The organism is Flavobacterium sp. 9 (genome assembly GCF_002754195.1).
Taxonomy (GTDB): Bacteria; Bacteroidota; Bacteroidia; order Flavobacteriales; family Flavobacteriaceae; genus Flavobacterium.
On sequence record NZ_PEEU01000001.1, the window covers coordinates 3,401,304 to 3,516,646 of the forward strand.

The window sequence follows — 115,343 nt, forward strand, 5'->3', positions numbered from 1 at the left end:
ATGATAGTAACTATTTGTTTGAAATGTGGTTTCATAATTTGGGTAAATTAAGTTTCGTGTCATTTTAAACAAATAGTTACGTTAAATAACTTGCTTTGGTTTTTATACCATTTCTGCTTTCATCAGAATTTCTTCTTCAATGGCATTCCAAAGTCCGATTCGTTTTTCTAATGCAAGGATTGAGATTTCTTCAACTTCTTTCCATTTTTGAGCATCATCCTCACATAAATCAGTGATCATTTGCATCGCCATTGGTCCGTGTTCATCGGCATCTAGTTCTATATGTCTTTCAAAATAATACAGAAGTTTGCTTAAGTCAGTTTCCGGAAGATTTTTTTGGAAGTTCTTCAAGATTGCAGTAAACATACTCGGAATCAAATCTTCTCTTCCAAAAGTAAATGCTGCTGCTATTTCGTGTGGTTTTCCTTCTTCGATTACTCTAAAAGTAAAATCTAAAAATGCCTTTGTATTTGGATGTAATGAACTTTGTTTTATGGCAACAAAAATATTGTGCAATGAATTTACTTGAGACAAAAAGTTGGTAATTCCGGTTGTATCAGCGCCACAATCCTGCATTGCTTCAAGATACATTTCATAATGACTTTGTCTTCTTCCGTCAATACTTAAATCTGTTTCTTCGGCAAGAACAATTTCGTTGATTAAATATCTTGTTTCAGGATTTTTTGTAGCAAACCAAGGTGTTGTTGTACAAGTAAGTTTGGCTTGTAAAGCTTTTAATAATGACATAAAATCCCAAACGGCAAAAACGTGTGTTTCAAGGAAACTATGTAAATCGTCAATACTTTGAATTTTATTGTATAAAGAATGTTGTAAAAGTTGATCTTTTTGAGGTTGAATGCTATTGTTGATAGTCTCAATATTCATTTTCGTAATTTTTTGCAAAGATAAAAAGCTTCTCGGTTAGAAGAAGCTTTTTGTATAGTTTTTATATATATTTTAATAGTTGTTTATTATTTAAATGCTGGAATTCCAGTTACATCCATTCCCGTAATTAGCAAATGAATGTCGTGAGTTCCTTCATAAGTGATTACACTTTCAAGATTCATCATATGGCGCATAATTGAGTATTCGCCTGTGATTCCCATTCCACCCAGCATTTGTCTGGCTTCACGTGCGATATGAATTGCCATATCGACATTGTTTCGTTTTGCCATTGAGATTTGAGCTGTTGTTGCTTTTCCTTCATTTCTCAAAACACCCAAACGCCAGGTAAGTAATTGTGCTTTTGTGATTTCGGTAATCATTTCTGCCAGTTTTTTCTGTTGTAATTGAGTTCCGCCAATTGGTTTTCCAAACTGGATTCTCTCTTTTGCATAACGCAAAGCAGTATCATAACAATCCGTTGCTGCTCCAATTGCGCCCCAAGCGATTCCGTATCTTGCCGAATCTAAACAACCAAGCGGTGCGCCTAATCCGGATTTATTTGGTAATAGATTTTCTTTAGGAACTTTTACATTGTCAAAGATTAATTCTCCTGTAGATGATGCACGAAGCGACCATTTATTATGTGTTTCAGGAGTTGTAAAACCTTTCATTCCGCGTTCTACAATTAATCCGTGAATTCTGCCTGTTTCATCTTTTGCCCAAACTACAGCAATATCTGCAAAAGGAGCATTCGAAATCCACATTTTGGCACCATTTAAAAGATAATGATCTCCCATATCTTTAAAATTGGTAATCATACTTCCGGGATCAGAACCATGATCAGGTTCGGTCAAACCAAAACAACCCATGAATTCTCCCGTTGCCAGTTTTGGTAAATATTTCATTCGTTGTTCTTCGTTTCCGTATTTCCAAATAGGATACATTACTAATGAAGACTGAACAGATGAGGTAGATCTTACGCCAGAATCACCGCGTTCAATTTCCTGCATTATTAAACCATAAGAGATTTGATCCAGGCCGGCACCGCCATATTCAACAGGAATATAAGGGCCGAAACCGCCAATTTCTCCAAGTCCTTTTATAATTTGTTTTGGAAATTCTGCTTTCTGAGCATACTCTTCAATAATAGGAGAAACTTCTCTCTTGACCCATGCACGAGCAGATTCGCGAACCAATTTGTGTTCGTCCGTCAATAAATCGTCAAGGTTGTAATAATCCGGGGCTTGAAATAAATCTGGCTTCATTTTTTGATAGTTTAGCAAAAACAAATTTACGCAATATAAATATAACAAAACACGGTTAAATTGTTATATTTTTTAAAACAAAAAGAAGAAAATTAGTAATAAGACAAATTAATTATAGTTTATTGATAATTTATGAGCTATTTTTGAGTTTCCAAAAACAAAATAAATGAGGCTGATCATCTCTTTTTTACTCTTTTTTGTTCTGAATACATCATTTTCTCAAAAAAATGTGTTGACAGAACAAGAGTACACAGCATTGCAAAGTAAAATCCGACTTAATTTTAACGCAAATGTCGATAGCGCTGTTGTATATGCTAATCAAATGGCTAAATCAAATGATCTTAGGCATAAGGCTTTTGCAAATGGATCGTTGGTTTATTCTTTGCAAGCAAAAGGGAAAACAAAAGAATCTAAAGAAAAGTATAAGCTGGCGATTGGTTATTTAAGTGAAATACCGGCATCAAGAGATAAAACACAATTAGAATCTTATATTCTAAATTTTGCCGGGATGGCAGAATGGAAAAGAGGTAATTTTAGTCAGGCCATTGAAAGATATCAGAAAGGGATGAAACTTTCTGTAGAGATAAGAGATGTTTTGCAAATTGTTAAATTCAAGATTAATATTTCGATAATTAATGAGGCAGTTGGTAATTACCAATTAGCTATTAAAAATATACGGCAACTCGACGCTTTTATTGATAAAAATGAAGATTTGTTTACGAAGGAAGATTTTTTAAATAGAAAAAGTAATATAAACAGCAATTTAGCGAGTTCGTATGAAAGCTATTTTATGAAAAATCAAAGTAAAAAGTATCTGCTAGACTCGGCAGAATATTTTTACAAAAAATCAATTACATATTCGAAAAATAACCCATATACTAAAATTAGTTCAAAATTAAGTTTAGGTAATGTTTACAATTGGAAACAGGATTACGTAAATGCTGAAAAAACCTATTATGATGTTGTGTTTTTATCGCAACAGAATGATCAGAAAGATTTATTGTGTGTGGCAAATTATAATTTGGCAGATATATATTACACCACTAAAAAATACGATAAAGCACTTGTGTTTTTTAAAAAATGCGATTCAATAGCCGCTTTAACAAACTTAAATCAGCTTGATTTTTTAAAGTCGAATTATTATCAGGCCAAAATCTATAATATATTGAAGAGGCCAGAATTAGCGTATAAACATTCTAAAATTTATTTGGATAATTATGAGAAATTCGAAACAAAATTAAATGAACAAACGTTAGAAGTAAACTATAAACAAGGAGTTGGTAATCTTACGGATGAAATGGTTACTATTGAGAAAAAATATAAAAATGAAGTTTTCTTAAATAGAGGGTTAAGAGTTTTTTATGTACTTCTTTTTGTTGTAATTGTATTTTTATTGATAAAAAACATTAGAGATAAAAATAAAGCTCACAAAAAAATGAATGCTTTAATCGAAGAATTTAAAGCCAATATAGAGAAGAGAAATAATCCTGAGTTTGAGCAAAAAGAAGTAGAAGTAATAGAAGAACTCGTGCTTGAGCCTGAAGAAGTCCATCTTAGGAAAGAGAATGTCAATTTAAGTATTGATGAGGCCAAAGAAAATAAAATAGTCGAGAAATTGCTGGCTCTGGAAAGCAAGTTAGAATACTTAAATGCGGATTTTACATTGCCTTATGTAGCAAAAAAAATCAAAACAAATACAACCTATCTGTCTTATGTTGTCAATAAGCGATTTGGTAAATCATTTGGGGAATACTCAAATGAACTTAAAATTAATTATGTAATCAACGAGATGATTACTAATCACATGTATCGTAAATACTCTACTCAAGCTATTGCGGAGAGTGTAGGTTTTAAAAATGCGGTTTCTTTTGCAAAATCATTCCGTAAAAGAACCGGAGTATCTCCAGCTCAGTTTGCAAGTAATATTTAGTTTAGAAATAAGGAATAAGTTATTTTTGAAATTCCAAAAACAAACTCATGAGGCTGATTGTTAGTTTTTTATTCTTTTTTATTCTCAATGCTACTTGCGCTCAGCATACAAATTCGATGTCCGAAGAGGAATATGCAATTTTGAGACATAAAATCAGAACAAATTTTAATGCAAATACAGATAGTTCTCTTGTATATGCGAATCAAATGGCAAAATCAAATAGCAACAAACATTTGGCTTTTGCAAATGCGGCATTATCAGTTTTATGGCAAAATAAAGGAAAAACAGAATTATCAAAAGAAAAATATAAAACAGCACTTTATTATCTGGACAAAGTACCTGATTCTAAAGATAAGATACAATTGCGATCCTATATATATAATTACGGCGGGCTGGCAGAGTTTGACAGAAGAAATTTTAGTGCCGCAATTGAAAAATTTCAGCAGGGAATCAAACTTTCGCAAAAAATAGGAGATATTAATCAACTGGTTAACTTTAAGGCGAATATTGTCTTGGCTAACGAAGTAGTAGGAAACTATAAATTAGCGATTAAAAATGGAAAAGAACTTGATAATTTTCTTCATGAGAATAAAGATTTATTCGATAAAGAAAGTTTTCTGAATAAAAAAAGTAACATTAACCTTAGTTTAGGAGGTTCTTATGAAGATTACTTTAAGGCAAATAAAAGCAAAAGATACTTGTTAGATTCAGCCGAGTACTATTATAAGAAGACAGTTGATTATTCGGATAATTATCTTTTTAATAAAATCACGGCAAAATTAAACTTAGGAAATGTCTATAATTGGAAAGGTAATCTAAAAGATGCTGAAAAAGCCTATTATCAGGTTGTACTTCTTTGCGAGGAGAATGATCAAAAAGAGTTATTATGTAGTGCCAATTTTAATTTAGGAGATGTTTGTTATACCCAGAAAAAGTACGATAAAGCATTGTTTTTTTATAAGAATACAGATTCTCTTGCGATTTTAAGTAATTCGAATGAGTTAGATTACCTAAAATCTAATTATTATCAATCAAAAATTTATACAATTCTTAAAAAGCCGGAACTGGCTTATGAGCATTCTAAAATTTACTTAGATAGTAAAAAAAAATATGAGGAAAAATTAAAGAAAGAAAGATCAGATGTAAATGAATTACAAGGAGTTGATTCTCAGACAGAGGAAATGATTGCTGTCGAGCAAAATTATAAGAAAGATCTTTTTTTAGATAAAAGCCTGAAAGGTTTTTATATATTTTTAATTATTGGAACTGTTACGCTCTTGGTAAAAAGCAATAGAGATAAAAATAAGGCCAATAAAAAGATGAGTGCCATAATACAGGAACTTAAAGCAGATATAGAAAAGGAAAATGGTAGTTTTGCCAAAGTGAAATTGCTTGAATCTATAAAAACTGAAAATGCAAGTTTATGCATTGATCTGGCTAAAGAAAATGAAATCGTCGAAAAGCTTTTAGAGCTTGAAAATAACTTAGAATACTTGAATACCGGCTTCACATTAGCTTATGTGGCAAAAAAAATCAAAACAAATACTACTTACTTATCTTATGTCGTCAATAAGCGATTTGGAAAATCATTTGGAGAATATACCAATGAGCTAAAAATTAATTACGCAATTAATAAGATGATTACCAGTGAAACCTATCGAAAAAAATCTACACAAGCTACGGCAGAAAGCGTAGGATTTAAAAACGCTGGTTCTTTTGCAAAATCATTTCGCAAAAGAACCGGAGTATCTCCGGCTCAGTTTGCGAATAATATTTAGCTTACAATAAAGTGATTTATTTATCCTGCAGGAGTGTTACCACCTTTTCCGGGATCATTTTCTTGTGGTGTTGGTATCGGTGCAGGTATAATAGGAGTGTCTCCTCCGCGAACGATTTTTTGTTGATTTTTAGATAACTTTTGTGCTCCAAAATCTTCTAGTTTTAATGTTGTATTTGTCATGTTTTTATGTGTTAAGGTTATTACATTGTCAAAACTAGACAAAAAGCAAAACCCTTAATCGAGAATGGCGTTTTGAGGGTTTTAGTAAAATTTTAATCATTGTAATTATTTGATTTTCAATTCGTTAAATCTACTACTATGACTTATATAATTTATAAATTGTATGTAGTATAATTGATAAAATGTCTGCTTTTGTGATTATTTTTCGAATAAAAACAGCAATATTTGTATTGTAATTATGATTTTAAACAGCCGAAAAAGATGTTAAAACTTGTCCAAAAATTTCTCCAAATAAATAGATACTCGGAAATTAAAAATGAGTTTAAAGATCTGTTTCTTTCTCATCCTAATTATCCAAGTCTATTTGCTATAACAGATTCTTTTGATTTACTATCTATAGAGAATGCTGCGGTAAGAGTTTCGAAAGAACAGATTGTCGATTTGCCTTCAAATTTTTTAGCTTATTTTAAAGAAGAACTTATATTGGTAGAAAAGGCTAAAAATTTCGTTCTTATTAATAGTCAGAAAAAAAGAAATTATAAAATGGCCTATGAAAAATTCCTTTTAGACTGGAATGGAGTAATTGTAGCTATAGAACCTAATAATATTGTAGAAAGAGAAAATTTGAAAATAGAATACAATTGGGTGAAATATTTTTTTCCTCTTTTACTTCTAACAGGATTATCATTTTTTTATAATACTTATAATTGGTTTAGTCTTATTTTTTTAGGAACATCAATTTTAGGATTGGTTGTAAGTGTTTTAATAGTTCAGGAAAAGTTTGGTTTTAAAAACAGTATAATTTCAAAAATTTGCAATTTAAGTTCTAATTCATCTTGTGATTCAGTTATAAACGCTAATCTGGGAATTCAAAATAAATGGATTAATTTTTCAGATTTGCCATTGCTTTTTTTTAGTGCAAGTTATATATCAATTTTAATTCAGCCTCTAAATTCAGCAATTTTTATTGGATTTTTAAGTTTACTGGCAATTCCTGTAATAGTTTCGTCTATTTGGATTCAAAAGTTTGAAATTCAAAAATGGTGCGTTATGTGTCTGCTAGTTTCATTTTTGATTTTTACGCAAAGTGTTGTTTGGTTTTCATCAGATTTATTTACGTTGAGTTTTAGTTTTGAAAATGTTTTTCCATTCTTTTTTTCATTGATATTTCTTGTGCCAATTTGGTATGTTATCAAATCAATGATAAAAAATATTTTGAAGAATGAAAACTCGTTAAAAGAATTAAAAAAATTTAAAAGAAATTATTCTTTATTGAACTTTTTATCTAAGAAAGTTCCTAATACTAAAGGATTTGAAGACTTGAGAGGGTTGAATTTTGGGAACAGAAATGCTGCTGTAAAACTTTCAATAATAATAAGTCCAAGTTGTGGACATTGTCATAAAACGTTTCAGGAAGGATTCGATTTAGTTTTAAAATATCCGGACAAAATATTTTTGAATGTTCTATTCAATATTAATCCGGAAAATAATGATAATCAATACAAGGTTATTGTTGAAAGACTTTTATCAATAAACAGATCAACACCGGGAAAAACGGTTGAAGCTATTTCAGACTGGCATATCAAAAAGATGAGCTTGAAGAAATGGTTGAAAAAATGGAATGTTGATTCGATTAGTATGATGATAACACAGGAAATAAACAAACAATACGAATGGTGTTCTAAGAATAATTTTAATTATACACCAGTTAAAATTGTAAACGACAAATTGTTTCCAAGCGAATATGAATTAAGTGAATTGAAATACTTTTTGAACGATTTTGTTGAAGAAGTTGAAATTTTTGAAAAAACGGCATAAAAAATACAGACATAAGCTTCAAGTGTCTTAAAATAATTGAAGGTCTATTAACAAGAAACAAAAAACACAAATCATGTTAGAAAAATTTTTAAAAACAGAGGGTACTAAAAAATTATCAAAAGAAGAACAAAAAAATACTGCAGGCGGAACCTTCCCTGAAGTTGGAATGTGTTGGGATGTTAATAGAGGATATTATAAATGCTTGTAAAAAGAAAACAGTGTGGAGAAGTTTAAAAGCTTCTCTGCATTTCACAAGAATGAAAGAATAAAAATAAGTTGTTGTTTTGAATAAATGAAGGATAACCCAAACTATTAAATCTACTAATTATGTTAAAAAACATTTTAAACTTAGAAGGAGCTCAGGAATTAAGCATTTTCGAGAAAAAGAGTATTAATGGCGGTGCTTATCCGGTCGAGCCAATTTGTGGATACGTTACGTGGAGCGCAAGCGAAACGGTTTGTTTGAATTATAATCCTTATTACAGACCTGTTTATTTAGGGAATAATAAGTGCTCAATTGTGGGAGATGCTTGTTAAATTGAGTTAGAAATATAAATAAATATAGAATGTTAAAGAAAATTTTAAATCTTGAAAATGCTCAGAGAATCACCAAAAATGAGCAGAAAACAATGCAGGGAGGAATTCCTGAATGTTGGATTTATGCGATTGAAGCGGGTTGTGTTTTAATACCTGTTGGAGGAACTTGTCCTATGGATACGTTGCCGGGTATTTGCGACTCGATTCGTCTTTGTTGTTAATTTTTAACTTTTTTAGAAGTAATTACAATATAGCCTTTTTTAGAATTTAGTCATGTTTTTTTTAATTTGTAGGCGCTCGATCGTGGAACATTGAGCAAATTCCCCACATTGATGATTGGTGTTGGGATTCTTTAGGAAAATTGGTCACTGAGTTGATTTTATTTGGTTAGGGTTAACCAGTGCCATGTCCTACAGAAATTGGATTACTGATAATAGCGTTTTTAAATACTTAACAGAAAGGAGAATTATTTCCTTTCTGTTTTTTTTATTTATAGAATAACCAGTAATAATTACAATGCTAGCTTTTTAGCAGACAGATGCTTCAACTGTCTTGAAATGATTGAAGTAATAACAAATCAAAAAACAAATTATGAAAAAATTGAAAGATTTAATCGGAGTTGAAATTTTAAGTGTTAGTGAAAAGAAAAGTATTAACGGCGGAGGTGTCGGAATGGAGGCTTGTTATTGCCCTGGAACTGGTATTTTTGCTGGAGTTATACATCCGGGTGAAGGTGAAACTTGTGCAGCAGTTATTGAAGAAAACTGTTGGTTAGATAACTAATTTTCATATTTAGAACCAAAAAAACCGCCTTATATTTTTATTTTGGCGGTTCTTTTGTATAAATATTTGAATTTATTTCTTTAACCGTTTCTTCAATAAAGTATTTCTCTTTACATTTTTATAATAATTCTTTTGTTCCAATAAGCCTTTTAATTTACAAGCAGAAATTGAAAGTTTTACACATTTAATAACGCAACATTTATTTTGGCTAAAGAAGAATTATAAAGGAAATAAAAATAGTTAGAAAAGTTCTTGATAAATATTACATTAGCAAAACTAAAATTTACCATAAAAGGTAGGAAATTAATTAAGAATTGAAAAAATTTACCAATTATATACAAGCTGATCATAAGGATTGCGGCCCAACATGTTTAAAAATAATAGCAAAACATTACGGTAAGACAATCAACATTCAGGAGTTGAGGGACATTAGCGAAACAACTCGGGAGGGAAGTAATTTGCTTTTTTTAAGTGATGCTGCAGAGAAAATTGGTTTTAGAACCCTTGGTGTAAAAATAAGTGCCGAAAGATTAGACGAAGCCCCACTTCCATGTATTTTGCATTGGAACCAGAATCACTATGTAGTACTTTATAAAATAAAGAAAGGTACTTATTATATTTCAGATCCGGCTTTTGGTCTGATTCAGTATAATAAACAGGATTTTTTTAAATTCTGGATTGGAAATAATGCCGATGAAACTACAGAAGAAGGAATCGCATTATTGATCGAAGCAACGCCTAAATTTTTCCAATCTGATTTTGATAAGGAAGACCACAAAGGATTAGGATTCAAATTACTGTCACAATATGTTTTAAGATATAAATCGTTTTTGATTCAATTAAGCATAGGGTTATTGGCTAGTAGTTTGATACAGCTAATTTTCCCGTTTTTAACCCAAAGTATTGTAGATATTGGGATTCAGAATCAAAATATTCATTTTATTTATTTAATACTCTTCGCGCAATTGTTTCTTTTTGCAGGAAGAACAGGTTTGGAACTTATCAGAAGTTGGATATTACTGCATCTTTCTACCCGAATAAACATCTCGCTGATTTCAGATTTCTTTATAAAACTAATGAATCTGCCTATTTCATTTTTTGATGTACGTATGACAGGAGATATCATGCAAAGGATTAACGATCATCGAAGGATCGAAAAAATTCTGACGACTTCATCAATAAATGTTTTATTTTCTGTGATCAACATGTTTGTCATGGGAGGCGTTTTGGCATACTTTAACCTTCAGATTTTCTTTGTTTTCTTTGTCGGAAGTTTTTTTTATTTCGGATGGATTACCCTGTTTTTAAAACGACGAGAAGTTCTGGATTACAAACGATTTGCTGAAGTTTCGCAAGAACAGAGTAAAGTGATGGAGCTTATCAACGGAATGCAGGAAATCAAACTCCACAATGCCGAAAAACAAAAACGCTGGGGCTGGGAATATGTTCAGGCAAGACTTTTTAGAGTTTCGATAAAAGGATTGGTTTTAGAACAAACTCAAACCATTGGGTCCTCTGTAATAAATGAGCTGAAGAATATTTTTATCATATTTTTATCCGCAAAATTAGTGATTGATGGCTCAATAACCCTTGGGATGATGTTGGCTATTAGTTCAATTGTGGGAAGTTTAAACGGACCAATTACTCAACTTATAGAATTTGTCAGAGAACTTCAGGATGCAAAAATCTCTTTGGCGAGATTGTCTGAAATTCATGAAAAAGAAGATGAAACCGAGCAAGAAGAGCATCAGACCCATGAAGTTCCATATGATTCAGATATTGAGATAAAGAATGTTTCGTATCGTTATTTGGGATCTGATATTCCGGTTTTGGATGATTTGAGTTTAATAATTCCATCCAATAAAGTAACAGCAATAGTGGGTGTTAGCGGAAGCGGAAAAACCACTTTGATGAAATTGCTCCTTAAATTTTATGAACCTGAAAAAGGAGAAATCAATATTGGCAATTCACAGTTAAAAAACATTTCGCAAAAAGCCTGGAGATCCAATATTGGCGCCGTTATGCAGGAAGGCTTTATTTTTAATGACACCATCGCCAATAACATAGCAATAGGAGTTGACAAAGTTGATAAAGAACGCTTAATATATGCCGCAGATGTAGCTAATATAAAAGAATATATATCAAGTTTGCCATTGGGTTATAACACAAAAATTGGCTCAGAAGGAACAGGAATGAGCACTGGACAAAAACAACGATTACTGATTGCAAGAGCTGTTTATAAAAATCCGGAGATATTATTTTTTGACGAAGCAACATCGGCATTAGATGCTAATAATGAGAAAGAAATTATGCGAAAGCTTGATGTTTTCTTCAAAGAAAAAACCGTCGTGGTAATTGCACACCGTTTAAGCACGGTGATGAATGCGGATCAGATTGTAGTTCTGGATAAAGGAAAAATTATCGAAATCGGATCACACTCGGCATTAGTACAACAAAAAGGAAATTATTTTGAATTGGTTCGAAACCAATTACAATTAGGAAATTAAATCATGGCAGAAGATACATTTGAATTACGAAGCGAAGAAGTACAGGACATTCTAACCAAGGTACCACACTGGATGATACGTTGGGGAACCGTTTTGATATTTACTATTATATTTTTGTTGTTTTTTGTGTCCTGGTTTATCAAATATCCGGATGTTGTAAATACCGAAATTGTGATCACAACAAATATTCCGCCAGAGAAAATAGTTTCGAAATCATCAGGCAGAATCGAAGCTATTTTGGTAAAGAATAAAGCAATAGTTCCTAAAAATACAACATTGGCTATTATTGAAAATACAGCCAATTATAAAGATGTTTTTTTACTAAAAAGTATAGTTGACAAGTACAATGTCAACGATTCAAAAAAAGCATTTCCATTTGCTTTGCTCAAAAACAGTCAGTTGGGTGAGATTGAAAGTGCCTTTGCAGTTTTTCAAAAAGATTATCAGGCAGAACAATTAAATGAAGATTTACAACCCTTTGAAGTAGAAAGTCGGGCACAGGTTTCGGAGAAAGTTCAGATCAAAGAAAGACTGGAAATTCTGCAACAGCAAAAAGTGATAAACGAGAGCGAATTGCAGCTTCAGAAAAATGAAATTGCACGTTTTGAAACCTTGTTCAATAAAGGGATTATCTCGGCACAGGAAATGGAGGCCAAGAAGCTGACTTACCTACAGGCCCAGAAGAGTTATAAGGGCTTATTATCGTCGATTTCGCAATTAAGGTCCTCTTTGATTGATAATACAAAATCAAGCCAGAATTCGCATATAAATAGCACTAAAGAAGAAGTTAACCTGGGACGTAACATGGCACAATCGTTTTATCAGCTCAAAAAAGTGATAAAAGACTGGGAATTGGCATACACCTTAAAAACATCCGTAAGCGGAGTAGTTACTTTTTTGCAGGTTTGGACAGAGAATCAAACAATAAATGTTGGTGATAATGTTTTTTCTATAATTCCCGATGCTAAAAATGGTTTTGTTGGAAAAGTAAAAGCGCCTGCGTTGAATTCAGGTAAAATAAAAGTAGGTCAAAAAGTAAACATCAGACTGGCAAATTTCCCGGACAGAGAATTTGGTGTCCTAAGAGGCAAAATCAAAAATATTTCTCTGGTTCCCGACAAAGACGGAAATCTGTTACTGGATGTCGCACTACCAAATGGACTGGAAACCTCATATAAAAAACAAATTGTATTTCAACAAGAAATGAAAGGTAGCGCCGAAATCGTAACCGAAGATTTGAGATTGATCGAAAGAATCCTGTATCAGTTTAAGAGTATTTTTGAACAGGTTTAACGTTTCAATCTTATAGTAGTTGAAAATGTTTTTTTGTTTTCAAATACTGGCTTTATTAACAAAATTAATAAGTAATGTTTTTGTTTTTTAACGGCATGGTTAGTTTTTTTTACAATTAATGAATAGTTTTAGTTAGATTTTTTATTTATTGATCATTTGAAGTTTTTTATTTTAAAATGATCCTTTGATTAGATTCAAAACATTAAAAATATTCTTGCGCAAGATTAGACAGGAGACTCAAATGTCTTTAATTGATTGGGTTGTAAACTAACAAAAAAACTAGAATTATGTTAAAAAAGATTTTAAATTTAGTTGGAGTAGAAGAGTTAACTGATGCACAGAAAAAAGCACTTAAAGGTGGTGACTGGCGTTATTCAGAAGCAACAGGATATTGTGTTAATCCAAGTCCTACTTGTGGAGGTGTTTATCCTGTAAAATATCCGGGAAACTGGTGTTGTGAAAAATAGTCTTTAAAGTATTTTTTAATAGAGAGAAGGCTTGCTTTCTCTCTATATATAATTTTAAAATTAAACCAAATCATTAATTAACCCCGAATTATCTGTTTGATGAAAAGAATTTTAGCCCTTATTCTTATTTTATTATTTCAAAACTCTTTTTCAAAACCCATTAACGAAGCTCAAAAACTGGCTGCAACTTGCAAAGTTTGGGGTTTTCTGAAATTTTATCATCCGAATGTGACAGATGGAAGTAAAAATTGGGATGAACAATTGTTTCAAGTTTTACCAAAAGTAGAAGAGGCTCAATCTGCCGAAGCATTTTCATTAGTAATTGAAAACTGGATTATCTCTTTAGGAGAAATTAAAAAATATGAAGTTCCAAAATCGACAGTAAAAAAGGAATCGTTTGATAAAAACTTCAATTTGTCCTGGATTTCAAAAAGTGATTTGTTTTCTAAATCACTTTCAAAAAAACTCAAATTTATTGAAGAAAACAGGATTCAGGGAAAACAATTTTATTACACTTCAGATCCTTATATCAAAGTTCAAAACGAAATTAAATATCCGGATTTTAAATGGACCGATAAGAATTTGCGTCTTTTGGCCCTTTTTCGTTATTGGAATCAAATGGAATATTTTTTTCCATACAAATATAAAATGGATGAAAATTGGGATAATGTTTTGATCGAAATGTTGCCCAGATTTATAGCGCCGGAATCTGAAAAGGATTTTGTTTTGGCCATGCGTGAAATATCAGTAAAACTGGATGACACACATGCATCTACACAAACAGGCAAGATGTTTGATTATTTTGGAGATAAATTCACTCCTTTTGATGTGGTATTTATTGATAATAAAGCAGTTGTTGTCAATTTGAAAAATGATTCTTTGGCAAAAGTAGATGATGTCAGAATTGGAGATGTGATTACAAAAGTAGAAGGAAAGACAGTCGAAAACTTGATTAATGAAAATTTAAAATATGCAGAAGGTTCAAATAAACCTGCAATTTTAAAAAATATTTATTGGGCAGTTTTTAATGGAAAAACTGAAACATTTGAAATTGAATTTAACCGAAACAATAACACTTCAGTTAAAACTATTAAGCGTTATAAATATCAGAATTTAAAAATTCAGTTTAAAGATGAAGAAAAGTGGAAACTTTTAGAAGACAATATTGGATATATTGATGTTGAATCCATAAAAGCAGATGAACTTCCGGGAGTTATGGCGCAATTCAAAAACACAAAAGCTATTGTTTTTGACGCAAGAAAATATCCTCAGGAACCTAATATTGAAGAAGATATAGCTCAATATTTATATCCGGAAGAAAAAGCGTATGCAAAATTTATTGATGTTGACTTGACTTATCCCGGCAAATTTACCTGGAGAGAAGATCAAAAAACAGGCAAAGCAAATCCAGATTATTACAAAGGGAAAGTGATTATTTTAGAAAATGAAAAAACACAAAGTCATGGAGAACATTTGGTAATGTGTTTACAAGCAGCGCCAAATGCTACAATTATTGGAAGTCAAACTGCCGGTGCAGATGGTGGAACCTGTAGGTATGAAATCATTAAAGGATATGCAACCATATTTACTGGTTTCGGAATTTTTTATCCCAATAGAAAAGAAACCCAGCGTATTGGTATTGTTCCTGATATCGAAGTAAAACCTACTATTTTAGGAATTCAGGAAGGCAAAGATGAGATTCTGGATCGCGCAATTCTTTTTGCTAAAAACGGGAAATAAAAATTGATTTTAAGCTCAAAAAATGTTAGAATTAAAAAACAAAAAATGGACTCTTTTAATGGTTTTCGTGGTGCAATCTGTTTTGTATTCTCAAAAAACTAAAATTTTATACGATGTTTTTAGCATTTCTGGAAAGGTTATAGATTCAAAATCAAACGATAAAATTTCGAATGCTGATCTTTATCTTCTTAATTGCAATAAAAGTGTAGTTGCTAATTCAGAAGGAGATTTTCAATTCAATATCTCTAAAAGTAGTTTTAATGATAAATTAATTATTTCGGCTTTAGGATATTCTTCAGATACCATTATGGTTTCAGAACTTGAAAAAAGGCAAAGTGAGTCATTACAGATTAAATTGAATAAAGAAAAAGACGCTGAGATTTTGTTGAATGAAACAATTGTGGTTTCGTCTAAAAAGAAATCAAATACCTTATCTGCAAAGGCAATCTTAAGCAGAGCAAAGGAAAATATTAAGAAGAATTATTATCAAAAACCATTCAATCAGAAATTCTTTTTTAGGGCTCAAACCAAAAAAGATAGTGTTTTTACAATAAATGAAGAAGCATCAATTGATACTTACAGTCCAAAAGGAATCAAAGTTTCGGATGATGCTGCAGCAAATTATTTTGGAGAAATACTACAATTTCGAAAGAAAGTAGATTCAGAAACAATTGAAAATTGGAAAGGAATCGGATATTTTGGAGTGGTGATTTTTAGGAACATAATGTTAAGTAATCAGAATTTATTATATGAAACAAAAGACTTCGAATTAAAGAAAGAAGGAACAACAACTTATGGTGGCAAAAAGGTGTATGTAATTAGTTTTACAAATTTGGCACCTTCTGTTTTTTCTACTGGTTTTGGAAATCCTGGGTCACAATCGGCAATAGGATTTATTTATATTGAAACAGATTCTTTTGCAATTGTAAAATTTGAACAATATGTAGTTTTAAATAGAAATAGATCAAATGATAATGATGACATTGTAATAGAATCGTCATTGAAAATGACTCAAACATATAAAAATGTCAATGGCCACTATTTTATTAATTACTGTAATGAAAAAGTAGAAAGCAACTATTTTTCAGTGTCAAATAAAAAACTTTTAAGCAGTGAGAATTCAGATTATGATTTAATGTCGGAAGATATTATTATAGAAAAAGTATCAATAATAAAAAGACCAATTGACCGTTTAAAATTAGATCCAAAATTTGTTGAAGATGTTGAATATTGGAAAAACAATAATTTTATAATCGAGAATAAAAAGATGGAATTTTAAAATTTACATCTTCAAATAAAAATCTTTTGTAAGCGCAATATATTCAGGAGTATAAACATGCCTGTCGATTTCAATAATTAATTCATCGATTTCAACTTCTGGATTTTCATTTCGGCTAAAAGCCAATAAACTGCGTTTGATTTCAGACTTTGGAGTTCCTTTGACGCGGGTAATTTTTATGGGATATAATTCTGATTCTTTGGCTAAAGTGATGAAGTTTTGTTCTTCTTTATAAGGAAGAATTACAGCAAATATTCCATGTTCGGAAAGTAATAAATCGGCAGCTTCAACCAGTTCTTCAAAAGGCATTGCATCTTGAAAACGAGCTAAATCACGTTGTTCATTTTCTGTTTTATAATCTTCAGAGTAAAATGGAGGATTTGAAACAATCAGATCGTATTCATCTTCCGGTTCATCAATAAATTCATCTAAACCTGCATGAAAACAAAATAAACGGTCTCCCCAAGGTGAGTTTTCAAAATTTCCAACAGCTTGTTCGTAAGCGTCTTCATCAATTTCCAGAGCATCAATTTGTTCAGCATGAGCTCGCTGAGCAAGCATCAAAGCAATAATTCCGGTTCCTGCACCAATATCTAAAACACTAAACGGATTGTGGTTTATTGGAGCCCAAGAACCTAATAAGACGCCATCTGTTCCTACTTTCATAGCGGTTTTATCTTGTTGAATAGAGAATTGCTTGAAAGTGAATTGGGACATCAGATTTAAAATTTAAAATTAACGAGTACTGATTTTTCTTTACTAAGAAAGTGAAATTTTTATTTTCGGTTAAACAAATGACCGATTAAACAAATCAACTTTTTACAAGTACATTTCCACCAATCCTTCAGGCAGATTCATGATAACTTTTTTGTTTTCACGATCAATTTTTACAAGGAAATGATCGATCATCGGAATTAGCATTTCGACTTCGCCATTTAAAACTTCAAAAAGAGGTTGAGCAGTAGTATCGTTTACGGCAACAATTTTTCCAAAAACGCCTAAACGTTGATCTTCAATTTCAAAACCGATAACTTCGTGGAAATAAAATTTGTTACCAGAAAGTTTTGGTAACATATTTAAAGGAAGATAAATGGCATTTCCCATAATGGCATCTGCATCTTCTTCGGTATTCATGTCTTCAAAACGAATTCTAAGGAAATCGTTTTTGTGTAAAGAGCTTTTTTCAATAAAAAAAGGAACCAAGTGTTTGTTGCATTCAACAAACACTGATTCCAGATTTTCGTATAACTCAGGCTCGTCCGTGTCTAAATAAGCCAGAACTTCACCTTTGAAACTAAATTTTTTAGCGATTTTACCTAAATAAAAACATTCTTCTTTACGCATTCTCGCTAAATATAATTATGCTTCAGTTGTTTCGTTATTCTCTTCAGCAGCAGGAGCTTCTTCAGTTGATGCTTCAACTTCAGTAACTTCTTCTTCAACTGCAGGAGTTGCAGCAGCGATAGCATCAGCTTCAGCCTGAGCTGCAGCAGCTAAACGTTTAGCGTTAACTTCTTGTTCTGCTTTAAAAGCTTTAGCTTTAGCATCAGCTTGCGCTTTTGTTAAACCGTCTTTTTTAGCATCAACTTTTCCAGCTTTAGCTTCTAACCATGCAGCTAATTTAGCATCAGCTTGCTCTTGAGTTAAAGCTCCTTTACGGATACCTCCATCAAGGTGGTGTTTCAATAAAGCACCTTTGTAAGAAAGAATTGCTCTAGCAGTATCAGTTGGTTGTGCACCATTGTGTAACCATTTAACTGCGCTATCAAGGTTTAAGTCGATAGTTGCTGGGTTAGTGTTTGGATTGTAAGTACCGATTTTCTCTAAGTATTTACCATCTCTTTTTGAGCGTGCATCTGCAGCTACAACCCAGTAAAAAGGTTTTCCTTTTTTACCGTGTCTTTGTAATCTAATTTTTACTGACATAATCGTATGATTAAATTTTGAGGTACTCGACCCCTATTAATTAAGGGTGCAAAGATATAATTTTTTTGTAAATAATGCGTTTCAAATTTTATTAATTATATCAGAGATAGATTTTTACTATTTTTTGCATAGTTTTTGACTTCCTTTTTTGAAATTATTGATCTTAAATGTAATACTTTTGCCTGAAATTTATTTTTTTATGAAAAAATACTATTACTTACTAATTACTATTTTTTTACTTGCATCTTGTGAGGAAGATGTAAAATTCAATACACCAGCCTTTCAAGGTTTAAAAGGCAACGTTTTTTGGAGAGCTCAAAATTATTCGGCACAGGCAAAAGCAAGCGGAGGTATAGTTATCGAAGGTGGCTTGGGAGTTGATGCGGTAAGCCTGAAACTGCCTTCTTCGACACCAAAGACTTATATTTTAGGTGTTGATAATATAACAACAGCTTCTTATTTGAATAGATTATCAAGTATGGCGCCTCAATTTACTACCGGAACAAACAAAGGCAGTGGTCAAATTGTGATTACAGAGTTTAACAATCAAACAAATACTGTTTCGGGAACGTTTAGGTTTACTGCGGTAAATGCAAATACAGAAGATCTTGAAAATCCTACTGTAACTTTTACAGAAGGTGTTTTTTATAAAGTTCCATATACTCCGACGACTAATTTTTAACAACTGGATTTTTCATTTGCGATAGATTAGTTTTGCTACATTTTGATTTTTTAAATCAAAATAAAAACATAAATAAACTAATATATAGTAGATTAGAGAAAAATAAGACTACATTTGCTACATTATTATAAATAAGTACATATGAACATTTTTGTTGGAAGCCTTCCATTCAGTATTGAGGAAGCAGATTTAAGAGAGTCTTTCGAGGCTTACGGAGCAGTAGATTCAGTTAAAATCATTACTGATAAATTTACAGGAAGAAGCAAAGGTTTTGGTTTCGTAGAGATGCCAAACGATGCGGAAGCTCAAAAAGCAATTGATGAATTGAACGGAGCTACTGTTCAAGGTCGTGCAATTGTAGTTAATAAATCTGAGCCGAAGCCTGAAGGTGAAAGAAGAAGCTTCAACAATAACAGCCGTGGTGGAGATTCACGCGGAGGTTATGGTGGAGGAAACAACCGTGGTGGAAATGACCGTGGTGGTAACAGAGGAGGATATTAATATTTTTTTCTAAATATATAAAAGGGATCAACTTATGTTGATCCCTTTTTTTATGCAGTAAAATTTGTTTCAGGTTTCAAGTTTGTTTTGTTTTAAGTTTCAACAACCTGAAACAAAATAAACCTGAAACAAAATTTTATAGATTAGCTACAAACCAGTCTCCAACTTCGCTGGTTTTGTATGCTTTTGATCCTTTTGGAGCTAAATCTTCAGTAACAATTCCTTGCTCTAATGATTTGTTTACAACCGCTCTGATAGCTTCAGCTTCGGCTTTTAATCCAAAAGCGTCTTCGAACATCATTGCAGCAGATAAAATAGTAGCCAAAGGATTAGCAATGTTTAATCCGGTTGCTTGTGGATAAGATCCGTGAATTGGTTCGTATAATGAAGTATGTTCTCCAACAGAAGCAGATGGCATTAATCCCATTGAGCCTGAAATTACTGAAGCTTCATCTGTCAAAATATCTCCGAATAAATTCTCAGTGATTAATACGTCATAAGAGTTTGGCCATTGAACTAAACGCATTGCCACAGCATCAACAAATTCGTAAGAAACAGTAACTTCAGGATAATCTTTTTCCATTGCCTGAACTGTTTCTCTCCATAAACGAGAAGTTTCAAGAACGTTAGCTTTATCAACGCAACATAATTTTTTGCTACGTGTCATTGCAAGTTCAAAACCTTTTTTAGCCAAACGCTGAACTTCTGCTCTTGTATAAACGCAATTATCGAAAGCAGTTTCTCCGTCATCTCTTCTTCCTTTTTCTCCAAAGTAAATTCCTCCGGTTAATTCTCTTAAGAAAACCAAATCAGTACCTTCTATTCTTTCTCTTTTTAAAGGAGAATTATCAATCAAAGAAGGGAAAGTAAAAGTAGGACGTACGTTTGCAAACAAGCCTAATTTTTTACGCATTAATAATAATCCTTGTTCCGGACGAACTGGCGCACTTGGATCGTTATCGTATTTTGGGTGACCAATCGCTCCGAATAAAACAGCATCGGCAGCCATACAAATTTCGTGCGTTTCATCTGGGTAAGGAACTCCAACAGCATCAATTGCACAAGCTCCAGTAAGAGCCGGTGTCCAGGTTATTTCGTGATTGAATTTTTTTGCAATAGCATCAGATACTTTTACTGCTTCATTAATTACCTCAGGACCGATTCCGTCTCCTGCTAAAAGGGCTATGTTAAATTTCATTTTTTATTTTTTAAAAAGGTTCTAAGATTTTAAGTTGCTAAGATTCTAAGGTTTTTAGTCTTATCGGCTTAGTTTTATTTTTTAAAGGCTTTCAAATACTAAGACTCTAAGCTCAAAGAAAAAATCTTAGCACCTTAGAGTCTTAGCACCTTAGTGCCTTAGGCTACTACATTAAGCATTTTTTGCGTTGCGATAATTGCTGCAACTGTCTGATCTGAATCTAATCCTCTTGTTTTAAATTCTTTTCCGTTGTTTGTCCAGGTTATGATCGTTTCGCATAAAGCATCAGAACTACTTCCCGGAGGGATTCTGACTGCGTAATCTATCAATTTTGGGAGTGTTAATTTTTTACTTTTATAAATTTTAGATAAAGCATTCATAAAAGCATCAAACTGACCGTCTCCTTGTGCGTGTTCTTCTATGATTTCTCCATCAAGATTTAAGCTTAATGTCGATGATGGACGTGTTCCTTTTGAATGCATTAACACGTAAGACTGTATGGTAATTTTTTCTTGGTAAGTATGACTGTCCAAAACATCTGAAATAATGTACGGAAGATCTTCTTTGGTAACGGTTTCTTTTTTGTCGCCTAATTCAATGATTCTTTGGGTGACCAATTTCAAATCTTCCTGATTTAGTTTTAAACCTAATTCCTGAAGGTTTTTTTCGATATTGGCTTTGCCCGAAGTTTTTCCTAAAGCATATTTTCGTTTTCTCCCGAAGCGTTCCGGAAGCAAATCATTAAAATATAAATTGTTTTTATTGTCACCGTCAGCGTGAATTCCGGCAGTTTGTGTAAATACATTGTCACCCACAATTGGTTTGTTAGCCGGGATTCTATATCCTGTAAAAGTCTCAACAAGTTTGCTTACCGTATAAAGTGAAGTCTCTTTTATATTGATGCTTACTTCCGGCAAATAATCATTTATTACAGCAACCGTGCTTTCAAGCGGAGCATTTCCGGCGCGTTCCCCCATTCCGTTTACAGTAACGTGAAGCCCGTTTATGCCGGCTTTTATAGCTTCCATGACATTGGCAACGCTCAAATCGTAATCGTTATGTGCGTGAAAATCAAAATGTATTTGTGGATATCTAATTCTAATTTTCGAAATAAATTCAAAAGCCTGAGACGGAATTAAAACGCCTAAAGTATCCGGTAATAAAATTCTTTTAACGGGTTGAGTTGCTAAAAAATCAAGAAACTGAAAAACGTATTCTTGAGAATTTCGCATTCCGTTGCTCCAATCTTCCAGGTAAACATTGGTTTCAATATTATTTTCTTTTGCTAAAGCGATGATTTGAGCGATTTCAGAAAAATGCTGTTCAGGAGTTTTTTTTAATTGATGCGTCAGGTGATTCATTGAACCTTTAGTCAATAAATTTTGCACTTTGGCACCAGCTTTTTTCATCCATTCAATAGAAACTCCTCCGTCTACAAACGAAAGTACTTCGATTCTGTTAATATATCCTCGCTCTTCTGCCCAGGATGTAATGCCTTTTACGGCTTGAAATTCTCCTTCGCTTACGCGAGCCGAAGCAATTTCGATTCTATCAATATTTAATTCTTCCAACAATAATTGTGCAATGGTTAGTTTTTCTGCAGCAGAAAATGATACTCCTGAGGTTTGTTCACCATCACGGAGCGTCGTGTCCATTATTTCAATTTTTCTTTTTTCCATATTGATATTCATATTTCTAATGGGTTGGATAATATTAATATATCCATACTTTAATTTTAACGCAGATTTTACGGATTCGCTTTGCGAAGACGCGGATTTTTGCGGATTTTTACTTTAGCTAAAAAATAAAATCAGTTTTTTTCAGCGTTTTTGCGATAGCAAATCTGTTTCATCCGCGTTCTATTTTTTCTCATTTAATTTAGAAAGACCCGACAGGTTTCAAAAACCTGTCGGGTCTAATAGATCGAACGAGATTTTATTAATACGGAAGTTTATCGGCGAAAGCCACAATATCCTCTTTAATATTTTGCAAATAATCAATGTCATCAAAGCCATTAATCATGTTGTTCTTTTTGTATCCGTTAATCGCAAATGATTCTGATTGACCTGTTGCCAATAAAGTAATTGTTTGGTTTGGCAAGTTGATTTCTAATTCTGTTTTCGGATCAGCTTCGATTGCTTTAAAAATCGTGTCTGCAAATTCCGGACTAACCTGAACTGGTAAAACTCCAATATTTAAACAGTTTCCTTTGAAGATATCTGCAAAGAAACTCGAAACTACAGCTCTAAAACCGTAATCATAAACTGCCCAAGCAGCGTGTTCTCTTGAAGATCCTGAACCAAAGTTTTTTCCTCCAACAAGGATTTTTCCGCTATAAGTTGAATCGTTCAAAACGAAATCAGCTTTTGGAGAATCGTCTCCGTTATATCTCCAGTCTCTGAAAAGATTATCTCCAAAACCTTCACGCTTTGTAGCTTTCAGGAAACGAGCCGGGATGATTTGATCTGTATCTACGTTCTCAATTGGTAGTGGCACAGCACTACTAGTAAGTATATTAAATTTATCGTATGCCATTTTTTCTTTTGCTTTATGCTGTAGGCTTTAAGTTTTAGGCTTTTCCTACAGTGTGTATTATGTATTGAATTTTTAGCTTAAAGCCTATTGCTTATGGCTTATAGCGAGAATTAAAATAATTCTCTCGGGTCTGTTAGTTTTCCGGTAACAGCAGCAGCGGCAGCCATAATTGGACTTGCTAATAATGTTCTTGAACCAGGACCTTGGCGACCTTCAAAGTTTCTGTTTGAAGTACTTACTGCATATTTTCCAGCAGGAACTTTATCGTCGTTCATTGCTAAACACGCTGAACAACCCGGCTGACGTAATACAAAACCAGCTTCTGTCAAAATATCTAAAATACCTTCTTCTTTAATCTGAGCTTCAACAACGTGAGAACCCGGAACTAACCAAGCGGTAACATTATCTGCTTTTTTTCTTCCTTTTACAATTTCGGCGAAAGCCCTAAAATCTTCAATACGTCCGTTTGTACAACTTCCTAAGAAAACGTAATCAATTGGTTTTCCAATCATCACATCATCTTCCTGGAAGCCCATATAAGCTAACGATTTTTTATAAGTTTCCTCACCGCCTTCAACTTGATTAGCGTTCGGAATATGTTTTGAGATACCAATTCCCATTCCTGGGTTAGTACCATAAGTAATCATTGGTTCGATATCTGAAGCTTTGATGTTTAATTCGGCATCAAAAACAGCATCATCATCCGTTTTTAAAGTTTTCCAGTATTCAACCGCTTTTGTCCAAGCTTCACCTTTTGGAGCAAATAATCTTCCTTCAAGGAAATCAAAAGTAGTTTGGTCAGGAGCGATCATACCTCCACGAGCACCCATTTCGATACTTAGATTACAAACAGTCATACGACCTTCCATAGTCATGTTTTCGAAAACATCTCCGGCGTATTCAACAAAATAACCAGTTCCTCCAGAAGTAGTCAATTGAGCAATAATATAAAGTGCAACGTCTTTTGGACCAACACCTTTACTTAATTGACCGTTTACGTTGATACGCATTTTCTTTGGTTTTGGCTGCATAATACATTGTGTAGAAAGCACCATCTCAACCTCAGAAGTTCCGATACCAAAAGCAATCGCTCCAAAGGCACCGTGAGTAGACGTGTGAGAATCTCCACAAACAATAGTAGCACCTGGCAAAGTAATTCCGTTTTCAGGACCAACTACGTGTACAATTCCATTTTTAATGTGACCTAATCCCCAGTGCGAAATTCCGTATTCGGCAGCATTATCTTCAAGCGCTTTAAGCTGATTTGCAGATAGTGCATCTTCAACTGGTAAATGTTGGTTTATGGTTGGTGTATTGTGATCTGCAGTTGCAAAAGTACGCTCTGGGTATAAAACCTTAACGCCTCTGGCTTTTAATCCTAGAAAAGCAACAGGACTCGTAACCTCATGAATGAAATGGCGGTCAATAAAAAACACATCTGGTCCATCTTCAATTTTACGCACTACATGTGAATCCCATACTTTGTCAAATAATGTCTTACTCATTTTTTATTTTTTTTAATTGTAATTCTATAACCACAGCAATTCCTGCTTATTATAATAGGAAAACAAAATTAGAAAAAGATGTAAGGGCGTCAATTTGAATATTTCATTATATACGATACCCAAACTTAAATACAAATTGCGATTGACTTTTTTGCAATGAGATTTGGTTGTAGAATGAATATAAATTGGTTTTGCTTTTTCTTTTTCGGTTAATTTTGAGTTGATTGCTTTAATTTTAATAGTTGGCAAATTTATCTCAAAATCAATATAAAATATAAGTTTTTATTCAAAAAAATGTAACAAAATGAGTTAAAATAGTAATAATTGTTAGGTTTGATTTGTTTTAAAGTTTCTGTTTTTTTGAAGTCTAATGGCTTTAAATGCCAATTTTTGAAGTTTTTAAATATTCTAAAATTCATTAAAATACTACGACATCCAAGAAGTGTATTTTTATGAAATTTTATGATTTTTAATGCAAAAAGGGATCTGTTGAAGAAGATAATTTTAAAGACTAATTCAATGAGTTTTTAAATTCCAAAGGTGTTAAGTTGGTTTTCTTTTTGAAGAGTTTGCTAAACGATTGAGGATATTCAAAACCTAATTGATAAGCTATTTCTGCCACAGAAAGATTGGTAGAAATCAGGAAATCCTTTGATTTTTCAATTAGTTTCGAATGAATGTGCTGTTGCGCATTTTGTCCGGTTAGATTACGAAGCATGTCACTAAGATAATGTGTAGAAACGTTGATTTGAGAAGCAAGAAAATCCACCGTTGGTAATCCTCTTTTTAAGGTTTCGGCATTATTGAGATAATTATCCAGAGTGTCTTCTACTTTAAGTAATAAATCATGACTAATTGTTTTTCTTGTAATGAATTGACGTTTGTAAAAACGATTGCTATAATTCAATAAAACATCAATATATGAAACGATAACATCCTGACTCATTTCGTCTATTGCGGTATGAAGTTCATTATCAATGCTGGTTAATAATCCTATAATGGTTGTTTTTTCGCTATCAGAAAGATGAAGCGCTTCATTGGTATCGTAAGAGAAGAAGCCATATTTTTTGATCGTTTTTCCTAAAGGATAATTTCTAATAAAGTCCGGATGAAAAAGCAGCGTATAACCAAAATATTCAACTCCTTCCTGATTATCGGTAAAAATCAATTGATTGGGAGATGTAAACATTAATCCGCCTTCATTAAAATCATAATAACCCTGGCCGTAACCCATTTTTCCGTTGGTCGAATATTTATAAGATATTTTATAAAAATCGAGCAGGAAATGATTGTTAGTTAAATCAGCATTTATAATGAGTTTGGTATTATCAACCAAGGTAATCATAGGATGAAGCGGCTTTGGGAGCTGAAACAAACTATGAAATTCTGATATTGAGGAAATTTTTGCCGGATTATTGTTTTTCTTTTCCATGATATAAAGTTATAAAAATTTGAAAATTAATCAGGCTTTCCGAAAAGTATTGAACAGTCTCTTTAATTTTGAAAGAATAGCTTCGGAGAAGCAAAATATTTATAGAAATAGTATTTAGTAGTGGAAGGAAAGCTCCAGCGGAGCGAAATATTTTAATACTGTTGTATTTCGCTCCGCTGGAGCTCTTTTGTATCCGTATGATTGAATCTCTATAAATATTCTGCCCCGCTGGGGCTTAGTAAAAATAAAAAGAATGTTCAATGCTTTTTGAGTAGCCTTATCAGGAATTATTATGCTCCTAAAAATTGTTTGCCAAATGCAGCGCGAAAAACTTCGTCTCCTTGTTCCTGTCTTTGTTTGTAAAGTGCTTTTGCATCTTCTCCTGCTACATATCTCAGTTGGGTTTTTCCGTCTGTTGCAGCTTCGTAAACTACGTCTGCAATTTGTTCCGGAGTTGATGCCATTTCAAACATTACATCTACATTTTCAAACATTTTGTTTGCCATTGCCTGATATTCTGGTTTAACGCCGGTGTCAAGAGAACCGTGAAGAAATTCTGTTTTGATACCACCCGGAGAAACCGTTTTAATATTGATTCCAAACGGATTTAATTCGTAAGCCATACTTTCGCTCCAGCCTTCTAATCCCCATTTTGTTGCGTGATATACAGATCCTAAAGGAAAAGAAATCAATCCGCCAATAGAAGTTGTTGAGATAAACAATCCGCTTTTTCTTTCTCTGAAATAGGGAATAAAAGCATTGGTAACACGAATAACTCCCAGTAAATTTGTGTTTAATTGTTTCGTGATTTGATCGTCATTAAAGCTTTCCAAAGGTCCAATCAAACCGTAACCTGCATTATTAAAAACGATATCAATATCGCTTAATTCCAATGCTTTTTTAACGGTGCTTTGTATTTGGTCAAAATTCGTAACATCTAATGGTAAGAGGGTTACATTGTTTAAGTTAGAAAGTTCAGTTTCTTTTTCAGGATTTCTCATTGTTGCGATTACATTCCATCCTTTTTGTTGAAATAATTTTGCTGTAGCTTTTCCTAATCCTGATGAAGCGCCTGTGATAAAAATAGTTTTCATAATAATTTGTTTTAAATTGATAGGGCAAAGTTCAGGATAGAGTGCAGTTTAAAAGTGTCCATTTTGGTGCAATGAGTATCCAAAATGAATAATCGAAGTTTTTAGCTTTAAATAATCTAAATTTTATCATTTTTATTGCTTTTTAACAGTTTCTAATAATGATTTTGATTAATGCTTTTTGTGCAATTCTTTATTTTCTGAAGCCAAAAAAAAGCGTAAATTTGAACTTCCTCCATTTTCCATAAAGCAATTTTTATAATCCATATAATCAGAGATTTATATTTGGAAAGATTGGAATTTGGAACTTAATTTTGCCTTTTTAAACTTATGTATTTAATATTCGATACCGAAACTACTGGATTACCAAAACGTTGGGACGCTCCAATTACTGATTCTGATAACTGGCCTCGCTGTATTCAGATCGCCTGGCAGCTTCATGACGAAATGGGGCAACTTATCGAACATCAGGATTATTTGGTTAAGCCTGACGGATTTAATATTCCGTATGATGCTGAACGTATTCACGGAATTTCTACAGAATTGGCTGAAGCCGATGGAATCACGTTGGCAGAAGTTTTGGAGAAATTCAATATTGCATTAAGTAAAACCAAATTTATTGTAGGTCAGAATTTAGGTTTCGACGTCAATATTATGGGAGCCGAATTTCATAGAATGGGCGTAGATTCTTCTATGAGTTCAATGCCGGTTTTAGATACTTGTACAGAGGTTACGGCTTCATTATTAAAACTTCCGGGAGGTCGTGGAGGTAAATTCAAATTACCAACACTAACAGAATTACACGAATATCTTTTTAATAAACCTTTCGCGGAAGCGCACAACGCAACTGCCGACGTTGAGGCAACTACGCGTTGTTTTCTGGAATTAATTAGAAGAGAAGTTTTTACCAAAGAAGAATTAGATGTTCCGAAGGATTATTTTAAAGATTTCCAAAATAGAAATCCACAGGAATTTCCGTTAATTGGTTTAAAACACATCAATCTTAAAAAAGCTTCTGATAAAATCAGAGAGCAGTTAAAAGCTTTAGAATCTGTTGGACAAGAACCTACGGTTTCACATTCTGACAGAGAGGATTTTAAAGAAGCAAAATACGCGCATTTACACAATCATACTCAGTTTTCGGTTCTTCAATCGACGATAGGAATTGGGAATATTGTTGCGGCTACAGCCAAAAACGGAATGCCGGCCGTTGCAATGACGGATACAGGAAACATGATGGGAGCTTTTCACTTTGTGAGCGCCGTTATGAATCATAATAAAGCAGCATCGGGAAAAAATAAAGCTTTGGTTGAAGCTGGTGAAGAACCAACAGAAACCGAAATAAAACCAATCGTAGGTTGTGAATTTAATGTCTGCGACAATCACTTAGATAAAAGTAAAAAAGACAACGGAAATCAGGTTGTATTGTTAGCCAAAAACAAAAATGGTTATCACAATCTGGCAAAAATGTCTTCGATCGCTTTTACAAATGGATTTTATTATGTTCCGAGGATTGACCGTGCGATTGTCGAAAAATACAAAGAAGATATAATGGTTTTGTCCGGAAATTTATACGGAGAAATTCCAAGTAAAATTCTGAACATCGGTGAAAACCAAGCCGAAGAAGCTTTGATCTGGTGGAAAGAACAATTTGGTGATGATTTTTATCTTGAGATTATGCGACATAATCAGGAAGATGAAAATCGTGTAAATAAAACCTTGATTGAGTTTTCGAAAAAGCACGATGTCAAATTAATTGCAACAAATAATACCTATTATTTAAATAAAGAAGATGCCAATGCGCACGACATTTTATTGTGTGTAAAAGATGGTGAAAAACAAGCGACGCCAATTGGTCGTGGTCGTGGATATCGTTACGGATTACCAAATCAGGAATATTATTATAAGACAGGCGAAGAGATGAAAAAGCTCTTTGCAGATTTGCCTGAATCGATTATTAATATTCAGGAAATTATAGACAAAGTCGAGACTTACTCACTTTATCGTGATGTATTGCTTCCTAAGTTTGATATTCCGGAAGAGTTTGTTGTTGTAGAAGATGAAGCGGATGGCGGAGTTCGTGGAGAGAATAAATATTTGCGACACCTTACAATGGTTGGTGCAAAAAAACGATACGGAGAAATTACAGAATCTATTCAGGAACGTTTAGATTTTGAGTTATTAACGATTTCCAACTCAGGATATCCGGGTTACTTTTTGATCGTTCAGGATTTCATCGCCGAAGCTAGAAATATGGACGTTTCGGTTGGTCCAGGCCGTGGATCTGCTGCGGGATCTGCCGTAGCATATTGTTTAGGAATTACCAATATTGACCCTATTAAGTACGATTTGCTTTTTGAGCGTTTCCTAAATCCGGATCGTGTATCCATGCCCGATATTGATATCGATTTTGATGACGAGGGTCGTGGTCGTGTTATGGATTATGTAATTAATAAATACGGTCAAAATCAGGTTGCGCAAATTATTACTTATGGTAAAATGGCAACCAAATCTGCGATTCGTGATACGGCTCGTGTACTGGATTTACCATTATTTGAAGCTGATAGAATTGCAAAACTGATTCCGGCAATGATGCCATCAAAATGGAATTTGGCGCGTTTTATTTCTGAAAGTGAAGAGGAAGTTAAAAAAGCGCTTCGTTCTGATGAATATGATAACGTAAAAGAATTAATTGCCATTGCCAATGAAGATGATTTGGCGGGAGAAACAATTCAACAAGCAAAAATTCTTGAAGGATCGATGCGAAATACCGGAATTCATGCCTGTGGTGTAATTATTACGCCATCGGATATTACGAATTTCGTTCCCGTGACCACAGCAAAAGATTCTGATTTATATGTAACACAGTTTGATAACTCGGTTGCAGAAAGTGCAGGATTGCTGAAGATGGACTTCTTGGGTCTAAAGACCCTTACCTTAATTAAAGATACCGTTAAACTGGTAAAATATAGAAACGGAATTGATTTGGATCCGGACACTTTTCCAATTGATGATGTTGAAACTTATGCGCTTTTCCAGAGAGGAGAAACAGTTGGAATCTTCCAATACGAGTCACCCGGAATGCAGAAATACATGAAGGATCTGAAGCCAACGGTTTTTGGAGATTTAATTGCCATGAATGCCTTATATCGTCCGGGACCTTTGGAGTATATTCCGTCTTTCGTAAGAAGAAAAAATGGCGAAGAAGAAATCAAATACGATTTAGATGCCTGTGAGGAATATTTAGGAGAAACCTACGGAATTACCGTTTACCAGGAGCAGGTAATGCTTTTGTCGCAATCGCTGGCTGACTTTACAAAAGGTGAGGCCGACGTTTTGCGTAAGGCGATGGGTAAGAAACAAAAAGATGTACTTGATAAAATGAAGCCGAAGTTCGTTGAACAAGCGGCGAAAAAAGGTCACGATGCAAAAGTTCTGGAGAAAATCTGGAAAGACTGGGAAGCATTTGCGAGTTATGCCTTCAACAAATCGCACTCGACTTGTTATGCCTGGATTGCGTATCAAACCGCTTATTTAAAAGCACATTATCCTGCCGAATATATGGCGGCGGTACTTTCGAATAACATGAATGATATTAAACAAGTATCATTTTTCATGGAAGAATGTAAGCGAATGGGCTTACAGGTTTTAGGTCCTGACGTAAACGAATCGTACTATAAATTTACCGTAAATGATGAATATGCAGTACGTTTTGGGATGGGAGCGATTAAAGGAGTAGGTTCCGGAGCTGTTGCAACTATTGTAGAAAATAGAAAAGACGGTAGGTATAAATCAATTTTTGACTTGGCAAAACGTATTGATTTGCGTGCAGCCAATAAAAAAGCAATCGAAAATCTTGCTCTTGCAGGAGGTTTTGATTCATTTGAAGGAACAACCAGAGCACAATATTTTCATGATGATGGTGACGGAATTACGTTTTATGAAAAAGCGATGCGATACGGATCGAAGTTTAAGGAAAATGAAAACTCATCACAGGTAAGTTTATTTGGAGAAGCAAGCGAAGTGCAAATTGCAGAACCTGTTGTACCTCCATGTGAAGATTGGAGCACAATGGAAAAACTTGCCAAAGAAAAAGAAGTTGTTGGGATTTATATTTCAGGACATCCTCTGGACGACTTTAGATTTGAGATGAAATACTTCTGTAATTCCCGATTGGAATCACTGAAAAGTATGAATGAATTTGTAGGGAAAAATCTAAATTTTGCCGGAATCATTAATAACGTGCAGCATCGTGTAGCAAAAAACGGAAAAGGCTGGGCAGTATTTAATTTAGAAGGATATGACGAAAGTTATGAGTTTAAGATTTTTGGTGAAGAATACTTAAAGTTCCGCCATTTCCTGATTCAGAATAATTTTGCGTTCATAAAAATATTAATAAAAGACGGTTGGGTAAATCATGATACAGGTAAAAAATCTGATCCTAGAATGCAGTTTGTTGAGATTAGACAATTGCAGGATATCTTAGAAGCTTTTGCTAAAAAACTGATTTTGTTATTGAACATAAAAGATTTACAGACAGAGTTTATCCACAAGTTAAGTGATTTATTTAATCAGAATAAAGGTGATAATTCAGTGACTTTTGAAATCATGGAATTAGAGAAAATAAAACGTCTCGTTGAGGTCGAAACAACAAATGAGTTTGAAGAAACCGAAGATGCTGTTTTTGCAGACGAAAACGACGATAGTGATGCATCGCTTGAAGATACTAAGACTAAAGAGGTAAATGAAGTCGAAGAAATAAAAGTTGTAACAAAATTATCGATGCCAAGTCGCAGGTTAAAAATTAAGATTTCTGCTGAACTATTACAGGAATTGGAGAAAATGCAGATCAATTTTAAGCTAAATTAAATTTTAACAGTTAAAATTTAGCGGAATGCATTTTTTTTTAGTTAAAAATATGCATGCATAATACTTTTTTAGTAATATTGCGTAAAATTACAACGTTTTCGTGCCAAGTCTAACAAAGCAAACTTTAGACATATGTTAAAATATTCTATGTTTGTAAAAATTAATTAAATCAGAATTATGAAAAAGAACCTATTTTTATTAGGATTATTAGTTTGCTCTATGGCCACAATGGCGCAAACAGAAAAAGCAGATAAACCAGAAAGTTGGTATTTTAAAATTGGTGGATCTTATTTCAACCAAACTGCTTCTACTGAATTTCCAACAGTTGGAGGTCAACCAGCAAATAGAGATGTTTATTCTGGTACTTTAGCAAGTAATAAATTGGTTTCAAGAGAAGGGGTTACAGGTTCTTTTGGACAAGGTTTTAGAAGTGGTATTACTGCTGGTTACCGTTTTTCTGCACGTTTAGGAGTTGAGGTTGCAGCGAATTATTACACTAGTAATACTAAAACGATGGCGCAGACTACAGATAGAATGGTTACTCCAGCTCCTTCAGCCACTACTCCAGTTACATATTTAAGCTTTACTGCCGAAGGACAAATTAAAGCATTTGATGTGGCTCCTGCACTTGTAATGTTTTTAGGAGAAGCTCATGGATTCGAACCTTATACTAAAGTTGGAGTTATTGTTCCAATTCACGGTACATTAGATATTGAAACAAATAGAAATTACTCAACTTTTGTAGGAGCAAATAAAGTAGCTAATACTGATGCATATTCAAAAGATGTAGTGAAGCCTAATCCAACACTTGGGTTTATGGCATCTATTGGTACTTCTTATAAATTAGGAAAACATATTTCAGCTTTTGCTGAATTAGAGTACCGTAACTTTACTGTACATGGAAAAACTAAAGAAACGACTGATTATACTGAAAATGGTGTTGATAAATTAAATACTTCAACTTCGTTTAGAGCAGCTTCATATTCTGCTAATCATACTAATTATCATAGTTCTATAGATTCTAACTCTAATAATACTTTAACAAATGCTGCTGGTTTTGATAATACAAAAGCAACGGATGATTTAAGTACGTATGTTGGAATTTCAGGTTTAGGTTTGACTTTAGGTCTTAAATACAGCCTATAATTCTAAAGAGATTTATACTTTATAAAAAAGAGGATATTCATTTGAATATCCTCTTTTTTATTTTCTGTCATTTCGAACGAAGGGAGAAATCGCACAATCCCGAAGCTTTGGGACGCAATCAAAATCGTCAATCTTTGTCGAATCACTTGTGTAGAATGGATTTTAATCCCTTGAACACGACGTAACCATAATATTTGCCATCCCAATTTTTAAAATATTTTTCAGGAGCTAATCCCGCACCCGAGCCTGAAAGTGCGAACTGGCGAAGCAATCCGTTACAATCTTTTGCTTTTTTCTTTAAAAAGCAAAAGGATTTTCACTTCTATCGGGGCTAAGACAATCATTTTCATAAAAGCTTTTTTGTTTTTTATGAATTGCCTCCAGCTTTAGCTGGAGAAAAAAAAATGAGAACAAAAAAGGCTTTAGCCAAAAAACCAATCTATTTGGCTAAAGCCCTTTTTACATTAGGAATACAAGCTCCAGCTAAAGCTGGAGGCAACTCACAACTCACAATTCACAACTCACAATTTACAATTGCAATTTCGAATTCCTAAACTCCTTTAAAACTTCATCAATAACCCAAGTCGTTCGTGCAGCCGAAGTTCCTTTAGATGGATTAACACCTTCATTGCCTAAAAGTTCCGCAACAATAGTTTCTATCAAAGGCTGTTGAATATGAAGCGGATTTTCGATTGTGATGCTTTCTTTCTCGCCATTTACATATTGAACATGAATCGGATCATTTCCGAAAGTAGAGAAAGAGATTTTTCCTTTATCGCCAACGATATCAGTATTATCATAACGCTCAAAACTGGCAAAATTCCACAAACCAGTTCCATGAATTCCATTTTCGAATAGAAAAGACATAGAAACAGAATCTTCAGCAGGATAAGCAAGAAGTTGTTGACTTGCATGTCCGCGAACAGATTTTATCGGACCTAAAGCATAATCTAGAAAATCTAGAGTATGACAAGCCAAATCGACAAAAATTCCGCCACCGGAAATATGCGGTAAAACCGTCCAGGGCAAATTAATATCGTCATCATAACGAGCTTCAAACGGATGATATAAAACACAATTTACATGCCTGATTTTACCAATTTTGTTTTGATCTATAAGTTCTTTTATTTTTAAAAATCTCGGTAAACTTCTTCTATAATAAGCCACAAACAATGGGACATTATGTTCTTTGCAAGCACTGATCATTTCGTTGCATTCTTCAAAGTTTAATGCCATTGGTTTCTCGACATAAACAGGTTTTCCTGCTTTGGCACACAAAATAGTATATTCTTTATGAGACGATGGAGGAGTAGCAATATAAACGGCATCAACTTCAGGATCATTGATTAAATCAACAGCATTTGAGTACCATTTAGGAACATTGTGGCGTTTGGCATAATCTTCGGCAAGAGCCGCATCTCTGCGCATTACAGCAACCAAAGCTGAGTTTGGCGTTTTCTGAAATGCTGGTCCGCTTTTTACCTCAGTTACATTACCACAGCCAATAATTCCCCATTTTACAATTTTCATTTTTCTGGTTTTTTAGTTAATTCAAATTTAAAAAGTTTGCCACGAATTACACGAATTATTTTCACGCAGATTTTGAAGGATTTAATTTTACCGCAAAGCACGCAAAGTTTTTGTCTCAGCTTGGCTTTGTAAAAACACAAAGTTCGCAAAGCTTTGTATTGAACCAGCTTTGCGAACTTTGTGTTTTTTATAAAATCTTCTAAGCATAAAATCTTTGCGTGCTTTGCGGTAAAATTTTTCAGCCACAACAAAAAATTCTTCAGCAAAAAAATAAAGCCACGAACTCACAAAATGACTCGTGAAATTCGTGGCTCTAAAAACTATAGACTAAAGTTTACTTTTTAGGTAAAGCCTTAAATCCCATATTGTAAAGTGTGAACGCTTGAATATCTACATTTTCCTGAATTGATGCAGCAACAGACTTTCCAGTTCCGTGACCCGCTTTTACATCAATACGAATCAAAACCGGATTATTACCAATTTGTTTGTCTTGTAATTCAGCAGCAAATTTAAAACTATGTGCAGGAACAACACGATCATCATGATCGCCAGTTGTAACCATAGTTGCAGGATATTGAACACCTTTTTTAACATTTTGAACTGGAGAATAACCTTTGATGTATTCAAACATTTCTTTGCTATCCTGAGAAGTTCCGTAATCATAAGCCCAACCTGCACCCGAAGTAAAAGTATGGTAACGCAACATATCCATTACGCCAACTGCTGGCAAAGCTACTTTCATAAGATCAGGACGTTGTGTCATTGTTGCACCAACTAATAAACCACCGTTAGAACCACCGTGAATCGCTAAGAAATCTGATGAAGTATATTTTTGAGCAATCAAATATTCACCGGCAGCGATAAAATCGTCAAATACATTTTGTTTTTGCAATTTAATTCCCGCGTCGTGCCATTTTTTACCATATTCACCACCACCTCTTAAATTGGCAACAGCATAAATACCGCCATTTTCCATCCAAACTGCGTTTGCAATGCTAAAACCTGGCGTTAAGCTTACATTGAATCCGCCATAACCATAAAGAATAGTTGGGTTTTTACCGTCTAATTTTAATCCTTTTTTATACGTGATAATCATCGGGATTTTAGTTCCGTCTTTTGAAGTATAGAAAACTTGTTTAGATTCGTACTCTTCGCTTTTGAAATCAACTTTAGGTTTTTGGTATACTTCAGATTTACCTGATTTTGGTTCCAGAGAATAAATAGTTCCCGGAGTTGTATAATTTGTAAAGCTGTAGTATAATGTTTTATCGTGTTTTTTTCCACCAAATCCACCTGCAGTTCCTACCGCCGGAAGTTTGATTTCACGAATTAGTTTTCCGTTATAATCGTATTGTTGTACAAACGAAACAGCATCTTTAGTATAATTAGCAAAGAAATAACCACCACCAGTTGAAGGTGATAAGATGTTTTGAGTTTCCGGAATAAAATCTTTCCAGTTTTCAGGTTTCGGATTTTTTACATCAACAGAAACAACACGGCTGTTTGGTGCGTTTAAGTCTGTTTCGATAAACAATTTATTACCGTCATTTTCAATAATAGAATTTGAAGTATTAGAGTTGTCTACAATAGTAATAATTGGGCTATTTGCAACGGTTAAATCTTTAATGTATAATTCGTTTCCGTAAGTCGAATTTGCTGCAGTAATTACTAAAAATCGATCGTCATCAGTAACAGAACCGCCAACATATCTACGTTTTTGATCTGCACCAAATACAACTTTATCGTCTTTTTGAGAAGTTCCTAACTTATGAAAATACAATTTATGCTGATCTGTTTTTGCAGACAATTCGCTTCCTTTTGGTTTGTCGTAACTTGAATAATAGAAGCCTTCATTTCCGTGCCATGAAACACCGCTAAATTTTACATCGACCAATGTATCTTCCAAAACTTTCTTAGACAATGCATCAATAATGATTACTTTTCTCCAATCGCTTCCACCTTCAGAAATTGAATAAGCAGCTTTTGATCCGTCTTTAGAAAAATCTAATCCGCCAAGCGAAGTAGTTCCGTCTTTAGAAAAAGTATTTGGATCTAAGAAAACTTTCTCTTTACCATCTTGTCCTTTTCTGTAAATAACAGATTGATTCTGAAGTCCGTTATTTTTTGAATAATAAGCAAATTTTCCCTCAGTAGTTGGAGCGCCAATTCTTTCATAGTTCCAAAGTTTTTCCATGCGTTTTTTCAACTCATCACGGAAAGGAATTTTGTCTAAATAGCCATAAGTAACCTCATTTTGAGCTTTTACCCAAGCTCCTGTTTCTGCTGATTTATCGTCTTCAAGCCAACGATAAGGATCGCTCACTTTTGTATCAAAATAAACGTCAACAGTTTCTCCTTTTTTAGTTTCAGGATACTGAATCTTATTCTGTCCAAATGAAATTCCTGCGGTTGTGATAGCCATTATAAGAAAAGTTTTTTTCATAATTTATGTTTAACAGTAGTAGCAAAAATAATGCTTTATGTGAGATGGGTAAATAATATTTAACCGCAAAGCTTTGTAAATAATTTAACCGCAAAGTGCGCAAAGATTTTATTTAATTGTAATCGTTCGAAATCGCAAAGCCCGCAAAGCTTTGCGTACTTTGCGGTTTTATAAAACCCCTATGTTAAAAAAAACCTTGCGTACTTTGCGGTTAAATTAAAAAAAATTATAAGTTGAAATTAACTCCCAGAACGATGTTTCTTCCAATATTTGGAATACCGTCAGTTTTTAATCTTGAAAGGTGAGCAATGTATTTTTTATCGAATAAATTGTTTCCGTTTAGGTTCACATCAAAAGCATGTTTACCCAATTTTACCGTTCCGCCAAAACCAAGATTTACTAAAGTATAACCGTTTGAAGCCGTTTCGAAACCGCTTACATTATTCTGATTAAAAGTAGAAGAAACGTTTAAAGAAGCATAACCTTCCTGGAACCAATCTTTGATTTTGAATTCTGTTCTTAAAGTATTATTCCAATTGTTTGCCGGAATTAAAGGTAAATAATCACCGTTTTGTTTTTTACCGGTTACAGTTTCAAAACTTGTTTCAAAGTGCAACCAATCTAATGGATGCGGGTGAAAATGCAAACCAACTTCACCACCATACAAATTAGCATTGTCCTGAATATAAGCAAAAACATCATTATTATCACGTATTTCTCCAGTTGGCGAAGTATAGATATAGTTGTTTATATGATTGTAAAATCCGTTAATGAAAAACTCAAAATGCGTGTTTTTATACTCTAAATTTAAATCCGTCTGAACGTTTTGTTCTGTTTTCAAATCTCCATTTCCAATTTCATATCGGTTGGTTCCTTCGTGAACTCCATTAGAAGTTAATTCTGCTAAATTTGGCGCTCTAAATCCTGTTGCAACATTCAATCGAAGCGTTAAAGGTTCAGCGAGTTTTGTTTTATAACCCAAAGAAGCATTGAAACTGTCAAATGATCTGTCTAAAGCTTGGAAATAACCTTCTTCGCCTTCAGTTCCGTGTGCGATAGAAGTTATTTTTCTATTGTCAAAACGTAATCCGGCTTGCAAAACATTGCTTCCCCATTCGTAATTTGCGGTTCCAAAAGCACCAAAATCATTTGTTGTTGCGTCAGGAATTAAGTATTCTTCACCAGAATTTTTGTTCGTTTGATGCATTCCCTGAACACCAAAAATAGCTTCAATTTTACCAAATTTCGGAAAATGATATTTAGCATTATAATTAAAAGTATTCAGTTTCATATGAAGAGAAGCTTCGTTGCTGTCTTCAAACTCACTTCTGTCATTGGCGATATAACCTAAATCAACATCCAATTTTGAGTTTTCAAAAAAGATCACGTTGTTTAAACTCAATAAATGATTGAAGATTCCTTGTCTTGGAAACTCCGTGTTTTTGCTTGTAGATTGTTCTCCAATTCCGTTATCCGGCATTCCAAGATCAAGTTTGTTGTAATTATATCTCAAAACACTTGAAAAACTAGAGTTGCTATATCCAATTCCGGTTTTAAAATCAGTTTCATTATAACGTGTATTGGTTACACGTTCTCCGTCGGCAATTTTGTAATCAGAATGAGTGTTGAAACTTCCGCGAGCAAGAAATTTCCAGTTGTCAGTAGAAGTTTTTAATCCAATCGATGAATTACTTCCTTGCGTATTCGTGAAATATTTTTGGCTGAAATTAGCTTTAAAGGTATTCGCATCAGCAAATTTTTCAGGATTAAAATACAAAACTCCACCCAAAGCATCAGAACCGTATAATAAAGAAGCAGGTCCTTTTATGACTTCAACACTTTCGATTCCGGCATCATTTAAACCTAAACCATGTTCGTCTCCAAACTGTTGATTTTCAATACGAACACCTTGCGAATATACCAAAACACGATTTCCGCTAAGACCGCGAATTACCGGTTTTCCGATAGAAGTTCCTGTTGAAATCTGTGAAACTCCCGGAATTGTAGCCAAACCTTCAATCAAAGTCGAAGTTCCTTTTTGCTGTAGCGTTTTAATGCTTTCATGCTCGACTTTCATTACGTTTTGAGATTGTAATTTGTTGAAAGGCGTTGAAACTACAACTTCATCCATTTCAAAAATAGATTCCGTAAGCGTTACATCAAGCGTGTTTTCTTTTAATAATTTATTGATTGTTTTATTTTGAGTTGTATACCCAACAAAAGTAAAAGCAAGTCTAAAACTTCCGTTTGGAAGATTTTTGAATTCGTATTTTCCGTTTTCGTCAGTTTTCGTTCCTTTATGTAATTCAGGCGCATAAACAGAAACATTTGACACTGGTTTGTTTTCAAGATTGGTTACCGTTCCTGAAACAGAATTTTGAGCCGAAAGCAGGCCCGAAAACCCTAAAATAAGGGCTAATATTATTTTTTTCATTTGAAAATGATGCTATAGTTAATTGATTTTTTCTTTGAAAATAAAAACTAAAAAGAATAGTAACATTTGCCGATTCTGAAAGTTTCAGAATGGGGAAATCGACTAATTTTTTTGAATTAGATTAAAAAGATTTTGATTTTATTTCGAGTAATCGAAAATTTAAGAAACTATAGCCTGAGGCGGACCACGTAATAAATAAGCGCTTTCTGAAAACGAATATATTTTTTCTGAAAGAGTAAAGAAATAAGGAATTTCTTTATTGAATGTGTGAAATTGAAAGGAGATTTCGTCTGGAGAAATGTAACTTCCAAAAGCAAAATGACATACAAAACATACGTCATAATTATGGTGCTGATGCGTTATTTCGCCACTTGGATCACTGTAATCGTGATGACATTGCTTTTCTGAAAGTTGCTTTACAATATGCTCATAGCTGTGTATCGACTGAAACAATATTGAGAACAATATTGTTAGAGCGAAAGAAACACTTAATATGAGCTGCTTTTTCTTCATGCAAGGCAAAGGTATAAAAGAGCAATGAAAAAATGCACTGTTTTTTAGATTCTGTTGTTTATTTATTGAAAAAAGTGCAACAAATGGTTTTATTCGTCGTTAAAAAGAGAATAATTACTTTCTAATTGTCTCCTGAACTAGCATTATATTATATTTGTAAGTAAAATAAATATACCTTAAAAAAACGTTTACTTGAAAAACTCTTTAAAACCAAAATTCGATATGCGATTCCTTTTTAGTTGTTTGTTTTTAGTGTCGTTTTTAAATGGTTTTTCGCAAGAAGAGACAAAACCTAAAATTGAACCGATAGTAAAAATAGATTCATTATATCGTGAAGATCAATTTTATTTTTCGATTACCTATAATCTTCTGACTCAGATTCCGCAAGGCCTTAAACAGAATAAATTTTCTGCCGGACTTTCTGCCGGATTCCTGCGTGATATGCCAATCAATAAAAAAAGAACTTTTGCAATTGCTGCAGGTTTAGGATTAAGTTATCAGAATTATTTTCAGAATCTAACAATTTCTAAAACTCCTCAAGGAACACGAGCTTATGAAGTAAGTGATTATAATGATATTACATCAAATAAATACCGTCAATATTTAGTCGATCTTCCAATCGAGTTTCGTTGGAGAAATTCGACTTACGAAAGTTATAAGTTCTGGAGGGTTTATGCCGGAGTTAAATTGAGCTACGTTATAGCCAATAAATCGGTATTAGACAATGGCGAAGCGACTTATTCAGTAAAGAACAATCCCGATATAAATAAATTTCAATACGGAGTTTATCTGGCGACAGGTTATAATACCTGGAATGTTTATATCAATTATGGGTTAAATACGCTCTTTAAGAAAGACCTAAAAACGACTTCCGGACAAAATATTAATGTACAAACGCTGAATGCAGGATTGATATTCTACATTTTATAGCCATAAATACAGAAATAACAACTGCGGTAATATTCCAATAAACGTCCCAATTAATAACTCATTTGGTGAATGCGCTTCCATTTCTAATCGTGAAGAAGCAACAATTCCTGTCAATAAAATCAATAGCGCAGACCAATAAGGATTTTGCATTTGCAAATGAATATTCAGTCCAATTACAAAAATTGCAAATCCGCTAATCGCCATCATATGTAAACTTGCCTTGATTTTGAAAAGCGAACATATCAATGCTAAAATTGTACTAAACAAAGCGCCAAGAAAAAAGAAATGCAACTCCGGATAACGCGTAATCAGAATGCTTCTTTTTACCAGTAAAATATACAAAAAGCACTGTAAAATAAGCGGAATTTTGCGCTGTGAAGTTTCATGAACCATCACAGAATTTACGTGTCCGGTTGAACGTAATAATAAAAAAAACAAAACGGGAACCAGAATTGTAATAATCAGGATTTGAAATAAAACATAATATTTTTCCTGATTTGTAAATACGTCATTTTTACAAAAGAGATAAAATAATGTGGCATACATCGAGATGAAAATTGGATGCAGGATATAGGAAAATATAGGAAGTATTTTTTTCAAAACGTTGTATTTAGTGGTGTTAAGCAAATATAATGAAATAATGTTTTTTGCCACGAATTTCACAAACTTTCACATTTTTTTAATCTGATCAGGATTGGTTTCACGCTCCCGATAGCTATCGGGATTAAAAGATCTAAGACGATTTATGTGATAAAAAAATCTGCGCATATCTGTTTAAATCTGTAAAATCTGCGTGCAAAAAAAATTCGTGACAAGAAAAATAACCCCAAATAATTAGTGAAAATTTGTGAAATTGGTGGCAATCCTTTTTTTAAATTTGACAAAAGAAATCTTCTAAATGAGCATAAACCTAAAAAGCCTTATCTCAGTTCTTGACGCCAAATGGATTGGGTCAGACGCTGATATTTTTGTTGATCATATTTCGATCGACAGCCGTTCGTTGCAAAACGGATCACAAACGTTATTTTTTGCCTTAACGGGCGTTAATAATGACGCTCATTTGTATATTCCTGAATTAATAGAAAAAGGAGTTCAGAATTTTGTCGTGCAATATATTCCTGAGAATTATTCCGGAAAAGCGAATTTTCTATTGGTGAAAAATTCTCTGGATGCTTTGCAGGAATTTGCAAGTTATTACCGCGATCTTTTTGATTTTCCTATTATTGGTTTGACAGGAAGTAATGGAAAAACTATCGTAAAAGAATGGCTTAATTTTTTACTAAGCCCGGATTATAATATTATCAGAAGTCCTAAAAGTTATAACTCTCAGGTTGGAGTTCCATTATCGGTTATTGCGATTAATGCGAAACACAATCTGGGTATTTTCGAAGCCGGAATTTCGACCGTAAATGAAATGGTTAATCTCGAGAAAATTATTAAACCAACTATTGGTGTTTTGACCAATATTGGATCTGCGCATGACGAAGGTTTTCAGAATTTGGAACAAAAAATCAACGAGAAATTATTGCTTTTCAAAAAATCAAAAGTCATCATTTATCAAAAAAATGAAATTGTTGATTTGTGTTTAAATGATTTCGTAAAAGAAAATAATCTGACAAACAAAAAGATTTTCTCGTGGAGTTTTACAGATAATTCTGCCGATGTTTTTATTCTGAAAAAAGAAAACAAAAACGATACAACGATTATTCAATATCAATATAAAGGAGAAAATTTTAGTCTGGAAATTCCGTTCAGTGATTCCGCTTCGATAGAAAATGCCGTTTCTTGTTTACTGGTTTTGCTTTATTTTGAGTATGATTTTACTACGATTCAAAATCGAATGCAAATGTTGTATCCGGTGAGAATGCGATTAGAAGTAAAAAACGGAATCAACAATTGCAGTATTATCGATGATAGTTATAGCTCCGATTTTCAATCGCTAAAAATTGCTTTGGATTTTCTGGAAAGTCAGAAGAAAAAGAACGCCTCAAAAACAATTATTTTATCAGATATTGTTCAAAGCGGATTCTCAAATGAAGAATTATATACCAAAGTTGCACAACTTGTTTCTGACAATAAAGTAAATCGTGTTATTGTAATTGGATCGACTATTTCTTCGTTTGCAGCTAAATTTTCGAACTGTATAACTTTTCAAAATACAGCCGAATTTATTGCTCAAATCGATAGTTTAAATTTTAATAATGAAACCATTTTAATAAAAGGTGCGAGATCGTTTCAGTTTGAGCAAATTGTTTCTTTGCTCGAAGAAAAAACGCATGAAACGGTTCTTGAAATCAATATGGATTCTATTAGCCATAATCTAAATTACTATAAATCAAAATTAGCCGATGATGTAAAAATCATGGTTATGGTAAAAGCTTTTGGTTATGGAAACGGAGGTTTGGAAATCGCAAAATTACTCGAACATCATAAAGTAGATTACTTAGGTGTGGCTTTCGCCGATGAAGGAATCTCGTTGAAAAATGGCGGAATAAAATTGCCAATTATGGTTCTAAATCCTGAATCGACCAGTTTTCCTTCGATTATTCAGTATGAATTAGAACCTGAAATTTATAGTATAAAAGGATTAAATGCCTTTTTGAAAATTGCCCGTGAGAAAGGTTTAAAAGATTTTCCAATTCATATTAAACTCGATACCGGAATGCATCGTTTGGGTTTTGAAGAAAATAATTTAAACGAATTGATTGAAACTTTAAAAGGAAATTCATCTGTAAAAGTAAAAAGTGTTTTGTCTCATCTTGCAACAAGTGACGAAGAGAAGCATTTTGAATTTGTGCTTTCGCAGATTAATTTATTCGATAAATTGTCTTCAAAATTAATTTCAGAATTAGGTATAAATCCAATTCGTCATATCTTGAATACATCAGGAATCAGCAATTTTCCAAATGCACAATTTAATATGGTGCGTTTAGGAATTGGATTATACGGAGTTTCTAACGATCCGGCAGAACAAAAATATCTGGAAAATGTAGGGACTTTAAAATCGATAATTTCTCAGGTTCGTACGATTCCAAATGGTGAGAGTGTAGGTTACGGCCGTCGTTTTATGGCAAAAAAAGAAACCAGAATTGCGACAATTCCTATTGGTTATGCTGATGGAATTTCGAGATTATGGGGAAATGAAGTTGGATATGTATTAATCAAGAACCAAAAAGCGCCAATTGTTGGCAGCGTTTGTATGGATATGTTAATGGTCGATGTAAGTACGATTGATTGCAAAGAAGGAGATTCTGTGATTATTTTTGGCGAAAGCCCAACGGTTGTTGAAATGGCAGCGGCATTAAAAACGATTCCGTATGAAATTATGACCAGTATTTCGCAACGCGTAAAAAGAGTATTTTTTAGATAGATTTTGAAACTTTGCAGAAAATTCCGTATTTTCGATATCAATTTAATTATAAACTAAATAAACAATTATGGGGATGTTTTCAGAATTTAAGGAATTTGCAATGAAAGGCAACGTAGTCGATTTGGCTGTTGGGGTTATCATTGGAGCTGCTTTTGGTAAGATTGTGAGCTCGTTAATTGAAAATGTAATTACACCATTAATCTTAAAACCAGCATTAGACGCCGCACATTTGTCTACTATAGAAGAGCTGACGGCTTTTGGAGGTGTTAAGTACGGTTTGTTTCTTTCGGCAGTAATTAACTTTCTAATTGTTGCTTTTGTTTTATTCTTAATCATTAAAGGAATAAATCATGCAAAAAAGAAAGAAGTCGTTGTTCCGCCACCAGCAGGACCAACTCAAGAAGAGTTATTGACGCAAATTAGAGATCTATTAAAAAATAAATAATATACCGCTACACTAAGTCTAACTTAACCGCTTCTTGATTGAGGCGGTTTTTTTTGTGATGATTAGAAACAGATGTGGCAATTTTATTGTGGTATATTTAGAAGCAATGTTAACATAAATAAAGTGGATACTCAAACAGCAAAATATATAATCAATTACTTTCCTAATTTGTTGACAGATTTGGAACGAAAGGCTATTCGGCATAATAGCTCAATCTATAAACTAGAAAATGCAACTTCACACAATGCAAATTTGATAAAAGTTTATAAAGAAAAAGGTTGGCTTACTTCTGATCAAAATGTATTAGACTTGCTTGGAGGTGGTTATAAAGAGTTTGAGTTAAATGTTGCAAATAGAATTTTAGCTCAAAATCCTGACAAAGTATTCTTTAATAATTGTCCAAAATGCAACCAGCTTTCAAGGACTCCATATGCAAGGCAATGTCGCTTTTGCGGACACAATTGGCACAATTTAAGGGTTGCACAATTTAAACTTAACAACTCTTTTCAAATAACAGGAAGAGAATTTTTCTTGTTAGGCCAAGTAGTAAAAGGAGAAATTAAAACAGGACAATTTATAGACTTAACAATGTTGGGGCTTAATAAGAGACCGCAAATTGCGGTAGTTGAATTCGCGCTTAAACGAGAAGACGGTGAAGTTTGGGAAGATATTGGACTTGGAACAAACGAACTAACTGAAGAAGATAAAGAGTATTTAAAAAGTGTTGGTTCTTTCGGAACGCCTTTTGACATAATTTACGAACGTTAAAAGCAGTTGCTTGTAGTCAAGGATTTGGATTAATTTCTAAAATTGTTTGTTTTGTAACATTTTGTTATTTTTTGTGAAGCACATTGTTTTGTTTTTTATTATAGCTACTTTTGCGGAGTAAATTAGATTAATTCATACTAAAGATATAAAAATGAGAATAGCCGTTGTAGGTGCCACTGGTATGGTTGGCGAGATAATGCTTAAAGTTTTAGCAGAAAGAAATTTTCCTGTTACAGAGTTAATTCCTGTTGCATCTGAGAAATCAATTGGAAAAGAAATTGAATATAAAGGAGCAAAATATAAAGTTGTTGGATTGCAAACGGCAGTTGATATGAAAGCTGATATTGCAGTTTTTTCTGCTGGAGGAGATACTTCATTAGAATGGGCGCCAAAATTTGCAGCTGCAGGAACAACTGTTATTGATAACTCATCTGCATGGAGAATGGATCCAACAAAAAAATTGGTAGTTCCGGAAATCAACGCTTCAATATTAACAAAAGAAGATAAAATTATTGCAAATCCAAATTGCTCAACTATTCAAATGGTTTTGACTTTGGCTCCATTGCATAAAAAATACAACATCAAAAGAATCATAGTTTCTACTTATCAATCAATCACCGGAACTGGTGTAAAAGCGGTAAGACAATTAGAAAATGAGTATGCTGGAATTCAAGGCGAAATGGCTTATAAATATCCAATTCACAGAAATGCGATTCCACATTGCGATAGTTTTGAAGAAAACGGATACACTAAAGAAGAAATGAAATTAGTTCGTGAAACTCAAAAAATTCTTGGTGATAATACCATCAGAGTTACAGCTACTGCGGTTCGTGTTCCTGTTGTTGGCGGACACAGTGAAGCAGTAAATGTTGAGTTTACAAATGATTTTGATGTAAATGAAGTTCGCGAAATCTTACACAATACTGATGGAGTAGTGGTTCAGGATAATTTAGACACATTTACATATCCAATGCCATTATATGCAGAAGGTAAAAATGATGTTTTTGTTGGAAGAATCCGTCGTGACGAAAGCCAACCAAACACGTTGAACATGTGGATTGTTGCTGATAACTTGAGAAAAGGTGCTGCAACAAACACGATTCAAATTGCTGAATATTTAATTCAGGCAGGTTTGGTATAACTAGAGATTAAACAAAATTGTTATAAAGAGAAAGCCGTAATTGCAGCAATGTAATTACGGCTTTTTTGTTGCAGCGTTTTAATGAAGATACAATACTTTTGTTTTAATCATAAATTAGAAAAACTATGAGAACAGAAACTTGCCATTTTTGGCTTGGGAAATTTAAAACAGAAGAAGATTATTTTGATTTTGTAGGCGAAGACCAAAGCTATTATGAAAATGATGATGATATAGAGGATAAATACATATCTGAGTTTGCAAAATCTCAAGATGAGAATTTTTTAGATCATGATTTTATAGAAAGCGGATTTGAGAATGAAGATATTCCGTTTGAAGAGAAATTCTTGCAATATTCTTATGCAGAAGAATGGATTGTTGAAGCGAAACAAAGATTGGTTCCTCTAAATCAAAATTCGGAAGAAATAAATACGGTTGTGTTTATTTCGAAAAATCAAATTAAGAAACCAGTTTCGATAATGAATTCAAAATTTAATTTATTATATATTGGAGAAATCGAATATGAAATTTGAGTTTAAAGTTTTAAAGAAAATAACGAAAAGCGTATCTTAGCTAGTATAAATACAAAAGAAATGAACTTCGATAATTATAAAATAATTCCCAATTACAAGACCAATCAAACAGATTTATTCCTTGCTGAAAACGAAGATATTCTGGCTTGCGAAAAAACGCTAAATATCACTTTTGATAATGATTATAAAGAATATGTTTCAACTTACGGAAGCGGAATTCTTGGCGGAACTTATGTGCGAATCTATCTTCCGGAAACTATTATTTTGACTTTAGCCGAATGGAAAGACCGCATAACCGAATATTGGTTTTGGGATGAAGGAAAAGATGTTTTGACGAAAGACGAAGTTTTGAATTCAATCAGAATTGGAGATACGTATGACGGAGATGAAATTATCCTTTTTAAAAGCGAATATTTCATTTTACCAAGACATAGCGAAATGATTTATAAAGCAGGAAATACACTCGAAGAAACGATAACCTGGTTGTGTTCGTCAGGAATTTTAACCGAAGCATTTTCTGAAAGAGAATTTGAACCTTTTGATCCAGATGATTTGGCAAATAATTAAAAAGCATAAAAAAAGCGAGAACTTTAAATTCTCGCTTTTTTATTTTTTTAGTATTCAGGTGCTAATTCTAGCTCTAATCCTTCTAATTCTGTAGTAATTGGTATCTGGCAGCCTAAACGACTATTAGATTTAACATAAAACGCTTCCGAAAGCATAGCTTCTTCTTCATCTCCCATTTCTGGTAATGCAATATCATTAAGAACGTAACACTGGCAAGAAGCACACATTGCCATTCCTCCGCAGGTTCCTTCAACAGGAAGTTCGTATGCTTTGCATAACTCCATTATGTTCATTGCCATATCAGTTGGAGCTTGTAATTCGTGTATAACTCCTTCTCGATCTTTAATCTTTATTAATACATCCATTTTAATTATTTGGAATTTTGGTTCGGATTTGATAACATGAACAAATCCTTATTTAAATTAACTTGTTGGTTTTAAGCTAAAGGCGTATTCTTTTCTTTCGTTTCCTTTTGAATGTATTTTAATACCCAGAATATTACCTCCCTTATCTAAAATTGTTACTACGGCAATTATAGAATAATAATCTCTATCTGATTGGAAAATTAGAGTTCCTTCGTAAGTTGTATTTACTACTCCTTGTTTATCAGTTTGCGCAGCTAGTTTTCTTGGATGAGAAAATTCAGCAGAACTGTAGGTTGCTTTGTTTGAGAATTTTGCTTTTCCGTCACAAAGATCATATAAAAAATCAAAATTACCAATTCTAAGACTTCCTTCTTCATTGGCAGGTATTGTCGAAAATACAATTTGACCTGAATAGTTAAAATCTGACCATTCTTCATCTTCATTCAACCAGGCCTTATCTACAACTAATGTTGTTGCGCTTTGTTGAGCATAACTTACTGTCAGGAAAAAAAACAATAAAAATAGAGAGTAGTACTTCTTCATAAACTTAAGATTTAGAGGTTGTTTCACAAATTTAAGTTAAAAATGTAGAAAAACTGAACTAAAAGCCTTAAATCTTTGGATTGTTTTTTGCTAAATATGCAAATTAGTGCTTTATTCTTATTGCTTTTTTATGATTTTATAGGTCAAATTGCTTAAGCGCTATTATTCTTGTTAAATCAAGATCCTTAAAAAAGCGTAAAAAATACGGCTTGTATTACATAATATTTACCACAGTTTCAATTTGTGGAGCATATTTTTTTATTGTTGTTTCGACTCCTGCTTTAAGTGTCATTTGGTTTACACTGCAGCTAATACATGCTCCTTCAAGACGAACTTTGACATGTTTGTCATCGTCTATAGAAATTAGTGTAATGTCTCCTCCATCAGAATTTAAAAAAGGTCTGATTTCATCTAGAGCCAATAATACGTTGCTTGTTAATTCTTCTGTTGTCATAATTTTATCAATTAGAAAATTAGTCAATTAGATAATTAGAAAATTCACTTTGAAGTAAAATTATCTCATTATCTAATTTTCTAATTATCTCATTAGTATTGTCTTATTATCTAATTATTTTTTTACTGCTGAACAACCTGCCATAGTTGTAATTTTAATGGCTTCAGTTGCAGGTAAAGTATCGTTTCTGTTTACTGTTTCCTGTACAACATTTCGAGTTATTTCTTCAAAAATGGTTTCTATTACCGAAGCCGTTTGCAAAGCCGCAGGACGTCCATAATCTCCTGCTTCACGAATTGATTGTACAATTGGCACTTCTCCTAAGAATGGAACGTTCAAATCTTCTGCAAGATTTTTTGCACCTTCCTGACCAAAGATATAATATTTATTGTCAGGTAATTCTTCCGGTGTAAAGTAAGCCATATTTTCGATAATTCCCAAAACAGGAACATTGATATTGTCTTGCATGAACATTGCAACTCCTTTTTTAGCATCGGCAAGAGCCACAGCTTGAGGCGTACTAACTACTACAGCTCCTGTAATAGGCAATGATTGCATGATCGAAAGGTGAATATCTCCAGTTCCCGGAGGTAAATCGATAAGCATAAAATCTAATTCTCCCCAATCTGCATCAAAAATCATTTGGTTCAAAGCTTTAGCAGCCATTGGACCTCTCCAGATTACAGCCTGACTTGGAGCGGTGAAAAAACCGATAGAAAGTATTTTGATTTCATAACTTTCAATTGGTTTCATTTTTGATTTTCCGTCAACGGTAATCGAAGTTGGTTTTTCATTTTCTACATCAAACATAATTGGCATAGAAGGTCCGTAGATATCAGCATCTAAAACACCAACGCTAAAACCCATTTTTGCAAGCGTTACGGCAAGATTTGCTGTAACAGTAGATTTTCCAACTCCACCCTTGCCAGAAGCAACGGCTATTATATTTTTGATTCCCGGAATCGCCTTTCCTTTTATTTCGTTAGGATTTTCCTTGGCTTCAACTTTAATGTTTACTTTAACTTTTGCTTCAGAAGAAATCAAATCATGAATTGTCTTTTTGATATCGTCTTCGGCTCTTTTTTTAATGTGCATCGCCGGTGTATGCAATAGTAAATCTACCACAACTTCATCGCCAAAAGTTAGTACATTGGTAACAGCACCACTTTCAACCATGTTTTTTCCTTCTCCCGCTATAGTGATTGTTTCTAAAGCTTTAAGAATTTCTTTCCTATCTAATTTCATCTTAATCGTCTGTTTTCTATTGAGGGAAACCAATTAAAGAACTGTGTTTATTTAAACTGATTTCAGACTACAAAGATAACAGATTATGTTCGGATTCAAAGGCTTTTAAATTGTATTTCTTGATATTAGGATTGGTCAAAATGATTCTGAACGATTGTCTTTCTTTTCTTTGGAATAAAAAGCGACTAATTTTTATTTGATATCCCTAAACTAAAGTGTTTTTAAAGTTAAAATATATGAATTTTATGATAAATTTTCAGAAAAAGGTGATTAAAATGTCAATAATCTTAGCTATATTTGAGTACCCTAAATCTATGATTTCTAATGTTTAAAAAAGTATGTGAAAGCTTGTTTGTGGGTGAATTACGAGTTTTTGATATTTTTTAGTGAAATTATTTTCTAAATTTTAAATCTAAAAATATGCGAAATTTTACTTCTTTATCTGTAATTATTACCGTTAGTTTTTTGATGTTTTCTTTTGAATCTTCAGCAAAAAAAATCCCTTTAAAATATAAAGCAACGGAATCTAAAAGTGTTTCTTTCGATAAAAATTATGTTATAAACCTTACTGTAACTGAGGGCGCAATTAATGATTTTTATAAAAAATATCCCAAACTAAAAAAATATCAAAATGATGTTTTAGACCTTTATAAAAAGAAAGAGTTTAAGTCAATCTGGTATGATGACAGAAATATTAGTGAATTTGGTTCTTTATTGTATCATAAAGTAAAGCAACTAAATGAGCAGGGAATCAAAGCAACGATGCCTTACAGAGATTTGATAGATGATGTTTTTAATGAAAATGTAACAGAAGATTTACCTCAAATCGACACAGAACTTTTGCTGTCTAATATGTATGTGTTTTATGCCAGCAATGTTTATTCAGGAGTTGATCCCGCTACTTTAAAGAAGATTGGTTGGTTCTTGCCGACAAAAACAATTTCCTATACCAAAATATTAGATTCTCTTATGGTTGATCCTGCAAGATTAAACAAAGACGAGAATCTTTTGTATGGACAATATTATAAGCTTAAATCAGTCTTGCAAAGATACCGTAACATCGAAAAAAATAATCAATGGAAAAAAATAGAGATTGACAGTGCAAATTATAAAGACTTAAAACCTTTTGATAGTGGCGTTGCAGTAAAACAAATTAGAGAACGTTTGTTTGTTGTGGGAGATTTGGCGCAAGATTCTAAAAGAGATGTATATGACGAGGAAATGATGGCAGGGATTTTAAAATACAAAAAACGATACGGACTCACCTTAAATTATACATTAACCAGAGATCATATCAATCAAATGAATGAGCCAATTGGCAAAAGAATTAAAACTATAATGCTAAATATGGAACGTTGTCGCTGGATACCGGCAAATCTGGCACAGGCGAATGAATATATAATGGTTAATATACCATCGTTTAGGCTGGTTTATGTTAAAAATGGAAAATATGATTTAGTATCAGACGTTTTTGTGGGAACCCGAATGACCGAGACAGTAATCTTTAGCGGAATGATGGACAGAATTGTATTTAGTCCGTATTGGTATGTTCCGCAAAGTATCATTAAAAATGAGCTAAAACTCAAAATGGCCGAAGATAAAAATTATCTCGCAGATCATAATATGGAATGGAATGGAGGGAATGTTCGACAAAAACCAGGACCTAAAAACTCTTTGGGATTAGTTAAATTCATGTTTCCAAATCCGAATGATATTTATCTTCATGATACTCCGGCAAAAAGTTTGTTTGAATTTGAAAAACGTATTTTTAGCCACGGTTGTATCAACGTAAAAGAAGCAAAAAATTTGGCACTCGAAATCTTAAAAGACGATCCGGATTGGCCAGTTGATAAAATAAATCAGGCAATGAGCGGCGAAAAAGAAACAACTTGCAAGCTTAAAAATAAAATTCCAATCTATATAGGTTATTTTACAGCTTGGGTAAATGACGATGGCGAAATTGGTTTTTATCCTGATGTATACGACAGAGACCCACAATTGGATAAATTACTGTATTCAGATTCTGTTGCTTCAAAATAAGATATTCAGTTATTAAATAATAATAGAGAAACCCGTCAGATTAATAAAATCTGACGGGTTTCTTTAAAAAAAATGGTCTACAAGTTTATTCGTATTTTAAGTATTTTAAGATATCTATTTTAGTAACCTGATAAGCTTTTGTCAAGACAATTAGCAAAGTCAGAACCATTAAAGAAATCAGTGCAATAGTAAACGGAAAAACCGAAACACCGATTCTGAAAGCAAAATTCTCAAGCCATTTTTGTAATAAAATGTAAGCCGGAATAATTCCGATAGCAAATCCTATTAAGCAAAACAGAACATATTGTTTAGATAATGCTTTTAATAAAACATCTGTTTCGGCGCCCAAAGTTTTTCTGATCGCAATTTCTTTTAATCTTCTTTCCATTGAGAATGATGCTAAAGCAAACAATCCAAAAATGGCAATGATGATTACAACAAGATTCAAAATGAAAAACAAATCCTTTTGTTTTACTTGTTCTTCATAAGTTTTGGCAAATCCTTTATTGACAAATTCATAATCAAAAGGATAATCAGGGTTTACATTTTTCTCCCAATATGTTTTTAGTTTAGCTAAAGTTTCAGTCAGATTATTTGGAGAAACTTTTACATAAACATTATCAAAGTTATTCCATTTTAGAGTTTTAAGATTAATAAAAACCATTGGCGGAACCTTATTCTGAAGTCCTGTAATATTAAAGTCTTTGACAATACCAACCACTTTAAATTTTAAGTTTCCTTTTTCATTTCCCCAACCTGATGTGATTACTGTATTTATAGGGTTTTTAAGTCCTAATGTTTTAGCCAGAGTTTCATTTATTAACCAATTATCAATAGTGTCAGAAGCGAATTTAGGAGATAAATTTCGGCCTTCGACAATTTTAATTTTCATCATTTCCAGAAAACCAAAATCCATTTCTACGTTTCGTGGCTGAACAAAAACACCATTGTGTGTAAAACCGGAACTTGAGTTTGTGCTGTTCCCAAAAGTACCCGCAAAAGTAGAAACATCCTCAACTCCTGACATTTTACTGATTTCTTGTTTTGCAGTAAAATATTTCTGAGCCTTATGGTTATAATCTGTAGATTTAAAAGGAATTCTGATAACCTGATCACCGCTAAAACCAAGATTTTTATTCATCATATAATCAACCTGAGAATTTACAATTAAGGCACCAATGATGAAAAAAGCTGCAATTCCAAATTGAAAAATAAGCATTGAATTTCTAATCCAGATACCACTTTTACTTCTTGAAAAGTTTCCTTTTAAAACCTTCAAAGTTTCAAAATTTGAGATATAAACGGCTGGAAAAATACCTGCAAGAATGATTACTAATCCAAATATGAAAAGAAGCTGCAGATAAAATTCGCTGCCATTCATAGTCAAAGATTTCTTCAAAAAGGTATTATAGTAAGGTAAAGAAAGTTCTACGATTGCCAGCGCAAAAATAATTGCCAAAACAACAATTATGGCAGTTTCAAAAATAAACTGAGCAATAATTTGATTTTTGCTTGCGCCAACAATTTTACGAACACCTACTTCTTTGGCACGTTTTATAGCCGAAGCTGTTGCTAAATTGATATAATTTACAAGCGACAAAATCAAAATCAAAACAGATAATCCTGCCATGATATAAAGAAGCTGTAGATTTCCTTTTCCTTCAGGAGTTGTAGATCCGGAAGCTTTTGTGCCATGCAGGTGTAAAGTTTTTAACTGATCAAGAATAACTTTGATTTCGCCATTTTCTTTGATGTATTGCGCCACCGTTTGACCACTTTCTTTAGCATCTTTTAAAGTTCTGTTTACATAATTAACATTATGCATTTTCTTTAAAACTAAAGCAGGATCCACATCTTTTTTGATTTTGATCATCAAGCCATAATTAAAATTTCCCCATTGGTTGAAATCCTGTTCACGCACAAGTCCGCCAAAAACATAATTTGGTTCAAAAGACGACGGTTTTACAATGCGATAAACAGCTTTTACGATATAAGATTTATCGTTGTAAGAGATTGATTTTCCAATTGGATCATCATTTTTAAAAAGTAAATTCGCTTGTTCTTCTGCAATAGCGACACTATTTTTTTCTTTTAAGATGGCTTTTTTATCCCCTTTTATAATTGGAAAAGGGAAAAAATCAAAAAAGTTCTCATCAGAAACCATGATTTTTTTATCGATTACTTTTTGATTCTGATATTTTATAACAGACTCACCGTACCAAATGTTTAAAAAACAAATTTGTTCAATTTCCGGAATCGTTGCTTTACAGGTTCTTCCAAAAGGAATTGAACTTGTTGCCCAAGTATCTCCAGTTCCACCAATTACATTCAAAACCTGATAAGAGTTTTCTTTTTCGGGATTCCATTGATCGTATGAGTTTTCGTTGTTCCAATATAAAATTGCAAAAATAACTCCCGCAATTCCAATGCTTAAGCCAAGGACATTTAAAAACGAAAACAATTTGTTTTGCTTTAAATGATAAATAAATATTTTAAACCAGTTAAAAATCATTGCTTATTTTTTTATAGTTCTTTGATTAGTTTTAGATAATAGCCAATATTTTGCAAACAAAACCTACCAGGAAAGTGATTACAGTTATAATAAAGTTGATCATTTTAGAATTATTTAGCGTCCATAAAAACATCTACATTTCTCTGATTTAATCGCTCAGAGAATATAACACCATCTTTCATATGAATCGTTTTTTGCGAAAACGAAGCATCATAATCAGAGTGCGTAACCATTAAAATTGTGGCGCCTTTTGCATGCAAATCAGTCAAAAGCTCCATAACTTCATTACCATTCTTGCTGTCCAGATTTCCGGTTGGCTCATCGGCAAGAATGATTTTTGGATCATTTACCAAAGCTCTTGCAACAGCAACTCTTTGTTGTTGTCCTCCCGAAAGTTGTTGCGGATAATGTTTCAAACGATGCGAAATATTTAGTTTCTCAGCAATAGCTTCAATTTTTTGTTTTCTTTCAGATGCTTTCACATTGTTGTAAAGCAACGGCAATTCGATATTATCATAAACAGAAAGTTCATCGATCAAATTGAAATTCTGAAAAATGAATCCGATATTTTCTTTACGAACCTGAGCTCTTCCTTTTTCTTTTAAGCCAATCATTTCCTGACCTAATAATTTATAACTTCCGCCATTAGCGCCGTCCAAAAGACCAATGATATTCAGTAAAGTCGATTTTCCGCAACCAGAAGGTCCCATGATAGTTAAAAAATCACCTTGTTTAATTTCTAAATTAATGCCACTCAAAGCTGAGGTTTCTACTTCTTCAGTTCTAAAAACTTTGGTTAAATTTTGAATTGTTATCATATTTTTTAAGGTTTTAATTGTTGTTGATTATGTTTTTTGATTGATGATTGAAATTAATTGTAAATTGTTAATTATGAATTATTAATTGCGTATTGATGATTTTGATTGATGATTGAAACTTATCGTTAATTATGAATTGTGAAATGGGTTTAAAACTTGAAACTTGAAACCTGAAACTTGAAACAAATTTACTGCGCCTGCGAGTTACTAATGGATAACTCTTCAATGTCTTTATAATCTACATATGAAGAAGTAATCACAGATTCACCTTCTTTTAAGCCATCCAGAATCTCATAATACGAAGGATTTTCTCTGCCTAGTTTTATGTTTCTTCTTTCGGCTTTATTGCCTTTAACTACAAAAATCCATTTTCCAGCAGTTTCCTGATTAAAGCTTCCTTTTGGGATAACCAAAGTTTTATTCTTTTCAGACAAGATCAATTTTACGCCAAAACTTAATCCGTCTTGTAAAACAATTTCTTCCTTAGATACAAAAGCCAATTCTACAGTAAAATGACCGCTTTTAACTTCAGGGATTACCTTTGTAACTAAAACTTCAAGAATTTTTCCTTTAAATTCGACTTGACCTTTTAAACCTTCACGAACTTTTTCCAGATAAAATTCATCAACATCAGCCGTAAGTTTGTAACCACGTTTTGAATCTATTTTTCCAATGCTTTCTCCAGCCTGAAAGGTTTTACCCAAAACAGGTTCAAATGAAGTCAATCTACCAGTTTCCGGAGCAGTAATTAAGAAGTTCTTTTTGTTGTTTCTTAAAATATCCAAACTTTTCTCCATAGTTTGAATCGAACGATTTATTTGCGAAATCTGAATTTGATTCGTTTGTTTTTCTTTCTGAATACTTTGCTGAATCGTTCTTTTGCGTTCTTCCTGAAAACGAAGACTTTCTTTAAACGTATTCCAGTCATTTTTAGAAATCACCTCTTTATCATATAATTTGGCGTTCATATCATACAATCTTTTGGCGTCATTATAATCATGTTCGATTAAAACCAAATCTTTATTAAGGCTTAATTCCTGATTTCTAATATTCAGTTTTCCGGTATTCAAATTATTGATTTGCTCAATAATTGCCGTTTCCTGAGTCAGGTAATTAAGTTCTGTGTTTGGGTTGTATAAACGTGCCAACGATTGTCCTTTGGTCACCATTGCACCATTTTCGACAAAAATCTCTTTTACAGATCCGCCTTCAGTAACATTTACTAACATTACATTTAGAGGCTCAACTTTGGCCTGAAAAACGACGAAATCTTCGAAAAAAGCTTTTTCGATTTTTTGAATTGAAAGCTCATCTGATTTTACATTCAGACTTCTTTTTGTACTAAACGAGAAAAAGATAATAACAGCCAAAACTAAAAAAACAGTAATTGCTATTGTCAGATATCTAAATTTTCTATTTTTACGAGGGATTACCTTGTCCATTTTTTAAATAATTTACTGATAGTCAATAGGTAAATACTGTGCCATAAAATTTATTATTTGTAAAGCCTTGATTTTAAAGAAGCTTTGGAAACCAGTTAAAAAAATGACTGTTCGATAATGAACAGTTGACCGTTCGATATCGGACAAAAAAAGACAGCATGCGAAAAAAACAAGCCCAAATATTAGTTGTTGACGATCAGGAAGAAATTCTTTTTTCGGCAAAAATGATTCTCAAAAAGCATTTTGAAACTATTTTCACGACAAATAGTCCGAAAAAAATCATTTCGCTTTTAAGTGAAAATGATATAAATGTGGTTTTATTAGACATGAATTACCGAATTGGTTTTGAAGATGGGCGAGAAGGAATTCATTGGCTAAAAGAAATTAAAACACTTTCGCCACAAACAATTGTGATTTTAATGACCGCATTTGGTAAAATTGAAACAGCTGTTGAAGGAATAAAAATTGGAGCTTTTGACTATGTTTTAAAGCCTTGGCATAATGAAAAATTACTTGAAATAATAGATAAAGCTGTTGTCGAAAGCAGAAAAAACACCAAGAAAGTTGTTGTCGAAAAAACCGAGAAAAGATACTTCGTTGGAACTTCACAAAAAATAAAACAAGCTTATTCTATTGCTGAAAAAGTGGCTAAAACCGATGCTAATGTTTTGATTTTGGGCGAAAATGGAACCGGTAAATATGTTTTTGCGGAGTTTATTCATGAGAATTCAGAACGTAAAAATCAACCTTTCGTTCACGTTGATTTAGGTTCTTTGAGTGATAATTTATTCGAAAGTGAACTTTTCGGATACGCAAAAGGAGCTTTTACAGATGCCAAAATAGATACACCCGGAAGATTTGAAATGGCTTCAGGAGGAACTATTTTTCTGGATGAAATTGGGAATATTCCACTTCATCTGCAAGCTAAATTATTACATGTTCTGCAAACTAAAACCGTTACGCGTTTGGGCGAAAGCAAAGCCAGACCATTAAATGTTAGAATTGTTGCGGCAACAAATAGTGATATTAAAGCTGAGGTAAAAAACAAAACATTCCGCGAAGATTTATTGTACCGAATCAATACAATGGAAATTTATTTGCCATCATTGCGCGAACGAAAAGATGATATTGTTCCAATGGCTCATTTTATTCTAGATCAAATTGCCGAAAAATACAATCATGGTCCCGAAGCTTCGGGATGGAAATTTGACGATAATGTCGCGCCATATTTAGAAAAATATCCATGGAAAGGAAATGTGCGTGAAATGGAAAATAAGATCGAACGCGCCTTGATTTTGGCTGATAATAATACAATTTCTGTTCATGATTTAGATATTTTGAACTTTGAAGATTTTCAGGAAAACGACGAAAATCCATTATCTGAAATGGAAAGAAATGTGATCGAAAAAGCCCTATTTAAACACAACGGAAACATAAGTAAAACAGCCGAAGAATTAGGTTTGTCAAGAGCTGCATTATATCGAAGAATTGAAAAGTACGATTTAAAAAATATTTAAACACAGTGTGATTTTACCGCAAAGCACGCAAAATTTTTTTTACTGTGTTTGCAATTGGCTTTATTAAGTTCGCAAAGCCGTTGTAGCGAACCTTGCGTAAATCCTTTGCGAACTTTGCGGTTAAAATTTTGAATAAGTGGCAAGAAAAAAATAAAATAATGAAAAACTGGAAGTTTTATAATGCATTGTTTGTGAGAGTATTGTTTATAATGATGCTCTTTTTCTTTTGCGTTTTTTTAATCTATAAAATGTTTTATTACAATGCGTTTTTAGTTGGTTTTTTTGGCGCCATAATGTTGTTTGAAATGTACTTTTTTGTCAAAAACAGATTATTGTTTTATGACAGAACATTGCAATCTATATTGAAAAATGATTTTACGACTAATTTTCCTGAAGTCAATAAAAGAGAGAGTTTCAAAAGTTTATATCTACTGTATGACGCGTTAAAAGTGCAGCAACAAGAACAAACTTCAAAAGAACTTGTTTACCAATCTATTTTAAATAGTATTGATACGGCGACTTTAATTTTAGAAAAAGAAAATGAAGAATGGAATATTTTTTTGATGAACGATTGTTTCTCTAACTTATTTAAAGTTCCAAAAGTCAGTCATTGGAAATATCTTAAAAACTATTTGCCATCACTTTGTTCAGAAGTCGAAAATTTTGGTTTTACAGATTTAAAATCGGCAATTTCGATTAAAATAGAAGAACAGGATTTGCAGACTTTTATGCTCCAAACCTCACACGCAAAGTCATATAATAAAGAGTATTTTATAATTTTATTAGATAGTATTCAGCGTGTAATTGAGAAAAAAGAAAAAGAAGCGTGGATAAATCTGATGAAGATTATTTCGCATGAATTGATGAATTCCCTAACGCCAATTCGTGCGCTTTCGCAGAATTTACTCCACATTGTTGATCAGGATAAACTAGAAGACGATGATTTTGACGATATAAAAAGTAGTATTTCGACCATTATTAATCGAAGCGATCATTTACAGGTTTTTGTTGAGAATTATCGAAAATTAGCCATGCTTCCGACGCCAACAAAAATAATGACGCCAATAAATGCGCTTTTTCAGGATTGCCTCCGAATTATGGATCCAATTCTAAAAGCAGAAAATATTGAATTGATTAATGAGATTCACAGTTCACGCTCTATTTTGATAGATAAAAATCAGATGGAACAAGTGATTATTAACTTGATTACAAACAGTATTTATGCTCTAAAAGAAAAGAGCGAAAAGAAAATGTTTTTATCCAGTTATACAGAGAATAATCGTTTTTTTATAGTTATTTCAGACAACGGAAAAGGAATCGATCAGGAAATTAGAGACAAAGTATTTCTACCATTTTTCACCACAAGAAAAGACGGCGCCGGAATTGGATTAACACTTTCGAAAAATATTATAGAAGCCCACGGCGGTTATTTAAGCTACCAAACCGATGAAGATAAAACGAGTTTCGTGATTTGCTTGATTTAGAATTTAAACCATATAAGTGATATAAGTTCATATTAAGGATTACGTATAAATCTCTCGCAAAGACGTGAAGCTATTTTTATTAATCTCGCAAAGACGCAGAGTCGCAAAGAAAATTTAAAAATAAAAACTTTGCGACTTCGCGTCTTTGCGAGATTAAATGACAAAGTAAATCAAGACAACACTTTAAATGAACTTATATCACTTATATGGTGAAAAACTTTTAAAATTCAATTTCAGGTGTCCAAAAGTGTTTTTCGAGATTTATAATTTGATTGTTTTCTACAATAATGCCTTCGCTTTCCAGAAGTTGCTGCATTAAATTGGTTCCGTCAAAATGGTGTTTTCCGGTCAAAAGACCTTTTCTGTTTACAACTCTGTGTGCAGGAACATCATCCATATTGTGACAGGCATTCATTGCCCAACCGACCATTCGGGCGGAACGCGCGGTTCCTAAAGCTTTCGCAATAGCGCCATAAGAAGTTACTTTTCCATATGGAATTTGTCTGGCGATCGCATAAACTCTTTCGAAAAAATTATCTTCAGCCATAATTTTAAAATTAACCGAAATAGTAACTCAGAATATTAAAAAGCGTTCCGATGGCAATTAATCCTGTGATGCTACCAATAATAGTATTCATGTTTCGCATGATATAATCGGTTTTCTTTTCTATTTTTCCAAAGAAGCCAATGTAGCTGTATAATGCTGCAAATGAACCCAAAACAGATCCGAAAACAAAAGTAAAAATAATGTTATTTTCGAATGCAAAAAGGTGATAAGAAGCTAAAGTAACGCTCACAACCACATAATACGGAATTGGAAAAAAGTTCAAACCTGAGAGCAGCATTCCTAAAAAGAAACGACTTTTTTTACTGCTCTTTTTAATCTTCGATTTTTTTGCTTTTGGTTCTTTGGCGACAAACAAAAAGTAAATCGTTAATATTGAGAAGATAACAAACCCAATTTCGCGTAACAGCGTTACAACATCCGGACGATTATCAATTACCTGAGCAAATAAAACGGCCAAAGAAACCTGAAAAAAGATCACCAAAATGGCACCGGCAACAAACCATAAAGCATTCTTTTTGCCTTCTTTCAAATTTACTTTGGCTGCGGTCATGTTGATTAATCCAGGCGGAATAATCCCAATGAAAGCGGCAAGAAAACCTGAAAGTAATGGGGTAAGTAATGCCATTCAGTTATTTAATGGGTTTGAAAAATCGTTTTTAAAATTAAATTAGTCTTTAATTTTAAAGCGAATATACGTAATTGCCTTATTAATTTCTAAATATTGTTTCTCGTAAAAAGTCTGAAAAGCAGTAACTTCTTCTGGACTTCCTTCGTTTTTATATACGTTATGGTTTGCATATAAAACCTCATGTCCTTCACCGTGAAGCAATCCAAGAGTATATCCGTGCATGAATTCACTGTCGGTTTTTAAGTTTACGACACCGTCTTTTTTAAGGATTCTTTTGTACAATTTCAAAAACTCCGAATTGGTCATTCTGTGTTTTGTTCTTTTGTATTTGATTTGCGGATCCGGAAAAGTAATCCAGATTTCATCCACTTCATTTTCGGCAAAAATATGATTGATTAATTCGATTTGAGTTCGAACAAAAGCAACATTATGAAGACCGTTTTCTACAGCGGTTTTTGCACCTCTCCAGAAACGAGCACCTTTAATGTCTATTCCAATAAAATTTTTGTTAGGATATCTTTCTGCTAATCCAACAGAATATTCTCCTTTTCCACATCCTAATTCTAAAACTAATGGATTGTCATTTTTAAAGAAATCAGAGTTCCATTTTCCTTTCAAAGGCATTAAATCGCCTACAACTTCTTCTCTTGTTGGTTGAAAAACGTTTTGAAACGTTTCGTTTTCTCTGAATCTTTTTAGTTTATTTTTACTTCCCACTTTTACAAAAATTTTCAGCAAAATTAAGGAATATAAACGAATGAAAATAGCCGAAACACGTTTAAAGTTAATTAGCCACGAATTCAAGAATTTTTAATTATCAATTACTATAAAATAGAAGAAGAAAAAATTCGTGAATTCGTGGCTAATCTTAATATTAAGAATATTTTTTTATCCGTAATGAGCCTCAGTAATAGGTTTTAATTTTGGATCAAGAGTTTCGTCATGTTGTGATAAATCAAGTCCAATATGTTCGTTTTCTTCAGAAACACGAAGCGGAATAATAAAGTTGGTTACTTTAAACAATAAATAAGCTCCGAAGAAAGTAAAGATCGAAACCAAAACCAACGCCATCATATGGTGACCGAAAACATTCCATCCGCCATGAAGTAAACTTGCATCTTCGCCATGAGCGAAAATAGCTGTTAGAATCATTCCCATAATTCCGCCAACACCGTGACAAGCGAAAACGTCAAGCGTATCATCAAATCTTTTAGAGAAACGACAGTTTACAACAGAGTTTGAAACTAATGCAGTTATAAATCCGAAAAACATACTTTCAGGAACCGACACAAATCCCGCAGCAGGCGTTATAGCAACCAAACCTACAACGGCTCCAATGCAAGCTCCAAGAGCCGAAACTTTTCTGCCATTCATTCGATCAAAGAAAACCCACGTTAACATTGCAGCAGCAGATGATGTTGTTGTAGTTGCAAAAGCCATTGCAGCAGTTCCGTTGGCTGCAAGTGCAGAACCAGCGTTGAAACCAAACCATCCAAACCATAACATTCCCGTTCCTAATAATACAAACGGAATATTGGTTGGTATATGAGCGCTATTTTTTCTTTTTCCTAAAACAAGAACTCCCGCAAGAGCTGCAAATCCTGAACTCATATGTACAACAGTTCCTCCGGCGAAATCTTTCACTCCAAAATAAGTCCCTAAAATTCCTGTTGGATACCAAACTGAATGGCACAAAGGCGCATAAATAAAAATGGTAAACAAACTAATGAATAATAAATACGATATAAAACGAACGCGCTCTGCAAAAGAACCTGTAATAATTGCCGGAGCAATGATCGCAAATTTCATTTGGAACAAAGCAAATAACATAAACGGAATCGTACTTGCTAATTTTTTATGAGGCAAAACGCCCACATAATCCATAAAAGCAAAAGTTGTTGGATTACCAAAGAAGCTATAAAAATGATCTCCGGAACCAAATCCTACAGGATCACCAAAAGCAAGACTAAAACCAACGACAACCCATAAGAGTGTAACAACGCCCAAACAAATAAAACTTTGCAACATGGTCGAAATCACATTTTTTCTGCCTACCATTCCTCCATAGAAAAACGATAATCCCGGTGTCATAATCAAAACCAGACAGCAAGAAGTTAACATCCAGGCAACATCGGCAGGAACGATATGATCGGTTGTGCCAAATTCAGATAATACATAACTATTTTGAGTAACAGTTGGCCAAAATGCGCCGGTAATACAAACAATACTTATAATAATAAAGGAAATGATCCAGCGTTTTTCTATTTTCATTTTTCAAATACTTTATTTAACCCTATTTTTTTTGGGGTCAAAGTTAAAAAAAAATAAAGATTTTGATTTCAAGGGCTGTTAAAATAGAGGTATAGCTTTTATTTTAGTTAATATTGTAAAATTCGAATCGTTTTTTTGAGACAATCTTATTTTGAACTTCCAAAATAGGACTAATATTGTCAATTATATTATAATTAAATTGATACCGAATTCGCTAAAGTGTTAGAAAAGTTAGGATTATAAGAACAAAGTTCAAAAATGTTTATTTTTTCTGAAGCTTTGCAATCAAAACATCTTCGATTGGCGCTTTTACTTTAATGATCGCATCAATATCATCATTCGGAATCGTCATTGATAAAACATAATGCTGAATTTTCCATTCTTTCCCCACTTTTACCAAAACACCTGAACCGCGACAAATTTTCATTTGCGTATTTAGTAATTCATCAAACCATGCAATTTTTCCGGTTTTATCAAAAAAGATATGACGTTCAAGAGCTGTAAAATTCCAAGTTGTTCCTTTGTCAAAAAAAGGTTTTGCCCATACTTTAAAGTCTTTTTTAATCCAGTTTTCGGTAGCGTCCGTTCCGATGAAAATCGCATCATCAGCCATTAAATTAAAATAAGTATCAAATTTCACATCGGCGGCAGCCTTATGCCAGGCATCGATAGTTTGATTGACTTTATCTTTTTCCGAAGTTTGCGCATTTGCAAAAGAAGCAACGAATAATAGAAGTAGAAGTGATTTTTTCATGATTTATGTTTTGGTTTAAAGTTAAGCAATATTATAGATTAATCTCGCAAAGGCGCAGAGACGCCAAGTTTTTATTTTTGTTCGTTGTGGTGATTTAATCTCGCAAAGGCGCAAAGACACCAAGTTAATTTTCTTTGCGCCCCCGCGCCTTTGCGAGACTAAATAAAAAAGCAAAACTTAAATTAACTTATATCACTTATATGGTATAAGATGATTTAGTATATTTGAGTGCTTTAAAAATAGACATCATGAATCCAAAAATACTTATCAGTTCCGTAATTGTTTCCTCACTACTTTTTGTTTCCTGCAAAAAGGAATTGGAACCACAAGAAAACACACCAACTTCTGAATTAGTTAAATTAGGATTGGAAAAAGACACAGCAAAAGCGAAATCGGTAGTTCAAATGCCGGCAACAAATCCAAATACAGTTTTGGGAGAAACCAAAGGATTAAATCCTGCTCACGGAGAACCCGGACATCGTTGCGATATTGCCGTTGGCGCGCCATTAAATTCAGCACCAACGCAACAAGGACAAACTGCGAATGCGCAACCTGTACAAACGGTTCAAATGAATCCAAGCCAGCAACAAGTAGTCACTACAACAACTGCGGCTCCGGTAAAAGTAGCCAAAGGAATGAATCCGTCGCATGGTCAACCGGGACACAGATGTGATATTCCTGTTGGAGCGCCTTTAAATTCTCCGGTAGCCAAACCAGTTGCTGCAACTCCTGCACAAACCGGAAGTACATCGCAGAATTTTACAGTTACGCCGCCGGCTAATAATGCTGTTCCTACTTTATTAAGTACCGAAAAGCCAGTTGCAACGGCCGAAGGAATGAATCCGCCACACGGACAAGCAGGTCACCGTTGCGATATTGCCGTTGGAGCACCATTGCCAAAATCATAATATAACGCCAATAATAATCTGGGCGTGCCACCAATAAAAAAAGGGGCCAACTATGCAAATCGCTTAGTCGGCCCCTTTTTTTATTGCTGTCGGGCTTTCACTGCTACTTCGGTAGCTTAGCTCTATCCCTCACGCTTACGTAAACAAAGAAATTAATGATATGAGATTCGTTCCAATTTTCCGTAGAGACGCACAGCAGTGCGTCTAACGTTTTGAACACAATTCCTTTGCGATCTCAAAGCAAAGCATAATGCAAAAAACTTCGTGACCTTTGCGTAATCCTTTGCTCCCTTTGCGGTAAAACTTCCTTTTTATTCAATTTCAAAAATCGCCTGAATTTCAACAGCCGAATTTATCGGTAAAGAAGCCGCACCAATTGTAGCTCTGGCATGTTTTCCTTTTTCGCCAAAAACCAAAGCCGTCAAATTCGAAGCCGAATTCATAAGCGCAGCATGTTGCGTATATTCTGGAGTAGTATTAAAATATCCCGTTAATTGCACACATTGTTTTACTTTGTTCAAATCGCCACCGCAAGCTTCTTTTAGAACCGCAATAACATTTAGCATTGTTTGATACGTTGCTTCTTTCGCCTGATCGTCTGTAACCGTTGCGCCAACTTTCCCCGGATTCAAGATCTTTCCTTCTTTCAAAGCCACTTGATTAATATATACTTTATGATCAGAAATCGTAAACGGAACATAATTTCCAACCGGTTTTGGAGCTTCAGGAAGAACGATATTATTGTCTTTTAAAGTTTTGTTGATGTCGATTTTAGTTTCTGTAGAAGTTGTTTTTACAGTTTTTATATTCTCTGTGTTTTTCAATCCAGATGCAGCTCTAGCCAAAGCTTTTCCTTGTTCTTTAGCCAAATTCAATTCGCTTTGAGACGGACGAGTTCCAACAGGCGATCCGGCCAATGAAGTTGCCCCAAACGGAGTATTTCCTTGCGGAACTGTTTTGTCCAAAGTTGCAGTTCCCATAATTCCTGTGGGTACGATTATCATTCCGTGCGAAGCCAGAATATTCCAGAAAGATAAAATCGCAGCTTCTTTTCCTGCTCCGGATCCTGCCGACATAAAAACAGTTGCTGGTTTTCCTTCTAAAGTTCTCGAAGTCCAAAGCGGAATACTTTGGCTGAAAAAGTAATTCATATCAGCGCTAATATTTGCAAAATGCACCGGACTTCCAAAAGCGATTCCGTCATAATTTGCCAATTCTTCGATCGTTGCAACTGGCAATTTCTCAACATCGGCATTTAGTTTTTCTTTTGCATTTATCGAAGGAACACGTTTTATAGTTGCTTTTGTATTTGGATATTCCTGAATTCCTTCAGCAATAGCTTTTGCCATTTTATACGTTCCTCCGTTTTGAGAATAGATCAAAACCAGAACATTTGTTTCAGATGATTTTACTTGTGCATTTACGCCAAAACTTAACAAAACTGCGGTTAGTAATACGAGTAGTTGCTTTTTCATGAGTTTATTTTAAAAAATTATTATAGAGAATCCCAATCAATTTGCTTGTTTTCCGTCAAGGATTAAGTTCGTTTTTTGGGACTGCAAATTTACCTCTTACAATAGCGAAAAGCGTTATTATTATCTTAATTTTATTAGCGAAGTAATTACACAGAACGAATTAGAATATAAATAAAAAATGGCATTATCTAAATCTGAGATAATGCCATTTTTGTATTTGTTGGTATATAAATTAAAACGCTTTCTGTTTTTCGAAAGTCGTCGTAAGTGATTTTTTTGCTTTAGCCAACGCACCACTAAAAGCTTTTTCAAGCGTATCAGAATGTTCTGTAACTGTTATTGGTTGTAGTTTTACTGGGCGAACTTCAATCACACATTTTTTATCGTTTAAGCTGAATTTCTCTCCATTTTCATCTCCAAAATGTACTTCGATGCGGGTTATTTTTTCCTCAAAACGCGCTAAACCTTTTTCTAATTCTCCAGAAAAATAAGCTTCTAATCTTTCGTGTCCTTCGATGTTCTTGTCGGTATTGATTTGAATTTTCATATGGGTTTATATTTAATGATTGTTTCTCAAAGCTATCTTTTTTAGAATGAAAACACAAGTGAGTTAATAAAATATTAAGAAAATAATTACGCTTTTTTTTGTTCGAGTTTATCATTTTATAACGAAGAAATCTTGTAGAGTTTGTCATTTCGAGCGAAGGGAGAAATCACACAAGAAACTCCGTCACGTTTTCATTCCAATTGTCAGGCTGAGCGATCCCGAAGCTTCGGGAGAAGTCTCGCAACAACAAACAAACTAAAAATTCACAACTTTTTAAATCAACAAAGAAAACCCGAACAAACCACAACGTTTTTTGGTATCTTCGCAGTCCTAAACTTCAAAATTATGATCATGAAAAACTTCTTGCCCGTGTGGTACGCTGGCGGTATTGGAAACAACTGCAACGCTTTTGAAGGCGTAGGACAGCTAACCCATACGGGTTTTATATCTCCTAAACTTCAAAATTATGAGTCTAAACACCCTTTCAAAAGAAACAGAATTGCGGTTAAACGAATTTTTCAACCAAGCAACAGATCCTAAAAGTTTCGCAAAAGCAATCCGAAGAGTAAATTATCTTCTCGCGATGTCTTTAATGCGAGAATGCGAAACCCTGCAAATCGATCCAAAAGGAGTTGAAGAAGGTTATTTCTGGCTCAATGAACTAGCCGAAATCTTAAATCCCTATTTGGATGTAAATGATTAAACTATAATAAACGAAAAGCCACTGTGAAGTGGCTTTTTTTATTGTTATTCTTTTTCTGATTGTTTCCTTCTTCCGCCTGCTTTGTCATTCCGAAGAATGAGGAATCTCCGCAAGAAACTCCGTTGCGATTGTCAAACTTGTTTTTCTGCAATTGCGTTTTGAATTTCAAGAACACACGAATCCAAATTCTTTTTAATATCGTTACTCCAAAAACGCAGAATTTTCCAGTTTTGAGATTCCAGATAAGTATTGACTTCTATATCTCGTTGTATATTTCGTTCAATTTTTTTGATCCAGAATTCGCTATTTGTTTTGATGCGATTTCTATCAATATCCCAATTTTTACCGTGAAAAAATTCTCCATCAACAAATATGGCTAATTTTATTTTTTTGAAAGTAAAGTCTGGTTTGCCAAAAACTGTTTTATTGTTTCGACGATATCTATAACCTAATGCCCACAACGCTTTTGCCAAACGAACTTCGTCTTTGGTATTTGTGCTGCGAATTGCACCCATGAGTTTGGAACGTTGTTCAGGATTTAGAAAATCCATAATTACTTGAATTTAAAGTGAATTTAGTAATTATGGATTGTAAAAAATTATATTTTAACTATATTAAGTTTCATTATTACTTTTACGATAATTTAAAAACTTGATTAATAGTAATGGTTTTATCTATAGACTTAAAAATTAAAATTATATATTTTTTCATTTAGAAAGAATTATTCCTCGAGAATCAAAATTATTCTGTCTTCTAAATCATTTTGATGAACGAAGAAAATATTTGATATATCTTCTATTGAATTTTCCATAATTTGTTTGAGCTCAGTTTCATTTTTTGCAAACGAATAGAATATAATAGTAACATTTTTATTGGCCTTATAACTTCTGATTTTTTTAATTACGTCATTTCCATTAAATCCACCTGGAAGATTATAATCCACACAAATTAACGCCATAGTAATACTACTTATTTCCAGATGGGGATCATTTTCTAGATCTTCTAGACTTAAAAAATGAGTTGGCATTACATTGTATCCTTTTTCGTCTTTTGCTTCACTGAAACTTTCGGTAATGTTTTCAACAATTTTAGGATCATCTTCTATCCAAAGTATATTGTGTAATTTCATAGTTATTAATTATTTTTTATTTTGATTATAAATTCTGTGTTTTTTTTGTTCTCATTGTTGTATTCTATTGAGCCATTCATTTCATCCATTATTTTTTTTAAATGATGTAGTCCAATGCCTGATCCAGAGGTAGTTGTAAATCCTAACTCAAATAATTGATTAATATTTTTAGAATCAATACCGATACCATCGTCTATTATTCTAATTTCGAGATAAGTGTCTTTTACTCTAAAGACTATATTTATTAATTGTGCCTTAGCTCTTCTTGAATTACTTATTAAATTATCAATTATAATATTTAATTCTATTGGCTTTACATCAATCAGAAATTCTTCTCCTTTTAATCTGTCGATTGTAATTCTAGGTGATTGATTTTCTACAAGCCCTAATATGTTGTGTATGTATTCTGATAAATATGTAATAACATCTATTTTTACTGATGATGTAAAGAGTTTGAAATTTGCTTTTGACGCAAACTTTGATATAGTTAATATTTTTCTATTCTCAAATAAAGTGTAATCAAGAGTTCTTAAAAGCTTTTCCTTATTAATTTCTTTTCCTTTTCTTAATTGTTTTACAAATAGCTTTAATTCATTATCTATATTTAATGAACCTAATCCAATGTGATGTAAAAAACTTATTACTTCATCAAAATCTTGCGATTTTACAGATTTTAAAAATAGATTCTCAGTTATTTTTTCTTTAAGAGATTCTTCAGCATCTTTTCTTTTTTGCTCTTCTTCAGCTGCTTTTTCTTCAGCTTCTATTCTTTTTGCTTCTTCCTCAGCTGCTTTTTCTTCAGCCTTAATTCTTTTTTTTACTTCTTTTTCGTATTTAGTTTCTTCCTGATCAATTGTTAATAAACTTGCTTGATCATTTGCTTTTAATGCAATAGCTCTTAATTTGTCAAATAGGGGCAAGTTTTTTTCTTCAATGTTTTCAGTTATATAATTAAGAAGATTGTCTGAATAATCAATTAGCTTAATATCTTTCTTTCCTGAAATTTTTTCGACAAAATCAAGAATTTGATTTTTGGCTGTTAAATCAAAAACTTCTTCTTCATTCCCTGTTCTTTTTTTTATTTTCCACAAAATTGGTTCAACAAAACTCTCAAGTTTTCTTAATGTTTCTAAGAAGAAATTTTCAAGTTCTCTTGTTCCTGGAGAATCTATTAAACCACCGTCACGGCTTGATGTCTCTTGAAATTGTTCAGTATTTTCAGAAATTGCAACATGACCAATTAATTCGCGTGTTCCTAAAAATCTTGTACGGCCTTGTGCTTTTCTTTTATTAATGTTGAAAGGATCGTTATTTGGTTCTCCAAACGGTAATATTCTAAAACCATTATTAAATAGAAAGATTGAGCCAAATTCAGATGAAGTAATTCCCATCAACTTCGTAAAGCTGGCTTTTGCGGGAGTATTTAAATAAAAAAGGAGTATGTTTGATTCTAAGGGAATATAATTGAATTTATTTGGTTCTGTTATTTTATAAATTAGATTTCCCCTATCAATTAATTCAGTTTCAATATATTCTTGATCTTCATTCTCAAATATTTTAACCTTAATTTGTGTTGTTGCGATGTTTAATGCCTCAAAAACAAAATTTTTCACTTCACCATTTATTATATTTGATGGATTAAAATCAGGATTTTCTTTTAATTCATTGTCTTTTCCCAATTCTCTAGAACAAATAATTTCAATTGTAAATTCGTTTTGAAGGGTAAAAGGATTTATTAGTTTTGATAAAGATTTTTTTAAATCAATAATTTTTTTCTTGACCATACATTTCTGAGATTTGAGATTTGTAAAATTAATCCGTTTTCAAAATCTTCAAAATTTGTAGTTTTGCTATTTTTGTATTCAATTTCAATATCACTGAATTCGTCTAATGCATCGTCTTCATATTCATCCCAATCAAATTTCAAATTCCAATATGTATCATCGTTTACTTTTCTGGTTGTCATGTCGAGTTTAGACCCAAGTCTATCACTTCCCATTCTACCAATACCTTTTTGTCCGGCATAACTTCTATTTGGATTTATTCGATCTCTATAAGATATGTTTTTATCTTCTTGAAACTCGATATCTTCTACTCCTTCATTCTTAGCTGAATAAGCGATGAAAAGCCATTTGTCTATAATGTCTCTTCTGTTCATCCCTTTCCCATCATCCCAAATAGTGATTTTATCCTTATCAAAAATAATTTTTACTTTTTTAGCATGGGCGTCAAATGAATTTTTCACTAATTCAAATACAGCTACAAAATCATCGGTAATTAAATTTTTTCCTAAAATGTTTTTTAATTGTGAGCTTATTCTAAATTTAAACTCATCGAAAAGTTCTCTTTCTTTTAATACTTCAACTTTTTCAACCTGAGTATTTTTTTCTTTCCAAATTTTAGGAATCAAGGAATTGAAATTTGCTCGTCCGCTTTTTCCAGTGTGAACTGCTCTAAAGCCTAGTAGTTGATTTTCTACCGATCTAATTGTTCGATTTAATTCATTGGCAAGATTATGAATTTTGGGATTGTTTTCGTGAATGCCTTGACCGTTAATTTCAATATATAAGTCGCCCACTTTTTCCAATTCCTCTTTGGTAAAAGGCTTGCCAGTCAAGTCATTTTTTTCGCCCCCAAGAATTCTTTGATATTTTGCCATTATAAAATTTCGTTTAAATGTTTTTTAATCGTTTCTCCAATAGCTTTTGCTAATAATGGAGGAACAGCATTTCCTACTTGGGTATATTGTGGTACTTCAAACTTTCTCATGTCTCCTCCAGTTGTAACTTTAGATCTGAATTCATACCAATCTGGAAATGATTGAAACCTTGCCATTTCACGAACAGTTAAAGTACGAGGTTCGTTAGTGTCATAATGACATAAGTCATCAGGAATAGTTAATTGAGCAGGAGCGGGTTCAAGTTTTCTCAAGGCCCTTTGTGAATGTTTACGAGTAGGGATAGATTTTATTAGAGTTTCAACAACTTCAATGTTTTTGGGAACTTTAGAAATTTCTTTTCCATTATTAATAAATAATAGTTCATGTTTCGAAAATTCAACCATTAATTTATTTAATAAATCTTTCGAAATATCTTTACCTGTAAATAAATCAGTAGCTCCTTTTTTTAATCCATTTTGGAATTGTTCTATAACTTGATAAAATCGAAATCTAGATTTAACCAAAAAGTTATGATTCCTAATCTCGTGATTTTTAATTTGGATTGAATTATTTAAATCATGAGAAAATATTGCATTAATTGAGTTTGCATATTGACCATTGGTTTTGTTTAATTCATATGTAACTGATGTGTTCTTTATATCTTCAATAGCATCGTTGGTGGTAATAAAGTCATTGTTTAGATGAGATTTTTTTGGTAAAATTATTCCATCAAACAATTCTGAATTGTTTTCGATATCATAATATTTAAAATCTTTTTCCGTAATATTCTCTAAATTGTGTTTGTTAGTAATTACTAAATTGTAGAATTTTTCAGATGTTAAAAGAATTTCATTCTTTGCCTGCAATTTTTTCAATTTCGTAAATACATCTTTTCTATACGCTTGTAAAATGAAACGTGGTCTATTTTGAGGAACACCAAAATATTTTGAGTTTAGCATCATACAAACAGGGACATAGCCTTCTAAGGCAAATGCTTTTGAAACCTCCAACCATGCATAATATTTATGTTTACCTTCTTCATCTGCTTCTGTAAAAGGAGCTGTTATTCCTTTAACGTTTTCCAATAGAACAGTTTTAGGTTTTACTAATCCTGCAAATCTTGCAAAAGAAAGTGGCAATTGATTTTTGTGATTGTTTTTTTCTCTTCTTCCTGCTAAACTAAAACTTTGGCACGGAGGTCCACCAGAAACTAAATCAATATTTTTTGCTTTTAGTTCCTTAACAATTTTAGGATTGTTGTCAAGAAAATCTAATAAATGATCAATGTTTCCAATTAGTAATTTTTCTTTTAGATTAATGTTTTTGTCTAAATCGGAAAATTTTCCAATTGATGTCGAAAAGGGATTTTCACGTAATCTGTTTTCTAAATCATTTTCTGGATAATTACTTTTGATCCAGAGTGATTTAGAAGCATTTTTTTTCTCTTTTGATAAAGAGCTAAGATTTTCGTTTAAAATATTATATGCAAAAGTTTCTCCCGCCATGGGAGATAATTCATTGGCAAAAAACAATTCAAATCCAGCGGAATCTAATCCTAGGCTCATTCCTCCACATCCAGCAAAAAGCTCGATATGTGTTAATTTATTCTTCATAATTAAATAATTCTTGAATATTTACTTCAAGAGCTTTTGAAAGTTTTTCGATGATTAAAAGAGATACATTTCTTTTTCCTTTTTCAATATCAGAAATGTATGTTCTGTCGATGTTGGCAATATTTGCCAGATACTCAATGGAGTATTGCTTATTTTCTCTTAAGGATTTTATTTTATGTCCAAATTTTTCTTTCAGATTCATAACCGATAAATGTACTTACGTGCTGACAATTGTCCTCATTTTTTAAAATGATTTGAGTTTTTTCTCATAAAAAAACGCCAATCATTTCTGACTGGCGTTTAAGATTCTAGAAAAGAAAATATCTTTGTGATGATTGTTAATTTTAAATCAAGAAATCTATGATAAGCAGAAGAAATAAAATAATAGCTTTTTTAATCATTATCATAAATATTTATTTTATTCCTGTTTCGGTTTCTATATTTCTATCAAATGGAGGTCCGGAAGGTGTTTCTTATTTGATTTTACCATTTAGTATTTTAATAAATTTATTTTTTGTGCCAGCTGTATTATCATTTAAAAAGAATTTTGAACAGCGAGTTTCAAGAATAAATGAGGTAGGAATTGGATTGATTGTATTGATACTTATTTTAGGGATAGTGTCAGTATATATTTAAAGTTGTAGAAACTCTTGGACTTTGTTTAGAGAGACAAATCTTTGGCTAGTTTCTAGCGTGATTGCTTCGTCCCTCGCAATGACAAGATTGGACGAATTAGCAGTTGTTATTTGCTTGCTGTTAAATCAGATTGGGTAAGTTTCGAGTGTGATTGCTTTCGCCACGGCAAACAGGTCTTTCCTCGCAATGACAAGATAGGTTGAATTAGTGGATGTTTTTATGCAATATTGTGTGATAAAATTACTTCTCTTTATCCTTCTTTCCCCATTTAATTTTCATTTTTCCATCGTCGTCGAGTGCGATTAAATGCAGTACAATTCCGCGGTCGCGAACGGCGTCACGTTCGGCTTTGGTGGCAAGTTTGACGTCGTTTTTAGAGTTTCGGAGTGGGATTGTGAGGGCGAGATTGGTGCCTCGGCCAAAAGAGTAAATTCCGTTGACGTCGAAGTTGAGCACGCTGGAACTGATGGTTAGATTATTGACGTCGATTTGTTCGCCACGCATGTTGAGGTTTCCCGACAAATCACTAAAAGTAATGTTCTTGACATCGCGAAACGGAAACGCAAATTTTCCAACTTTTACAATAGGTTCAAAGTTAAGTAACGCGCCTTGATTGACATTAAAATCAAGTTTTCCGTGCATAGAATTGGTGATTAATTCGCCTTTACTATTGATTAATCCGGTGACATTTGCCTTGCTGCTGAGTTTTCCTTTGATGTTATTTGGCGAAAAAGACTGGATCCCGAAGTTGTTAAACGATCTTAAAAAATTCGCAATATCAACCCGATTTACCTGCGCATTCGAACTAAAATTAAAGTTATTTCCATTTGGTGCGACGATAGTGCTAAAAGTTATGCTTCCGCCAGAAGTTTGCAGAGAACCATTTTTGATAATAAGCCTGGAATCGATCATCTGGATTTCGGCTTTTGTATTGGTGGCGGTCAGTTTATTATAATTTATTTTGTCGGCTTTGATGTTGATATCTACGACGCATTTTTCGATTGCATTTCGCAATTGATGAGACATTGTAGCTTTTTTGGGCGTTGCTTTACTTTTTTGTGAACTCGCCAAAACGCCTAGAAATTGTTTTAGATCGATATTTGGGCAATAAATATCCCAGTTTACGACCATTTTTTCGGGTGCATCATAATATAAATTCAGGAAATTATCGATTTTACCTTCGATATAAACGATGTTTTTATTGTGTTTGTAAGCAATTTTTTTAATCAACAAAGCTTTTTCGGTAAAGTCGAGCTGAACGTTGATTTTTTCGGCGTGAATATTTTTCGGAATAAAATGAAAAGATACATTCTGCACATTTACGTTTCCAATAAAACGCGGTTTGGTGATAAACAAATCGACAATATCAAACTGAAATTTGAGATTTGCTGTAGCGTGACCTTCAGAAAACTGAATCCATTTGTCGTTGCTTGCTTCGTTTAGTTTCGTAACATCAAAATCAGAACTTACGTAACCAGTTGCCAATGGTTTCTCGAGATTATTAATCGATAATTGCGGAATCTTAAGCGGTATATTTTCATAATTTGCTGAAAAATGGGTTAAAATAATAGCCGAATTTGCATCGTTAAAACCTTCTTTTGGTTTAAAATTATTGGTAAAAATACCCTTAAAACTACAATCAGTAAGTTGTCCGTCCGGAATGCTGAGTTCGTTATTTTTTATAATTGGCTGAACTACAATTCTGGGATCGCCTTCGGCATTAAAATCGCCTTTGATGTCACAATTCACATCGATTTCTTTTTTTAGATTAAATCGGTTAAGCTTAGAACTTATGTTTGCCGATAATAAATTGGATGCATTTTGCCATAAAATAGTTGTTCCAATATTGATTCCGAAGAGCGCATTTCCTTTGGCCAAATTAAAATAAGCTGTAATATCAAAAGAATCTGTACCTATTTTGAGACCTTTGGTTACAACATCTATTTTTTGTTTTCCGGAATCATAAGAAACCGCAAAAGTTCCTTTGAGTTCCTTTTGTTTTGCAAAACTTCCGTGTACGGTATTAAAAGCTAAACTGGCAATTTGCGTGTCGAGAAAAACATTTGTTTGCCAATTATCGCCGTCATAATCTACTTTTGTGGCTAAGTTGGCAACGTCAAAATCAAATAGTTTGTGACCTAAACGATTGTCGAGAATAAAGTGAACGCCGTTTAGTTCAACTTGGTCAATGGTAGTTTCGGTTTCGGATTTATTGTTAGGATCTTTTTTCTTTTTAGGTTTAAAGATATTTGCATTCGAATAGCCATTTTCGGCTTTATAAACATAAATATTGGCTTCGTTAATCAGGATTTTATGAATATTGATTTCGTTTTGCAATAAACTCCAAACGTTCAATCGAACCTCAATTTCTTTTGCATCTAATAATGTATGTTTGTGTGTTTGCCATTGATTGTCTTTGATTTCGACATCTTTTAAGGCCAAAGTAAAATTGGGAAAACCAGTTAAGAACTTATAATGAAAATCGCCAATATGAAACTTTCCATTAATGTTTTCGTTGATTTTGGTATTGACTTTGGCGATAATTTCGGTTTTATTTTGGTTGAAATAAATCGATAATCCGCAGCAAGCAAGAAGTAATAAAATGATGAGTCCCAAAATAAAGAAGCCAAAACGTTTGGCATATTTCTTAAAACGAACCGATTGAAAAAAGGTTTTTATATGAAGTAAAATTTCTCTCATTTCGTGTGGATTTTCAGGATCAATAAAGATAAGGTAAAAAACTGACGTTTTTTTAAAAAGATGACGTTCAAATAGTTGTAGGTTAAAACTTATAAATAATACTTTTCGTGTTAATATAATTATTGACAATACATTTATAATGAAAACTAATCTGGTAATGGTGTTTCATTTGTATTTAATTTTTAAATTTGTACTCTAGTTTGAAGAGTAACAATTCAAACGATAATTTTAAAAAGATAAGAAATTATGGCATTAGCAATAACAGATGCTACTTTTGATGAAGTAGTTTTGAAATCAGATAAACCAGTAATGGTAGATTTTTGGGCAGCATGGTGTGGTCCTTGTAGAATGGTTGGTCCAATCATCGACCAAATCAGCGAAGAGTACGCAGGTAAAGTAGTTGTTGGTAAAGTAGACGTAGATGCAAACCAAGAATTCGCTGCAAAATATGGTGTGCGTAACATACCAACCGTTTTGGTTTTTCATAACGGTGAAGTAGTAGGAAAACAAGTAGGAGTTGCTCCGAAACAAACCTACGCAGATAGTTTAGACGCTTTGTTGTAATCGTAAGATTATGATTTATATAAAAGAGGTTTGGCGAAAGTCAAGCCTTTTTTATTGGAATAAAATTGAGAGTAATTTCTAAACATATAGAATTATAAAAGAAATGTGTTTCTTTTTAAAAAAAACTTGGCGTCTCTGCGTCTTTGCGCGATTATAATTTTAAGCGTTTTTATTGGTGGTGTGAAATTTGCGCGCAAAGACGCAAAGGCGCCAAGTTTAAAAATCTATCGCGTAAAAAAGCTTTAGAATGTAATCGTGAAAGTGGTTCCTGAATCTTGCAGAGATTTGACTTCGATTTTGCAATTTATGGCTGTAGCCAAATCCCGAATCAAATGCAATCCTAAACCGGATTTGATTCCTATAACTTCTGAATCGTCGTATAGAGCTTTGAATTGTTCCTGAGTTCCGCCTGGACCATTGTCTGTAATCGAAAGATAAGTTTGATTGTTTTCCTGCCAGGCTTTCCAGATTATTTTGCCGTTTTGGGTTTTGTCAAGTGCTTTTATGGCATTTCCAGTTAAGTTTCTGCTGATGGTTTTTAAGTAATTCTCATCTGTATTTAGAATAATATTTTGCGGATTTTCGAATAAAATTTCGATGTTTTCTATACTCGAAAAATGGTTTTTCATTTCGTCAAAGACAACACTTATTGGGATTTCTTTAAAATGAGGTTTGAAATTTTCCATCTGGCTTTTGCTCCACAACAAAATATCTTCCATTGAGGATAATAGATTTTCTGCTCCCGAAATCACTTTCGTTTGCATGCGCAAAGCGGTGGCTTCATCAATAAGTTCCGGATTCTCTTTTTGAAGATGTAGAAAGTGAATTAAATTCGAAACAGGACTTCTCAAATCATGATTTAAAATACTAAAAAATCGTGCTTTTATTTTATTGGCTTCGTCGAGTTCGTGATTCAAAAGCTGTAATTTCTCATTGGTTTTTTTACGATTCTGGCTTTGTTTGAATACTAATAATACAATTATTCCAACGAGAATTAATCCCGAAATCAGAAAGATCCTCTGCTTTTTGGCTTCTTCAATTTGAATATTTTTAAAGGTATTTTGAGCCGAAAGATTTTTTATTTCCTGTCCTTTTGTTCGGTTTTGATAACGTGCTTCGGCATTAGCAATGTTCTTGCTGGCAGATTCCTGCATGATTTCGTCATTAATCTTGCTGTAATTTTCGTTGTATTCATAGGCTTTTTTCCAAAGTCCCAAAGCAGCGTAACTTTGAGATAGTTTCTTGTTGATCGTAACATAAGATTCCTTGTCGTAGGTAAAAGCATTTTTTGAAGCAAGTGTCAAAGTTTCAATAGCTTTTTTATAATCTCCTTTTTCATATAAAACTCTTCCCATTGTTGTGTTCGCTTCCATTATAATTTCTTCATCGGTCGATTTTTGTCCTAATGAAACTGCTTTTTTAGCATAATTATAAGCAATGTCGATTTTGTTCTGTGTAATATAATATTCGGAAAGACTTCTATTGGCTAAACTCAAATTCAGAAACAAAGAATCTTTGGCGGAAGGATACGTATTAATTAGCTTGTAATATTTTTGAATGCTGTCGATTTTCTTTAACGGAACAAAACATTGCAAATAATAATTGCATAAAAATGCTTTGACGTACGGCGATTTTATATAAGGTTTTGATTCGTTTAAGTATTCAATTCCTTTATCATATTGCTTCATTTTTGTGTACGCACTTGCAATCTGACTGTATGATATTCCAATGTTTTCGTAATTTGCTTCGCTTTTTTCGAGTTGCTTTTTATAGTTTATTGCTTTTAATTGATAACTAATAAAAGTGTCATAATCGTAATTGTCCATGTAATATTCGGCAACACTCCCGTTAAGGACAGCTTGAGAATAAGTGCTTTTTGTAGTGTCTAATACTGTTTTGATGTAATCAATTAAATGATCTCTTTTTGCAGTTGCATTAAGAGAATAATACATATAATTAAGACGCATCAAAGTGTTGGTTTCTATTTTAAGATGTCGGGCCTTTTTAGCATATTTCCATGATAACTCATAATTGTCTACTGCTTTTTGATATTGATTGTTGCTGAATTCATACGCATATCCTTTAAAATAATAGAACTTACCCAAAAAAGCAGGGTGTTTTTGAGAGAGGTTTATTCCTTTATCAGCGCTAATTATAAGTTTTGGATAATCGTCTAAATTCTTAACGTCGTTGCAGAATTTAACCCAGGCTTTAAGTTTTTCGGGTTGCGTTTTATATTTTGCCAGAATAGGTTCTTGCTGTGCGACAACAGTTAAGTTGATGAAAAACAAAAACAAGAACCCCATTTTTTTCATGAGAACAGATTTAGGTTTTCTTTATAACTTCTGCCAACGGGAATCGTAATATTATTGTTTAGAAGAATTTCGGTCGAATTTATTTTCTGAATGAATTGCTTCTGAACAGCAAAACTTCTATGAATTCGGATAAAAGATTGAAAATGATCTTCCTTCAAAAGATTGCCAATACTCGACAAAACGCAATGTCTTTTTTTGTCTGTAATAATTAAGGTATAATCTTTTAAAGCTTCGAGATATAAAATTTCGTGTAGTTTGACTTTCGTCTGATCGTGACCTTCTTTTATATAAATGGTGTCACCGCCAATACTTGCTTCAAAAAGTGAGGCTTTCAGTTTAATTTCCATAAACTCTTCGATTCGGCTTATGGTTTGGGTAAATCGATCCAATTTTAAAGGTTTTACGATAAAATCGAGTGTTTCTATTTCGAAACTTTCTACCGCATGTTCAGGATGTGCCGTTATAAAAATACAAACCGGAATTTCTAAGGCTTGTTTTCTGAATTCGATTCCGTTCAAAACCGGCATATCAATATCCAGAAACAAGATATCAATCTTTTCTTTTTCGATAAATAAAAATGCATCTTCTGCCGATTCAAAAACACCTAAAATATCCAAAATCGGAAATTTTTTGGCAAACGATAACACCGTAAGTCTGTCAATTTCGTCATCGTCGATAATAATACAAGTGTATTTTTTGGTCATTTGATTCGGTTTTATTGTTATCTGTCTATTTAAAATGTTGTTTGTCTATTGGTGGTTTTTCTGCCCGTTTTAATCCTGCAAATTTGTTTTGTAATTAAGCCTTCAGATAAAATAAATATTCTTTTTCTATCATTTGGCTTTTACAAAAATAACGCTATTGAATTAAAAATTAACCATTTAATGGATTATTAAAACCAAATTATTATGAAAATTACCAAAACCATTTTTGCCATTTTATTACTTACTATTTTTTCAACTTCATGCAGCAGCGATGACGGAAAAGACGGAGTTGATGGACAAGTAGGAGCAACCGGAACGGCAAATGTTATTTATAGCGCATGGATAACGGCGCCAGCAGCGGCTGCAGAAACAATAGATGGAACTTCAGGGATGTCTACTACTATTAATGCACCGGAATTGTCTGATGATATTCTTTCAAAAGGAACCATATTAGTGTATGTATCTTTTGGAATTGGTACCTATACATTGCCTTATACTTCGACAGCTGGCGGATTTGTGAATACAATTACGGCTATTTCTACTCTAAAGAAAATCAAATTGTTCAGATATAGACATGATGGAGGAGGAACTGTAGGTCTTCCATCAACTCTTAACTGGCGTTATATCTTGATTCCGGGCGGCGTTGCTGCGGCGACATCGAAAGAAGCCAAATTAGATTATACTAAAATGAGTTACGAAGAAGTTTGTACGCATTTTAATATTCAAAAATAGTTTTCTCAAAAGGAAATAAAAGCATTTAAAAACCAAATAAATAACCAGTTAATTAATTTATCATGAAAACTTTAAAAACGATTTTAGCGCTTTTATTACTGGCGCTGTTAACGATTTCATGCAGCGGTGATGATGACAATAATAATAATAAAGTTCCGGTTACTTATGTGGCCGAAAATCCTTTAGATTCTTATCTGGCAACTTCAGGATTTAATCAAAAAGCAGTGGATGTTAAAAATGAAGGATTTTATGAGTTTGGCTTTAGCTTTAAGCCAACGGTGACAGGTAAAATAACTTCTGTTTTTGCAAAAATGCCAGATACAAATACTGCTTTAAGAATTACGCTATGGGATGCATCAACGAAAACAGTTATACATTCTGAAAAAATGTTTGTTTCTGTAGCAAATATGGCTTTCGAAAAAACAATAGTACCTATTCAGGTTACTAAAGATAAAGAATATTTTTTATCGGTTTATAGTGATGACTGGATCTCCAGAACAAAAACGGACGGATCTTCGACAACTTATCCTATTGTGGCGGGAAATATTATAATTACCGGATATGCATATTCACTAAGTTCGGCAACAGAACCTGTTTATCCGTCAACCAAGAGGTATGATTATTATGCAGGAGATTTTTCTTTTCTGTTTAAACAAACAGAATAATAGATCTTTTTTTCTAATTGATTTTCTAAAAATTGCATGTTTAATAAACCTCAAACCTAAATTATTATGAAAGCCTTAAAACCTTTTTTACCGCTTTTGATATTCACATTTTTGATACTCATACTCGTGACAATGTCTTATATTACAGACGATAACAAAGCAGAACGTTTTACCTATAATGAAGGAAATTCTCTCACGACTTACATGGCGTTATCAGGATTTTATGAAAAAGCTGAAGTCACGAACAATGTTCCGGTTTTTTCTAAGCCTAGATTTAGATTTAAACCAAGTACTACAGGTAATATAAATTCTTTTAGTGTGAGTATTCCAGATATAAATCCTGCTTTAAGAGTTGCTTTATGGGATACAACTTTGAAATTTCAACAAACTGAATAATTTCATTTTTGGATAGCTTGAATTAGTAAGTTTGGAAAAGGTTTGGCGCAAGTCAGACCTTTTTTTATTTTAGCCACAGATTGAAAAGACTAAAATGATTTTTTTAATCTGTGAAAATCATTTAATCTGTGGCGAACTTTTTTTATTTTTACGAATCATATATTCCTTTAAAAATGAAAATTTTCTACAGCTTTCTTTGTGTTCTTGCATTTACTATAAATGGTTTTTCTCAATCGAAACAAAAAGAAAATCTTGTTTTAGATAATGGTGTTTCAGAGCAAATGGCAATTTTTCGAAAACATCAAATCTCTAATGTAACTTATGGACTTTCGTTTGAGATTCCGAAAGAAAAACAACAGGAAATTAATTCGAATCTAACTTTGAATTTAACGATTTCTGATTTAAGTGAGCCGTTATATTTAGATTTTAAAGAGAAAACTCAGAATATAAAATCTATTCAGGTTAACGGAAAAAGTGCTGCAATTCTTCATGAGAAAGGACATATTGTAATTTCTGCTAGAGAGTTAGTTTTAGGAAAAAACACTGTCGAAATTTCGTTTATAGCAGGAGATTTGTCTTTAAATAGAAATGATGATTTCTTATATACTTTACTAGTTCCGGATCGCGCTAGTACATTATTCCCTTGTTTTGATCAGCCTGATATTAAAGCAACTTACAAATTGAGTTTAACGGTTCCAAAAGATTGGTCGGTTTTGGCTGGAGCCGATGTAAAAGAGAAAGTAGAAAAAGGAGATTTTACGGCTTATACTTTTGGTGAATCAGACAAAATGAGCACTTATTTGTTTTCGTTTGTAGACGGAAAATTCAAAACGGTAACTCAGAAACCAGGAAATCGAGAAATGACGATGTTGTATCGTGAAAACAACGAAGAGAAAATAAGAGTAAGTACCGATACTATTTTTAATTTGCACAAACAATCACTAGACTTTTTAGAAAAATATACCAACTATAAATTTCCATTTCAGAAGTTAGATTTTGCTTTGATTCCCGTTTTTCAATATGGCGGAATGGAACATGTTGGCGCAATTCAGTACAAAGAATCAAGTCTTTTTTTGGATAATAGCGCAACTGATAGCGAGAAACTTGATCGTGCGAAATTAATCGCGCATGAAACATCGCATATGTGGTTTGGCGATTTGGTCACTATGAAATGGTTTGATGATGTCTGGATGAAAGAAGTGTTTGCAAACTTTATGGCAGACAAAATCATGAATCCAATTTTTCCGAAGATTAATCATAATCTACAATTTTTAACGGCACATTATCCTAACGCTTACGCGGAAGATCGTTCGTTAGGCACACATCCGATAAAACAACATTTAGCGAATTTAAAAGATGCCGGTTCGCTTTATGGAGCCATTATTTATAATAAAGCGCCAATAATGATGCGTCAATTAGAAGCTACTATGGGAAAGGAAGCTTTTCAGAAAGGAATCGAAAAATACATTAAAAAATACGCAAACGATAATGCCAATTGGAGTAATCTGGTAGAAATTCTGGATGCTGAAACGCCGCTTGATATACAAGAATGGAGTGATGCTTGGGTGAATAGATATGGGAGAGCGATTTTTAATGATCAGATAAAATATGATGCTCAAAACCGAATTTCGTCATTTGAAATTTGGCAGGAGGCAGAAGGTAAATCTGTGAATTTCTGGCCTCAGATCTTTGATATTGGTCTGGTATATCCTGATCAGGTAAAAGTGCTTAGTGTTAATATAAAAGACAGGAAGTTATCACTGAAAGAAGCTATTGGATTTGAAAAACCGCTTAGTATCATTTACAATTACAATGGTTTTGGTTACGGCGTTTTTCCGCTTGACAGAAATAATATCGAATCGGTTCTATCTTTGAAAGATGAGGTTGCCAGAGCTTCAACTTATATTAATATTTATGAAAATGCCTTAACGGGAAATGTTGCACCAAAGAAAGTTTTTGATTGTTTTGTAAAAGGAATTCAGCAAGAAGAAAACGAGTTGGTTCTTAAAGTAATTACCAATCAAACAAGTAATGTGTTTTGGAAATTCTTAACGGAAAAACAACAAATTAAAGCGCAGAAACAACTTGAAGATGTTTTGTACGAACGTTTACAAGCAAATTTATCAAGTAATGTAAAAAAGACATTGTTTAATTTGTTCAGCTCGATTGCGTATTCAGATTCGGCGAAAGCCAAATTATATCAGATTTGGAATAAAGAAATTGCGATTCCAGGTTTAAAACTCAATGAAGACGATTATGCCAATATTGCAATGAATCTCGCAATATTCAAGCATGAAAAAGCAGATGAAATCCTGAATAAAACCAAAACAACAATCACAAATCCGGACAAACAAAAGCGATTTGAGTTTTTATTACCTTCTTTATCGAATGACGAAGCGGTTCGAAATGCTTTTATGGAATCCTTAAAAGAAGATAAAAACAGAGAAAAAGAAGCGTGGGTTTCTGTTGGCTTGGCTAATTTTAATCATCCGTTGCGTCAGAAAAGTGCTCAAAAGTATATTAGATTTTCATTAGATTTGGTGGATGAAATTCAGCGCACGGGAGATATTTTCTTTCCAAAAGATTGGTTGAGTAATACCGTTGGAAAATATTCGTCGAAATATGCTTTTGATGAAGTGCAGCGATTCTTAAAAGAAAAGCCTAATTTTAGTCCAATTCTGAAAAGGAAATTATTGCAGGCGACGGACGGTTTGTACCGCGCACAAAATATTAAAAAAGAAACCGAATGAAAATTGAATCGGAAATAGAGAAAGTCTCCAGTTTTCAGCATCTCGAAATGCTGGCAAACCAGGTTGTAGAAGGTTTTATATCAGGAATGCATAAGAGTCCGTTTCATGGATTTTCGGCTGAATTTGCTGAGCATAAAGTTTATAATGCAGGTGAAAGCACAAAACATATCGATTGGAAATTATTTGCAAAAACAGATCGTTTATACACCAAACGTTATGAGGAAGAAACCAATTTGCGTTGTCATCTTATAGTTGATAATTCGTCGTCGATGCATTATCCGGAATTAAAATCTGGTCAGCCTTTTTATGAAAAGAAGATTGGTTTTGCAGTTTTGGCATCGGCGGTTTTGATGAATATCTTAAAGAAACAGCGTGATGCGGTGGGTTTAAGTGTTTTCTCAGACAGTTACGAATATTATGCTCCCGAAAAAGGAAGTGATCGCCATCATAGAATGTTGCTCAATAAATTAGAGCAATTATTAGAGCAGCCAAAAGTCAAAAAAACAACGGATACAATTACATATCTGCATCAAATTGCGGAGAAAATGCATCGTCGTTCGATGATTATCATATTTACGGATATGTTTCAGTCAGAAGATGATGAGAAGTTGTTCAATGCTTTGCAGCATTTAAAGCACAATAAGCATAAAGTGGTTTTGTTTCACGTTGTAGATGATAAAACAGAGCTTAAATTTGACTTTGATAACGCGCCTCGAAAGTTTATTGACTTAGAATCTGGTGAAGAAGTATCGATTTTTGCCGATAATGTTAAAGTAGAATATGAAAAAAGGGCAGAAGAGTACTTTAAAAAACTGTCTTTGACTTGTGCGAAGAACCAAATTAAGTACGTTCCGGTGAATGTTGGCGATAATTTTGAAAAAATATTGACTACATATTTAGTTGAAAAACAAAACTTTGGCTAAAGATTTAAAAATATATTTAATTTTTTTTATCAAAACGCTTGCAGAAATGAAATTCTGTACTATCTTTGCAACCGCAATAACGCAGAGGTTTGGTAGTTCAGTTGGTTAGAATACATGCCTGTCACGCATGGGGTCGCGGGTTCGAGTCCCGTCCAGACCGCAATATTGGGAAAAGCCTTTCTTAACGGAAAGGCTTTTTTGCCCAAATACGGTATCTAAGATTAGTTGTGTTGTTTTGCTACGACTTTGTAACTCGTAGCTGGTTTAGTAGTTAGACCAATGAAAAGCTTTCCACTTTTGTGGATGGCTTTTTTGATTTAAGACATATCGAGATTTTTGTTTAACCGCAAAGAAGCGCTAAGATTTACGCAAAGTCCGCAAAGTTTTTATAAGCTTTGCGGATTTTGTGTTTTTACTAAAAACAGCAAATTGATATTTCAATTATAGCACAAGGTTTCAACCTTGGGAAAGGAATAGTTGAAATATTGATGGTTGTTGTGTTTTAATGATTGCGACCGTTTGTTGAATAATGAAAGAATTGATGTTGGGTTTGAAATTGGTTTTGGAGTGTTGGAGAAAAATGAAAAATGAGTAAGTATGAAGTTGTTTTGTTGGGTGTCTTAGTGTTTAATGTTAGTTTTTTTTAGTGTTACTAATTCTGTCCTATATTATAACAAAGATTTCACTAGTCAAAGCAATTCGATTTGATTGATTTAAAAGTTGAATAATATGACTCGTCAGTTCTTGCTTGCGAGTTTTTTTTGTTTTGTACTTTATATATAGGTATAGTCTTTAGATGTTGATGTAAATAGTTTTCTAAAGCGGTTGGGTGTTGAATCTGTTTGTTTGAATTTTTAGGAGCTATTTCCTGCTATGTACTGCAATCTTTTGCTTTTTAAAGAAAAAAGTAAAAGGATTTCCTCCCGACGCTTCGGGACTATCGGGGCTAGGGTGTCAGTTTTCAAAAGAAGTGTGTCTATTATATAGGTAGAGAATGAAATTTTGCGTCTTCGCGAGATTGATAAGGTTTCAGTAAAAGAACTTCGTGTCTTAGTGTTTTTGCTGTAAAACTCCATAAAAACGAATAAAACGGCTAAAAAGCACTTTTTGCTATCATTGTAAAGTTATCAAAGAAGCGGGAAAAAAGCTGCGAAGCCAATAAAAAAGGCATTGCTACTACTGATTGCATTATGGAAACTACAAAGTGTATAAGAAAAATCTTAAAATCAATAAAAAGATAAAATCGCTAAGTTTGCTGTTATGAGAATGTTAAGAAAAAGTTTTGAAAAAGATTAAAAATAGTTGAGAAAAGGTATTGTTTAAGCGAATAAAGAGTGTACTTTTGCACCCGCAACAGCGATAGACGCTCTTCGAAATACTGACAAGCAAAGGAATTGAAATTGAAAATTTATTTTCAAAAAAGATTAAAAAAAGCTTGTGAGATTCGAAAAGGGATATTACATTTGCACCCCGCAAAACACGGAAAGTTCATTGAAAGATTGGTAAATAAAGAAGTTAAAAGAGACGAAAATTTTCTTAAAAAAAACTTCAAAAAACATTTGCCAGTTAGAAATAAGTTTTCTACTTTTGCACCCGCTTTGAGAGACAAGTGAAAAGAAAAAGAAATACACGTTCGTAGACATATTGAATTGACAGCCGTTTTAACAGAGATGTTAAAACAAAAGAATAAGAGTAATAGAATCGAGAGATTTGAAAAGAACCGATAGATATCATCGCAATATAATATTAAAATATACGATGAAGAGTTTGATCCTGGCTCAGGATGAACGCTAGCGGCAGGCTTAACACATGCAAGTCGAGGGGTATATTTCTTCGGAATTAGAGACCGGCGCACGGGTGCGTAACGCGTATGCAATCTACCTTTTACAGAGGGATAGCCCAGAGAAATTTGGATTAATACCTCATAGTATTATGAAATGGCATCATTTTATAATTAAAGTCACAACGGTAAAAGATGAGCATGCGTCCCATTAGCTAGTTGGTAAGGTAACGGCTTACCAAGGCTACGATGGGTAGGGGTCCTGAGAGGGAGATCCCCCACACTGGTACTGAGACACGGACCAGACTCCTACGGGAGGCAGCAGTGAGGAATATTGGACAATGGGCGCAAGCCTGATCCAGCCATGCCGCGTGCAGGATGACGGTCCTATGGATTGTAAACTGCTTTTATACGAGAAGAAACACTGCTTCGTGAAGCAGCTTGACGGTATCGTAAGAATAAGGATCGGCTAACTCCGTGCCAGCAGCCGCGGTAATACGGAGGATCCAAGCGTTATCCGGAATCATTGGGTTTAAAGGGTCCGTAGGCGGTTTAATAAGTCAGTGGTGAAAGCCCATCGCTCAACGGTGGAACGGCCATTGATACTGTTAAACTTGAATTATTAGGAAGTAACTAGAATATGTAGTGTAGCGGTGAAATGCTTAGAGATTACATGGAATACCAATTGCGAAGGCAGGTTACTACTAATGGATTGACGCTGATGGACGAAAGCGTGGGTAGCGAACAGGATTAGATACCCTGGTAGTCCACGCCGTAAACGATGGATACTAGCTGTTGGAAGCAATTTCAGTGGCTAAGCGAAAGTGATAAGTATCCCACCTGGGGAGTACGTTCGCAAGAATGAAACTCAAAGGAATTGACGGGGGCCCGCACAAGCGGTGGAGCATGTGGTTTAATTCGATGATACGCGAGGAACCTTACCAAGGCTTAAATGTAGTTTGACCGGTTTGGAAACAGATCTTTCGCAAGACAAATTACAAGGTGCTGCATGGTTGTCGTCAGCTCGTGCCGTGAGGTGTCAGGTTAAGTCCTATAACGAGCGCAACCCCTGTTGTTAGTTGCCAGCGAGTCATGTCGGGAACTCTAACAAGACTGCCAGTGCAAACTGTGAGGAAGGTGGGGATGACGTCAAATCATCACGGCCCTTACGCCTTGGGCTACACACGTGCTACAATGGCCGGTACAGAGAGCAGCCACTGGGCGACCAGGAGCGAATCTATAAAACCGGTCACAGTTCGGATCGGAGTCTGCAACTCGACTCCGTGAAGCTGGAATCGCTAGTAATCGGATATCAGCCATGATCCGGTGAATACGTTCCCGGGCCTTGTACACACCGCCCGTCAAGCCATGGAAGCTGGGGGTGCCTGAAGTCGGTGACCGCAAGGAGCTGCCTAGGGTAAAACTGGTAACTAGGGCTAAGTCGTAACAAGGTAGCCGTACCGGAAGGTGCGGCTGGAACACCTCCTTTCTAGAGCCTCAAATGTTAGTGGAAACACACGTTGAGGAAAAAAGATGTTTATTTAGAAGGTTCTGAATCACCAGATTCAATTACTCTTGCTGTTAGTTCAAATAATAAATTTTAAGTAAAACAGAGTCTCGTAGCTCAGCTGGTTAGAGTACTACACTGATAATGTAGGGGTCGGCAGTTCGAGTCTGCCCGGGACTACTTTTTAAATTGTTAATTATAAATTATGAATTGTAAATTATAAGAAGCAAATAAATTAAAAAGACTGTATGCTTAGAAAAAGGAAATTTTAGAAGTTGAAAGATTTAGGATCAAAAGTTCATAATTTTTAATTCACGATTTTTAATTTTTAATTAAAAAGGGGGATTAGCTCAGCTGGCTAGAGCGCCTGCCTTGCACGCAGGAGGTCAACGGTTCGACTCCGTTATTCTCCACTGATTTACTGTGAAGATAGTAAATAAAAGTTCATTGACATATTGAGATAAGAAAATAATAAAAAGTAGAAAGCGTTTTTTACAATTTATTGTAAAAAGCAAAAAAAAACGGTCATAATTAATTTTATGATTGGTACAATAAGCAAAATAAGGGCGTATGGGGGATGCCTAGGCTCTCAGAGGCGATGAAAGGCGTGATAAGCTGCGAAAAGCTACGGGGACGGGCACACACCGATTGATCCGTAGATACCTGAATGGGGCAACCCACTATGTTGAAGACATAGTACACCGATAGGTGGGCAAACCCGCTGAACTGAAACATCTAAGTAGGCGGAGGAGAAGAAAACAAAAGTGATTCCGTAAGTAGTGGCGAGCGAACGCGGATTAGCCCAAACCAATGATGTTACGGCATTGTTGGGGTTGTAGGACCACGACATTTTATGTACAAGGAACCGGAAGTTACTGGAAAGTGACACCATAGAGGGTGATAGTCCCGTATGGGTAACAAGTATAATAGATAGTGGGATCCTGAGTAGGGCGGGGCACGTGAAACCCTGTCTGAATTTGGCGGGACCATCCGCTAAGGCTAAATACTCCTGAGAGACCGATAGTGAACCAGTACCGTGAGGGAAAGGTGAAAAGAACCGTGAATAACGGAGTGAAATAGATCCTGAAACCATACGCTTACAAGCGGTCGGAGCCCTTTCGTGGGGTGACGGCGTGCCTTTTGCATAATGAGCCTACGAGTTAACGTTGCTGGCAAGGTTAAGTGGTTAAGCCACGGATCCGTAGCGAAAGCGAGTCTGAATAGGGCGCTTTAGTCAGTAGTGTTAGACGCGAAACCGTGTGATCTACCCATGGGCAGGTTGAAGCTGTGGTAACACACAGTGGAGGACCGAACCGGTTGACGTTGAAAAGTCTTCGGATGACCTGTGGGTAGGGGTGAAAGGCCAATCAAACTCGGAAATAGCTCGTACTCCCCGAAATGCATTTAGGTGCAGCGTTATGCATAAAGTTATATAGAGGTAGAGCTACTGATTGGATGCGGGGGCTTCACCGCCTACCAATTCCTGACAAACTCCGAATGCTATATAATGTTTCATAACAGTGAGGGCTTGGGTGCTAAGGTCCAAGTCCGAGAGGGAAAGAACCCAGACCATCAGCTAAGGTCCCCAAATATACGCTAAGTTGAAAGAACGAGGTTTGTCTGCCCAGACAGCTAGGATGTTGGCTTGGAAGCAGCCATTCATTTAAAGAGTGCGTAACAGCTCACTAGTCGAGCGGACGAGCATGGATAATAATCGGGCATAAGCGTATTACCGAAGCTATGGATTTACAGTTTACTGTAAGTGGTAGGGGAGCATTCTAACAGGGTTGAAGGTGTATCGTAAGGTATGCTGGACTGGTTAGAAAAGAAAATGTAGGCATAAGTAACGATAATGCGGGCGAGAAACCCGCACACCGAAAAACTAAGGTTTCCACAGCTATGCTAATCAGCTGTGGGTTAGTCTGGTCCTAAGGCGAACCCGAAAGGGACAGTCGATGGCTAACGGGTTAATATTCCCGTACTACTAATTACTGTGATGGGGTGACGGAGTGATGAAAGCGCCGCGAACTGACGGAATAGTTCGTTGAAGTACCTACCTATAAGATCTGCAGGCAAATCCACAGATCTTGGGGAAATACGATAGTACTCGGAGTCTTCGGACAAAGAGATAGTGCGCCTAAGGGCTTCCAAGAAAAACCTCTAAACTTCAGGTAATTAGTACCAGTACCGTAAACCGACACAGGTAGTTGAGGAGAGAATCCTAAGGTGCTCGAGAGATTCATGGCTAAGGAATTAGGCAAAATAGACCTGTAACTTCGGGAGAAAGGTCGCCAGCGCAAGCTGGCCGCAGTGAAGAGGTCCAGGCGACTGTTTATCAAAAACACAGGGCTCTGCAAAATCGTAAGATGAAGTATAGGGCCTGACACCTGCCCGGTGCTGGAAGGTTAAGAGGAGATGTTATCTTCGGAGAAGCATTGAATTGAAGCCCCAGTAAACGGCGGCCGTAACTATAACGGTCCTAAGGTAGCGAAATTCCTTGTCGGGTAAGTTCCGACCTGCACGAATGGTGTAACGATCTGGACACTGTCTCAGCCATGAGCTCGGTGAAATTGTAGTAACGGTGAAGATGCCGTTTACCCGCAGTGGGACGAAAAGACCCTGTGCACCTTTACTATAGCTTAGTATTGACCTTGGATAAATGATGTGTAGGATAGGTTGGAGACTGTGAAGTGGCGTCGCCAGGCGTTGTGGAGTCATTGTTGAAATACAACCCTTTGTTTATCTGAGGCCTAACCCCATATTGTGGGGGACATTGCTTGGTGGGTAGTTTGACTGGGGTGGTCGCCTCCAAAAGAGTAACGGAGGCTTCTAAAGGTTCCCTCAGTACGCTTGGTAACCGTGCGTAGAGTGCAATGGCATAAGGGAGCTTGACTGAGAGACATACAGGTCGATCAGGTACGAAAGTAGAGCATAGTGATCCGGTGGTTCCGCATGGAAGGGCCATCGCTCAAAGGATAAAAGGTACGCCGGGGATAACAGGCTGATCTCCCCCAAGAGCTCATATCGACGGGGGGGTTTGGCACCTCGATGTCGGCTCGTCACATCCTGGGGCTGGAGAAGGTCCCAAGGGTTGGGCTGTTCGCCCATTAAAGTGGCACGCGAGCTGGGTTCAGAACGTCGTGAGACAGTTCGGTCTCTATCTACTGTGGGCGTTAGAAATTTGAGTGGATCTGATTCTAGTACGAGAGGACCGAATTGGACAAACCTCTAGTGTATCTGTTGTCCCGCCAGGGGCACCGCAGAGTAGCTACGTTTGGAAGGGATAAGCGCTGAAAGCATATAAGCGCGAAACCCACCACAAGATGAGATTTCTTTTAAGGATCGTGGAAGATGACCACGTTGATAGGTTATAGATGTAAAGGCAGTAATGTCATAGTCGAGTAGTACTAATAATCCGTAAGCTTATGTACACCCTTTTCCCGCACCGCAAGGTGCGGGGAGAAACTTTCTAAATACTTTTATGTTTCTTTATCTCAGTATGTTAAGATATTCTTTAATTGATAATTAACAATTTATAATTGACAATTAACAATTAAAAAGTTGCCTAAAGCAACTAACGACCTTAAGGTGGTTATTGCGGCGGGGCTCACCTCTTCCCATCCCGAACAGAGTAGTTAAGCCCGCCTGCGCAGATGGTACTGCAGTTATGTGGGAGAGTATGTCGTCGCCTTTCTTTAGAAAACCCTATCCAATCCGGATAGGGTTTTTTGTTTTATAACACTTTTTCTCTTTTTTCTGTTGAAAAATGAACTTCTTTATACCTCAGAGTGCGTTAGGGATGGGAGCGATATCCTTTTGTGATAACCTAAATTTCTTATTTTCTACAAAAACCACTATCACAAAAGATTTAGTGGACAGCCCGACCCAAAGGGAAACGCCATAAATATTAAAACTTCTTTCATATCTTCGATTATATTTTGCTTGCATGAGTAATTGATTGTTAAAATCTTTAGTTTTTCATTGGTACTTGATGGTAATTTTTTGTAATGCTTTTAAAGCTAATTTTTTAACTTGAAACTTATCTTTGGCTTATACAGATTTTGGTAAGCATCTCTTTGAGCTTAATTGTATGAAATTAGCTACCTAAAACGCTCTTTTTTTATAGTTTGATCGGTTTTGAGTCCGGAAACAAGAGATATTATAGAGTTTTTTTCATCTTTGAGTTCCTTGTTGGTCAAAATATTGTAAAGTTTACCTTGAGATAAATTCACTTCATCGATAGATAAATTCTCAGGGTAAATAATCCCCTAGTAAACAGTTCGCATGGAACTTTGGTATTAAAGTGACTCTGGTGTTTTTATATTGTCTTTGAAGTTTTATTGTTGAGACCAGAGAAGATTCCAATAATATATCAGTCTGTAATCTTTTTATCAATTTTTTTTAAAGTCGTAAACTCCTGACTTATGTACATTACTTTGATGAAACTCAATCTCAATCTTTTTTAGTAATTTCTCCTTTTTGTTAGACGAAGAATGTCTTTTAATATATAAATACGTAAACTTTATCTCTTAAGAGAAAATCGTGAATAGTAATCTCATCTAGGAAGGATTTAGAAAGTAGTTTAAAATGTATTAAATTCTTGCGGAGGTTTTATTTTTTACTCAAAGTACAGATGTAATACTTTCCCCCTGTGTTATTGGTAGAAATTACTTAAAAAAAGCTACTGAAAAATCGGGGAACATGAATTTTAAAAGATCTACAGGAGTAATGTCAAATTCTATTTTTATTTTGACATTTGTCTTCTGGTTTTGCTCTTGATTCGTGATCGCACAAGTTTTTGTTTTGGGAAATGGATGATTGAGATGATGATATTTGTTGCATTTCAATGGTTAAAACTATTGGCAATGCTTAATTGAAGAAGTTTTTTTTATACGAAAAAACTTAATTAAAATTTTGGATATCGCCAAAAATCTATTTGTTTCGGTAAAATTTGAAAATTTTATAGTTTGGAATTTATTTAAAATCAGCTTATTAAAAATATTTCAATTTTTATTGCTAAAAACCCTTGTATAATCCAACTTCTGGATGTATTTTTGCACTCACAATAACGCAGTTGGTTTGGTAGTTCAGTTGGTTAGAATACATGCCTGTCACGCATGGGGTCGCGGGTTCGAGTCCCGTCCAGACCGCAATATTGGAAGAAGCCTTTCTTAACGGAAAGGCTTTTTTGTTTTTATAGCTTTAAGGTTTAACCGCAAAGTTCGCTAAGGTTTAATTTTACTTTACGCATAGAAAACACAAAGTTCGCAAAGCTAGATCAACACAAAGCTTTGCGAACTTTGTGTTTTCTAAAAAGCATACTTAAAAAAACTTGGCGGACTTTGCGGTTAAATCACAGTTATTTTACACTCCAAGCTATTTATTTCTTCTTATATTTATATGTCACTATTACTTCAATGGAACATTCCGGTCAAAAACTAGATAAGTATTACATCAAGAAAGTAGATGCTGATAAAAAAAGCATTTATTGTCACCACGATTTGATGGGAGAATTGTTTGTGCCCACACATAAACATGAGAAAGCGCAATTGTTATATGCTGAAGGCGATGTGGTTTTTGTAACAACAGAAACGAAAACCTACTTTTTGCCGGCAAGACATTTTATCTGGATTCCGAGTGGCGTTGCGCATAGTATTGAACCCAAGTCTGAAAGTGTTACAATGCGGAATTTATATTTTCCGGTTGAAAAAGACGAAGATGTTTTTTATAAAAGCGAAGGTATTTATCCGGTCAATAATTTATTGTTACAAATGATGCTTTTTACGAATAGATGGAATGGTGATCTTAAAAAAGGAAGCCCAAATTTTGCCATTGCCAAAGCGATTAAGGCAATATTACCTCAAATTTGCCTGACTAATCTACCTTTGGAATTACCGCAGCCAAAAGACCCTCGTTTGAGTAAAATCCTGCGACATATTGAGAATAATCTGGGTGAAACAATTCTGTTTGCAGATGTGGCACATCAGTTTGGATATAGCGAACGCTCTTTGTATCGCTTGTTTCAGAAAGACCTTAATATGTCCTTCATTCAATATTATACTATTCGAAGAATTCTAAAAGCGATAGAGCTTCTGCTTGACAGAAAACTTTCGGTCAAAGAAGTCGCTCTGGAAGTAGGATATAGTAGTGTGCCGACGTTTAGTAATACTTTCTTTAAATTCCTCGGACAAAGGCCTTCTGATTACTTAAATGGGGAAGATATCTTGAGAACAAAATAAAACATATTTGCCCACGGATTTAGCAGATTCAGGCGAATTTATTTTATGATAATCTGCAAAATCAGCTTAATATTTTTAAATCCGCGTGAAACCCTAATTTATATAATTTTTCACAACGCATTGTTTTTCAATATTTTAATATAACGTTTTCGGAAAATGAAATTTTAACATTTGTCCGAAATGAATATGTTATTGACTTTTTAGAATTATCAGTCATCGGAAAAATGCAGGAACTTTGCAGTATAAAATTATTTAAATATTCATGTTCCTTAAAACAACAAATTCTACAGAAGATTGTTTTCTCAAAATCGTGTTGATATTTCTAATTGTGTTGACATTTAATGGTTTACAAGCTCAGGAAATTCATTCGGTTTCGTTAAGCGAAGCGGTTAAACTGGCTAAAGAAAACAATAAAAAGATCCTAAGATCTCAATTGGAAACTACGCTTTCAGAGCAAAACATCAAAGAAAGAAAAGAACTCCGTTTGCCGGATATCGAATTAAACGGCGAATATTCCAGAATTACCAATATTACGGAATTCAAAGGAAGTGGTTTCCTAAATGGCAAAGAAGTAACGAAAGCAATTCCTGAAATCTATCAGGTGAATTCGACTTTTAAAATGCCAATTTATGCGGGTAATAAGATTAACAACGCCATTAAAATCGCCAATCAGGAAAATGAGATTGCCAAAATAAAAACCGAAAAGACTCAAAATGACATCGAGCTTGAAGTTGTGGCAAATTATCTGGCGATTTATAAAATGATGGAACTTCAAAAGATATTTGAAGAAAATATTAAAGAAGAAAAAAGCCGATTAAAAGAAGTTCAGTCTTTGCAAAAACACGGAACGGTAACCAAAAATGAAGTCATTAGAGCGGAATTACAGCTTTCGGATCGTGAGTTAAGTGCACTTACAAACTCCAAAAACATAAAAATTGCACTTCACGATCTGAAAACTTTAATTCAGATTCCGGAAAGCGAAGAAGTGGCAATTGATACGACAGCCAATATCGATGAAATGAAAGGTTTAGATCCGTATGATTTTTACTTGGGAAAAGCTTTTCAGAACGAAGAAATGCGAATGGCAAGTCAGGAATTAAACATCAAAAAAACAGAATTGAAGCTGGTTAAAGCAAATTATTTGCCAACAGTAAACTTCTTCGGGAATTATGGTTTTTACTATCCAAACTACAAATTCTTTCCGCCAAATCCATATTTGTACACTTTAGGGCAAGTTGGTATTGAAGCGCATTTTGATCTTTCGGCATTGTATAAAAACAAAACTAAAGTAGATCAGGCGAACACAAAAATCGAATGGCAAAAAATGCAAACGGAAATTACAAAAGATGAAATTCAGGATAAGCTGTTTAAAGAACATACGCAATATCAGGAAATCCTTGAGAAGTTTGTGGTTGTTGATAAAGCTTTGGATTTGGCAAATGAAAATTACCGAATCGTAAAACTAAAATACCTAAATCAATTGGTTTTAATAACCGAAATGGTCGATGCTGATAATGCTTTATTGCAAGCAAAATACAATAAGATTTCAACCCGATTGGACGCAATTCTAAAACATTACGAATTGTTGCATACTGCGGGGATAATGCCGGATCAGATTTAGACTCTTAGAGGCAAGATTATAGAAGCAAGAGAATAGAGTAGAGAATATAGAATTTAAGTTCCGAAGAAACGATTCATATTGTAGCGCCGTCCCGACGCTTCGGGATTAATCCGGTGGAGAATTAGAAAAAATAGAATAAAGAAAATAGATATATAGTTTATGGTCAAGATAAAAAATGAAACTAGAAGAAACAGAACGTTTCATATATTAATAACAATTATTGCTTGTGTTTTGGTGGCAAGCGGAATCATTTTGGGGATTTGGTTTTATGTGTTTAATAGAAACCACGAAGAAACCAATGACGCTCAGGTCGAGCAATATGTGACGCCAATAATGTCGAGAATTACGGGTTATGTACAAGAAGTTCGTTTTGATGAAAATCAGTTTGTGCACAAAGGTGATACATTGGTTGTAATTGATAATAGAGAATACAAATCGAAGTTGAATGTGGCTCTAGCCGATGTTCAAAACGCGAAACAAAGTAGTGTTGTGGCAGAGAAAAATGTGGCGACAACGGCAAGTTCAACTGCAATTGGAGAATCGCAATTGGCTGCAGCCAAAACTAATCTTTGGAAAACAAAATTAGAATACGATAGATATAAAGCTTTGGTTAAAGATGAAGCTGCAACTTCGCAACAATTAGAAAAAGTTAAGGCAGATTACGAATCGGCGCAAGCGCATTTACAAGAAATGCGAGACAGAATTCAATCTTCAAATTTGAGTACTTCTCAAGCGCAGGCAAATGTTCCTACAACGCAAACTAATATCGCTTCAAAACAAGCTGTGGCAGATAATGCGGCATTGTTTCTTTCGTACACGATAATCACGGCGCCTTATGACGGTTGGGTTGGAAAAAGAACTTTGCAACCGGGACAAATGGTAAAAGAAGGACAATCTTTGCTTTCAATAGTAAGCAAAGAAAAATGGATTACGGCCAATTTTAAAGAAACGCAATTGCAGTATTTAACGGTTGGTCAGCAAGTAAAAATTCAGGCAGATGCGCTGAACGATAAAGAATTTACAGGAATCATAACTTCATTATCTCCTGCAAGTGGCGCGAGATTTTCGTTATTACCACCGGATAATGCAACAGGAAACTTTGTGAAAATCGAGCAAAGAATTCCGGTTAGAATTCAATTGAAAGACACTGATAAGCACGCTGATTTTTTAAGAGCCGGAATGAACATAACTGTTATTGCCGAACACCAATAAAATGGAAGATAAAAGTATTTTTAAATCCTGGGTTCCCAAATGGGCAATCATTATTATTTTGTTTGTCTGTTTGCTGCATTCCATGATTTTATTGGGAGTTTATACTTCAAACGTAACTTATGCAGCGAGTTTTCTGGACATTGAGCCCGAAGATTTGCAGTTTGCAATGTGCGTAACTTACGGAACTTTGCTGGCAACGATCTTGATCGAAAGTAGATTTTCGAGTTTTTTTCCGGCAAAAAACTACCTGATGGCGGTTTATTCCTTAATCGGGATTACGATTATTTCATCGGCGTATATTACCAATTTCTATCTTTTTTTATTGCTAAGAGTTGCCGAGGGAATCTTGATGGCGCTTCCGGTAATCACAATTAGACAATTATTGATCGAGCAGTTTCATTCTAAGAATGCTATAATAATTGGTTTCTCCTTTTATTACGGTTCCTTATTATTGTCGACGCCGTTTATTATGAATATTGCCGTTTGGTTTCTGGATCATTACGATTGGAAATACATGTTGTATGTTTCGGGCGGACTTCAGGTTTTGAATGTCTTTTTGATCTTGGTAACTTTTCGCGGACATAGAATCACAAAGAAAATTCCGTTGTATCAAATCGACTGGATTAGTTATATTTTGGTTTTAACGGCAATTCTTTGCGGCGCTTACTTTTTTGTTTATGCCGAAAAAAAATACTGGTTCGAGTCTTCTCACATGGTTATAATGTTGATGATTGCTTTAATAACCGGAGGTTTATTTATCTTTAAAGAGCGTTTGGTAAAAAGACCCACTTTTGATTTTGAAGTCTTTAAATATGCTAATCTGCGAATAGGATTCTTGTTGTTTTTCCTTTTTTATATCAGTCGGGCAACGTTGAGTCTTTGTCATTCGGCGATGTTTTCGATCTGGAATTGGGATCCGTCGCGAGTTGCGGGCGTACAATATATCAACGGATTAGGAAACGTAATTGGATTGATTTTAGCTGCTTTTTTTCTGATGAAATCCGTTTCGACGAAAGTCATTTTTATAATTGGTTTTTCGCTTATTGCGTTGTTTCATTTCTGGTTTACCTTTCTTTTTGTGCCGGATGTTGCATTGTCAGATATTATAATTCCGTATGTTTTGCAAGGAATTGGAGTTGGATTTTTATTCGTGCCTTTAATATTATTTACCACATCATCTGTTCCGGCAAAAATGGCAGTTTCTTCAGGAATTGTTGGAGTTTCGGGACGTTTTTGGGGAAGCACAATTGGGTTTTGTGTAATGCAGAATGCAATGGTTTTTTTGAATAAAAAACACTTTCTAAAACTTAGCCAATTCGTAACCGGAGATAATCCCGAAGCGCAGCAAACAATCGCTTCAACAGCGCAGAGTTTTATGGCAAAAGGATATTCGGCAGATAATGCGAATACTTTGGCGCTCAAAAAACTTTTTGGAACCATCACCAAACAATCGACTTTATTGGCCGATATGGAAATTTATACCATTGTAGGTTATGGTCTTGTAGTTCTGATTATTCTTATTGCGTGTAATCAGCATTTGAGACAAACAATGACTTTGGTTAAAAGTAAGATTTGGATTGGGTAGAAATTTAATCTCGCAAAGTCGCAGAGTCGCAAAGTTTTTTATTTTAAAGCTAGAGATTAATAACGTTGTAAGGATTTTTACTCTAGCAGATTTGACAGATTGAGCAGATTTAATTTTAATAATTATCTGCGTTTATCTGTTTAGATCTTTTTTAAATCTGCGTGAAACAAAAAGCTTTGCGACTCTGCGACTTTGCGAGATTAAAAAAATAATCTTTGAGAAAAACCTCTGTGCAACTCTGCAGAAAAACTTATCTTGCAATCGTTAAAAAAACAAAATATAATGAAGCAGCAATGTGTTATTTTTGATATGGATGGAGTGATTTCTCACACGAATCCGCATCATGTGAAGGCTTTCGAGGCGTTTTTCGATAAATATCAAATTCCTTATACCAACGAAGAATTTGAAGAACATATGTACGGAAAACACAATAGTTACATCATGTCTCACTTCTTTAAGCGTCCAATTGCGGGAGAAGAACTGATAAAGCTCGAAGACGAAAAAGAAGCAATGTTTCGGGAGATTTACAAAGACAAAGTCGATACGATTCCGCATTATTTGGAGTTTTTAAGCGAGTTGAAATCCCGAGGTTTTAAAACTGCTGTTGCAACATCGGCGCCACGTGCAAATCTTGATTTGATTATAAATGCATTAAATATCGCTGACAAAATGGATTCTATGATGTCAAGCGAAGACGTAACTTTTCATAAACCAAATCCCGAAGTATATCTAAAATCTGCAGAACGTGTTGGAGTTTCTCCGTCGGATTGTGTGGTTTTCGAAGATTCTTTTTCGGGCGTTACAGCGGGACTAAATGCGGGAATGAAAGTTGTTGGCGTATTAAGTACGCATACAAAAGAATATTTACCTCCGTGTAGTTTTTATATCAACGATTATAGCGAAATTAATGTCGATAAAGTAATTGAGTTATTAAGAAGTTAATGGCGCGGTTTTAAACCATATAAGTAATATAAGTTCATTTAAATAAAATGAGCATAATTTGAATAACCTTCAGTTTTAACGGGAGTTTTTTTTACGCACTTCTGTAACCGTAAAAATTTGCCATTTCGATTTCTATAATAAAGCAAATCTTTTTTTAAGGAGCTAATCCCGCTATCCGTTCCAATCTTTTGTGCCCGCCGCGGCGGGCACAAAAGGATTTCCGCTTCTATCGGGGCTAGGGCAAACATTTTCATAAGAATCTTTTCGTTTAGTTTGTCATTTCGAGGAACGAGAAATCTTCACGAGAAGCTCGACAAAGATTGACGATTTTGATTGCGGAGTTACTTGCGAAGATTTACTTCGTCTGTTCGCTATTGCTCGAGTCTCGTGCCTCGAAATGACAAACTAGACGAATTATGGTCGCTTAAAATATTAAATAGCCTTCAGTTTTAACTGGAGGTTTTTTTATGTTTTGAAAGAATGGCTTTAGCTGAAATTTATTCTAATAACAAGTGTTATAGAACTGCTAGTGCAATTATTGATCCCATAATTAAAAGAAAAACGGATGCGCTTAACAGAAACCATAACGTTTTTGGCAGAAGCTTTATTCTTAAATCTCGAAGAATTGAAATTGAATTGGCTAAAGAGAAAAAGAACATTAGAAAACAAACAGTTAAACAAGTCATACTTCCCCAGGCATATATCCAATGAAAGTCTGAGGAAATTCTAAATCTCTCGATATAGCGTTTTGTTAAACAGCTTAAAATAAACAAAACAGGGATTGCTATTGCTAATTTTTGTGTGAGATCAAGATTTCTGAATTTTTTCAATTTAGTGTTTGAAGGGTTTTTATTTTATGGAGAAATTACCTATTCTTTATTTTCAAAAAGACTTCGTTTCTAAACCAATTTTCATCTTCCGGAGTTTCAAAAATTCGTTTTGGAAAGTAAAAACATTGACCTTTTGAAATGTATAAAAGGTAGAGATCTTTCAATTCGAATACTTTTATAAAATTCTGTACATTCATTGTGCTTTCAGAAATAGTCTCTATATGCGAAATGATTTTGTCTGGGAAAATTTCATGTTGCATTTCTCTGAAAAAATTGATGTTTTCTTTTGAATTTGCAAATCTCCAATATTGAAATAATGTAATTAGTGGATATAGAAAACCAAAGATAATTACAAACACATCAGAAGAATCTTTGTTGTCTTTGCAAAGAATTGCAACAGAAAGAAACAACATAAAAGCATATAACCACCATCTTCTTTTTAATAAAACTCTAATAATATAGGAGAAATATTCTTTTTTGGTAAGTTGAAATTTTTTGGTTTTAATCATTGTTGGTTAATGGAAAGTGGATTTAAGTTTTTTATTTTAAAGGAAAATCAAATAATTCTTTAGGTTCAATATCTAAAGCATTGGCAATTTTTATAAGAGTTTTTACAGTAGTATTTATTTCGGATCTTTCTATTCTGCCAACTTGATTTTGGGTAATACCGCAATCGTCACCTAGGTCTTGTTGGGACATACCTTTCTTTTCACGCAATTGTCGAATGTGAATCCCAAGGTTTGCAATAAAAGTTTCTTCTGAAATATTCATATTTCAAAAGTGATAAGATTTATTTTTCAATTACACCCATGTATGGGTGTAATTTACTATATTTGGCAGATCTAAAAAATAAGACAATGACTACAGAAAGCCTTTCGAAAGAAACTGAAATGAGGTTAATAGATTTTTTTAATAAAACTGTAGATTCAAAAGATCTGGCAAAGACAATACGACAAGTAAATTATGTTCTTTCGTTATGTGCTATGAGAGGCTGTGAAACCATAGAAACCGAATTCAATAATCTCGAAGATAATTTTTATTGGCTCAATAAATTAGCCGAAGTTTTAGATCCTTATTTGGATACTGAATAGAAAAACGTTTTCATCTTTGTCAAAGTTTAAAACTTTGACAAAGATTGACGATATTCTGTGCGGTTACGTTGTGTTCAAGGGATTGAAATCCCTTGCTACAAAATAAATCATTCCTTCGGAATTTTATGGAGCGTTCCGGAGGAACAAAAAATATTGTAGGGATGGATTTTAATCCATTCTACGTAATAATGATCGACAAATAATGGGTTTACGTTGCGTTCAAGGGATTAAAATCCCTTGCTACAAAATAAATCATTCCTTCGGAATTTTATGCAGAGTTCCAGCGGAACGAACTATATTGTAGGGATGGATTTTAATCCATTCTACGCAATCATAATCGACAAAGATTTTGGTTGTGTTTAACAAATTTCAATCTGTCTTCTCAATTAGAATGCATTATCGCATCCATCCTTCAATCTTATAATTTTTAGAAAGTAATTTTCTTTCTGCTTTTCCATTTTCCGGTTTGAACCAAACTTCAAATCTTCCGGCGTAATGTTGTCCCCAATCGCCTTCGTAAATTGTAAAATCATCAGTTGAGCTAAATTTTTTTATACTATCTGTAGGATTGTAAATTTTAATAGAACTTCTTTCGGGTAATCTATCATCAGAAAGTGCAACATTCTGAGTGATTTCAAAAGCCTTTAAATAGATTGTTCCGCGTTCTATTTTTCCAACCCAAAATTCATATTCATAAATTCCAGGCTGAACTGAATTGTAAAGCTGAAATTCTGTGTGTTCAACAATTCTATTTGTTATGCTGTCTGGTTTTTTGGAGTCAAAATTATTTCCAAATTCCATGTCGGCAGGATTGTCGATTTGTATGTTTTTTGGAATTTTTAAGTTTTTAGCCCAAGTATCTGGAGTTTCTTGGTCAATGAAAAACATCGTAACAACGAAAATGATACCAATAAATATTGTTCCGCCAAATAAAGCTAAGGTCAAGATTGTTTTAAGCCATTTCTTTTTTGATAATTGGTAAAATGCTGAAATTAATAAACCTAATAATCCGAGACAGAATATCGTAAAACAAATCTTTTCTAAAATAGGATTATTAAAAGAGTTAGTAACTATTAAAAGTATGATAGAAATAATCCAGAATATTATGGGTTTCCACCAATTATTAAAAAATCCTGAAAAATATTTTTCCATCATTTGTCTAGTTTTTCTTTTGTGTCACGAATCTAAATTAAAAAAGAATGACAAACTAAATTTTGTTGTTACGATAAAGTAAATGATTTTTTGGAGGTTTCATAAAGCGTTCCATATGTAATTATAATCGACAACAATTTATTTGTTTTTTGCTAAGTTTCTTTAGGGGATTCCTTGTGTTTGGGAATTGGAATGTTGAGATTAATCATTGAAAAATACTTTAAAATTAGATTTGCAAATTTTTAAAAAGTGTCATAATCAATTTCTATATTTTCTAAAATCGACCTATATTTAAAAATAATTTCACCTATAGGACTTAATTGTTTAAAATTTCTTCCTTCCTCTTGATTAATAACTCCAAATTCTTTTATTTCAATAATCCTATTAGAAGCCATGGTTCCTCCGACTTCAAGATGGTTTGCAACATCTAGAAATTGCTCCCACTTATTTGCTTCTTTTATTTCTCTAACTTTATCTATAATAATTGTTGGAAATTTATGAGGTGAATCCCAAAAAGACTTGTTTTCTTCATTAAAAAAGAGACTTCTAAATTCATTTAAATTATTCAACATAATTGCTAAATTATCTCTCTGTTCTCTTGTTTCAGATTCTAAAATTTTGATTTGGCTTAGTGATTTTTGTAATTCATGTTCTATGTTTAGTGATTTCTGTTGGGAAGAATTTAGGTCTTTTGTTATTTGTGAAACTGACTCCATTGCTTTAGCTAATTCAAAATCTTTATTTTTGATTTGCTCAATTTGCTCATCATAATTTTTTGATAATAGTCTAACATTTTTTCTTTGTTCTTCATACTTTTCTGAGTATTCATCTCTCTCTGTAACGGTTTCGTCGTGAGTTGATTTTAAAACAACATTTTTGTTTATAACTTTGCCTGTTATATAGGGCATTATTTTGAACTCAATTAGCATTGATAGTGTTCTTGTTCCTACTATGATTATGTAGCCAACTATAGTGATGATTACCGCATTTGTAATATCTATAAAAATATTATAATGGGTTAATTCGTAATCAACAAGATTTCTTATCAGTGAAACTTTAGCGTTTCTAGAATAGTTATTGTCAAAATTGAATAATGAATACCAAAGTTCCCAATGATTAATAATTAGAATTAATATAAGTGTTCCGAAAAAAGGATTACTTAATTTATCTTTAATGTTTTGAAAAAAGGAGTTTAAATAATCCATTATTAGAAAATATTATTAATGTTAATAGTTAAAGTATTTTTGAATTAGGGAATAAACAAAATTTCTTTAATTAGTTCTCAAAATTAAAAATAGAAAAGGAAGCTCAGAGATTGTAGTAAATTCTTTATTAACAACTTTAACAACAAATAGGTAAAATTGTGATCAAACAAAAAAACTTCTGAGAAATCAGAAGCTTTTTTTAGTACGGATAATTTGTCTTAGACTTTCAGCTATAATGTGAGAAGGTTAAACTCTCACTTTAGAATTGTTATTTCTCACCATAAATTATAAGTGCATCTCCATCTATTATTACATTTCCTTCAGGGTATCTTTCGTTGATCAAAGTAAAAACTTCGTGTTTTATTTTTTCTTTCATGGCATCATCGGCATTGCTGAGAGCGGCAACAAACGGAGCGGCAATTTCGGTCATCATGTTCCAGTAAACGTCGGCTGTTCCGCAGTTTAATTTGCCAATTACTTCTTTTTCAGAAATGTGTTTAAAACCCGCCTGACTAAAAATATCCATCATAAAACCAGGTCTCGAACAACGAAACATTCCGGGAGCTTCGGGCGCAGGCGGAGGTAATTCCATGTTTCTGTTAATGGTTCCGCCAATGGCAGTTACCCAGAAATTTTTCTCTGGCACACTCCAAACTGCAATGGCAATTTTTCCGCCAGGTTTTAAAACCCGAAACATTTCCTGAGCAGCCAAGAGCATATCAGGGAAAAACATAAAACCCATTCGGCAGCTAATCGCGTCGAATGTGCTGTCAGGAAAAGGAAGTTCACTTACATCGCAGGCATGAAATTCAACATTTGGAATTCCTTTTTTAATCGCATTTTCGCGCGCAATCGTAAGCATATCATATGCAAGGTCTGTAATAATTACTTTTCCGCCCGAAAGCATAGACGCAATACTCAATCCGGGCTCGCCGGTTCCTGCAGCAACATCCAGAATTACCTCTGAACCTTTCGGGTTTATAAGATCAATAATTTCATCGGCAAAAGGTCGCATAAAGTCTAGAATCTCAAAATCCCATTTTTTCCAACCTGGAGAAAATTTATTCCAAGCTGCTTTTTGCTGTTCACTAATTTCTTGAAGTTTTGGTTCCATTTGGTTTGTTTTTAAATGAAAGATCTAATTTGAATAAGCAGTATTATTAAGGTAATAAACGCTGATTTTTATAACCGAAACAAAATTTTGGAAATCGGTTTCCATGCAGTCAAATAGGTGAAGATATTGTAGTGTTTTGAGCTTATCAAAGTTAAGGAAGAAATCTTAAAAATAGCAATTGTTTTAATTGTATTTATTTGATTTGTAGTTGTTTAGTATGTTTTTGTTTCTAAAAAGACGTGAAGTAAAACTCAGAAGTATGTAAAAACAAAAAAGCTTCTGATTTCTCAGAAGCTTTTTCAGTGCGGATAATAGGACTCGAACCTACACGCCTTGCGGCACCAGATCCTAAGTCTGGCATGTCTACCAATTTCACCATATCCGCTCAATTGTGGGTGCAAAGATAAACATAACTTCTAGATTTCAAAACATTTTTTCAAAAAAAATATTAATTCTCTTTTTTGTATTTTTGAATTTCTATAAAAATAATTTAAATGGAAAATATTAAGTCATACGTTCAACAACATAAAGATCGGTTTATCAGTGAATTGATCGAATTATTGAAAATTCCGTCGGTAAGTGCCGACACTGCATATTCGCAAGATGTGATCGATACTGCAGAGGCTGTTAAGGAAAGTTTAACAAAAGCAGGCTGCGATTTTGTCGAAATTTGCGATACTCCGGGGTATCCAATCATTTATGGAGAGAAAATAATCGACCCAAATTTACCTACAGTTCTAGTTTACGGACATTATGATGTTCAACCACCAGATCCTATCGAATTATGGACATCACCACCATTCGAACCAGTAATCAAAAAAACAGAAATTCATCCAGAAGGAGCAATTTTTGCTCGTGGAGCATGCGATGACAAAGGTCAAATGTACATGCACGTAAAAGCGCTTGAGCTTATGGTGCAAACCAATACTTTGCCTTGTAACGTAAAATTCATGATCGAAGGCGAAGAAGAAGTAGGTTCAGCAAGTTTGGCTTGGTTCGTAGAACGTAATCAAGAGAAACTGAAAAATGACGTAATCTTAATTTCAGATACCGGAATGATCTCTAATCAACAACCGTCGATCACGACAGGTTTGCGTGGTTTGAGTTATGTAGAGGTAGAAGTTACTGGTCCAAATCGTGATTTACATTCAGGATTATACGGTGGAGCAGTGGCGAACCCAATTAATGTTTTGGCAAAAATGATCGCTTCTTTGCATGACGAAGACAATCATATTACGATTCCTGGTTTCTACGATAACGTACAAGAATTATCTCTTGAAGAAAGAGCCGAAATGGCAAAAGCGCCTTTCAGCTTAGAAAAATATAAAAAAGCCTTAGACTTAAATGATGTGTATGGCGAAAAAGGATATGTAACTAACGAACGTAATTCGATTCGTCCAACATTAGACGTAAACGGAATCTGGGGCGGATATCAAGGCGAAGGAGCAAAAACCGTTATTGCGAGCAAAGCATTTGCTAAAATCTCAATGCGTTTGGTTCCAAATCAGGATTGGCATGAAATCACGGAGCTTTTCACCAAACATTTCACAAGCATTGCACCATCTGGAGTTACCGTAAAAGTAACGCCACATCACGGTGGACAAGGTTATGTTACGCCAATTGACAGCGTTGGATATCAGGCAGCGAACAAAGCTTATACAGAGACTTTTGGAGTTCCGGCAATTCCGGTTCGTTCAGGCGGAAGTATTCCGATTGTAGCTTTATTCGAAAAAGAATTAAAAAGCAAAACAATCCTTATGGGCTTCGGTTTAGACAGCGATGCAATTCACTCGCCAAACGAACATTTCGGAATCTTTAATTTCTTAAAAGGAATCGAAACTATTCCGTTGTTTTACAAATATTTTGTAGAGCTTTCTAAGTAAATTCTATTATCCTAACAGGTTTTCAAAACCTGTTAGGTATAAAAATACAATCCGTTTATTCTTTTAGAGTAAGCGGATTTTTTTTATGGAATTTAATATGTTTTTGGGCGTTCCCTTCGGTCGGGCTTTCGGCTATATTCCCGATTAACAAAAACTACGGCAAAAAAGCCTTGTTTTTCTAAATCGGGAGATACCGCCTCTATCCCTAACGCTTAAAAGAGGTACAAAGGTTTCTTGTAGAGACGCAAAATATTGCGTTTAAAGGTTCAAAGGGACAAAGTTTTTTTTCTTTTAGGCTCAAAGGTGCAGAGATATAAAGTAACAAAGGTTTTTTATATCGTAATTGAATAGGCTCCAGCTTTAGCTGGAGTTTTTTGTAAAGAAAAGAAATGGCTTTAGCCAAAATATTTAAGCGCTTGAAAATTTATTCGGCTAAAGCCATTTCCTTCGCATTTATTCCAAACCCCAGCTAAAGCTGGAGTCTATTCAAGCTCTTTGTTGCTTTGAATCTAAAAAAATCGGCTAAAGCCAATTACTTCGCATTTTTCTGTAAACCCCAGCTAAAGTTGGAGTCTATTCAAAAAAACTTTGCCGTTGTACACATTCTCCTAAACCTCTGTCCCTTTGAGTCTTTGTTTCTTTGAACCTTAAAAAAAAACTTTTTTTAAAATTCTCTTGGTCATTAAAAATTAATCTCTACATTTGTAGAGAAACATCTATAAATGTAGAGTTGATTTCGAGATATGAAAAACCTTCTTTTACTATTTTTTTGCGGAATGATGCTTTTAAGTTGTAAAAGCAAACCCATCAATCAAAAGATTGATAAAAAGAAAGAAGGTGTTTGGATCGATGATTATACACAAGATAATGTGAGGTACAAATCATTTGAATATTATAAACATGACGAACCCATAAAAAAGTGGAAATCCTACATTAACGGAAAAATCTACAAAACAGAGAAATACAAAAACGGAATTTGCATTGTAAAATATTATTATGAAAACGGAAAAGTACAATCAGAAGGAAAAACAAAATTAGAATCTAATGCAATAGAAACGCATTGGTTTTATTTTGGAGATTGGAAATTCTATTCAGATAAAGGGAAAATCGTCGAAATTAAAAAATACAATAACGGAGAATTGATTTCGGTACAAAAAATAAAATAACCTTACTAAACTAACTAACCTAAAATTTATGAAAAAACCAATCGTGATCTTTTTTATTTTAGTGAATTGCTTTTCGATGCAGTCTCAAACCTATAAAGAATTTGTTCAAAAAGGCGATTCTTGTTATGATGTCAAAGATTATAAAAACTCTGTTTCGTATTATGAAAAGGCATTTAAAATTGAGCATAAAGATGCTACCGATTTGTACAACGCAGCTTGTTCGGCGGCATTAATTAAAGATGATAAAAAAGCATTTGATTGGTTGGATTTGGCAATTGATAATGGATACGAAAGCATTACACATATTAAGATTGATAATGATTTAAAACCTTTGCATGATAAGAAAGAATGGCAAAAAACTATTGATAAGCTTCAAAAAAAATTAGATATTCTTGAAGTAAATTACGATAAGCCATTGCAAAAAGAACTTTTGGCTATTTATGCTGAAGATCAGGGAATTCGTGGAGATTTCATGAAAGTTTATAAAGAGAAAGGTTCCGGAAGTAAAGCTGTTGACAGCATCGGAAAAATCATGATGCACAAAGACAGTATAAATTTAATTAAAGTTATTAAAATTCTGGATGAAAAAGGCTGGGTTGGAAAAGATGTAGTAGGATCACAGGCAAATCAGACTTTATTTTTGGTAATACAGCACTCTGATTTAAAATATCAGCAAAAATATTTGCCAATGATGAGAGAAGCAGTAAAAAAAGGCAATGCAAATCCTGGTAATTTAGCATATCTAGAAGATAGAGTGGCTTTAAGAGAAAGACACAAGCAAATTTACGGAAGTCAAATTTCGATGATTCCTGGTCAAAAAGCTTTTGTTTTACCGCTTGAAGATCCTGATAATGTTGATAAAAGACGTGCAGAAGTTGGTTTGGGTCCAATAGCGGATTATGTGAAAAAAATGGGCATAAATTGGGATGTCGAAGCGTATAAAAAAGAACTCCCGGAATTGGAAAGAATAAGTCAACAGAAAAAAACGAAATAGTCTGCGGATTTTAGAAGCAAAATTATAGAGGAAAGATTATAGAAATAAGAATTTTAGAATCTATTTAATATGTGGCAAAAAAAACTTAGAACCTCAGAACCTTAAAAATAAAAAATATGCAATTATCAAACTCAGAAGAACAGTTAATGGAGCATCTTTGGAAGCTTGAAAAAGCTTTTATGAAAGATTTACTCGAAGCATATCCCGAACCAAAACCTGCAACAACAACGGTTGCAACGCTTTTGAAACGAATGATCGATAAGAAATTTGTAGCGTATAATGAATTCGGGAATTCACGGGAATATTATCCGCTGGTTAAAAAAACAGCTTATTTTTCCAAACACGTAAACGGATTAATTAGTAGTTTTTTTAATAATTCGGCATCACAATTTGCTTCTTTTTTTACTACCGAAACTAATTTATCAACTTCGGAATTAGAAGAGCTCAAGAAAATAATCGATTCAGAAATTCAAAAAAAGAAAAAATGATAAACTATCTTTTAAAATCAGGAATACTGCTTTTGGTTTTTTATGCATTATATAAATTATGGTTAGAAAACGAAAAAATGTTTCGTTTTAATCGTGCTTATTTACTCGGAAGTTTGGTTTTTAGTTTAATTATTCCGTTGCAATTGTTCTCATTTGAACTTCCTTTTTTAGCAAAAATAAGTATGATTGAATTGGACGGAATCGTAATTAGAACCAATAAAGTTGTTGCAGAAAAAGTCAATTACAGCGAAATCATAATGTATGTTTTAGGTGTAGTTTATGTAATTATTGCACTTATTCTGGTCTTCCGTTTTGTATTGAATTTGTTTTCTTTTTATAAAAAAATGAGAAACAATAAAACTCAGCTTATACACAATCATAAAGTGGTTTTGATAAAAGAGGCGATTTTGCCACATTCTTTCTGGAATGCCATTTTTATTAATGAAGAAGAGTTTCAGAACGATAAAATTCCGCTAGAATTATTAACGCATGAACAAGCACATTTACAGCAAAAACATACTTTGGATATTCTGTTTATCGAGATTTTGCAAATAATATTCTGGTTTAATCCACTTATGAATCTTTATAAAAAAGCCATAAAACTAAATCATGAATTCTTGGCAGATGAAGCAGTAAATAATCAGTTTAATTCAGTTTCGGATTATCAAAATTTGTTGCTTGAAATGGTTTCCAGCAAAAGTAATATTGGGTTAGCGAGTACAATTAATTATCAAATAACTAAAAAACGTTTTATAATGATGACAAAAGAAAAATCTCCGGTTAAAAGTATGCTCAAAGTTTTGAGTATTGGTGTAATTAGTAGCTTATTATTGTTTGTTTTCAGCACGAAAACTTCAGCACAAGAAGTGTTGAACAAAATTACTGATCCAGAAAAAGTACATTATGTTTCAATAACAGATGTCGAATTGAAACCTGATTATCCAGGCGGAATGACAGAGTTCTATAAGTTTGTTGGACAAAATTTTAAGATGCCAGCTGAAGCTACAAAGAACAAAATTAATGGAAAAGCTTATGTACAGTTTATAATTGAAAAAGATGGAAGTTTGTCTGATATAAAAGTCTTAAGAGATGCCGGATATGGAATTGGTGCTGAAGCAATTCGTGTTTTGAAACGTTCTCCAAAATGGATACCGGGAACTATAAAAGGAAAACCTGTTAGAGTAATGTACAGTCTGCCAATATCGATTCAGGCGGCATCGTAACAAAAAAAATCCGCTTCTTTTGCCTAGAAGCGGATAAATAAAAAACTAAAAAAAAAATTCTAAAAAACAAGCAATCCAGATCTTAGAACAAATCTGGATTGTATCCAAAATAGGGCATAATTTGTTCGTTAAAAACAACCCCATATTCTTCTAACTCTTTCAAAATTGGTTGATACACTTCTTCTTTTATAGGAAGTTGTACGCCAGGAGTTGTAATTTTTTTATTCAAAATCAATAATGTCGCCATTGCAACTGGTAATCCAACCGTTTTTGCCATTGCTGTATACGTTTGATCGTCGCCAATGCAAACCATTTTTGAGTCAATTTGCTTTTTCTCGCCATTAAGTTCGTAACCAAACTTATGATACATTACAATCATGTCTTTATCATTTGGTTCAAGCGTCCAACTGTCCGAAAGTATTTTTTCTAATATCTGAGCCGGAGTTGCATTTGGGAGATTCACTTTTTTCTCAGGATTAAATAAATCCAATTCAAGAAGTTTGTCCCACATAATATCGTCCTGATCGATTTTTAAAATCAATCTCATTTTAATTTCTACAGAATCCGTTGGATGATAAGGTAAGAATGAGTTCACGAATTCGCGGTAACTCATATTTTCTGAACCTTCCATGATGTAACTATCATCTGTCATTCCTAATTGCACAAACATATTCCATGCTTTTGAGTAACCAACTCTTCGAATTGTTCCTCTATATAAGGTAAGAATATCGTCTAAGCCATAAATCGATCTGTATTTAAGAGAATCACGGTTAGAATAAGCTTCAAATTTGCCGTAATCTTCAACTTCAAGAAATTCAGTTCTACGAAATAAAGCTCCGTACGGAATATATTTATAAGTTCCTTCCTGAATAAATTTTGCTGCACCGCCTTGTCCGGCCAAAACAACATTTCTAGGCGCCCAGGTAAATTTGTAATTCCATAAATTATTATCAGATTCCGGTGCGACTAAACCACCACAAAATGATTCAAAAAGCAACATTTTGCCACCTTTTGCTCTAATTTCATCAATAACTTTCATGGCACTCATATGGTCGATTCCCGGATCGAGACCAATTTCGTTCATGAAAATCAAGTTGTTTTTCTTGGCTTCTTCATCTAATGCTTGCATTGCATCACTTATATAAGATGCAGTTACAAGGTGTTTTTTAAATTCTAAACAGTCTTTGGCAATTTCGATATGCAAATGTGCCGGTAACATCGAGATTACGATTGAAGCTTTTTCTATTGCAGCTTTTCTTTCGGGCGCATTAAAAATATCTAAAGCTATTGGAGTTGCATTGGGATGCTTCTGCGTCTTTTTTTCGGCTAGAGCCAAAGAAAGATCGGCTACTATAAGATGTAGATTTTCACTTTCAGATTTAGATAACAAATATCGTATCAATGACGATGCAGATCTGCCTGCTCCAATAATTAAAATGCTTCTCATGTTTTAAATTTATAACACAAATATATTAAAATGTTATATATGTAACAATTTTAATTTAGAAAAAATACATTCTTTTTTATTTTAATGCTAAAATGTGGCGGATTTCCTTTTAATGAAAGATTTTTTAAAAGTAAAAAGCTTTTTAAATTCTATTGAAGTATTTTTGTTTTATAAAAAAAGAAAGTAGAGAAACTATGGAAAGAAGAATTGTTTTAACAGGAGCTTTTATCGGAATGTTAGCTATTATTTTAGGTGCTTTTGGAGCCCATTTATTAAAGAAGTATTTATCTGTCGAAGAATTAAATACTTTTGAAGTTGGAGTTCGTTACCAAATGTATCATGCTCTTTTTTTATTCTTTTTATCTACAAGAAAAGACATCGCCGAAAAAACCTTAAAAACAATCTATAATTTAGTTGTTGCCGGTGTAGTTCTTTTTAGCGGCTCAATCTATTTATTGGCTACAAAAAGCATCAGTTCATTCGATTTTAAAATTATCGTATTCGCAACTCCTTTGGGCGGTTTCTTATTAATTATTGCTTGGGCGTTATTATTTGTTACGATTTTGAGGAGAAAATCATAAAATCCCGAATAAAAAATTCTATCTAAAAATTAATCTTTAATTTTGTCTCATAAATAACATATAATCTTATTTATGTGAATTTATTTTGTTTTTTACTTTAATTAGAAAAAAATGTAACAAATTCATTTATAAGGTTATAAGAAAACAAATTAAAAGCGGTTATTTTTTTGTTTTATTAAATTTAAAGATCAATTTTTACTTTATTGATATAAATTAAAGTGAAATTGAAATATTTTTAAAGGTTTAATAATAAATTCTATAATTTTGCTTTTTATAATTATCACACACAACTAAAAATTTATGGACAGTCACACAGTTTTCACGCAATCGATTTCGCTAAATGATTTAGGAATTGAAAATGCAAAAGTTCGCTACCAATTATCTGCAGATGAATTGCATGCGATTACTTTGCAATCAGGCCAAGGTGTTGAGAACTCTACTGGAGCTTTGGCAATTAATACAGGTGAATTTACAGGACGTTCTCCACAAGATCGTTTTATTGTAAAAGATAGTATAACTGAAGATCAGGTTTGGTGGGGAAATGTCAATATTCCGTTTTCAACAGAAGCTTTCGAAAAATTATACAATAAGGTAACTAAGTTTTTATCAGACAAAGAAGTTTTTGTACGTGATTCTTATGTTTGTTCAGATGCAAATTATAGATTAAATGTTCGCGTTGTTACAGAAACAGCTTGGTCAAACTTGTTTTGCTATAATATGTTCTTAAGACCAGAAGAGTCTGAACTTGCGAACTTTACGCCAGAATGGACAGTGATTTGTGCGCCAAGTTTTATGGCAGATCCTGCTGTAGACGGAACACGTCAGTCTAATTTTGCGATTCTTGACTTTACTAAAAAAGTGGCACTTATTGGAGGAACTGGTTATACAGGAGAAATGAAAAAAGGAATTTTTTCTGCTTTAAATTTCATTTTGCCGGTTTTCAAAAATACTTTACCAATGCACTGTAGTGCAAATGTTGGAGAAGCTGGAGATACTGCAATTTTCTTTGGATTATCAGGAACAGGAAAAACTACTTTATCAGCAGATCCGGAACGTAAGTTAATTGGAGATGATGAGCACGGTTGGACTGCAGAAAATACAGTTTTCAACTTTGAAGGTGGTTGCTATGCAAAAGTGATTAATTTAACGGAAGAAAACGAACCGGACATTTTCAGAGCGATTAAAAAAGGAGCTCTTTTAGAA

General features: G+C 33.7%; 97 protein-coding genes, 5 tRNA genes and 3 rRNA genes (2 of these 105 cut by a window edge). 56 read left to right on the forward strand and 49 right to left on the reverse strand.

Features of this window, described 5'->3' with window-relative positions:
- The 3 genes from CLU81_RS14000 to CLU81_RS14010 all read right to left on the reverse strand — a co-directional run.
- A protein-coding gene (locus CLU81_RS14000) for an SGNH/GDSL hydrolase family protein (RefSeq protein ID WP_099710375.1) crosses the window boundary here: on the reverse strand, positions 1–35 show its 5' portion. It extends 718 nt beyond the left edge of the window; only the first 35 of its 753 coding nucleotides appear in the window; the start codon lies at positions 33–35; the stop codon falls past the left edge of the window.
- A 67-nt stretch (positions 36–102) separates the two neighbouring features.
- The gene (locus CLU81_RS14005) at positions 103–885 is read right to left on the reverse strand and encodes a DUF3050 domain-containing protein (protein ID WP_099710376.1); all 783 of its coding nucleotides are present in this window, start codon (positions 883–885) and stop codon (positions 103–105) included.
- 86 nt (positions 886–971) lie between these two features.
- On the reverse strand, positions 972–2,150 hold the full coding sequence (locus CLU81_RS14010; protein ID WP_099710377.1) for an acyl-CoA dehydrogenase family protein: 1,179 nt from the start codon (positions 2,148–2,150) through the stop codon (positions 972–974).
- A 166-nt stretch (positions 2,151–2,316) separates the two neighbouring features.
- Here CLU81_RS14010 and CLU81_RS14015 point away from each other — a divergent pair, with 166 nt between their 5' ends.
- Both CLU81_RS14015 and CLU81_RS14020 read left to right on the forward strand, forming a co-directional pair.
- The gene (locus tag CLU81_RS14015) at positions 2,317–4,080 is read left to right on the forward strand and encodes an AraC family transcriptional regulator (RefSeq protein ID WP_099710378.1); all 1,764 of its coding nucleotides are present in this window, start codon (positions 2,317–2,319) and stop codon (positions 4,078–4,080) included.
- 47 nt (positions 4,081–4,127) lie between these two features.
- Positions 4,128–5,858 carry an AraC family transcriptional regulator gene (locus CLU81_RS14020; RefSeq protein WP_099710379.1) on the forward strand — a complete coding sequence of 577 codons (1,731 nt, stop codon included), beginning with the start codon at positions 4,128–4,130 and terminating at the stop codon, positions 5,856–5,858.
- A gap of 20 nt (positions 5,859–5,878) precedes the next feature.
- Here CLU81_RS14020 and CLU81_RS26805 read toward each other — a convergent pair whose 3' ends face one another.
- The gene (locus CLU81_RS26805) at positions 5,879–6,040 is read right to left on the reverse strand and encodes a hypothetical protein (RefSeq protein ID WP_158235334.1); all 162 of its coding nucleotides are present in this window, start codon (positions 6,038–6,040) and stop codon (positions 5,879–5,881) included.
- A 261-nt stretch (positions 6,041–6,301) separates the two neighbouring features.
- Here CLU81_RS26805 and CLU81_RS14025 point away from each other — a divergent pair, with 261 nt between their 5' ends.
- The 10 genes from CLU81_RS14025 (at position 6,302) to CLU81_RS14065 (ending at position 16,464) form a co-directional block, all read left to right on the forward strand.
- Positions 6,302–7,858, forward strand: a complete 1,557-nt coding sequence (locus CLU81_RS14025; RefSeq protein WP_099710380.1) for a vitamin K epoxide reductase family protein — start codon at positions 6,302–6,304, stop codon at positions 7,856–7,858.
- A gap of 73 nt (positions 7,859–7,931) precedes the next feature.
- Positions 7,932–8,066: a hypothetical protein gene (locus CLU81_RS27235; protein ID WP_255410515.1), complete on the forward strand. Its 135-nt coding sequence runs from the start codon at positions 7,932–7,934 to the stop codon at positions 8,064–8,066.
- A gap of 119 nt (positions 8,067–8,185) precedes the next feature.
- Positions 8,186–8,395, forward strand: a complete 210-nt coding sequence (locus tag CLU81_RS14030) for a hypothetical protein (RefSeq protein WP_099710381.1) — start codon at positions 8,186–8,188, stop codon at positions 8,393–8,395.
- Between the two features lie 29 nt (positions 8,396–8,424).
- Positions 8,425–8,616, forward strand: a complete 192-nt coding sequence (locus CLU81_RS14035; protein ID WP_099710382.1) for a hypothetical protein — start codon at positions 8,425–8,427, stop codon at positions 8,614–8,616.
- 370 nt (positions 8,617–8,986) lie between these two features.
- On the forward strand, positions 8,987–9,178 hold the full coding sequence (locus CLU81_RS14040; RefSeq protein ID WP_099710383.1) for a hypothetical protein: 192 nt from the start codon (positions 8,987–8,989) through the stop codon (positions 9,176–9,178).
- Positions 9,179–9,492: 314 nt separating this feature from the next.
- Positions 9,493–11,685: a peptidase domain-containing ABC transporter gene (locus CLU81_RS14045; protein ID WP_099710384.1), complete on the forward strand. Its 2,193-nt coding sequence runs from the start codon at positions 9,493–9,495 to the stop codon at positions 11,683–11,685.
- Between the two features lie 3 nt (positions 11,686–11,688).
- Positions 11,689–12,978, forward strand: a complete 1,290-nt coding sequence (locus tag CLU81_RS14050; RefSeq protein ID WP_099710385.1) for an HlyD family secretion protein — start codon at positions 11,689–11,691, stop codon at positions 12,976–12,978.
- Between the two features lie 287 nt (positions 12,979–13,265).
- Positions 13,266–13,445 carry a hypothetical protein gene (locus tag CLU81_RS14055; RefSeq protein WP_099710386.1) on the forward strand — a complete coding sequence of 60 codons (180 nt, stop codon included), beginning with the start codon at positions 13,266–13,268 and terminating at the stop codon, positions 13,443–13,445.
- Positions 13,446–13,544: 99 nt separating this feature from the next.
- Positions 13,545–15,185, forward strand: coding sequence for a S41 family peptidase (locus CLU81_RS14060; RefSeq protein ID WP_099710387.1), 1,641 nt, complete (start codon positions 13,545–13,547; stop codon positions 15,183–15,185).
- Positions 15,186–15,207: 22 nt separating this feature from the next.
- Entirely contained in the window at positions 15,208–16,464 is a 1,257-nt protein-coding gene (locus CLU81_RS14065) for a carboxypeptidase-like regulatory domain-containing protein (RefSeq protein ID WP_099710388.1), read from the forward strand.
- 3 nt (positions 16,465–16,467) lie between these two features.
- Here the strand turns inward: CLU81_RS14065 and CLU81_RS14070 are convergent, their stop codons facing one another.
- The 3 genes from CLU81_RS14070 to CLU81_RS14080 all read right to left on the reverse strand — a co-directional run bounded on the left by CLU81_RS14070 (position 16,468) and on the right by CLU81_RS14080 (position 18,390).
- Positions 16,468–17,181, reverse strand: a complete 714-nt coding sequence (locus CLU81_RS14070; protein ID WP_099710389.1) for a tRNA1(Val) (adenine(37)-N6)-methyltransferase — start codon at positions 17,179–17,181, stop codon at positions 16,468–16,470.
- A 102-nt stretch (positions 17,182–17,283) separates the two neighbouring features.
- Complete coding sequence (gene rimM / locus CLU81_RS14075) at positions 17,284–17,808, reverse strand: ribosome maturation factor RimM (protein WP_099710390.1); 525 nt, start codon at positions 17,806–17,808, stop codon at positions 17,284–17,286.
- Between the two features lie 15 nt (positions 17,809–17,823).
- The gene (locus tag CLU81_RS14080) at positions 17,824–18,390 is read right to left on the reverse strand and encodes a 30S ribosomal protein S16 (protein WP_099710391.1); all 567 of its coding nucleotides are present in this window, start codon (positions 18,388–18,390) and stop codon (positions 17,824–17,826) included.
- A gap of 199 nt (positions 18,391–18,589) precedes the next feature.
- Between CLU81_RS14080 and CLU81_RS14085 the strand changes: the two genes are divergently transcribed.
- Both CLU81_RS14085 and CLU81_RS14090 read left to right on the forward strand, forming a co-directional pair.
- Positions 18,590–19,072: a DUF6252 family protein gene (locus tag CLU81_RS14085; RefSeq protein ID WP_099712763.1), complete on the forward strand. Its 483-nt coding sequence runs from the start codon at positions 18,590–18,592 to the stop codon at positions 19,070–19,072.
- A 141-nt stretch (positions 19,073–19,213) separates the two neighbouring features.
- A complete protein-coding gene (locus CLU81_RS14090; protein ID WP_089350002.1) occupies positions 19,214–19,573 on the forward strand; it encodes an RNA-binding protein in 360 nt (119 codons plus the stop codon).
- A 136-nt stretch (positions 19,574–19,709) separates the two neighbouring features.
- Here the strand turns inward: CLU81_RS14090 and leuB are convergent, their stop codons facing one another.
- The 6 genes from leuB to CLU81_RS14125 form a co-directional block, all read right to left on the reverse strand.
- Complete coding sequence (gene leuB, locus CLU81_RS14095; RefSeq protein WP_099710392.1) at positions 19,710–20,771, reverse strand: 3-isopropylmalate dehydrogenase; 1,062 nt, start codon at positions 20,769–20,771, stop codon at positions 19,710–19,712.
- A 158-nt stretch (positions 20,772–20,929) separates the two neighbouring features.
- The gene (locus CLU81_RS14100) at positions 20,930–22,450 is read right to left on the reverse strand and encodes an alpha-isopropylmalate synthase regulatory domain-containing protein (RefSeq protein ID WP_099712764.1); all 1,521 of its coding nucleotides are present in this window, start codon (positions 22,448–22,450) and stop codon (positions 20,930–20,932) included.
- Positions 22,451–22,709: 259 nt separating this feature from the next.
- The gene (leuD, locus tag CLU81_RS14105; RefSeq protein WP_039113809.1) at positions 22,710–23,306 is read right to left on the reverse strand and encodes a 3-isopropylmalate dehydratase small subunit; all 597 of its coding nucleotides are present in this window, start codon (positions 23,304–23,306) and stop codon (positions 22,710–22,712) included.
- 110 nt (positions 23,307–23,416) lie between these two features.
- Entirely contained in the window at positions 23,417–24,811 is a 1,395-nt protein-coding gene (gene leuC, locus CLU81_RS14110; protein ID WP_055097417.1) for a 3-isopropylmalate dehydratase large subunit, read from the reverse strand.
- 511 nt (positions 24,812–25,322) lie between these two features.
- Complete coding sequence (locus CLU81_RS14120; protein ID WP_099710394.1) at positions 25,323–26,243, reverse strand: AraC family transcriptional regulator; 921 nt, start codon at positions 26,241–26,243, stop codon at positions 25,323–25,325.
- A gap of 290 nt (positions 26,244–26,533) precedes the next feature.
- Positions 26,534–27,337 (reverse strand): SDR family oxidoreductase, encoded by an 804-nt coding sequence (locus CLU81_RS14125; RefSeq protein ID WP_099710395.1) that lies wholly within the window; start codon positions 27,335–27,337, stop codon positions 26,534–26,536.
- Positions 27,338–27,664: 327 nt separating this feature from the next.
- On the opposite strand from CLU81_RS14125, the gene dnaE reads away from it, so the two are divergent.
- The 3 genes from dnaE to CLU81_RS26810 all read left to right on the forward strand — a co-directional run bounded on the left by dnaE (position 27,665) and on the right by CLU81_RS26810 (position 33,903).
- On the forward strand, positions 27,665–32,203 hold the full coding sequence (dnaE, locus tag CLU81_RS14130) for a DNA polymerase III subunit alpha (protein ID WP_099710396.1): 4,539 nt from the start codon (positions 27,665–27,667) through the stop codon (positions 32,201–32,203).
- A 177-nt stretch (positions 32,204–32,380) separates the two neighbouring features.
- Complete coding sequence (locus CLU81_RS14135) at positions 32,381–33,349, forward strand: outer membrane beta-barrel protein (protein WP_099710397.1); 969 nt, start codon at positions 32,381–32,383, stop codon at positions 33,347–33,349.
- A 404-nt stretch (positions 33,350–33,753) separates the two neighbouring features.
- Positions 33,754–33,903, forward strand: coding sequence for a hypothetical protein (locus tag CLU81_RS26810; RefSeq protein ID WP_158235335.1), 150 nt, complete (start codon positions 33,754–33,756; stop codon positions 33,901–33,903).
- Here CLU81_RS26810 and CLU81_RS14145 read toward each other — a convergent pair.
- From CLU81_RS14145 to CLU81_RS14165, 5 genes are all read right to left on the reverse strand, one after another.
- Entirely contained in the window at positions 33,878–34,879 is a 1,002-nt protein-coding gene (locus CLU81_RS14145; protein ID WP_099710399.1) for a Gfo/Idh/MocA family protein, read from the reverse strand. The genes CLU81_RS26810 and CLU81_RS14145 overlap by 26 nt on opposite strands.
- An 87-nt stretch (positions 34,880–34,966) precedes the next feature.
- On the reverse strand, positions 34,967–35,167 hold the full coding sequence (locus CLU81_RS14150) for a hypothetical protein (RefSeq protein WP_099710400.1): 201 nt from the start codon (positions 35,165–35,167) through the stop codon (positions 34,967–34,969).
- Positions 35,168–35,213: 46 nt separating this feature from the next.
- Entirely contained in the window at positions 35,214–37,322 is a 2,109-nt protein-coding gene (locus CLU81_RS14155; protein WP_099710401.1) for a prolyl oligopeptidase family protein, read from the reverse strand.
- A 226-nt stretch (positions 37,323–37,548) separates the two neighbouring features.
- A complete protein-coding gene (locus CLU81_RS14160; protein WP_099710402.1) occupies positions 37,549–39,756 on the reverse strand; it encodes a TonB-dependent receptor in 2,208 nt (735 codons plus the stop codon).
- Positions 39,757–39,915: 159 nt separating this feature from the next.
- A complete protein-coding gene (locus tag CLU81_RS14165; RefSeq protein ID WP_099710403.1) occupies positions 39,916–40,269 on the reverse strand; it encodes a hypothetical protein in 354 nt (117 codons plus the stop codon).
- 192 nt (positions 40,270–40,461) lie between these two features.
- Here CLU81_RS14165 and CLU81_RS14170 point away from each other — a divergent pair, with 192 nt between their 5' ends.
- On the forward strand, positions 40,462–41,199 hold the full coding sequence (locus tag CLU81_RS14170) for a porin family protein (RefSeq protein WP_369804795.1): 738 nt from the start codon (positions 40,462–40,464) through the stop codon (positions 41,197–41,199).
- Here the strand turns inward: CLU81_RS14170 and CLU81_RS14175 are convergent.
- Positions 41,194–41,799, reverse strand: a complete 606-nt coding sequence (locus tag CLU81_RS14175; RefSeq protein WP_233209709.1) for a hypothetical protein — start codon at positions 41,797–41,799, stop codon at positions 41,194–41,196. The two genes, CLU81_RS14170 and CLU81_RS14175, sit on opposite strands and share 6 nt — an antisense overlap.
- Before the next feature lie 298 nt (positions 41,800–42,097).
- Between CLU81_RS14175 and CLU81_RS14180 the strand changes: the two genes are divergently transcribed.
- The 6 genes from CLU81_RS14180 (at position 42,098) to CLU81_RS14205 (ending at position 48,020) form a co-directional block, all read left to right on the forward strand.
- Positions 42,098–44,569, forward strand: a complete 2,472-nt coding sequence (locus CLU81_RS14180) for a bifunctional UDP-N-acetylmuramoyl-tripeptide:D-alanyl-D-alanine ligase/alanine racemase (RefSeq protein ID WP_099710404.1) — start codon at positions 42,098–42,100, stop codon at positions 44,567–44,569.
- A 67-nt stretch (positions 44,570–44,636) separates the two neighbouring features.
- A complete protein-coding gene (mscL, locus tag CLU81_RS14185) occupies positions 44,637–45,014 on the forward strand; it encodes a large conductance mechanosensitive channel protein MscL (RefSeq protein ID WP_099710405.1) in 378 nt (125 codons plus the stop codon).
- A 123-nt stretch (positions 45,015–45,137) separates the two neighbouring features.
- Positions 45,138–45,782 (forward strand): hypothetical protein, encoded by a 645-nt coding sequence (locus CLU81_RS26975; protein WP_199174569.1) that lies wholly within the window; start codon positions 45,138–45,140, stop codon positions 45,780–45,782.
- A 151-nt stretch (positions 45,783–45,933) separates the two neighbouring features.
- Positions 45,934–46,923 (forward strand): aspartate-semialdehyde dehydrogenase, encoded by a 990-nt coding sequence (locus CLU81_RS14195; protein ID WP_099710406.1) that lies wholly within the window; start codon positions 45,934–45,936, stop codon positions 46,921–46,923.
- 125 nt (positions 46,924–47,048) lie between these two features.
- Positions 47,049–47,453 (forward strand): immunity 22 family protein, encoded by a 405-nt coding sequence (locus tag CLU81_RS14200; RefSeq protein ID WP_099710407.1) that lies wholly within the window; start codon positions 47,049–47,051, stop codon positions 47,451–47,453.
- A gap of 60 nt (positions 47,454–47,513) precedes the next feature.
- Positions 47,514–48,020, forward strand: a complete 507-nt coding sequence (locus CLU81_RS14205) for an SMI1/KNR4 family protein (protein WP_099710408.1) — start codon at positions 47,514–47,516, stop codon at positions 48,018–48,020.
- A gap of 47 nt (positions 48,021–48,067) precedes the next feature.
- On the opposite strand, the gene CLU81_RS14210 is transcribed toward CLU81_RS14205, so the two are convergent.
- The 4 genes from CLU81_RS14210 to CLU81_RS14225 form a co-directional block, all read right to left on the reverse strand.
- Entirely contained in the window at positions 48,068–48,385 is a 318-nt protein-coding gene (locus CLU81_RS14210) for a 2Fe-2S iron-sulfur cluster-binding protein (protein WP_099710409.1), read from the reverse strand.
- Positions 48,386–48,442: 57 nt separating this feature from the next.
- On the reverse strand, positions 48,443–48,928 hold the full coding sequence (locus CLU81_RS14215; RefSeq protein WP_099710410.1) for a hypothetical protein: 486 nt from the start codon (positions 48,926–48,928) through the stop codon (positions 48,443–48,445).
- A gap of 214 nt (positions 48,929–49,142) precedes the next feature.
- Complete coding sequence (locus tag CLU81_RS14220; protein ID WP_026982674.1) at positions 49,143–49,382, reverse strand: NifU family protein; 240 nt, start codon at positions 49,380–49,382, stop codon at positions 49,143–49,145.
- A 114-nt stretch (positions 49,383–49,496) separates the two neighbouring features.
- Positions 49,497–50,627, reverse strand: a complete 1,131-nt coding sequence (locus CLU81_RS14225) for an Mrp/NBP35 family ATP-binding protein (RefSeq protein WP_099710411.1) — start codon at positions 50,625–50,627, stop codon at positions 49,497–49,499.
- 420 nt (positions 50,628–51,047) lie between these two features.
- Between CLU81_RS14225 and CLU81_RS14230 the strand changes: the two genes are divergently transcribed.
- The gene (locus CLU81_RS14230) at positions 51,048–52,667 is read left to right on the forward strand and encodes a murein L,D-transpeptidase (protein WP_099710412.1); all 1,620 of its coding nucleotides are present in this window, start codon (positions 51,048–51,050) and stop codon (positions 52,665–52,667) included.
- 85 nt (positions 52,668–52,752) lie between these two features.
- Here CLU81_RS14230 and CLU81_RS14235 read toward each other — a convergent pair whose 3' ends face one another.
- The 3 genes from CLU81_RS14235 to CLU81_RS14245 all read right to left on the reverse strand — a co-directional run bounded on the left by CLU81_RS14235 (position 52,753) and on the right by CLU81_RS14245 (position 57,439).
- Positions 52,753–55,179, reverse strand: coding sequence for an ABC transporter permease (locus CLU81_RS14235; protein ID WP_099710413.1), 2,427 nt, complete (start codon positions 55,177–55,179; stop codon positions 52,753–52,755).
- Between the two features lie 110 nt (positions 55,180–55,289).
- Positions 55,290–55,997, reverse strand: a complete 708-nt coding sequence (locus tag CLU81_RS14240) for an ABC transporter ATP-binding protein (protein WP_099710414.1) — start codon at positions 55,995–55,997, stop codon at positions 55,290–55,292.
- A 188-nt stretch (positions 55,998–56,185) separates the two neighbouring features.
- Complete coding sequence (locus CLU81_RS14245) at positions 56,186–57,439, reverse strand: efflux RND transporter periplasmic adaptor subunit (protein ID WP_099710415.1); 1,254 nt, start codon at positions 57,437–57,439, stop codon at positions 56,186–56,188.
- A 158-nt stretch (positions 57,440–57,597) separates the two neighbouring features.
- Here CLU81_RS14245 and CLU81_RS14250 point away from each other — a divergent pair, with 158 nt between their 5' ends.
- Together CLU81_RS14250 and CLU81_RS14255 are read left to right on the forward strand one after the other, a co-directional pair.
- The gene (locus tag CLU81_RS14250) at positions 57,598–58,956 is read left to right on the forward strand and encodes a sigma-54 dependent transcriptional regulator (RefSeq protein WP_099710416.1); all 1,359 of its coding nucleotides are present in this window, start codon (positions 57,598–57,600) and stop codon (positions 58,954–58,956) included.
- A gap of 158 nt (positions 58,957–59,114) precedes the next feature.
- Positions 59,115–60,440: a PAS domain-containing sensor histidine kinase gene (locus CLU81_RS14255; RefSeq protein WP_099710417.1), complete on the forward strand. Its 1,326-nt coding sequence runs from the start codon at positions 59,115–59,117 to the stop codon at positions 60,438–60,440.
- A gap of 220 nt (positions 60,441–60,660) precedes the next feature.
- Here CLU81_RS14255 and CLU81_RS14260 read toward each other — a convergent pair whose 3' ends face one another.
- The 5 genes from CLU81_RS14260 to CLU81_RS14280 all read right to left on the reverse strand — a co-directional run bounded on the left by CLU81_RS14260 (position 60,661) and on the right by CLU81_RS14280 (position 64,661).
- On the reverse strand, positions 60,661–60,987 hold the full coding sequence (locus CLU81_RS14260) for an MGMT family protein (RefSeq protein WP_099710418.1): 327 nt from the start codon (positions 60,985–60,987) through the stop codon (positions 60,661–60,663).
- Between the two features lie 10 nt (positions 60,988–60,997).
- On the reverse strand, positions 60,998–61,633 hold the full coding sequence (locus tag CLU81_RS14265) for a LysE family transporter (protein ID WP_099710419.1): 636 nt from the start codon (positions 61,631–61,633) through the stop codon (positions 60,998–61,000).
- 42 nt (positions 61,634–61,675) lie between these two features.
- Positions 61,676–62,353, reverse strand: coding sequence for a tRNA (guanosine(46)-N7)-methyltransferase TrmB (gene trmB, locus CLU81_RS14270; RefSeq protein WP_099712767.1), 678 nt, complete (start codon positions 62,351–62,353; stop codon positions 61,676–61,678).
- Between the two features lie 171 nt (positions 62,354–62,524).
- Complete coding sequence (locus CLU81_RS14275; RefSeq protein ID WP_099710420.1) at positions 62,525–63,907, reverse strand: ammonium transporter; 1,383 nt, start codon at positions 63,905–63,907, stop codon at positions 62,525–62,527.
- Between the two features lie 262 nt (positions 63,908–64,169).
- Positions 64,170–64,661, reverse strand: coding sequence for a nuclear transport factor 2 family protein (locus CLU81_RS14280; protein WP_099710421.1), 492 nt, complete (start codon positions 64,659–64,661; stop codon positions 64,170–64,172).
- A gap of 248 nt (positions 64,662–64,909) precedes the next feature.
- Between CLU81_RS14280 and CLU81_RS14285 the strand changes: the two genes are divergently transcribed.
- Entirely contained in the window at positions 64,910–65,569 is a 660-nt protein-coding gene (locus CLU81_RS14285) for a hypothetical protein (RefSeq protein ID WP_099710422.1), read from the forward strand.
- Positions 65,570–65,880: 311 nt separating this feature from the next.
- On the opposite strand, the gene wrbA is transcribed toward CLU81_RS14285, so the two are convergent.
- Complete coding sequence (gene wrbA / locus CLU81_RS14290; protein ID WP_099710423.1) at positions 65,881–67,044, reverse strand: NAD(P)H:quinone oxidoreductase; 1,164 nt, start codon at positions 67,042–67,044, stop codon at positions 65,881–65,883.
- Between the two features lie 232 nt (positions 67,045–67,276).
- Positions 67,277–67,591: an HPF/RaiA family ribosome-associated protein gene (locus CLU81_RS14295; RefSeq protein WP_099710424.1), complete on the reverse strand. Its 315-nt coding sequence runs from the start codon at positions 67,589–67,591 to the stop codon at positions 67,277–67,279.
- A 466-nt stretch (positions 67,592–68,057) separates the two neighbouring features.
- Between CLU81_RS14295 and CLU81_RS14300 the strand changes: the two genes are divergently transcribed.
- Positions 68,058–68,294, forward strand: a complete 237-nt coding sequence (locus tag CLU81_RS14300) for a hypothetical protein (protein ID WP_099710425.1) — start codon at positions 68,058–68,060, stop codon at positions 68,292–68,294.
- Between the two features lie 131 nt (positions 68,295–68,425).
- Here CLU81_RS14300 and CLU81_RS14305 read toward each other — a convergent pair whose 3' ends face one another.
- The 6 genes from CLU81_RS14305 to CLU81_RS14330 form a co-directional block, all read right to left on the reverse strand.
- Positions 68,426–68,845, reverse strand: a complete 420-nt coding sequence (locus tag CLU81_RS14305; protein WP_099710426.1) for a very short patch repair endonuclease — start codon at positions 68,843–68,845, stop codon at positions 68,426–68,428.
- A 170-nt stretch (positions 68,846–69,015) separates the two neighbouring features.
- On the reverse strand, positions 69,016–69,423 hold the full coding sequence (locus CLU81_RS14310; protein WP_099710427.1) for a response regulator transcription factor: 408 nt from the start codon (positions 69,421–69,423) through the stop codon (positions 69,016–69,018).
- Between the two features lie 5 nt (positions 69,424–69,428).
- Positions 69,429–71,207 carry an ATP-binding protein gene (locus tag CLU81_RS14315; protein ID WP_099710428.1) on the reverse strand — a complete coding sequence of 593 codons (1,779 nt, stop codon included), beginning with the start codon at positions 71,205–71,207 and terminating at the stop codon, positions 69,429–69,431.
- A complete protein-coding gene (locus CLU81_RS14320) occupies positions 71,180–72,082 on the reverse strand; it encodes an ATP-binding protein (RefSeq protein ID WP_099710429.1) in 903 nt (300 codons plus the stop codon). Before CLU81_RS14320 ends, CLU81_RS14315 begins: the two co-directional genes overlap by 28 nt.
- Positions 72,082–73,695, reverse strand: a complete 1,614-nt coding sequence (locus CLU81_RS14325; RefSeq protein WP_099710430.1) for a DNA cytosine methyltransferase — start codon at positions 73,693–73,695, stop codon at positions 72,082–72,084. The genes CLU81_RS14320 and CLU81_RS14325 overlap by 1 nt, the downstream gene beginning before the upstream one ends.
- Positions 73,685–73,897 (reverse strand): helix-turn-helix domain-containing protein, encoded by a 213-nt coding sequence (locus CLU81_RS14330; protein ID WP_099710431.1) that lies wholly within the window; start codon positions 73,895–73,897, stop codon positions 73,685–73,687. Before CLU81_RS14330 ends, CLU81_RS14325 begins: the two co-directional genes overlap by 11 nt.
- A 158-nt stretch (positions 73,898–74,055) precedes the next feature.
- Between CLU81_RS14330 and CLU81_RS14335 the strand changes: the two genes are divergently transcribed.
- Positions 74,056–74,331, forward strand: a complete 276-nt coding sequence (locus CLU81_RS14335; RefSeq protein ID WP_099710432.1) for a hypothetical protein — start codon at positions 74,056–74,058, stop codon at positions 74,329–74,331.
- 240 nt (positions 74,332–74,571) lie between these two features.
- Here CLU81_RS14335 and CLU81_RS14340 read toward each other — a convergent pair whose 3' ends face one another.
- Complete coding sequence (locus tag CLU81_RS14340) at positions 74,572–77,031, reverse strand: AsmA family protein (protein ID WP_099710433.1); 2,460 nt, start codon at positions 77,029–77,031, stop codon at positions 74,572–74,574.
- A gap of 246 nt (positions 77,032–77,277) precedes the next feature.
- On the opposite strand from CLU81_RS14340, the gene trxA reads away from it, so the two are divergent.
- Positions 77,278–77,595 carry a thioredoxin gene (gene trxA / locus CLU81_RS14345; protein ID WP_041516662.1) on the forward strand — a complete coding sequence of 106 codons (318 nt, stop codon included), beginning with the start codon at positions 77,278–77,280 and terminating at the stop codon, positions 77,593–77,595.
- A 242-nt stretch (positions 77,596–77,837) separates the two neighbouring features.
- Here trxA and CLU81_RS14350 read toward each other — a convergent pair whose 3' ends face one another.
- Together CLU81_RS14350 and CLU81_RS14355 are read right to left on the reverse strand one after the other, a co-directional pair.
- A complete protein-coding gene (locus CLU81_RS14350) occupies positions 77,838–79,910 on the reverse strand; it encodes a HAMP domain-containing sensor histidine kinase (RefSeq protein ID WP_099710434.1) in 2,073 nt (690 codons plus the stop codon).
- The gene (locus CLU81_RS14355) at positions 79,907–80,614 is read right to left on the reverse strand and encodes a LytTR family DNA-binding domain-containing protein (protein ID WP_099710435.1); all 708 of its coding nucleotides are present in this window, start codon (positions 80,612–80,614) and stop codon (positions 79,907–79,909) included. The genes CLU81_RS14350 and CLU81_RS14355 overlap by 4 nt, the downstream gene beginning before the upstream one ends.
- A gap of 204 nt (positions 80,615–80,818) precedes the next feature.
- Here CLU81_RS14355 and CLU81_RS14360 point away from each other — a divergent pair, with 204 nt between their 5' ends.
- The 17 genes from CLU81_RS14360 (at position 80,819) to CLU81_RS14445 (ending at position 100,966) form a co-directional block, all read left to right on the forward strand.
- Positions 80,819–81,346: a hypothetical protein gene (locus CLU81_RS14360; RefSeq protein WP_099710436.1), complete on the forward strand. Its 528-nt coding sequence runs from the start codon at positions 80,819–80,821 to the stop codon at positions 81,344–81,346.
- 62 nt (positions 81,347–81,408) lie between these two features.
- On the forward strand, positions 81,409–82,011 hold the full coding sequence (locus CLU81_RS14365; protein ID WP_099710437.1) for a DUF4082 domain-containing protein: 603 nt from the start codon (positions 81,409–81,411) through the stop codon (positions 82,009–82,011).
- Between the two features lie 66 nt (positions 82,012–82,077).
- The gene (locus tag CLU81_RS14370) at positions 82,078–82,407 is read left to right on the forward strand and encodes a hypothetical protein (protein ID WP_144444505.1); all 330 of its coding nucleotides are present in this window, start codon (positions 82,078–82,080) and stop codon (positions 82,405–82,407) included.
- Positions 82,408–82,580: 173 nt separating this feature from the next.
- The gene (locus tag CLU81_RS14375) at positions 82,581–85,157 is read left to right on the forward strand and encodes a M1 family aminopeptidase (protein ID WP_099710439.1); all 2,577 of its coding nucleotides are present in this window, start codon (positions 82,581–82,583) and stop codon (positions 85,155–85,157) included.
- Complete coding sequence (locus tag CLU81_RS14380; RefSeq protein ID WP_099710440.1) at positions 85,154–86,080, forward strand: DUF58 domain-containing protein; 927 nt, start codon at positions 85,154–85,156, stop codon at positions 86,078–86,080. Before CLU81_RS14375 ends, CLU81_RS14380 begins: the two co-directional genes overlap by 4 nt.
- 86 nt (positions 86,081–86,166) lie before the next feature.
- Positions 86,167–86,240, forward strand: a tRNA-Asp gene (locus tag CLU81_RS14385).
- A gap of 1,595 nt (positions 86,241–87,835) precedes the next feature.
- Positions 87,836–89,349: ribosomal RNA gene (locus CLU81_RS14395) — 16S ribosomal RNA — on the forward strand.
- Between the two features lie 124 nt (positions 89,350–89,473).
- Positions 89,474–89,547: transfer RNA gene (locus CLU81_RS14400), tRNA-Ile, on the forward strand.
- A 159-nt stretch (positions 89,548–89,706) separates the two neighbouring features.
- Positions 89,707–89,780, forward strand: a tRNA-Ala gene (locus tag CLU81_RS14405).
- A 136-nt stretch (positions 89,781–89,916) separates the two neighbouring features.
- Positions 89,917–92,798, forward strand: a 23S ribosomal RNA gene (locus tag CLU81_RS14410).
- A gap of 153 nt (positions 92,799–92,951) precedes the next feature.
- Positions 92,952–93,061, forward strand: a 5S ribosomal RNA gene (rrf, locus tag CLU81_RS14415).
- The 16S, 23S and 5S rRNA genes sit together here with 2 tRNA genes alongside, the layout of an rRNA operon.
- A 1,382-nt stretch (positions 93,062–94,443) precedes the next feature.
- Positions 94,444–94,517: transfer RNA gene (locus CLU81_RS14420), tRNA-Asp, on the forward strand.
- Positions 94,518–94,784: 267 nt separating this feature from the next.
- Positions 94,785–95,606 carry an AraC family transcriptional regulator gene (locus CLU81_RS14425; RefSeq protein WP_099710442.1) on the forward strand — a complete coding sequence of 274 codons (822 nt, stop codon included), beginning with the start codon at positions 94,785–94,787 and terminating at the stop codon, positions 95,604–95,606.
- A gap of 310 nt (positions 95,607–95,916) precedes the next feature.
- Positions 95,917–97,227 carry a TolC family protein gene (locus CLU81_RS14430; protein ID WP_233209710.1) on the forward strand — a complete coding sequence of 437 codons (1,311 nt, stop codon included), beginning with the start codon at positions 95,917–95,919 and terminating at the stop codon, positions 97,225–97,227.
- A gap of 159 nt (positions 97,228–97,386) precedes the next feature.
- Positions 97,387–98,439 (forward strand): HlyD family secretion protein, encoded by a 1,053-nt coding sequence (locus CLU81_RS14435; RefSeq protein ID WP_099710444.1) that lies wholly within the window; start codon positions 97,387–97,389, stop codon positions 98,437–98,439.
- A 1-nt stretch (position 98,440) separates the two neighbouring features.
- Positions 98,441–100,024, forward strand: coding sequence for an MFS transporter (locus CLU81_RS14440; protein WP_099710445.1), 1,584 nt, complete (start codon positions 98,441–98,443; stop codon positions 100,022–100,024).
- Between the two features lie 282 nt (positions 100,025–100,306).
- Positions 100,307–100,966, forward strand: coding sequence for an HAD family phosphatase (locus tag CLU81_RS14445; RefSeq protein ID WP_099710446.1), 660 nt, complete (start codon positions 100,307–100,309; stop codon positions 100,964–100,966).
- Positions 100,967–101,831: 865 nt separating this feature from the next.
- Here CLU81_RS14445 and CLU81_RS14455 read toward each other — a convergent pair.
- Positions 101,832–102,305, reverse strand: coding sequence for a YcxB family protein (locus CLU81_RS14455; RefSeq protein ID WP_099710448.1), 474 nt, complete (start codon positions 102,303–102,305; stop codon positions 101,832–101,834).
- 31 nt (positions 102,306–102,336) lie between these two features.
- Positions 102,337–102,567, reverse strand: a complete 231-nt coding sequence (locus tag CLU81_RS14460) for a helix-turn-helix domain-containing protein (RefSeq protein ID WP_099710449.1) — start codon at positions 102,565–102,567, stop codon at positions 102,337–102,339.
- A gap of 86 nt (positions 102,568–102,653) precedes the next feature.
- Here CLU81_RS14460 and CLU81_RS14465 point away from each other — a divergent pair, with 86 nt between their 5' ends.
- Positions 102,654–102,887 carry a hypothetical protein gene (locus tag CLU81_RS14465; protein ID WP_099712768.1) on the forward strand — a complete coding sequence of 78 codons (234 nt, stop codon included), beginning with the start codon at positions 102,654–102,656 and terminating at the stop codon, positions 102,885–102,887.
- A 396-nt stretch (positions 102,888–103,283) separates the two neighbouring features.
- Here CLU81_RS14465 and CLU81_RS14470 read toward each other — a convergent pair whose 3' ends face one another.
- The 4 genes from CLU81_RS14470 to CLU81_RS14485 form a co-directional block, all read right to left on the reverse strand.
- Positions 103,284–104,042, reverse strand: a complete 759-nt coding sequence (locus tag CLU81_RS14470; RefSeq protein ID WP_099710450.1) for a hypothetical protein — start codon at positions 104,040–104,042, stop codon at positions 103,284–103,286.
- Positions 104,043–104,281: 239 nt separating this feature from the next.
- The gene (locus CLU81_RS14475; protein WP_099710451.1) at positions 104,282–105,244 is read right to left on the reverse strand and encodes a hypothetical protein; all 963 of its coding nucleotides are present in this window, start codon (positions 105,242–105,244) and stop codon (positions 104,282–104,284) included.
- Positions 105,245–105,512: 268 nt separating this feature from the next.
- On the reverse strand, positions 105,513–106,358 hold the full coding sequence (locus tag CLU81_RS14480) for a class I SAM-dependent methyltransferase (protein WP_099710452.1): 846 nt from the start codon (positions 106,356–106,358) through the stop codon (positions 105,513–105,515).
- Positions 106,359–106,661: 303 nt separating this feature from the next.
- Positions 106,662–106,743: transfer RNA gene (locus tag CLU81_RS14485), tRNA-Leu, on the reverse strand.
- A 109-nt stretch (positions 106,744–106,852) separates the two neighbouring features.
- On the opposite strand from CLU81_RS14485, the gene CLU81_RS14490 reads away from it, so the two are divergent.
- The 5 genes from CLU81_RS14490 to CLU81_RS14510 all read left to right on the forward strand — a co-directional run bounded on the left by CLU81_RS14490 (position 106,853) and on the right by CLU81_RS14510 (position 112,112).
- A complete protein-coding gene (locus tag CLU81_RS14490) occupies positions 106,853–108,241 on the forward strand; it encodes a dipeptidase (protein ID WP_099710453.1) in 1,389 nt (462 codons plus the stop codon).
- A gap of 743 nt (positions 108,242–108,984) precedes the next feature.
- On the forward strand, positions 108,985–109,407 hold the full coding sequence (locus tag CLU81_RS14495; protein ID WP_233209711.1) for a hypothetical protein: 423 nt from the start codon (positions 108,985–108,987) through the stop codon (positions 109,405–109,407).
- 28 nt (positions 109,408–109,435) lie between these two features.
- Positions 109,436–110,401 carry a DUF6624 domain-containing protein gene (locus tag CLU81_RS14500; protein ID WP_099710455.1) on the forward strand — a complete coding sequence of 322 codons (966 nt, stop codon included), beginning with the start codon at positions 109,436–109,438 and terminating at the stop codon, positions 110,399–110,401.
- Positions 110,402–110,517: 116 nt separating this feature from the next.
- Complete coding sequence (locus CLU81_RS14505) at positions 110,518–110,889, forward strand: BlaI/MecI/CopY family transcriptional regulator (RefSeq protein ID WP_099710456.1); 372 nt, start codon at positions 110,518–110,520, stop codon at positions 110,887–110,889.
- Complete coding sequence (locus CLU81_RS14510; RefSeq protein WP_233209712.1) at positions 110,886–112,112, forward strand: M56 family metallopeptidase; 1,227 nt, start codon at positions 110,886–110,888, stop codon at positions 112,110–112,112. Before CLU81_RS14505 ends, CLU81_RS14510 begins: the two co-directional genes overlap by 4 nt.
- Positions 112,113–112,194: 82 nt before the next feature.
- On the opposite strand, the gene CLU81_RS14515 is transcribed toward CLU81_RS14510, so the two are convergent.
- A complete protein-coding gene (locus CLU81_RS14515; RefSeq protein WP_099710457.1) occupies positions 112,195–113,559 on the reverse strand; it encodes a saccharopine dehydrogenase family protein in 1,365 nt (454 codons plus the stop codon).
- Between the two features lie 194 nt (positions 113,560–113,753).
- Between CLU81_RS14515 and CLU81_RS14520 the strand changes: the two genes are divergently transcribed.
- Entirely contained in the window at positions 113,754–114,140 is a 387-nt protein-coding gene (locus CLU81_RS14520; RefSeq protein ID WP_099710458.1) for a DUF423 domain-containing protein, read from the forward strand.
- A 300-nt stretch (positions 114,141–114,440) separates the two neighbouring features.
- Positions 114,441–115,343, forward strand: the 5' portion of a protein-coding gene (pckA, locus tag CLU81_RS14525) for a phosphoenolpyruvate carboxykinase (ATP) (protein WP_099710459.1). 702 nt of this gene lie beyond the right edge of the window; the window shows 903 of its 1,605 coding nt (coding positions 1–903); its start codon is at positions 114,441–114,443; its stop codon lies off the right edge, out of view.

Excerpts from the sequence above, each read along its gene's own strand:
- CLU81_RS14005 (WP_099710376.1), bottom strand. The coding sequence starts at position 885 with ATGAATATTGAGACTATCAACAATAGCATTCAACCTCAAAAAGATCAA.
- CLU81_RS14010 (WP_099710377.1), bottom strand. The coding sequence starts at position 2,150 with ATGAAGCCAGATTTATTTCAAGCCCCGGATTATTACAACCTTGACGAT.
- CLU81_RS14015 (WP_099710378.1), top strand. The coding sequence starts at position 2,317 with ATGAGGCTGATCATCTCTTTTTTACTCTTTTTTGTTCTGAATACATCA.
- CLU81_RS14020 (WP_099710379.1), top strand. The coding sequence starts at position 4,128 with ATGAGGCTGATTGTTAGTTTTTTATTCTTTTTTATTCTCAATGCTACT.
- CLU81_RS26805 (WP_158235334.1), bottom strand. The coding sequence starts at position 6,040 with ATGACAAATACAACATTAAAACTAGAAGATTTTGGAGCACAAAAGTTA.
- CLU81_RS14025 (WP_099710380.1), top strand. The coding sequence starts at position 6,302 with ATGTTAAAACTTGTCCAAAAATTTCTCCAAATAAATAGATACTCGGAA.
- CLU81_RS27235 (WP_255410515.1), top strand. The coding sequence starts at position 7,932 with ATGTTAGAAAAATTTTTAAAAACAGAGGGTACTAAAAAATTATCAAAA.
- CLU81_RS14030 (WP_099710381.1), top strand. The coding sequence starts at position 8,186 with ATGTTAAAAAACATTTTAAACTTAGAAGGAGCTCAGGAATTAAGCATT.
- CLU81_RS14035 (WP_099710382.1), top strand. The coding sequence starts at position 8,425 with ATGTTAAAGAAAATTTTAAATCTTGAAAATGCTCAGAGAATCACCAAA.
- CLU81_RS14040 (WP_099710383.1), top strand. The coding sequence starts at position 8,987 with ATGAAAAAATTGAAAGATTTAATCGGAGTTGAAATTTTAAGTGTTAGT.
- CLU81_RS14050 (WP_099710385.1), top strand. The coding sequence starts at position 11,689 with ATGGCAGAAGATACATTTGAATTACGAAGCGAAGAAGTACAGGACATT.
- CLU81_RS14055 (WP_099710386.1), top strand. The coding sequence starts at position 13,266 with ATGTTAAAAAAGATTTTAAATTTAGTTGGAGTAGAAGAGTTAACTGAT.
- CLU81_RS14060 (WP_099710387.1), top strand. The coding sequence starts at position 13,545 with ATGAAAAGAATTTTAGCCCTTATTCTTATTTTATTATTTCAAAACTCT.
- CLU81_RS14065 (WP_099710388.1), top strand. The coding sequence starts at position 15,208 with ATGTTAGAATTAAAAAACAAAAAATGGACTCTTTTAATGGTTTTCGTG.
- CLU81_RS14070 (WP_099710389.1), bottom strand. The coding sequence starts at position 17,181 with ATGTCCCAATTCACTTTCAAGCAATTCTCTATTCAACAAGATAAAACC.
- rimM (WP_099710390.1), bottom strand. The coding sequence starts at position 17,808 with ATGCGTAAAGAAGAATGTTTTTATTTAGGTAAAATCGCTAAAAAATTT.
- CLU81_RS14080 (WP_099710391.1), bottom strand. The coding sequence starts at position 18,390 with ATGTCAGTAAAAATTAGATTACAAAGACACGGTAAAAAAGGAAAACCT.
- CLU81_RS14085 (WP_099712763.1), top strand. The coding sequence starts at position 18,590 with ATGAAAAAATACTATTACTTACTAATTACTATTTTTTTACTTGCATCT.
- CLU81_RS14090 (WP_089350002.1), top strand. The coding sequence starts at position 19,214 with ATGAACATTTTTGTTGGAAGCCTTCCATTCAGTATTGAGGAAGCAGAT.
- leuB (WP_099710392.1), bottom strand. The coding sequence starts at position 20,771 with ATGAAATTTAACATAGCCCTTTTAGCAGGAGACGGAATCGGTCCTGAG.
- CLU81_RS14100 (WP_099712764.1), bottom strand. The coding sequence starts at position 22,450 with ATGGAAAAAAGAAAAATTGAAATAATGGACACGACGCTCCGTGATGGT.
- leuD (WP_039113809.1), bottom strand. The coding sequence starts at position 23,306 with ATGGCATACGATAAATTTAATATACTTACTAGTAGTGCTGTGCCACTA.
- leuC (WP_055097417.1), bottom strand. The coding sequence starts at position 24,811 with ATGAGTAAGACATTATTTGACAAAGTATGGGATTCACATGTAGTGCGT.
- CLU81_RS14120 (WP_099710394.1), bottom strand. The coding sequence starts at position 26,243 with ATGGAAAAGAAAAACAATAATCCGGCAAAAATTTCCTCAATATCAGAA.
- CLU81_RS14125 (WP_099710395.1), bottom strand. The coding sequence starts at position 27,337 with ATGAAAACTATTTTTATCACAGGCGCTTCATCAGGATTAGGAAAAGCT.
- dnaE (WP_099710396.1), top strand. The coding sequence starts at position 27,665 with ATGTATTTAATATTCGATACCGAAACTACTGGATTACCAAAACGTTGG.
- CLU81_RS14135 (WP_099710397.1), top strand. The coding sequence starts at position 32,381 with ATGAAAAAGAACCTATTTTTATTAGGATTATTAGTTTGCTCTATGGCC.
- CLU81_RS26810 (WP_158235335.1), top strand. The coding sequence starts at position 33,754 with ATGAGAACAAAAAAGGCTTTAGCCAAAAAACCAATCTATTTGGCTAAA.
- CLU81_RS14145 (WP_099710399.1), bottom strand. The coding sequence starts at position 34,879 with ATGAAAATTGTAAAATGGGGAATTATTGGCTGTGGTAATGTAACTGAG.
- CLU81_RS14155 (WP_099710401.1), bottom strand. The coding sequence starts at position 37,322 with ATGAAAAAAACTTTTCTTATAATGGCTATCACAACCGCAGGAATTTCA.
- CLU81_RS14160 (WP_099710402.1), bottom strand. The coding sequence starts at position 39,756 with ATGAAAAAAATAATATTAGCCCTTATTTTAGGGTTTTCGGGCCTGCTT.
- CLU81_RS14165 (WP_099710403.1), bottom strand. The coding sequence starts at position 40,269 with ATGAAGAAAAAGCAGCTCATATTAAGTGTTTCTTTCGCTCTAACAATA.
- CLU81_RS14180 (WP_099710404.1), top strand. The coding sequence starts at position 42,098 with ATGAGCATAAACCTAAAAAGCCTTATCTCAGTTCTTGACGCCAAATGG.
- mscL (WP_099710405.1), top strand. The coding sequence starts at position 44,637 with ATGGGGATGTTTTCAGAATTTAAGGAATTTGCAATGAAAGGCAACGTA.
- CLU81_RS14195 (WP_099710406.1), top strand. The coding sequence starts at position 45,934 with ATGAGAATAGCCGTTGTAGGTGCCACTGGTATGGTTGGCGAGATAATG.
- CLU81_RS14200 (WP_099710407.1), top strand. The coding sequence starts at position 47,049 with ATGAGAACAGAAACTTGCCATTTTTGGCTTGGGAAATTTAAAACAGAA.
- CLU81_RS14205 (WP_099710408.1), top strand. The coding sequence starts at position 47,514 with ATGAACTTCGATAATTATAAAATAATTCCCAATTACAAGACCAATCAA.
- CLU81_RS14210 (WP_099710409.1), bottom strand. The coding sequence starts at position 48,385 with ATGGATGTATTAATAAAGATTAAAGATCGAGAAGGAGTTATACACGAA.
- CLU81_RS14215 (WP_099710410.1), bottom strand. The coding sequence starts at position 48,928 with ATGAAGAAGTACTACTCTCTATTTTTATTGTTTTTTTTCCTGACAGTA.
- CLU81_RS14220 (WP_026982674.1), bottom strand. The coding sequence starts at position 49,382 with ATGACAACAGAAGAATTAACAAGCAACGTATTATTGGCTCTAGATGAA.
- CLU81_RS14225 (WP_099710411.1), bottom strand. The coding sequence starts at position 50,627 with ATGAAATTAGATAGGAAAGAAATTCTTAAAGCTTTAGAAACAATCACT.
- CLU81_RS14230 (WP_099710412.1), top strand. The coding sequence starts at position 51,048 with ATGCGAAATTTTACTTCTTTATCTGTAATTATTACCGTTAGTTTTTTG.
- CLU81_RS14235 (WP_099710413.1), bottom strand. The coding sequence starts at position 55,179 with ATGATTTTTAACTGGTTTAAAATATTTATTTATCATTTAAAGCAAAAC.
- CLU81_RS14240 (WP_099710414.1), bottom strand. The coding sequence starts at position 55,997 with ATGATAACAATTCAAAATTTAACCAAAGTTTTTAGAACTGAAGAAGTA.
- CLU81_RS14245 (WP_099710415.1), bottom strand. The coding sequence starts at position 57,439 with ATGGACAAGGTAATCCCTCGTAAAAATAGAAAATTTAGATATCTGACA.
- CLU81_RS14250 (WP_099710416.1), top strand. The coding sequence starts at position 57,598 with ATGCGAAAAAAACAAGCCCAAATATTAGTTGTTGACGATCAGGAAGAA.
- CLU81_RS14255 (WP_099710417.1), top strand. The coding sequence starts at position 59,115 with ATGAAAAACTGGAAGTTTTATAATGCATTGTTTGTGAGAGTATTGTTT.
- CLU81_RS14260 (WP_099710418.1), bottom strand. The coding sequence starts at position 60,987 with ATGGCTGAAGATAATTTTTTCGAAAGAGTTTATGCGATCGCCAGACAA.
- CLU81_RS14265 (WP_099710419.1), bottom strand. The coding sequence starts at position 61,633 with ATGGCATTACTTACCCCATTACTTTCAGGTTTTCTTGCCGCTTTCATT.
- CLU81_RS14275 (WP_099710420.1), bottom strand. The coding sequence starts at position 63,907 with ATGAAAATAGAAAAACGCTGGATCATTTCCTTTATTATTATAAGTATT.
- CLU81_RS14280 (WP_099710421.1), bottom strand. The coding sequence starts at position 64,661 with ATGAAAAAATCACTTCTACTTCTATTATTCGTTGCTTCTTTTGCAAAT.
- CLU81_RS14285 (WP_099710422.1), top strand. The coding sequence starts at position 64,910 with ATGAATCCAAAAATACTTATCAGTTCCGTAATTGTTTCCTCACTACTT.
- wrbA (WP_099710423.1), bottom strand. The coding sequence starts at position 67,044 with ATGAAAAAGCAACTACTCGTATTACTAACCGCAGTTTTGTTAAGTTTT.
- CLU81_RS14295 (WP_099710424.1), bottom strand. The coding sequence starts at position 67,591 with ATGAAAATTCAAATCAATACCGACAAGAACATCGAAGGACACGAAAGA.
- CLU81_RS14300 (WP_099710425.1), top strand. The coding sequence starts at position 68,058 with ATGAGTCTAAACACCCTTTCAAAAGAAACAGAATTGCGGTTAAACGAA.
- CLU81_RS14305 (WP_099710426.1), bottom strand. The coding sequence starts at position 68,845 with ATGGATTTTCTAAATCCTGAACAACGTTCCAAACTCATGGGTGCAATT.
- CLU81_RS14310 (WP_099710427.1), bottom strand. The coding sequence starts at position 69,423 with ATGAAATTACACAATATACTTTGGATAGAAGATGATCCTAAAATTGTT.
- CLU81_RS14315 (WP_099710428.1), bottom strand. The coding sequence starts at position 71,207 with ATGGTCAAGAAAAAAATTATTGATTTAAAAAAATCTTTATCAAAACTA.
- CLU81_RS14320 (WP_099710429.1), bottom strand. The coding sequence starts at position 72,082 with ATGGCAAAATATCAAAGAATTCTTGGGGGCGAAAAAAATGACTTGACT.
- CLU81_RS14325 (WP_099710430.1), bottom strand. The coding sequence starts at position 73,695 with ATGAAGAATAAATTAACACATATCGAGCTTTTTGCTGGATGTGGAGGA.
- CLU81_RS14330 (WP_099710431.1), bottom strand. The coding sequence starts at position 73,897 with ATGAATCTGAAAGAAAAATTTGGACATAAAATAAAATCCTTAAGAGAA.
- CLU81_RS14335 (WP_099710432.1), top strand. The coding sequence starts at position 74,056 with ATGATAAGCAGAAGAAATAAAATAATAGCTTTTTTAATCATTATCATA.
- CLU81_RS14340 (WP_099710433.1), bottom strand. The coding sequence starts at position 77,031 with ATGAGAGAAATTTTACTTCATATAAAAACCTTTTTTCAATCGGTTCGT.
- trxA (WP_041516662.1), top strand. The coding sequence starts at position 77,278 with ATGGCATTAGCAATAACAGATGCTACTTTTGATGAAGTAGTTTTGAAA.
- CLU81_RS14350 (WP_099710434.1), bottom strand. The coding sequence starts at position 79,910 with ATGAAAAAAATGGGGTTCTTGTTTTTGTTTTTCATCAACTTAACTGTT.
- CLU81_RS14355 (WP_099710435.1), bottom strand. The coding sequence starts at position 80,614 with ATGACCAAAAAATACACTTGTATTATTATCGACGATGACGAAATTGAC.
- CLU81_RS14360 (WP_099710436.1), top strand. The coding sequence starts at position 80,819 with ATGAAAATTACCAAAACCATTTTTGCCATTTTATTACTTACTATTTTT.
- CLU81_RS14365 (WP_099710437.1), top strand. The coding sequence starts at position 81,409 with ATGAAAACTTTAAAAACGATTTTAGCGCTTTTATTACTGGCGCTGTTA.
- CLU81_RS14370 (WP_144444505.1), top strand. The coding sequence starts at position 82,078 with ATGAAAGCCTTAAAACCTTTTTTACCGCTTTTGATATTCACATTTTTG.
- CLU81_RS14375 (WP_099710439.1), top strand. The coding sequence starts at position 82,581 with ATGAAAATTTTCTACAGCTTTCTTTGTGTTCTTGCATTTACTATAAAT.
- CLU81_RS14380 (WP_099710440.1), top strand. The coding sequence starts at position 85,154 with ATGAAAATTGAATCGGAAATAGAGAAAGTCTCCAGTTTTCAGCATCTC.
- CLU81_RS14425 (WP_099710442.1), top strand. The coding sequence starts at position 94,785 with ATGGAACATTCCGGTCAAAAACTAGATAAGTATTACATCAAGAAAGTA.
- CLU81_RS14435 (WP_099710444.1), top strand. The coding sequence starts at position 97,387 with ATGGTCAAGATAAAAAATGAAACTAGAAGAAACAGAACGTTTCATATA.
- CLU81_RS14440 (WP_099710445.1), top strand. The coding sequence starts at position 98,441 with ATGGAAGATAAAAGTATTTTTAAATCCTGGGTTCCCAAATGGGCAATC.
- CLU81_RS14445 (WP_099710446.1), top strand. The coding sequence starts at position 100,307 with ATGAAGCAGCAATGTGTTATTTTTGATATGGATGGAGTGATTTCTCAC.
- CLU81_RS14455 (WP_099710448.1), bottom strand. The coding sequence starts at position 102,305 with ATGATTAAAACCAAAAAATTTCAACTTACCAAAAAAGAATATTTCTCC.
- CLU81_RS14460 (WP_099710449.1), bottom strand. The coding sequence starts at position 102,567 with ATGAATATTTCAGAAGAAACTTTTATTGCAAACCTTGGGATTCACATT.
- CLU81_RS14465 (WP_099712768.1), top strand. The coding sequence starts at position 102,654 with ATGACTACAGAAAGCCTTTCGAAAGAAACTGAAATGAGGTTAATAGAT.
- CLU81_RS14470 (WP_099710450.1), bottom strand. The coding sequence starts at position 104,042 with ATGATGGAAAAATATTTTTCAGGATTTTTTAATAATTGGTGGAAACCC.
- CLU81_RS14475 (WP_099710451.1), bottom strand. The coding sequence starts at position 105,244 with ATGGATTATTTAAACTCCTTTTTTCAAAACATTAAAGATAAATTAAGT.
- CLU81_RS14480 (WP_099710452.1), bottom strand. The coding sequence starts at position 106,358 with ATGGAACCAAAACTTCAAGAAATTAGTGAACAGCAAAAAGCAGCTTGG.
- CLU81_RS14490 (WP_099710453.1), top strand. The coding sequence starts at position 106,853 with ATGGAAAATATTAAGTCATACGTTCAACAACATAAAGATCGGTTTATC.
- CLU81_RS14495 (WP_233209711.1), top strand. The coding sequence starts at position 108,985 with ATGAAAAACCTTCTTTTACTATTTTTTTGCGGAATGATGCTTTTAAGT.
- CLU81_RS14500 (WP_099710455.1), top strand. The coding sequence starts at position 109,436 with ATGAAAAAACCAATCGTGATCTTTTTTATTTTAGTGAATTGCTTTTCG.
- CLU81_RS14505 (WP_099710456.1), top strand. The coding sequence starts at position 110,518 with ATGCAATTATCAAACTCAGAAGAACAGTTAATGGAGCATCTTTGGAAG.
- CLU81_RS14510 (WP_233209712.1), top strand. The coding sequence starts at position 110,886 with ATGATAAACTATCTTTTAAAATCAGGAATACTGCTTTTGGTTTTTTAT.
- CLU81_RS14515 (WP_099710457.1), bottom strand. The coding sequence starts at position 113,559 with ATGAGAAGCATTTTAATTATTGGAGCAGGCAGATCTGCATCGTCATTG.
- CLU81_RS14520 (WP_099710458.1), top strand. The coding sequence starts at position 113,754 with ATGGAAAGAAGAATTGTTTTAACAGGAGCTTTTATCGGAATGTTAGCT.